The sequence below is a fragment of the Deltaproteobacteria bacterium genome, assembly GCA_015233135.1.
In the GTDB taxonomy this organism is placed as follows: Bacteria; UBA10199; UBA10199; order JADFYH01; family JADFYH01; genus JADFYH01.
Window position 1 is genome coordinate 1 of the sequence record JADFYH010000008.1, and the last position, 93,722, is coordinate 93,722.

Annotated in this window: 90 protein-coding genes and 2 tRNA genes; 57 read left to right on the plus strand and 35 right to left on the minus strand. The window is 44.5% G+C overall.

Features of this window, described 5'->3' with window-relative positions; genetic code table 11:
* The first annotated feature begins 211 nt into the window (after positions 1-211).
* Positions 212-2,110, plus strand: a complete 1,899-nt coding sequence (locus HQM15_03695; GenBank protein ID MBF0491863.1) for a hypothetical protein — start codon at positions 212-214, stop codon at positions 2,108-2,110.
* A gap of 63 nt (positions 2,111-2,173) precedes the next feature.
* On the opposite strand, the gene HQM15_03700 is transcribed toward HQM15_03695, so the two are convergent.
* A complete protein-coding gene (locus HQM15_03700; protein ID MBF0491864.1) occupies positions 2,174-3,175 on the minus strand; it encodes a flippase-like domain-containing protein in 1,002 nt (333 codons plus the stop codon).
* Between the two features lie 240 nt (positions 3,176-3,415).
* Here HQM15_03700 and HQM15_03705 point away from each other — a divergent pair, with 240 nt between their 5' ends.
* The 5 genes from HQM15_03705 to HQM15_03725 all read left to right on the plus strand — a co-directional run bounded on the left by HQM15_03705 (position 3,416) and on the right by HQM15_03725 (position 7,507).
* Positions 3,416-4,846, plus strand: coding sequence for an NTP transferase domain-containing protein (locus HQM15_03705; GenBank protein ID MBF0491865.1), 1,431 nt, complete (start codon positions 3,416-3,418; stop codon positions 4,844-4,846).
* An 8-nt stretch (positions 4,847-4,854) separates the two neighbouring features.
* Complete coding sequence (locus HQM15_03710) at positions 4,855-5,811, plus strand: radical SAM protein (GenBank protein MBF0491866.1); 957 nt, start codon at positions 4,855-4,857, stop codon at positions 5,809-5,811.
* A 103-nt stretch (positions 5,812-5,914) separates the two neighbouring features.
* Positions 5,915-5,998 (plus strand) — tRNA-Leu (locus tag HQM15_03715).
* Positions 5,999-6,164: 166 nt separating this feature from the next.
* Entirely contained in the window at positions 6,165-7,370 is a 1,206-nt protein-coding gene (locus tag HQM15_03720; protein ID MBF0491867.1) for an integrase arm-type DNA-binding domain-containing protein, read from the plus strand.
* Positions 7,316-7,507, plus strand: coding sequence for a transcriptional regulator (locus tag HQM15_03725; GenBank protein MBF0491868.1), 192 nt, complete (start codon positions 7,316-7,318; stop codon positions 7,505-7,507). Before HQM15_03720 ends, HQM15_03725 begins: the two co-directional genes overlap by 55 nt.
* A 268-nt stretch (positions 7,508-7,775) precedes the next feature.
* Here HQM15_03725 and HQM15_03730 read toward each other — a convergent pair whose 3' ends face one another.
* The 5 genes from HQM15_03730 to HQM15_03750 form a co-directional block, all read right to left on the minus strand.
* Positions 7,776-8,018 carry a type II toxin-antitoxin system HicA family toxin gene (locus HQM15_03730; GenBank protein MBF0491869.1) on the minus strand — a complete coding sequence of 81 codons (243 nt, stop codon included), beginning with the start codon at positions 8,016-8,018 and terminating at the stop codon, positions 7,776-7,778.
* Positions 8,011-8,229: a type II toxin-antitoxin system HicB family antitoxin gene (locus HQM15_03735; protein ID MBF0491870.1), complete on the minus strand. Its 219-nt coding sequence runs from the start codon at positions 8,227-8,229 to the stop codon at positions 8,011-8,013. Before HQM15_03735 ends, HQM15_03730 begins: the two co-directional genes overlap by 8 nt.
* A gap of 31 nt (positions 8,230-8,260) precedes the next feature.
* Positions 8,261-9,307, minus strand: a complete 1,047-nt coding sequence (locus HQM15_03740) for an MBL fold metallo-hydrolase (protein MBF0491871.1) — start codon at positions 9,305-9,307, stop codon at positions 8,261-8,263.
* 174 nt (positions 9,308-9,481) lie between these two features.
* Positions 9,482-10,363, minus strand: coding sequence for a lamin tail domain-containing protein (locus HQM15_03745; protein MBF0491872.1), 882 nt, complete (start codon positions 10,361-10,363; stop codon positions 9,482-9,484).
* Entirely contained in the window at positions 10,360-10,965 is a 606-nt protein-coding gene (locus HQM15_03750) for a hypothetical protein (protein MBF0491873.1), read from the minus strand. Before HQM15_03750 ends, HQM15_03745 begins: the two co-directional genes overlap by 4 nt.
* 180 nt (positions 10,966-11,145) lie before the next feature.
* Between HQM15_03750 and HQM15_03755 the strand changes: the two genes are divergently transcribed.
* Both HQM15_03755 and HQM15_03760 read left to right on the plus strand, forming a co-directional pair.
* Complete coding sequence (locus HQM15_03755; protein ID MBF0491874.1) at positions 11,146-12,306, plus strand: SLBB domain-containing protein; 1,161 nt, start codon at positions 11,146-11,148, stop codon at positions 12,304-12,306.
* Between the two features lie 3 nt (positions 12,307-12,309).
* Positions 12,310-13,515 carry a hypothetical protein gene (locus tag HQM15_03760; GenBank protein MBF0491875.1) on the plus strand — a complete coding sequence of 402 codons (1,206 nt, stop codon included), beginning with the start codon at positions 12,310-12,312 and terminating at the stop codon, positions 13,513-13,515.
* Here HQM15_03760 and HQM15_03765 read toward each other — a convergent pair.
* From HQM15_03765 to HQM15_03775, 3 genes are all read right to left on the minus strand, one after another.
* Positions 13,499-14,491, minus strand: coding sequence for an NAD(P)-dependent oxidoreductase (locus HQM15_03765; protein MBF0491876.1), 993 nt, complete (start codon positions 14,489-14,491; stop codon positions 13,499-13,501). The two genes, HQM15_03760 and HQM15_03765, sit on opposite strands and share 17 nt — an antisense overlap.
* Before the next feature lie 134 nt (positions 14,492-14,625).
* Positions 14,626-15,765: a GNAT family N-acetyltransferase gene (locus tag HQM15_03770; protein MBF0491877.1), complete on the minus strand. Its 1,140-nt coding sequence runs from the start codon at positions 15,763-15,765 to the stop codon at positions 14,626-14,628.
* A 113-nt stretch (positions 15,766-15,878) separates the two neighbouring features.
* The gene (locus tag HQM15_03775; protein ID MBF0491878.1) at positions 15,879-17,123 is read right to left on the minus strand and encodes an aminotransferase class I/II-fold pyridoxal phosphate-dependent enzyme; all 1,245 of its coding nucleotides are present in this window, start codon (positions 17,121-17,123) and stop codon (positions 15,879-15,881) included.
* 132 nt (positions 17,124-17,255) lie between these two features.
* Between HQM15_03775 and HQM15_03780 the strand changes: the two genes are divergently transcribed.
* From HQM15_03780 to HQM15_03820, 9 genes are all read left to right on the plus strand, one after another.
* On the plus strand, positions 17,256-18,173 hold the full coding sequence (locus tag HQM15_03780; protein ID MBF0491879.1) for a glycosyltransferase: 918 nt from the start codon (positions 17,256-17,258) through the stop codon (positions 18,171-18,173).
* Positions 18,174-18,180: 7 nt separating this feature from the next.
* The gene (locus HQM15_03785; GenBank protein ID MBF0491880.1) at positions 18,181-18,834 is read left to right on the plus strand and encodes a polysaccharide deacetylase family protein; all 654 of its coding nucleotides are present in this window, start codon (positions 18,181-18,183) and stop codon (positions 18,832-18,834) included.
* The gene (locus tag HQM15_03790; GenBank protein MBF0491881.1) at positions 18,831-19,976 is read left to right on the plus strand and encodes a glycosyltransferase; all 1,146 of its coding nucleotides are present in this window, start codon (positions 18,831-18,833) and stop codon (positions 19,974-19,976) included. Before HQM15_03785 ends, HQM15_03790 begins: the two co-directional genes overlap by 4 nt.
* On the plus strand, positions 19,973-20,938 hold the full coding sequence (locus HQM15_03795) for a phosphatase PAP2 family protein (GenBank protein MBF0491882.1): 966 nt from the start codon (positions 19,973-19,975) through the stop codon (positions 20,936-20,938). Before HQM15_03790 ends, HQM15_03795 begins: the two co-directional genes overlap by 4 nt.
* Positions 20,935-21,774 (plus strand): PIG-L family deacetylase, encoded by an 840-nt coding sequence (locus tag HQM15_03800; protein MBF0491883.1) that lies wholly within the window; start codon positions 20,935-20,937, stop codon positions 21,772-21,774. The genes HQM15_03795 and HQM15_03800 overlap by 4 nt, the downstream gene beginning before the upstream one ends.
* A gap of 181 nt (positions 21,775-21,955) precedes the next feature.
* Entirely contained in the window at positions 21,956-22,927 is a 972-nt protein-coding gene (locus HQM15_03805; GenBank protein ID MBF0491884.1) for a flippase-like domain-containing protein, read from the plus strand.
* Positions 22,928-23,099: 172 nt separating this feature from the next.
* On the plus strand, positions 23,100-25,541 hold the full coding sequence (locus HQM15_03810) for an MMPL family transporter (GenBank protein MBF0491885.1): 2,442 nt from the start codon (positions 23,100-23,102) through the stop codon (positions 25,539-25,541).
* Positions 25,538-27,112 (plus strand): winged helix-turn-helix transcriptional regulator, encoded by a 1,575-nt coding sequence (locus HQM15_03815; GenBank protein ID MBF0491886.1) that lies wholly within the window; start codon positions 25,538-25,540, stop codon positions 27,110-27,112. The genes HQM15_03810 and HQM15_03815 overlap by 4 nt, the downstream gene beginning before the upstream one ends.
* On the plus strand, positions 27,109-28,860 hold the full coding sequence (locus HQM15_03820; GenBank protein ID MBF0491887.1) for a hypothetical protein: 1,752 nt from the start codon (positions 27,109-27,111) through the stop codon (positions 28,858-28,860). Before HQM15_03815 ends, HQM15_03820 begins: the two co-directional genes overlap by 4 nt.
* On the opposite strand, the gene HQM15_03825 is transcribed toward HQM15_03820, so the two are convergent.
* The 5 genes from HQM15_03825 to HQM15_03845 all read right to left on the minus strand — a co-directional run bounded on the left by HQM15_03825 (position 28,857) and on the right by HQM15_03845 (position 34,247).
* Complete coding sequence (locus HQM15_03825; protein MBF0491888.1) at positions 28,857-30,218, minus strand: hypothetical protein; 1,362 nt, start codon at positions 30,216-30,218, stop codon at positions 28,857-28,859. The genes HQM15_03820 and HQM15_03825 overlap by 4 nt on opposite strands.
* 195 nt (positions 30,219-30,413) lie before the next feature.
* Positions 30,414-30,731: a DUF2442 domain-containing protein gene (locus HQM15_03830; GenBank protein ID MBF0491889.1), complete on the minus strand. Its 318-nt coding sequence runs from the start codon at positions 30,729-30,731 to the stop codon at positions 30,414-30,416.
* On the minus strand, positions 30,712-30,948 hold the full coding sequence (locus HQM15_03835) for a DUF4160 domain-containing protein (GenBank protein ID MBF0491890.1): 237 nt from the start codon (positions 30,946-30,948) through the stop codon (positions 30,712-30,714). Before HQM15_03835 ends, HQM15_03830 begins: the two co-directional genes overlap by 20 nt.
* A gap of 41 nt (positions 30,949-30,989) precedes the next feature.
* Complete coding sequence (locus HQM15_03840; GenBank protein ID MBF0491891.1) at positions 30,990-32,606, minus strand: hypothetical protein; 1,617 nt, start codon at positions 32,604-32,606, stop codon at positions 30,990-30,992.
* Positions 32,607-32,609: 3 nt separating this feature from the next.
* Positions 32,610-34,247 (minus strand): hypothetical protein, encoded by a 1,638-nt coding sequence (locus HQM15_03845; protein ID MBF0491892.1) that lies wholly within the window; start codon positions 34,245-34,247, stop codon positions 32,610-32,612.
* Positions 34,248-34,333: 86 nt separating this feature from the next.
* Between HQM15_03845 and HQM15_03850 the strand changes: the two genes are divergently transcribed.
* The gene (locus tag HQM15_03850; GenBank protein MBF0491893.1) at positions 34,334-35,959 is read left to right on the plus strand and encodes a ChaN family lipoprotein; all 1,626 of its coding nucleotides are present in this window, start codon (positions 34,334-34,336) and stop codon (positions 35,957-35,959) included.
* 161 nt (positions 35,960-36,120) lie between these two features.
* Here HQM15_03850 and HQM15_03855 read toward each other — a convergent pair whose 3' ends face one another.
* Positions 36,121-37,434, minus strand: coding sequence for an inositol-3-phosphate synthase (locus HQM15_03855; GenBank protein MBF0491894.1), 1,314 nt, complete (start codon positions 37,432-37,434; stop codon positions 36,121-36,123).
* A 201-nt stretch (positions 37,435-37,635) separates the two neighbouring features.
* On the opposite strand from HQM15_03855, the gene HQM15_03860 reads away from it, so the two are divergent.
* The 15 genes from HQM15_03860 to lipA all read left to right on the plus strand — a co-directional run bounded on the left by HQM15_03860 (position 37,636) and on the right by lipA (position 50,864).
* Complete coding sequence (locus HQM15_03860; GenBank protein ID MBF0491895.1) at positions 37,636-38,796, plus strand: ATP-binding protein; 1,161 nt, start codon at positions 37,636-37,638, stop codon at positions 38,794-38,796.
* A gap of 52 nt (positions 38,797-38,848) precedes the next feature.
* The gene (locus tag HQM15_03865; GenBank protein MBF0491896.1) at positions 38,849-39,832 is read left to right on the plus strand and encodes a D-alanine--D-alanine ligase; all 984 of its coding nucleotides are present in this window, start codon (positions 38,849-38,851) and stop codon (positions 39,830-39,832) included.
* Positions 39,833-39,907: 75 nt separating this feature from the next.
* Entirely contained in the window at positions 39,908-40,690 is a 783-nt protein-coding gene (locus HQM15_03870; GenBank protein MBF0491897.1) for an FtsQ-type POTRA domain-containing protein, read from the plus strand.
* Between the two features lie 74 nt (positions 40,691-40,764).
* A complete protein-coding gene (ftsA, locus tag HQM15_03875; GenBank protein MBF0491898.1) occupies positions 40,765-41,988 on the plus strand; it encodes a cell division protein FtsA in 1,224 nt (407 codons plus the stop codon).
* Between the two features lie 126 nt (positions 41,989-42,114).
* Complete coding sequence (gene ftsZ, locus HQM15_03880) at positions 42,115-43,530, plus strand: cell division protein FtsZ (protein MBF0491899.1); 1,416 nt, start codon at positions 42,115-42,117, stop codon at positions 43,528-43,530.
* A 15-nt stretch (positions 43,531-43,545) separates the two neighbouring features.
* Positions 43,546-44,103, plus strand: a complete 558-nt coding sequence (locus HQM15_03885; GenBank protein MBF0491900.1) for a Uma2 family endonuclease — start codon at positions 43,546-43,548, stop codon at positions 44,101-44,103.
* 8 nt (positions 44,104-44,111) lie between these two features.
* Positions 44,112-44,759, plus strand: a complete 648-nt coding sequence (locus HQM15_03890) for a hypothetical protein (protein MBF0491901.1) — start codon at positions 44,112-44,114, stop codon at positions 44,757-44,759.
* Between the two features lie 50 nt (positions 44,760-44,809).
* On the plus strand, positions 44,810-45,055 hold the full coding sequence (locus HQM15_03895; GenBank protein ID MBF0491902.1) for a ribbon-helix-helix protein, CopG family: 246 nt from the start codon (positions 44,810-44,812) through the stop codon (positions 45,053-45,055).
* Entirely contained in the window at positions 45,052-45,474 is a 423-nt protein-coding gene (locus tag HQM15_03900; protein ID MBF0491903.1) for a PIN domain-containing protein, read from the plus strand. Before HQM15_03895 ends, HQM15_03900 begins: the two co-directional genes overlap by 4 nt.
* Positions 45,475-46,034: 560 nt before the next feature.
* Positions 46,035-47,960, plus strand: a complete 1,926-nt coding sequence (locus tag HQM15_03905; protein MBF0491904.1) for a DNA translocase FtsK — start codon at positions 46,035-46,037, stop codon at positions 47,958-47,960.
* A gap of 60 nt (positions 47,961-48,020) precedes the next feature.
* Positions 48,021-48,260 (plus strand): type II toxin-antitoxin system Phd/YefM family antitoxin, encoded by a 240-nt coding sequence (locus HQM15_03910; protein ID MBF0491905.1) that lies wholly within the window; start codon positions 48,021-48,023, stop codon positions 48,258-48,260.
* Positions 48,257-48,643, plus strand: coding sequence for a type II toxin-antitoxin system VapC family toxin (locus tag HQM15_03915; protein ID MBF0491906.1), 387 nt, complete (start codon positions 48,257-48,259; stop codon positions 48,641-48,643). The genes HQM15_03910 and HQM15_03915 overlap by 4 nt, the downstream gene beginning before the upstream one ends.
* A gap of 6 nt (positions 48,644-48,649) precedes the next feature.
* A complete protein-coding gene (locus HQM15_03920) occupies positions 48,650-49,327 on the plus strand; it encodes an outer membrane lipoprotein carrier protein LolA (GenBank protein MBF0491907.1) in 678 nt (225 codons plus the stop codon).
* A 25-nt stretch (positions 49,328-49,352) separates the two neighbouring features.
* A complete protein-coding gene (locus tag HQM15_03925) occupies positions 49,353-49,964 on the plus strand; it encodes a hypothetical protein (GenBank protein ID MBF0491908.1) in 612 nt (203 codons plus the stop codon).
* Between the two features lie 6 nt (positions 49,965-49,970).
* Positions 49,971-50,864 (plus strand): lipoyl synthase, encoded by an 894-nt coding sequence (gene lipA, locus HQM15_03930; GenBank protein ID MBF0491909.1) that lies wholly within the window; start codon positions 49,971-49,973, stop codon positions 50,862-50,864.
* On the opposite strand, the gene HQM15_03935 is transcribed toward lipA, so the two are convergent.
* On the minus strand, positions 50,848-51,477 hold the full coding sequence (locus HQM15_03935) for a CPBP family intramembrane metalloprotease (GenBank protein ID MBF0491910.1): 630 nt from the start codon (positions 51,475-51,477) through the stop codon (positions 50,848-50,850). The genes lipA and HQM15_03935 overlap by 17 nt on opposite strands.
* A gap of 175 nt (positions 51,478-51,652) precedes the next feature.
* Between HQM15_03935 and HQM15_03940 the strand changes: the two genes are divergently transcribed.
* The 12 genes from HQM15_03940 to ftsW all read left to right on the plus strand — a co-directional run bounded on the left by HQM15_03940 (position 51,653) and on the right by ftsW (position 65,747).
* Positions 51,653-52,528, plus strand: a complete 876-nt coding sequence (locus HQM15_03940; protein ID MBF0491911.1) for an ATP phosphoribosyltransferase — start codon at positions 51,653-51,655, stop codon at positions 52,526-52,528.
* Positions 52,528-54,501, plus strand: coding sequence for a transglycosylase SLT domain-containing protein (locus HQM15_03945; protein MBF0491912.1), 1,974 nt, complete (start codon positions 52,528-52,530; stop codon positions 54,499-54,501). The genes HQM15_03940 and HQM15_03945 overlap by 1 nt, the downstream gene beginning before the upstream one ends.
* A 193-nt stretch (positions 54,502-54,694) precedes the next feature.
* On the plus strand, positions 54,695-55,135 hold the full coding sequence (gene mraZ / locus HQM15_03950; protein MBF0491913.1) for a division/cell wall cluster transcriptional repressor MraZ: 441 nt from the start codon (positions 54,695-54,697) through the stop codon (positions 55,133-55,135).
* A 1-nt stretch (position 55,136) separates the two neighbouring features.
* Positions 55,137-55,490, plus strand: coding sequence for an STAS domain-containing protein (locus HQM15_03955; protein ID MBF0491914.1), 354 nt, complete (start codon positions 55,137-55,139; stop codon positions 55,488-55,490).
* Entirely contained in the window at positions 55,481-56,368 is an 888-nt protein-coding gene (gene rsmH / locus HQM15_03960; GenBank protein ID MBF0491915.1) for a 16S rRNA (cytosine(1402)-N(4))-methyltransferase RsmH, read from the plus strand. Before HQM15_03955 ends, rsmH begins: the two co-directional genes overlap by 10 nt.
* A gap of 8 nt (positions 56,369-56,376) precedes the next feature.
* Positions 56,377-57,111: a cell division protein FtsL gene (gene ftsL / locus HQM15_03965; protein MBF0491916.1), complete on the plus strand. Its 735-nt coding sequence runs from the start codon at positions 56,377-56,379 to the stop codon at positions 57,109-57,111.
* A gap of 5 nt (positions 57,112-57,116) precedes the next feature.
* Positions 57,117-59,192, plus strand: coding sequence for a penicillin-binding protein (locus HQM15_03970; GenBank protein ID MBF0491917.1), 2,076 nt, complete (start codon positions 57,117-57,119; stop codon positions 59,190-59,192).
* Between the two features lie 14 nt (positions 59,193-59,206).
* Positions 59,207-60,766: a UDP-N-acetylmuramoyl-L-alanyl-D-glutamate--2,6-diaminopimelate ligase gene (locus HQM15_03975; protein ID MBF0491918.1), complete on the plus strand. Its 1,560-nt coding sequence runs from the start codon at positions 59,207-59,209 to the stop codon at positions 60,764-60,766.
* A gap of 4 nt (positions 60,767-60,770) precedes the next feature.
* Positions 60,771-62,156 (plus strand): UDP-N-acetylmuramoyl-tripeptide--D-alanyl-D-alanine ligase, encoded by a 1,386-nt coding sequence (locus HQM15_03980; GenBank protein ID MBF0491919.1) that lies wholly within the window; start codon positions 60,771-60,773, stop codon positions 62,154-62,156.
* A 46-nt stretch (positions 62,157-62,202) separates the two neighbouring features.
* Positions 62,203-63,297, plus strand: a complete 1,095-nt coding sequence (locus tag HQM15_03985) for a phospho-N-acetylmuramoyl-pentapeptide-transferase (protein ID MBF0491920.1) — start codon at positions 62,203-62,205, stop codon at positions 63,295-63,297.
* 6 nt (positions 63,298-63,303) lie between these two features.
* Entirely contained in the window at positions 63,304-64,638 is a 1,335-nt protein-coding gene (gene murD, locus HQM15_03990; protein MBF0491921.1) for a UDP-N-acetylmuramoyl-L-alanine--D-glutamate ligase, read from the plus strand.
* The gene (gene ftsW / locus HQM15_03995; protein MBF0491922.1) at positions 64,635-65,747 is read left to right on the plus strand and encodes a putative lipid II flippase FtsW; all 1,113 of its coding nucleotides are present in this window, start codon (positions 64,635-64,637) and stop codon (positions 65,745-65,747) included. The genes murD and ftsW overlap by 4 nt, the downstream gene beginning before the upstream one ends.
* 21 nt (positions 65,748-65,768) lie before the next feature.
* Here ftsW and HQM15_04000 read toward each other — a convergent pair whose 3' ends face one another.
* From HQM15_04000 to HQM15_04030, 7 genes are all read right to left on the minus strand, one after another.
* Positions 65,769-66,020: a F0F1 ATP synthase subunit epsilon gene (locus HQM15_04000; GenBank protein MBF0491923.1), complete on the minus strand. Its 252-nt coding sequence runs from the start codon at positions 66,018-66,020 to the stop codon at positions 65,769-65,771.
* Positions 66,021-66,125: 105 nt separating this feature from the next.
* Positions 66,126-67,547, minus strand: a complete 1,422-nt coding sequence (gene atpD / locus HQM15_04005; GenBank protein ID MBF0491924.1) for a F0F1 ATP synthase subunit beta — start codon at positions 67,545-67,547, stop codon at positions 66,126-66,128.
* A gap of 150 nt (positions 67,548-67,697) precedes the next feature.
* Complete coding sequence (gene atpG / locus HQM15_04010) at positions 67,698-68,570, minus strand: ATP synthase F1 subunit gamma (protein ID MBF0491925.1); 873 nt, start codon at positions 68,568-68,570, stop codon at positions 67,698-67,700.
* A gap of 135 nt (positions 68,571-68,705) precedes the next feature.
* Positions 68,706-70,211 (minus strand): F0F1 ATP synthase subunit alpha, encoded by a 1,506-nt coding sequence (locus HQM15_04015; GenBank protein MBF0491926.1) that lies wholly within the window; start codon positions 70,209-70,211, stop codon positions 68,706-68,708.
* Positions 70,212-70,229: 18 nt separating this feature from the next.
* A complete protein-coding gene (gene atpH / locus HQM15_04020; GenBank protein MBF0491927.1) occupies positions 70,230-70,781 on the minus strand; it encodes an ATP synthase F1 subunit delta in 552 nt (183 codons plus the stop codon).
* Positions 70,778-71,347 (minus strand): hypothetical protein, encoded by a 570-nt coding sequence (locus tag HQM15_04025; GenBank protein ID MBF0491928.1) that lies wholly within the window; start codon positions 71,345-71,347, stop codon positions 70,778-70,780. Before HQM15_04025 ends, atpH begins: the two co-directional genes overlap by 4 nt.
* A gap of 104 nt (positions 71,348-71,451) precedes the next feature.
* Positions 71,452-71,880, minus strand: coding sequence for an ATP synthase F0 subunit B (locus HQM15_04030; GenBank protein MBF0491929.1), 429 nt, complete (start codon positions 71,878-71,880; stop codon positions 71,452-71,454).
* Between the two features lie 102 nt (positions 71,881-71,982).
* On the opposite strand from HQM15_04030, the gene HQM15_04035 reads away from it, so the two are divergent.
* Entirely contained in the window at positions 71,983-72,765 is a 783-nt protein-coding gene (locus HQM15_04035) for an alpha/beta fold hydrolase (GenBank protein ID MBF0491930.1), read from the plus strand.
* Between the two features lie 5 nt (positions 72,766-72,770).
* Here the strand turns inward: HQM15_04035 and HQM15_04040 are convergent.
* The 4 genes from HQM15_04040 to HQM15_04055 form a co-directional block, all read right to left on the minus strand.
* A tRNA-Ala gene (locus HQM15_04040) sits at positions 72,771-72,843 on the minus strand.
* A 5-nt stretch (positions 72,844-72,848) separates the two neighbouring features.
* Positions 72,849-73,136: a hypothetical protein gene (locus tag HQM15_04045; protein MBF0491931.1), complete on the minus strand. Its 288-nt coding sequence runs from the start codon at positions 73,134-73,136 to the stop codon at positions 72,849-72,851.
* A gap of 228 nt (positions 73,137-73,364) precedes the next feature.
* Positions 73,365-73,676: a DUF971 domain-containing protein gene (locus HQM15_04050; protein ID MBF0491932.1), complete on the minus strand. Its 312-nt coding sequence runs from the start codon at positions 73,674-73,676 to the stop codon at positions 73,365-73,367.
* Between the two features lie 111 nt (positions 73,677-73,787).
* On the minus strand, positions 73,788-74,834 hold the full coding sequence (locus HQM15_04055; protein ID MBF0491933.1) for a 3-deoxy-7-phosphoheptulonate synthase: 1,047 nt from the start codon (positions 74,832-74,834) through the stop codon (positions 73,788-73,790).
* A 120-nt stretch (positions 74,835-74,954) separates the two neighbouring features.
* Here HQM15_04055 and HQM15_04060 point away from each other — a divergent pair, with 120 nt between their 5' ends.
* Positions 74,955-75,455 carry a rhodanese-like domain-containing protein gene (locus tag HQM15_04060; protein MBF0491934.1) on the plus strand — a complete coding sequence of 167 codons (501 nt, stop codon included), beginning with the start codon at positions 74,955-74,957 and terminating at the stop codon, positions 75,453-75,455.
* A gap of 215 nt (positions 75,456-75,670) precedes the next feature.
* Here HQM15_04060 and HQM15_04065 read toward each other — a convergent pair whose 3' ends face one another.
* A complete protein-coding gene (locus HQM15_04065; GenBank protein ID MBF0491935.1) occupies positions 75,671-76,519 on the minus strand; it encodes a protein DA1 in 849 nt (282 codons plus the stop codon).
* Positions 76,520-76,613: 94 nt separating this feature from the next.
* Here HQM15_04065 and HQM15_04070 point away from each other — a divergent pair, with 94 nt between their 5' ends.
* Genes HQM15_04070 through acnA form a run of 3 tightly spaced genes read left to right on the plus strand, consistent with a single transcriptional unit; the run spans position 76,614 to position 80,190 of the window.
* The gene (locus tag HQM15_04070) at positions 76,614-76,889 is read left to right on the plus strand and encodes a hypothetical protein (protein MBF0491936.1); all 276 of its coding nucleotides are present in this window, start codon (positions 76,614-76,616) and stop codon (positions 76,887-76,889) included.
* A complete protein-coding gene (locus HQM15_04075) occupies positions 76,886-77,482 on the plus strand; it encodes a hypothetical protein (protein MBF0491937.1) in 597 nt (198 codons plus the stop codon). The genes HQM15_04070 and HQM15_04075 overlap by 4 nt, the downstream gene beginning before the upstream one ends.
* A gap of 35 nt (positions 77,483-77,517) precedes the next feature.
* Positions 77,518-80,190 carry an aconitate hydratase AcnA gene (gene acnA / locus HQM15_04080; protein MBF0491938.1) on the plus strand — a complete coding sequence of 891 codons (2,673 nt, stop codon included), beginning with the start codon at positions 77,518-77,520 and terminating at the stop codon, positions 80,188-80,190.
* A 13-nt stretch (positions 80,191-80,203) separates the two neighbouring features.
* On the opposite strand, the gene glpK is transcribed toward acnA, so the two are convergent.
* The 3 genes from glpK to queF all read right to left on the minus strand — a co-directional run bounded on the left by glpK (position 80,204) and on the right by queF (position 83,486).
* Positions 80,204-81,682 carry a glycerol kinase GlpK gene (gene glpK / locus HQM15_04085; GenBank protein ID MBF0491939.1) on the minus strand — a complete coding sequence of 493 codons (1,479 nt, stop codon included), beginning with the start codon at positions 81,680-81,682 and terminating at the stop codon, positions 80,204-80,206.
* 107 nt (positions 81,683-81,789) lie between these two features.
* Positions 81,790-83,124 carry a TolC family protein gene (locus tag HQM15_04090; protein ID MBF0491940.1) on the minus strand — a complete coding sequence of 445 codons (1,335 nt, stop codon included), beginning with the start codon at positions 83,122-83,124 and terminating at the stop codon, positions 81,790-81,792.
* A 2-nt stretch (positions 83,125-83,126) separates the two neighbouring features.
* Positions 83,127-83,486 carry an NADPH-dependent 7-cyano-7-deazaguanine reductase QueF gene (queF, locus tag HQM15_04095; GenBank protein MBF0491941.1) on the minus strand — a complete coding sequence of 120 codons (360 nt, stop codon included), beginning with the start codon at positions 83,484-83,486 and terminating at the stop codon, positions 83,127-83,129.
* Positions 83,487-83,651: 165 nt separating this feature from the next.
* Here queF and HQM15_04100 point away from each other — a divergent pair, with 165 nt between their 5' ends.
* Positions 83,652-84,020, plus strand: coding sequence for a hypothetical protein (locus HQM15_04100; GenBank protein ID MBF0491942.1), 369 nt, complete (start codon positions 83,652-83,654; stop codon positions 84,018-84,020).
* Positions 84,021-84,075: 55 nt separating this feature from the next.
* Here HQM15_04100 and HQM15_04105 read toward each other — a convergent pair whose 3' ends face one another.
* A complete protein-coding gene (locus HQM15_04105) occupies positions 84,076-84,816 on the minus strand; it encodes a hypothetical protein (protein MBF0491943.1) in 741 nt (246 codons plus the stop codon).
* 63 nt (positions 84,817-84,879) lie between these two features.
* On the opposite strand from HQM15_04105, the gene HQM15_04110 reads away from it, so the two are divergent.
* Positions 84,880-85,959, plus strand: a complete 1,080-nt coding sequence (locus tag HQM15_04110; protein ID MBF0491944.1) for a hypothetical protein — start codon at positions 84,880-84,882, stop codon at positions 85,957-85,959.
* A 232-nt stretch (positions 85,960-86,191) separates the two neighbouring features.
* A complete protein-coding gene (locus HQM15_04115) occupies positions 86,192-87,751 on the plus strand; it encodes a hypothetical protein (protein ID MBF0491945.1) in 1,560 nt (519 codons plus the stop codon).
* Here the strand turns inward: HQM15_04115 and HQM15_04120 are convergent.
* Positions 87,733-88,635, minus strand: a complete 903-nt coding sequence (locus tag HQM15_04120; GenBank protein ID MBF0491946.1) for a cation transporter — start codon at positions 88,633-88,635, stop codon at positions 87,733-87,735. The genes HQM15_04115 and HQM15_04120 overlap by 19 nt on opposite strands.
* Before the next feature lie 9 nt (positions 88,636-88,644).
* Between HQM15_04120 and HQM15_04125 the strand changes: the two genes are divergently transcribed.
* From HQM15_04125 to HQM15_04135, 3 genes are all read left to right on the plus strand, one after another.
* Positions 88,645-89,226, plus strand: a complete 582-nt coding sequence (locus HQM15_04125) for a PDZ domain-containing protein (protein ID MBF0491947.1) — start codon at positions 88,645-88,647, stop codon at positions 89,224-89,226.
* Positions 89,227-89,289: 63 nt separating this feature from the next.
* A complete protein-coding gene (locus tag HQM15_04130) occupies positions 89,290-89,523 on the plus strand; it encodes a ribbon-helix-helix protein, CopG family (protein ID MBF0491948.1) in 234 nt (77 codons plus the stop codon).
* The gene (locus HQM15_04135) at positions 89,520-89,837 is read left to right on the plus strand and encodes a type II toxin-antitoxin system PemK/MazF family toxin (protein MBF0491949.1); all 318 of its coding nucleotides are present in this window, start codon (positions 89,520-89,522) and stop codon (positions 89,835-89,837) included. Before HQM15_04130 ends, HQM15_04135 begins: the two co-directional genes overlap by 4 nt.
* 4 nt (positions 89,838-89,841) lie before the next feature.
* On the opposite strand, the gene HQM15_04140 is transcribed toward HQM15_04135, so the two are convergent.
* Together HQM15_04140 and HQM15_04145 are read right to left on the minus strand one after the other, a co-directional pair.
* Entirely contained in the window at positions 89,842-90,168 is a 327-nt protein-coding gene (locus HQM15_04140) for a type II toxin-antitoxin system PemK/MazF family toxin (GenBank protein MBF0491950.1), read from the minus strand.
* Positions 90,165-90,395, minus strand: a complete 231-nt coding sequence (locus HQM15_04145; GenBank protein MBF0491951.1) for a ribbon-helix-helix protein, CopG family — start codon at positions 90,393-90,395, stop codon at positions 90,165-90,167. Before HQM15_04145 ends, HQM15_04140 begins: the two co-directional genes overlap by 4 nt.
* A gap of 241 nt (positions 90,396-90,636) precedes the next feature.
* Between HQM15_04145 and HQM15_04150 the strand changes: the two genes are divergently transcribed.
* Positions 90,637-93,363: an Ig-like domain-containing protein gene (locus HQM15_04150; protein ID MBF0491952.1), complete on the plus strand. Its 2,727-nt coding sequence runs from the start codon at positions 90,637-90,639 to the stop codon at positions 93,361-93,363.
* Positions 93,364-93,722: the final 359 nt, after the last annotated feature.

The window sequence follows — 93,722 nt, forward strand, 5'->3', positions numbered from 1 at the left end:
ATCATAGGCGAGGCTCCTTTCTTGTCCTTTTCAAACCAAGAAATCCTCGCCTTCTTTTTATCTCTAAGCAAAATTAAACTTTCCTTACTTTTTGCTCTTTTTTACCCCCAGTAATTAAATGCATCCGCCTTCAAAAGATTTAGCAACTTTTATGGAGGCCTGCCGATAACTCCGGGGTGGGTCCAATGACACTAATACAGAAGGGATTTTTATGCTGCGTTATCAAGTCCATTTGCTTGGGGGGAATTCATCCTCTCACCCAGTCTCTCCCACTCCACCTCTGGTTGTTCCTGCAGAGAATACCCCGCACTTGCTTTCAATTCTCGGAGAAGAAGCTTCTTACTTGATGCATGAAATTCGAAACAGAGGCAGCGAGCTTCGCACTTCTTCTTTTTGGACTCATGCCTTGACAGACCTCACGCACACCGTCCGCACAGAGGTTTTGACCTCGGAAATGGCAAAGGAAGTTGGAAAGATGTTTGTGTTAGGCATGGTTGCGGGGGCTGTAGGTTCCTTTGCCAGTCGGCAAGTGCTCACTTCTTTTGGTGTGCAACAGGTGGAGCGTTTGGCGCTGGGGCAACTTTTTAATGCCTCTTCCCGAATTGGAGTTCGGGCCCTGGCTGGCACTGTGGGGATGCTGGCAAATGCTTCTGTGTTTTCTCTTCTCACAGGGGCCCTTTCCTCGGCTAATCCGGGAGCCTCTTTAGTTCATGTGACAGGTTCCGCAACCGATTTCTCGCTGATGCATGCGGGCAACTGGGCCCTGCATCCCTTGATGCAAGCGTTGCCCCTCTATCTTCGGGTTCCCCTGGATGTCTTGTGTGGAGGGCTTCTTTTTTCGGGGGCCTCAGCACTTCGAACAGACCTGTTTAATACCGCCCATCTCAGTCGGGAGGAGGTGGCTGCCCATTTAACAGGGACACAACTTTTCAGAAATATGGGATTTCATGCCGGTAATCGAGCGGTGGGGGGCTTTGCAGAGGCAGGAGTACAGAGAGTCTCGCGCTTCATGAGTGAAGTAAGGGGGTCAGCAAGAAGTTATTCTCCTTTGCTGGCAAGCCTTGTGCTTCTGGCAGGTTGTGATGAGAATGGGGAAGCCCCTGTACGGTGGCCGAGTGTTAGTAATCTCGATGATGATGCTCGTGCAATAATAGGAGGGGTCCTAGCATTTTCTGCTCTAGTTGTAGTTGTCATCGCTGGCCCAAAACTACTCGAACGCATGGCTGAACACAGAGAAGAAGCGCTTATTGAACAGATGGAGAATAGGCCTGAATCTGTGAGTGTTAGAACGATCGAAAGATTATTAAAATCGGATTCTCTAAGTAGGAATACGATCCCAGGACTGGTGAGCATAGCTTTAAGAATAGATTCAGATATTTCGGATGAATTGCGGACAAGAATTATCAGCCGGATAGCGGCTTCTCTTGGTCCTCACAGTTGCGCGCGTTTGCTTGAATGTTCTCGTTTGACCGAAGCTCAGGTACGACTTTTTCAACATCGTGCAGATGTTATCGATATTCTACTGAGTCCGGTTCCGTTGGAGGGGGACCATGTTAGAGAGTTGTTCAGGAGGTCCCTAGAACAACAAGAACAAGAAAAAGGTTCCTCCCTCTATTTAATAAATTTACTCCAGGCTTCTTCGCGTTTAGAGGAAGAACAAAGAGCAACTATTTTGGACCGTATAGCAATTGAAGCAGGAGAATTAGAACAAAGCTATGAGAGGTCTCGATCTGCAATAGCTGAAGAAGTACGTAATTCTCTCACCGAGAGATACAGAGAATATCTTGATCAAAGAGAAAGAGATAGGATGGAATACGGCTCGCCCTCTTGGGAGGACGGACCGTGGTTGAGCCCGAAACTAGTCCTGTTAGAATATTTGGATGAGAGATTCACAAGGACTTTAGAAAGTGAAATGGATGAATCAGTCCTTAACTCATTTAGAGACTTTCTCTCTGCGTACAGACAGTGGGAAGACTTTGTTGATGATGCAAATACAATGATTCAAAATTTGGGTTCCAAAATAGGATCTGATGAATTAAGAGCCTTGAGAGGGTTAATTCCTGAAGAAATAAGAAGGGAAGAGAGTTTTAATGACCAACCGTATGGATAAGCGTTTAATTGAAAGAGGTTGATGATGGAAGAGCGATTCCACTCCAAAAATAGCTGAAAAAATTCAGGTGTTGTTTTTTGGAACACTTCGCTGCTGCCAGGAGATGTAAGCAAATCCTATGCCTGCCCAGAGCAAAGTGCGTATCCTCCTGAAAATTTGTACCGAGGTTCCGGTGGCGGGATCCAAAGACAGCAGATGAAACGTGGCGGCGTAGGTGCCTTCCATCACACCTACTGCGCCAGGAATGAAGGCGAAAATCATAATTGCAATAGCCGTCACCGAGGCCATCAGATAGGCCCCCACAAAGGTAATGGGGGCTCCCAAAAAATAAGCCGCCAGAAAAATCTCCATTACCCCTAGAAAGCGGGTCAAAAAATGATAAAAAACCGCCAGAAAAAATCGACCCTGATGCTGTTTGTAAAACTGGGAAATATAGCCATCTACTTCTTCGGCTTGCTGTAAACTTTTTTCAGAAAAATTTTTCTTGAGTTTTAGTTTTTGCAGCAAACGAATCAAAAAACTAAACAGACCCTGATGTTGCTGGTGATAAAAATAATAGGTGAGGCCCAACATCAGGAGAACCGAGCCGCTCAGGCCGGCTTTCACATTCAGGGGAAAATCGAAATCCACCAGCGCAATCAGAATTCCAATCAGCATAAACAAAACCAGGGCAATCGAGGTGAGGGTGCGGTCTACCACGACACTGGCCGTTCCCTGAGTAGGGGGAACCCAGGGTTTGAGCAGTAAAATCCGTACTGGATCTCCTCCCCCCCAATTGAGGGGGTTGATGTTGTTGACAGCCTCCCCGGCCGCTTTAATCATGAATAAGCGGGCAAAGCGCAGGGGGTAGTTTACCGATTTTAAAAACTCGTTCCAGGCCTCGGTCTGCAACAAAAAGGTAAGCAGGGAAGGGCAGATGAGAGGGATGAAATACCAGCCTAGAATCTTTAAATTGTATAAAATTTCCTGAGGGCCGAGTTGTTTGATGAGCCAAATGACTAGGCTAATCCCTAAAACCAGAAAGGCATAGCTCAGCAACATGGATTTATTTTTTAGATTTTTCATGGTGAGTGGGGCTGGATAACAAAAAAGGAGAATAAGACAAGTATTCCTTGAGGCATACTTTGTTGTTGACGGGAGTTTTTAGGCTATACTAAGCCTCGCTGTTAATTTTGTAATTCGTATTATGCAACTCACCTTACACGATATCCCAGTCATCACCCTCTCCCTGCCCTCTCCCGTCAAGAGAGAGGGTGAGGAATGAAAATCGCGTAACAGGAGTTAGATAGTATTTTTAGGTCCACCATGCCAAAACAAGCCCTTATTCTAGCCGCAGGAAATGGCAGTCGAATTCAGCGTTTTGGGGGAGATATTCCCAAGCCTCTTCGAAAAGTAGGGGGGCTTTCTCTCATCAAACGCAGCATCCTCACCGCAAAACAGGCGGGCATACGCGATTTTGTCATCGTGGTGGGTTATCGGGGGGAGGACATCGTCTCCGCCCTTCAAAATGATGATTCCTTGGGGGTAAAGCTTACCTTTATCAAGAATGACGATTACCACAAAGCCAATGGGATTTCGGTTTTGAAGGCCAGAGACGCCATCCAGGGAAATTTTATTTTGATGATGGCGGACCATCTGTTTGAAAAAAAGGCCATTGAGAAAATGTTGGAGACCCCGTTTCGCTCGAATGAAGTTCTTTTGGGCATCGATTACAAGCTGAAAGAAATTTTTGATGAGCCCGATGCCACGAAGGTAAAACTGGATGGAGAGAAGGTTCGGGAGATAGCCAAGGATCTGGTCGATTTCGATGCCTACGACACAGGTCTTTTTTATTGCCGTCCCAAATTGTTTGAGGTGTTGGAAAATTGCTATCTCAAAAAAGGGGACGTCTCCCTTTCCGAAGGGATGAAGGCGCTTAGCCTGGAAGACAAATTTGGGGTAGTGGATGTCTCGGAATATTTTTGGCAGGATGTCGATACCCCCGAGGCCTTGAAACATGCCGAAGATATCCTCTTTGAACGCTTGCGTAAACCGACAGATGGCTGGTTCTCCAGAAATATCAATCGACATATCTCTCTGTTTATCTCGCGTTTCTTGTGCAAGACTTCTCTTTCTGCCCACCAGGTCACTGCCTTGGTCACGCTGGTAGGCGTTCTTTCCGCTTATTTTGTTTCTTCAGGGGTTTATTGGCAGGTGGCCCTGGGTGGTTTTCTTTTTCAGATGTCTTCCATTTTGGATGGTTGCGATGGGGAGATGTCCAAGTTAAAACTCAGTGCCTCCAAACTGGGGGAGTGGCTGGACACGGCCAGCGATAATTTTACTTATTTTATTTTTCTGCTGGGGGTTTGTACGGGGCTCTATCGGCAGACGGGGAGCTCTTTCTACGTTTATGAGTCATTTTTCATGCTGGCGGGCGTGTTGCTTACCTTGGGCCTGATGTTTTTGTATCTGGTTCGTTACACCAATTCGGGATCTTTGGTGACGATCCAGAAAGACATCCAAAAAGAAGAAAAGCAGGAGGCTCGGGCGTTTCTAAAAATTTTTACGAAGTTTGGATTCGTGATGAAGCGTGACTTTTTTGCCCTCTTTTTTATGGGTCTCACCTTTTTCAACCAGCTTCCCTTAATTCTTCATTTGAGCGCCTTGGGAGCCAACGTCACCTGGGTTTTTCTTGTTTTTTTCAAGAAAGAAATTTTTAAGCTGGATCCAGCCAAAGTCGCAGTTTCTTCTCGCTGAAAATTCCTATGGAACTCAATTTTTTACAGCGTCTAAGCTTTGCCCCTCTATTTACACAGCTGGTGGTAATCCGGAGATGCAATCTCAGTTGTGGATATTGTAACGAGTACGATAAAACCTCCAATCCCGTTTCGCTCGATTTACTCAAGGCTCGTGCCAAAAAGCTAAAGGATTTGGGCTCTTTTTCCATCTGTTTTACCGGCGGTGAACCCACCCTGCATCCCGAGCTGACCCAACTGATCCGCTATGCCCGTCAGGAACTGAAATTTTTAAAGACCACCATGATCAGCAATGGTTTTTATCTGAAACAAGAGCTCATCGAACGTTTGAATGATGCGGGTTTGCAAGACATGCAAATTTCTATCGACGGCGTAGAACCCAATGAAACCACCGTGAAGGTGTTAGATAGTTTGCGCAAAAAACTGGATTTACTGAAACAATACGCCAAATTTAATGTGGTGGTCTCCGGGGTGGTAGGCTCCTGTCCTCCGGAAGAATCTTACGAAGTGATCAAGTATGCCAAGGAGATGGGTTTTAAGCCACGAGTCTTGCTGATTCATGGCCCGGATGGACAAGTGAAATTGAACAATGAAGAACTGAAGGTCTATGAACGCATCAAGGCACTCATCCCTAAAAGTTTTCCCGAGTTTACAGAATATCGGGATGAGATGATCCACAAAGGCTCTGCCCCTTTCAAATGCAGGGCAGGTTCGCGCTATCTCTACGTGGATGAAAACGGCGTGGTCAGCTGGTGTTCGCAAACCCGATCTGCCTTTAGTAAAAATTTGATGGATTATGCTTATGAAGACTTGAAAAGGGAATTTTATAGTTATAAGAGCTGCCAGGATAAATGTACCCTAGGCTGTGTGCGGGCAGCAAGTTCAGTGGATAATTGGAGAAAACAAAATTTCCCTTTAGAAGAATTACCTGTAGAAGTCTTCTCTCCCTTGAGGGGGAAAATGTGAGAACATTTTCGGTTGGGAGAGGGCGGTCTTGGATTCAGTGAATCCATAACTCCCCCTTCCCCCTCTTATCTTAAGAGGGGGTGTTGGAAAATGTCTATTTTTTGCCGGTGTGGCGGAATTGGCAGACGCGCACGACTCAAAATCGTGTAAGCGCAAGCTTGTGTCGGTTCGACCCCGACCACCGGCATTTTTAAATAGTCCAATAGAGTTCAAAGAAGTCTTTAAGCCCACGTAAATGTGGGCTTTTTCTTTATTTCTTGTCCAAGATCATCCGAGAGAATTTATTGACATCCAATAGTTTGTGGGGGCAACAGTGGGGGCAACAAAAGATTATAAAAATGAGTTGCCCCCAAATGTCACTCAACGATGTTAAAATTCGAAACGCCAAACCTAGCTCTAAAACCACCAAACTCTTTGATGAAAGAGGACTTTACCTCGAAATTTCCCCAAATGGAGGCAAGTGGTGGCGCCTAAAATATAGATTTGGTGGAAAAGAAAAACGCCTCTCTTTTGGCGTTTATCCCGATGTCAGTTTAAAGGATGCTCGAGAAAAACGAGAGGAAGCTCGGAAGCTTTTGGCTAAAGAGGCTGACCCCAGTGAAAATCGAAAAGCTATAAAATCGACAAAGGCAAACCTCGCCGCAAATACCTTTGAAGTGATAACGCGAGAATGGTGTGCAAAGAATTCTTCGATATGGACGGAACTCTACAGCAGTCGCCTTATACAGCAATTTGAAAAAGATGTTTTTCCATGGATAGGGAGCCGTCCCATTACTGAAATTAATGCACCTTTATTACTGACTGTGCTCCGTCGAATCGAAGATCGCGGTGTGGGTTATACTGCACACCGAGTATTGCAAAATTGTGGACAGGTTTTCCGATATGCCGTCGTGACTGGAAGAGTTGATCGTGATCCTTCGGGCGATTTGAAAGGAGCTCTTTCTCCTGTAAAAGAACGTCATTTCTCTGCGATTACAGAACCAAAAGCCATTGGGGAACTTCTACGAGCTATAGATGGCTATGAAGGTTATTTTGTAACCAAGTGCGCGTTACGTTTGGCTCCTTTGATGTTTCTACGCCCAGGTGAACTTCGCAATGCAGAATGGACTGAAATCAATCTTGAAAAAGCGGAATGGAATATCCCTGCTGCTCGTATGAAAATGCGAGAACCTCATCTTGTTCCGTTATCGCGGCAAGCCATAGAAATTCTACAGAAACTGCAGTCGTTAACTGGTCACGGACGCTATGTTTTTCCGGGAGTAAGAACGAATAGCAGGCCAATGAGCAATAATGCGGTGTTGGCAGCGCTGCGTCGTATGGAGTTCCTTAAAGAAGAGATGTGCGGACATGGTTTCCGGGCAATGGCTAGAACAGTTTTAGATGAAGTGTTAGGCGTTCGCCCTGATTTTATTGAGCATCAATTGGCTCATGCTGTTCGTGATCCTAACGGCCGTGCTTACAATCGCACAGCGCACTTAGCAGAACGAAAAAAGATGATGCAGCAATGGGCGGATTATTTTACGCTTACATCTCCCAGGGCTTATGGACAAAGCCTGTAAACCTAGGAGCACGAGTGGTAGGTTGGCCAGCAAGCGAAGTATCAAAAATAATAAACGCTCGAATTGCTGGAAAAGAGGATGCAAAAATTCGTGAGCTTGTTATTGAAATGGAAGTTAATCGTAAAATTCTTGGATGAGTAATGTGAATGTAATTTTTAGAAAAATATTTAAACTCAATAAATTCTAAATTTTGCGTACAGAAAAATTCTATTGCGGTGGAAAAGAACCGAAATGATAGAAAATTCTGGGGGCAACTTTAGGGGCAACAGGCAAAATTAATAAATAATAAAATTAACAAATACAATATATTACGTACATTGTTCGATTCCGACCACCCCAAAAAATGCTCATTTACAGTAGTAAACTCCGCTTTTTTGGACCCTCCGCGCCTTGCTCTTGAGTTGCTCACGACGGTTTGAAATTTAATTTACTTTTCAGAAAATCCTCAATACTTATTCCAATATCCTTTGCAATTTGCCGTAATAGAAGCGGTGAAAGGTCCCGTCCTGGATGGATAGGCACTGTAGTAGCACGACCATCTTCGTGACGAAATTGTTTGTGAGAACCTTTCTGTCGTGCCTCGTAAAATCCGAGATTCTCTAGAAGTCGGATCACCTCTTTTGCCTTAAGTACTGGAATGTTAGACATGGAGAGTGATCGTTTGAGTCCCAATGAATTCGCTTTGCGGAATACAGCGATGATCTTCGAGAATTAAAGAGAGCACTTCTTCAAGATTAGATTTAAGTTCATCTAAAGTTCGAGCTTGAGTGTGAGCCCCAGAAATGCCCGGAACATGTGCAATATAAAGTCCTGTTTGATTACATTTTTCTATTATCGCTGTAAAAGACTGAGTTGGCATCGTTTGAAATTGTAACATGGTCGTTTCCCTTTTAAAATAGACATTCTTCTCCATTCACCCACATCTTTTCTCCATCTGTTTCCAGCTCGATGTTTCCATCCACAATCTGTTCCCCGGCAACAAAACCCCCAGCCCCTTTTTCGGTCAGATATAAAGCGGCTCCGCTTTGTTTCCAGCGTTCTAAGACGCTTTGATCGGGATGATGATAGTCATTAAAATTACCCACATTAAACAAAACTACTTTGGGTTTTAATGTCTGAATATAAAGGTCGTTCGAGCTGGTGGAGGATCCATGATGATTGGCATGGAGGGCAGACACCCCTTGCATCTGCTCGGCCAATAAGCTTTCCACATCCAGGGTTTCAAATCCCCCGGGACTTCCTCCACCACTCAGGTCCCCTGCGCTCAAATAGCTAAAATTTTTGTAACGGATCAAGAGTCCTACACAGCTGGAGTTTTCCTTTTCATAAAAGCCCTCGCTCAAGAGGTCGACAAAGGAATCCTCAGAAACGGCGCCATTTAAACTGATGATGCTAATTTCCAAAGAGTTTCCCAAATTTATTTTTTGGCCTAACATCAAAGAGTGTCTAAAATTTTGCACGGCATCCAGATAAGGGCCAAAGGCAGGCGCACTGTCTATCGGATAGGCTCCGCGATCCCACACCCCTTCTTTGGGAATGAAATCATCACTGGAATTTAACACCCCATCTTCACCCGCGATCAATTCGGGAATGGCTCCGATATGATCATTGTCGTAATGGGTCTCGAGCAGTAAATCGGGTTGGGAAATATTTTTGCTTTTGAAGAATGGAAGTAAGACCTCTCGCCCTTTACCGGGTTTGCCTCCATCGATGAGCAGGGTCTTTCCCTCGGGACTTTCAATAAAAGTAGCATCCCCCTGGCCTACATTGAGAATCGTAATCTTGAGTTTTTCCGTGACTGCAGCGGATGAGGATGCGCTTGAATTTGAAGAATTGTTTTCCCCTGCAGCACGGGAAGAAAAAACGTCGGAATTTGTGGATCCCATGCAGGAGGGGAGGAGTAAGGTGAAAAGAAGAAGGTAGATATATTTTTTCATGATGTGGCTCTAAATTTGATTAACGATTGTTTAAATTTCCGTTTTTGTAGGGGCGGTGCCTCCGTGCCCGCCCGCACTTTGATGTACTTTGGAATTCTGCAAATCCAATTGAAAAGCCATATTGCGGGCGGGCACGGAGGCACCGCCCCTACGGGAATTCATCAGGTAACGACATTATAAACTCCCCGGGCTCGGAGTCTCCAAGTCCATAAAATCCGCCGCATTATCATTCGTATTCACGCCAGCCCTTCGGGAGAGGCTGTGACCAGAAGCCACATCAAGCGCTGGATTGCCTCTGCCTGTCGCAAGCCCGTTGGAGGCCTCTGCCACGCCGCCTTCTCCGTAAGCCAGGGCGTCTTTCAGTTCCCCGCGAGGGGAGAGAAGTTGGATGGCATCCGGACCATTTTGAGGATCAAAATTGTCCATGAAATCGGCATTTGAAATATTGGAAGAATTGGAACTGTTGGTGCGCAAATCGGCAATCAGGTAAAGCCCGTTGGCTCGGGTTTTGGCGCCTTGAGGGAGATTGATCGTATCTATAATTTTTCCATCCGAACCATTAATGATTAAGATCTGATAGCCCGAGATATCCATTTCTGAGCTTCCGTACAACTCGATGAATTCGTTGCCATCGGTGTCACTTCCGGTGGCGTCGTAGAGGATTTCATTGAGGACCAAAAAAGTTTCAGCGGGGGTCGGAGCAGAGCCTGTCGGAGTTGCTGGCTGGGTCTCTGCCCCTGCTCCCTGGGTTCCTGCAGGTTGTGATTCTAGCGGCGTAGAGGTGGGAGTGGTTGTACTTGTAGGATTTGTTGTGGTGGGATGGGAAGCAGTATTTGTAGAAGCTGTTTTGGAATTTGTGGAGCTAGAGCTGCTGGTTCCCGAGCTAGATCCCGTAGGAGTAGCACTGGTGGGGCTGTTGTTGTGCGTGGTGCTTGAGCTGGGATTCGCCTGATCCGAATAGTTGGTGCTGATCCCTTCAAAAGGAGTAAGCTCTGGCATGCCCCCACAGGAAGAGGCGAATAGACCGAGTAAGAGGAATATATAAATATTTTTCATAAAGTCTCCTTTTCGTTTTCCAGCGATTTTAAAAATTCACCGTCGGTGAGATTGTCCAATTTTGCTTCCAGCTCTTCGAGTCGCAGCTGAAGACTGGCTGGAAATTCGTCGCGTTTTTTGTCGGGATGTTGGCTGAGGATTTTTTTACGCTCAAAATAGGCCTGATGCAGTTCATCAATAATTTGTGTGGTCACCAACTTGCGGGATCGCGCCTCAGCGGAGACCGCGAGTTCATCGTGGTTGAAGATCAATTCGTTCAGGTCCCAATAGGCCTTTACCGAGAAGAAACGATTGAAGTCTTCTTCCTGATGCAAACTGGAATCCGGCGGACCAATGCTCACGCTGGAACTCGTGACCGAGATAGAATCCTGAATGCTGTTGTTAATTTGCACCACCCCTTTTTGCTCGTAGCCCGCAACCACACGGGGGAGTAAGGCCGACCAGCGGGCACGCTTCTTCCACCTCAAGACTTCTTCGGGGTGCAGCCCCGACTTTTTGAGGGCAATCTGCTCCAGTTGCCTCAAAGAAAGTTCAGTGGCTTGAAGGGCCTGAAGGGAAGAGAAGAAGGTAAAACCTAGAATAATAAAAATTATTTTTTTCATAAAAGCTCCTTAATTTGTGTTGGAAAGTAAAAGCAGGACTTGTGCCAGGAAAAATAGGTTGAAAAAACAGAGGGTTAAAAAATCAGATCAGCAAAATATCTTTTTTTCGAACCGACGGTAGTCTGTAAATCAAACTCTTTGACAGACGAGTTTTAGTTGGATTAAGGCAGCTTGCTCATCATGAAAAATATTTCGATTTCTATTTCAAAAATCCTGCTTCTCAGTTTTGTACTGCAAGTTTTGTTTCCTTATTACGCTTGGGCTCAGGTAACTAATAGACCTACAGAAGAAATTCGTAATCCCAGTTTTAGAACGGGTTCTGGAGGCGGGGCTGCAGGTACAGGGGTAAACTCTGCTACGTCTATCAGAGATGATACCTTATTGATGGGTTCTTCGAATGCAGGAGGAAGTGGAGGAGGCGCTTCAGGAGGTGGGGGCGGAACTAGTTTGGGAAGTGCGAGTCTCATCTATCAAGTTCATATTTTGGGAGAAGTCAATCGTCCCGGAACTTACCGAATTCCAGCCTCTTCAAGACTTTATGAAGCCTTACAAATGGCTGGCGGTTTAAGACCCAATGGATCGGAGAGAGATATCGCCATCCGTAAACCGGGGACTCAAAAGAAAGTAGATCTCTTCGCCTATAAATTTCAAGGGAGTTTAGAAGACAATCCCTACTTAATGGATAACGATGTGATTTTTATTCCCATCCGCAAAAAAGTGGTTGAAATTGAGGGCAGCGTTTATCGTCCGGGGGTCTATGAACTAAAAGGGGAGAAAAATATTGCGGATCTCCTGAAGCTTGCGGGGGGTTATACCCAGGGTTATTCGGCCAGTCAGCCTTTGAAGGTGATTCGCTATATCGACGAAAAAAAACAACTCCTCGATGTATCGGGGGATGAAGTGGGCCAATTTAAAATTGAAAGTGGGGATGTGATCGTGATCCCCCATCTCTTCACCAAGAATAATTCCTTCGATTACAATATCAAACAATTTCCCAGCGATAATCTCTTTTACCCTTCCTTTGAAGATCGGATTTTTTTGACGGGGGGGGTTCAAACTCCAGGCGCGTATGCCTTTAACCCTAGCTATAAATTGGGCAACTATCTGGCCATCGCCGGAGGGACCACCAAGATGGCGAAAAAAGAGATTCGAATTGTGGATAACAAGGGAATGGTCAGAAAAGTTAAATCCGATTCTGAATTGATCCTGAATCCGGGAGATGTGGTTTTTATTCCCGAGAAAAGGTTTACCCCTGAGGGTTGGCTTTCTGTATTCACTTCTATAGTCGGCTTTGGCCTCTCAACTACGGCGACGGTATTATCTCTGAAAAATCTGAACTAATTTATGGAAAATTCCGATCCCAAAAATTCTGAAACTGTCTTGAATCCTTCGGCCGTTTACCCCCCCTACGCCTGGCCACCCCCTTATGCCTACGCACCGGAAGAAGAGATCAATTTGCTCGATTGCTGGAAGGTCATTTGTAAGCGCCTGGTTTTTATTTTTATCTTTTGTTTTTTATGTATTTTAGCGGCCTTATTTTACGTGCAGTACACGGCTAAAACTTACAAGGTGCAGGCTACGCTGGCCCCGCTTTCTTCTTCCTCCGGGGGTGGATTGAGCGGATTGGCCTCGCAATTGGGTTCGCTGCCTTTTGTGGGGGGGCAATTGGGGGGCCTGGCAGGCGGGGTGAGTAAGGGGGGGCAGCTCATTAATATCATGAAGAGTCGCAGTTTTCTCGAAAAAGTGATTCATGATTTTGATCTGCTGAAGGTGTTATTTCCCAAGGCATGGGAAAAAAGCGGAGATGCCAAGAAACCCAATCTTGAAGCGGCCTTCACAGAGCTACAGACCAAATTGCTTAGCGTTGAAGAAGATAAAAAAACAAGTTTAGTAAATATTTCACTGCAAATGGAAGACCCTGTGCTGGCGACAGCGATAGTGAATCGAATGATCTTTGAACTTCAGGAGACCTTGAATAGCAAGGAACTGACGGATGCTCGTCACAATCGCGTGTTTATTGAGGGGCAGCTGCAAAAGAGTAAGATTGAATTGTTGGAGCTGGGAAAAAAGTTGAATCAGTTTTATGGTTCAGGGAGGGTGTCGAGTATTAGTCCTCAAGTAGATGTCGATATTGGAAAAATGCCTGACAGTTCTTCAAAAAGCTTTGAGGAGTTGCAAGTGGATTTGCAGGGCTTGGAGGGTCAGAAAAAAGATTTGGAAGCCAAAATGCAAGACAATGAAAAAGAGGGAATTGTTCACAATGTGCCTTCTCAAATTTATCTGCAATATCTCACTTTGCAGCGGGAGTTGTTGGGCAGAGTTTATGGCTTGCTTTCACAACAGTATGAAATGGCAAAGGTCGAGGAAGCCAAGAACGATTTACGTTTTCAAGTGATCGATCCGGCCTATCCTCCGGTGAAGTACGACAAGCCGCAAAAAGTAATTGTGCTAGGGGTTAGCGCGGTGGGCTCTTTTTTTCTGGCGATTTTTCTGGCCTTCTTTTTGGAGTTTGTGGGGAGGCAGAAGGAAGAAGTTAGAAGTGAGAAGTAAGAAGCGAACGATAATTATAAAATGCCAGACACTCCTTCAACCCATCCTCTAATTTTATTTTAGGTTCCCATCCCAATTCCCGATTCAATTTCTCATAGCCACATACCCAGGATTTTATTTTCATTTCCTTCAATTTCTCACGGCCAAAAATTTGAGGTTTTTTTCTGAGTTTTGACACGAAATCTGAGGCAAAGGCAGCGCTATAAAAAAACAGGGTTGGGACGGGAAAGTTCAATATTTTTTTGTTCATCACCCGTCCAATCGCTTCAAAAAATTCCCTCCAATTTAAACTGTGCCCATCATCCAAACAATAAATGTCCGATTTCTTTGGCCTTCCCAAAAGGGTGAGGACGGCGTCTGCGACATCTTTTGCGTGGCAGAGGGAGAAACGATTTTTCCCATCTCCATAAAAGGGGGCAAGCCATTTTGCCGCGAGTTTGAAGGCGGGTAACAATTCAAGATCCCCCGGGCCATAAAGCACGGGAGGTCTCAGAATGCTGAGTTGCATTTTTCTCTTGAGAATCTGCAAGGTCTCTTCAGCGGCGAGTTTGCTTTGACCATAAAAACTCAAGGGATGACACTTGGCAGCGGGGATACAGAAATTGCGTCCATCTATTTCGGGATTCATCACCGCCAGGGTGGAAATATGCAGGAAGTGTTTGGGGGGATTTTTTAAGTTTAAAAGGAGCTGGGCTAGTTTTTCTGTGCCCTTTGCATTAACCTCAAAAAAGGTCTCTCGGCTTAAGGCCTTCACGAGGCCTGCACAGTGAACTAGCGCAGCACATTTTTCTAGAATAGAAGCATCAAAATCACATTCGGGGAGACTGCCTTCAACCAATTGAATTTTGGGATGCTGAAGATGATCCCGCCTGGATTTTTTTCGGACTAGAACCACCAGTTCATAGCCATCTTGAAGCAGGGCCTGGCTGATGTAAGAACCTAGAAATCCAGAGGCACCGGTGAGGAAGATTTTCATAAGCTCTTGTTCCCATTACGGAGACCGTGGATTCTGTCATCTCGAGAGAAACGAGAGATCCCAGTGAGTTTCTCAATTGTACCCACTGGATCTCTCACTTCGCAAAGCTCCGTTCGAGATGACAGCCGAGTCATTCAAGATGACACCAATTGTTTTTCATACACCCTCAGCGTCTTATACTTTTTACCCCCCATAAATTCAATGCCGGTATTAATTTTTTCATTGTCTTCCAGGGTCCAGGAAAGTTCACCCCATTGATAACCTCGTGCCAAACCGCGTCGATGAATTTCCACATAGAGCAAGACACTGAGTCCTCCCAAGACAGAACCCCGATATTCATTTTTGATTCCCAACAGGAGGAGTCGGGCGGACTTGTATTTTCGCTGCTTGATTCTCCAAAGCAGTTTGAAAATTCCCAGGGGGAATAAACGCCCCTTTAACCCTTGAATCAATTCGTACAGATTGGGAACACAAAGACACATGGCGGCGGGTTTGCCGTCTACTTCGGCAATGAGGGCCATTTCAGGATCTATGAATAATTTTAGATCGGCTGCGGATTTTTCTACTTCTTTGGGGGTGAGAGGGACAAAACCCCAATTTTTATTCCAGGCCGAATTAAAAATATCCAGGATGATTTCCAGATCCTTCTGGAAATGCTTCTTATCCAAATGTCGAATTTTTAAACCCGGGTATTTGCCTACTTCCGCGGCAATTTGGGTAGGGGCTTCCGGGACTTCCGTGGCCGGGTAATACCAGCAGAAGAGATCTTTTGCCTTTTGATATCCGGCTTGCTGGAGCAGCGAAGCATAATAATCAAAATTATAGGGAATCATCGTCATTTGAGGCTGATCAAAACCCTCCACCAGCAAACCTGTCTCTTCATTGATTGAAAAACTGAAAGGCCCTAATATTTTTTTTGCCCCTTCCTGTTTTACCCAATCTTCTGCTGCCTTCAGCAAGGCTTGAGCGATTGCCGGATCATTTTCAGACTCAAAAAAACCAAAATGGCCGACTCGCTCTTTGTGAAATTTTTCATATTCAAAATCAATTTGGGCGGAAATTCTTCCGACTACTTTTTCTTCTTTTTTGGCAATAAAAAGTTGTACCTTGGCGTGCTCAAAAAATGGATTTTTTTTGGGATTTAATAAATCCCTTCGTTCTTGATAGAGCGGGGCTACCCAAGAGGCTGTGTTGCTATAGAGACGGTAGGGAAGTTCGATGAATTCTTGAAGTTGTTTGGGGGTTTGGACTGGCTGGATAGTGAGTAGAGACATCGTAGTATCCCCCTCTTAAGCTAAGAGGGGGTCAGGGGGAGTTATGGTAATTGGAGACAATCGGACATAACCCCTCCTAACCTCCCCTTAGCTTAAGGGGAGGAAAAGGGGGCTTAAATCAATTCCAACTTTTTCCCTACTTTATGAAACTTGTCCAAGGCAAAACTTAAATGATCTTTGGTGTGGGTCGACATCGTGGAAACCCTCAGCATGGCTTTGTCTTTTCCTACTGCAGGGTACAAAATAGGATTCACATAAACGCCTTCTTCGAGCAATTCTTTCCAAAGCAGCATGGTGTAAAGGTCGTTGCCAATATGCACAGGGACAATTGGGGTTTCGGTATTCCCTACCTTCCAACCCATGGCACTCAAGCCTTGGACGATGCTTTGTGCATTTTTGGCGGCTTGTAGTACCCGTTCAGGTTCTGCCCGTAAAATTTTAAGGGATTCGCTGGCGGCGGCCAAATTAGCGGGGGTAATGGAGGCGGAAAAAATCATCGAACGGCCAAAGTGTTTGATATAGTCGATGACTTCAAAATCACCGGCCACACAGCCTCCTGTGGAGGCAAGGGATTTGGAGAAAGTGGCCATGATCAAATCCACTTCTTTACTCAATCCAAAATGCCCGGCCGTGCCTTCACCGCGTTTACCTAAAATTCCCAATCCATGGGCATCATCTATCAAGAGCCTGGCATTATGCTTTTTGGCGAGGGCAAGCATTTTAGGAAGAGGCGTGATATCTCCTTCCATGCTGAAGACTCCATCAATGGCAATCAGCTTTGCCTGGTGCTTCGGGGCCGCCTGTAAAAGCCGTTCTAAATCTTCCGGATTATTGTGTTTAAAATAGTGGGTGTTGCATCCTGCCATCTTCACAGCGTCTTGCAGACTTGCGTGGTTGAGCTTATCCAGGAAAGCCGAGGTGTTTTCATTCGCCAAAGCGCTAATGATTCCGATATTGACCTGATAGCCTGTGGTGAAGACCAGGGCAGCTTCTTTTCCTAAAAAATCGGCGATCTCTCGTTCGAAGGTCTCATGAATTTCCAAGGTACCATTGAGAAGTCGTGAGCCTGTGGCACTTGTCCCATATTTTCGTATCGCATCGATAGCGGCTTCCCGCACCCTGGGGTCTGTGGTGAGTCCGAGATAGTTGTTCGACCCCAGCATGATTACTTTCTTCCCTTTGATAATGGCTTCGGAACCCAGATTGCATTCCAAGGCCTGAAAGTAAGGGTACATGCCCATTTCACGGACGGAGCCGACAATTTTTTGAAATTCTTTAGTCTTGCTAAAGACATCGCTGTCGCTAGTGTTTTCCAGGTGATGGCGATCGGAAATCAATTGATCTAATGCGTTGTTCATATCCACCTTAAAAAGAGAAGTAAAGGAAGCCTGATGACATTTTCCAAAAGAATCTGTCAATGTTTGTTTATGGGATTGGCTCCCAGGTTTTTGATCCTTGACTTTAAGGGGGGCTTAGATAAGAAAGCCGCGGTGAATCTCCTGACTCAAAATTTCAAGGGTTTTCCTTCGTTAGAAGATCCAATCTCAAAATCCTGGGTGGGGCAGAGTTCACAACGCCCACAAATCTCTATTATCATTCCGGCCTTTAATGAGGCGCGTTATCTGAAAAAATGTTTGGATTCTGTCTTACGTCAGGAGACAGACATCCCCTATGAAGTGATTGTGGTGGATAACCATAGCCAGGATGCAACTCCTCAGATTGCCCTCCAACAGGGAGTGCGACTGGTGCAGGAGTCTCATCGAGGTCTCACCCATGCCCGTGAAGCGGGCTATCGTGCAGCTCGAGCTCCGCTTTTAGCTTATGTGGATGCAGACTCTATTGTCCCTTATCATTGGGTTGATGCGATCTACGAAGCTTTTCAACAAAGACCTGAAGCGATTGCCTTGTGTGGCTCCTTCCGCTACGTCCTCAAATCGACGTTGCATCGTTTTATCTTTTCACTTTATTTTCATATGGTAGAGCCTGTGGCCGATTTCTTTTTGAAAGGGCAGCGCCTGGCGGGTGGAAATTTTGCTGTGCGAAAAGAAGCCCTCCAGAAAATTGGGGGTTTTAATCTGGAAATAGAATTTTACGGAGAAGACATGGAGCTGGCTTCCCGCCTGAAAAAAGTGGGAGCTATTGTTCCTATGGGAGCCCGTATATTATCTTCGGGGCGACGATTCGATAAAAAAGGGATTGTCATCCCCGGTTTTATTTATCTCTTCAACTACCTCTGGCTCTTTATCTTTAAAAAACCCATTTTTTCTTTTTACGATGTGGCCGAAGAGGATGTTAGCTATAGCCATGCCAGTGACCAGGATGTTTCTTCGGAGACCCTCACACTTGAGGGGCATCCGGCAGAGGAAGTTTTACCCCAAGTTCCCTCTCCCTTGATGGGAGAGGGTTAGGGAGAGGGTGAAAAGTCAAAAAGGGACTTCCGTGCGTGTCTTTAAAAAGCTTAGTCTTGGCGGAAAAAAAATTGCCCTCACTTTTGATGATGGTCCGGATTCTACTCATACCCTTTCCTTGCTTCGTTTTCTTGAAACCCAAAATGTCCCGGCCTGCTTCTTTTTAATTGCAGAAAAGGTGGCTCGATATGCCGAAATCAGTCTGGAAATTCACAAGAGGGGTTTTGAGATTGGCAATCACAGTGCTTCCCATCGCTGGGGCACGGCCTTTTCCCCCTTCATTTTAAGGCAAGAGCTTGAAGCCTCCGAGATCATATTCCGAAAAATTTTTCGTAAAACCCCTCGCTTGTATCGACCTCCCCGAGGGATTTTGTTTCCCTGGATGAAAACGGTCTTGGCCCAGTCTCACTACGACTTGGTTTACTGGACGGAGATGCCAGGAGATTATTGGCCCTGGCATTCCCCAGACAGCATCCGCCAAAAATTGCTTTCTTCTGTTCAAGAAAAATCGATTTGGACCTTTCACGATGGTTTGAATTTGTGGGGGCAGGGAAAGGGTTTTGCCCTGGATCTGCTGCGGGAATTGATTCCCTATTATCAGGATCAGGGTTATGAGTTTGTGAGTTTGAGAGAGGGCTTGGAGGTGGAGGTTTATCGATGAAAACCATCACCATCGTCGCCAACGAGCCCTACCACTCACTCTCCGGAGGCATCCCCCGTTTTCTGCAAGAAATTGGACCGCGTTTGTCCCGTTTTCTGAATGTGCAAATGGCAGTGATTGGCAACTCCAGAAAAATGAGTATCGAAACCCTGAATCCTCATTTTACGCTTTATCATTTTCCTCATTATGCCCTGCCGGTGGGAGACAGTTACCCTCCTCGTTTTTTGAAAAAAGAAATGAAAGCACTCATTCAAGGTAGCGATGTGGTTTTTGTGCAAACCGTCGATTGTTTTATTCCTCTTTATTACTGTAAAAAATTCAAGAAACCCCTGCTCATGTATTTTCATGGCATCGATTGGGAAACCTTTCCGCGCGCCCTGGGTTTCCCTTGGCTTGCAAAAAAAATTGTTCCTCTGGTGAAGTCCTATGCGCGCTATTGGTATAATCGCTGTTCTTGTTTGCTTGTTCCTTCTGCGACGCTTGTTCCCGTCTTGGAGCAGGCCAAAATAGTGTCGCCAAAACATATCCTTCCTTTGGGTGTGGATGCTCAGCAATTTCGGCCTTCTTTGAATTCCTGCTATTGCAAAGAAAGAATAGGTCTGCAAGAAAGTGATTTGGTGCTGGGTTACACCGGAAGACTGGCCCGCGAAAAAAACATCGATTTTTTATTGAATGTTTTTGAGCGGCTTCAAAAAGAATTTTCCGCTCTTAAACTTTTACTCGTGGGAAGTGGGGTAAAAGATTTTGAAGCTAAAATTCGGCAAAACCCTGCAGTCCTAGCGGTGGGCCAAAAAAATGAGGTGCTGCCTTATCTACAGGCCATGGATGTTTTTGTGATGCCTTCCCAAACTGAAACGAGCTCTCTTTCTACCATGGAAGCGATGGCATCAGGTCTTCCGATTATTGCCTTTGATGTAGGTTGCTTACGAGACTATGTCCAGAATGGGCAAAATGGATATTTGGTTCCTTTGGGGAATGAAGAAGATTTTTATTCCAAAATTCGCCATTTGCTGCAAGAGAAGGAGCTCCGACAAAATATTGGAAGAGAGGCTCGCCAGGGTATGGAAGTTCGTTTCAACTGGGAGGATACAGTGCGTGAGCTTTATGAAGTCATCGAAAAAATAGTGTTCAAAGTAATATGAATTTTTCATCACAACAGCCTGCAAGTCCTTTTTTTTCCTGGTTCAAGGTAAGCCTCGTTTTTGTTATTTTTTTGGCAGTCAATTTTATCATGGGAAATTTGCATTATCCCCATGTGCTTTTTAGTTCTGCTATTTTTATTTTGTTCGCTTTGCATCCTAACACCCGACTATTTCTTGTTTTAGCGATTCCCATTTTATTACAAAATGTTATTTTTGACTCTTTCCGTTTTGTGCCTTTTCATTGGTATTTGCCCATTCATGTTCGGGAACCTTATCTTTTTGATCAGTATTTCTTTTCGATTTTTTATCAGGGTCGAACTTATCTTCCCCATGAGTTTTTAATGCATTTCCAGCGACCTCTTTTGGATCTTATTTCGGGTGCGCTTTATAATGTGTTAGATCCCGTGGTCGTATTATTGGTGGTGCTGTTCTGGAAGATGAAAGATGAATATTTCGCCGCGCGCTACACCTCTGCTTTTTTGCTCATGAATTTCTTTGCCTTTGCCACTTATCTTTTTTACCCCGCCGCTGCCCCCTGGTATGTGTCCAAATATGGTTTTATTTCTCCTTTGATGCCCGTTCCCGGGAGCCCTGCTGGGCTTGCCCGCTTTGATCAACTTCTGGGTTTAGGGGTCTCCAAAGAGTTTTATTCCATGAGTCCTGTGGTGTTTGGTGCCCTGCCTTCTATGCATGCTGGTTTTACGATGCTGGGTTTTCTCTATTCCCTGAAGCTAGGTAAAAGATGGTCTATTCCCATAGGAATTTATAGTTTGGGGATGTGGTTATCGGCCTTGTATTTGGAGCATCATTATGTGATCGATATCCTCTTGGGTATTTTCTACGCCCTGATTGCCTACATTTTGATGGAAAAGTGTTTTGTAAAGGCCAATGCAAGCATATTGGATTTCCTCAATAAAATGCTTCTTTATCCCAAGGCACCCTGTTTGTTGGGTAAAAAATGAATGAAGTTTTAATTATTTCCCCTCACTACGATGATGCGGTTTTTTCCTGTGGGGGAATTCTTTCCAATCCCTCTCAAGACTATCAATTCGAAGTTCTAAATGTGTTTTCGCATTCTGGGAGAAGAACCGCCCAAAGAAAAAAAGAAGAGGCAGCCGCCTCCGAATATTTAAATTATCAAAGTCATAGTCTCGGGTTTTCTGATTATGAACGACGAGATTTTTTTGGTTTTTTACCCTCTCGCATGCATCGATTTTTAGGTGCAGAAGATGAAGAGGTTTTCAAGAAAGTCGAAACCGCTTTTCTGGATTTTTTAAAAAATAAAAACTTTCACTCTCTCTATTTTCCACTGGGCATAGGAATGCATATCGACCACGAAATCTGTTTTCGCTTGGCGAAAAGTTTGTCGAAACAGAATTCCGGCGAGATTTATTTTTATGAGGATTTGCCTTATGCCTTGTTGCCAGGTTTGACTGAACTTCGTCTTTTCCAGCTTGGAATATCAAGTCCTGAATCTTTAGCTGGCTGGCAAGACATGGCTGATTTTCTCTATACCCGACCTTTCTGGAAGAGGCTTAAAATTTTTAAAAAAATACTCACTCCACTCATTAAAAACTTTTGGCAAAAACGGCTGCGTGTTCTAGGGCAGCTTCCATTGAAAGCGAAGTATTTTTATTTAGGGTATTCTCTTGAAATGAAAAACAAGGCGGCTTGTTTGTATGAGAGCCAAGTCAAAGATTTTTTTTCTTCACCGGAAGATTCCCTGGAGTGTTTTAAAAAATATTCAGAAAAAGTGGGAGTGGATTATCCCAGTGAGAGAGTGTGGCAGTTGCTTTAATGATGCAGCTTGCGCGATTTTTTTATGAAGTTTGATTGAATTTCTGTAGGGGCGGTGCCTCTGTGCCCGCCCGCACTTGGCTACATTTTGCTGCTATGAATTCCAATTGAAAAACCAAATTACGGGCGGGCACAGAGGCACCGCCCCTACGAAAAAAAATATTGTGATTGCAATGGCATAAATGAAAAGTACCTTTAAAAAATCACTTCCCTATTTTACTTTTCTGATTTCCCTACTTCTGCTCGCCTTTTGTTTCCAAGAAATCTCCTGGCAAGAATTCCGACTTTCTCTGCAACAAATTTCCTGGAAGTTTTTGGCTTTCGCTTTTATTCCCCTTTTGTCTTTGGTGTTTGTCAAAAGCCTGCAGTGGAAATGTTTTTCCAAAGAGAAACGAGAGATTCCGTTTTCAAGTTTGTTTGAAGCCATTTCCACCTGGTTGATGATGGTCAACCTACTTCCCTTCTGGATGGGAGAAGCGTTTCTGATTTATATTCTGGGCCAACGTTTCCAATTTGGAAAAACTTATTCCACGTCCCTTCTTACTCTAGATCAAATCTTTGAAGGGCTTTCGTTGATGTGCATTTTTTCATTGTTGATTTTGGCTCATCAAATTCCAACTTGGATGCAAATCCCCATCCATGTTTTTTTTATAGGGATTTTCTTTTTTTATTTTCTGCTTTTGATTTTGGCCTATCGTTTTCGGCATTCCAAACGCTTGCTTCATGAAGAGATGAAATTGAAAAATCGAATGTTTCAGGTATTTAAAAACTGGGCGAGTGAACTTTCACTTCTTCATCGTTTGGGGCCTACTCTTTTCTCGCTTTTTTTTGCCCTCTGTATTAAAGCACTCGAATATTTCTCTCTCACTCTCTTGCAATGGGGTTTAGGTTTAACTCTTCCCTGGTGGGCTCCCCTACTGATTATTGCGGGGCTCAATTTGGCTTTGATGATTCCTATGGCGCCTGCCAATCTAGGGGTGTTTGAGGCCACGGTATTTTATTTATATCAAAATTTGGGAGTGCATTCGGGAGACTGTATGGTTTTGGCTTTAAGCTACCATGGCCTGTATTTAGCGGCTTTGGTGTTGCCGGGATATTTTGTGTTTGTAAAAAGAGGGTTTCGTTTGCCGGGGCCAAACAATGTTTTTAATTAAATGCACGTTGAACAAGCGCTTCCCCTCTCCCCTTGTGGGAGAGGGCTGGGTGAGGGGTATTCCGAGTGCACTCAAGATCACCCTCCCTCTGACTCCCTCCCCTCAAGGGAGGGAGGATTTTTGAGATAAATTTATTTTTAAAATCTGCGAAACTCAAGTTAGTGAAACCTTTATGGCCACCTTTCCAAAACTCTATCAACTCTCCGCCCTCCATCCCAAGCTGGTGCTGTTTATCGCCTTGACCCTCACGCTACTTTCCCTGTGGTTCTCTCAAAAGTTGCACATTGAAAGTGATTTTTCTTCACTCCTTCCTACTCAAACAGAAAGTCTTAAAAATATACACGAGTTGAAAAAATATTTTGGAAATTCTGGTTTCCTGTATGTCACCCTAGAAGATACCAAGGTCGGTACTGGCAAAAAGAATGCAGAAAGTTTTACCGATCAACTGCTGGGCCGCATCGAAAAAATGCCTCATGTCAGTTTTGTGGATTATAAAAAGCCCGTCGATTTCTTTAAAAAAAGAATGTGGCTCTATCTTGATTTGGCAGATCTTCAAGAGATGGAAACCCGCGTCGACAAAGGTATGCAACTCGAAGCCAATGGCGTGAATCCCATGATGGGAAGATGGATGAGTTTTGCAGATCAAGCAGATCTTCCCGACCTGACTTTTCAGGATATTATCCAAAAATATGAAAAAAGAAGTGGGGTTCAATTTCAGGATAATTCCGCTCAGCAGCCTGGAGAAAACCCTTTTTCGGTTTTACGCATCAAGTTAGAACAAACCAAGCACAATCAGGAAACAATGGAGGGGCTTCTCTTTGCGATACGGCGCTCTGAAACGGAAATTAAAAAAGAGAAACCTCAATTTTCTTCGGTGGAGGTGAATTTTACCGGTGAGTACCAAACCGATTTAGAGCAAACCTCTCATGCCGAAAAAGAAATTCGTAAGTCTTCTTTCTTTGTCGTTTTTCTTTTGATTTTGGTTTTATTTCTCTATTTTCGTGATGTTAGCGGCATGTTCTTGGTGGGTGTCCCTTTGTTGATTGGTCTGCTCTGGACTGGAGGTTTGGTCTATCTCTTCTTGGGTCACCTCAATATCATCACCGGCTTTGCGGGGGCTATTTTGGGAGGGCTGGGAAGCGACTACGGAATTTATCTACTTACCCGTTATTATCAGGAACGCTCTTTAGGTAAAAGTTTCACGGAGGCCTTGGACCTTACTTTTTCCAGTGGAGGAACGGCTAAGGCGACTTATGCGTCGATGTTGACGACGGTCGTTTCCTTTTTGGCCCTTTTGTTTTCCAATTTTGGGATGTTTGTAGAGTTTGGTTTAGTAGGTGCCCTGGGTTTGGTTGCCAATTATGTGGCCATGATTACCTTAATTCCTGCCTGTCTTTCCCTGAAGGCTGCAAAGGTTGCACGGAGTCAGGATTCTCGTTTACCTGGTGTCCAGGAGGATTCAAAAGCCCACCGTTTTATTGCGTTTCTTTGCAGACCCTACTTTCCGCGATTTGTTTTATTTCTCTTTTTTTTACTTTGCCTTTTTTCTTCTACCACCCTGAAAGAAAAATCGAAGATTTATTTTGAAGATGGAAACATGGAAGATCGCAATCTGCCGGCCACCCAGTTGTATAATAAGGTAAGCCAGATGATGCAGGCCTCCCTTTCCCCTACCTTGCTGATGGTGAATGGAAAAGGGAATGAAGAAAAATTATTGGAGGCCTTACAGCATAAACTTAAAAGTGCGGCACCGGATACGCTGGTCTATAACGATGTGGCCGGCCTCTCTACTTTTTTACCCAAAGATCAAAATGAAAAAAAAGAAATCTTGGTGCGCCTGGGTGAGAAATATAAACAGATCAATCTGTTCTGGAATAAAAAGAAGGAAAGTTTTTTGGAAAGTATTCAGGAGAGCCTGAATGTTAAATCGATTAGCCGGGAGGATATTCCCCCAGAAATTCGACGCATGTTTGAATCGCCCAAAGATCCGGATGTTTTTTTGATTTACTTATTTCCTGCTTTTGGCCGAGGGAATCTGGAAAACATGACCCGTTATTACGAAGGCGTTTTGAATCTCAAAAAAGAAATCGCGGTTCCTTTCATTCAGGCCGATGGCTCTTTCATCGAGCATGACATTATCCAGCTGATACAAAAAGAGGCCCCTCGAGGTTTATTCCTAATTCTGTTTTGTCTGGGTGGCATTCTGCTTTGGAGTGTAAGACCTTGGCCCCATGCCTTGGCCATTTTTACTTGCTTGGTGACTTCACTCATTCTTCTTTCGGCGGTTCTTACTTTTATGCATATTCGTTTAAACATTCTCAACATCGGGGTGTTTCCCATTATTTTGGGAACCGGAGTGAACTGTTTTATTCATTTGGATCATCGCTTAAAAGAACTGAAAGATATGGATAAAACGCTAAAGAATTATCTCAGTACGATTCTTGTCTGTAATCTTACCACAATCATTGGTTTTTCGGCTTTACTGATTATCCCCAGCGAAGGCTTGCGCTCTGTGGGCTGGGTGGCGGTGTTGGGTTTGAGCCTTATTACTTTTGTGTGTGCCTTTGTGTTCCCGAGGTTTTTGGTGTTGAAAAGAGTGGGGACTTTGCGATGAAAATTTCAAAAGAAGAGCTGCATCTGTTTTTGAAAGAAGGCGAAGGGCTCACCCTTGAATTCAAAGAGAAGTTTCACTCTCGTATTGACGAAGACCTGGTCGCTTTTGCCAATTCCAGGGGGGGGTGTTTGTTATTGGGAGTTCGAGAGGATTCCTCTATTGCAGGCGAAAAGTTAAGTAATTCTTTAAAAGCAAAAATTAATGATATTGCCCGAAATCTCAAACCTTCACTTCAGGTAGAAATTTGCGAAGTAGAAACTGTGATTGTCATCCAGGTACCTGAAGGCACAGACAAACCTTATAGTTGTAGTTCTGGATATTACAAACGCCTGAACGGTAACACCCAGAAAATGAATCACGAAGAAGTTCGTAGCATGTTTTGTGAAACGGACGTGATTCCCTTTGAAGAAAAAAAAACAAAAGGTTTTGGTGTAACGGATTTATCGCGAACTAAAATTAACTCATTTGTTCAAGAAGCGGGGATTAGCATTGGGAAATCCTCCCCACTGAATTTTCTCAAAAGTTTGAAAGTTGCCGATTCGAAAGGAATTAAAAACGCGGCAGTCCTCTTTTTCGCAAAAAATGCAGGTGATTTTATCCCTCAATCTCAATTGGTCCTACTGGCTTTTAAAGGCGTTGAGAAACTGAATATCCTGGATCGTCGCGATGTCCGGGATGATTTATTCACTCAATTTAATGAAGCGCTGCAGTTTATTAAAAAGCACTTAAATGTTCGTAGTGAAATTACTGGACTAGACCGAAAAGATCTTTACGAAATTCCGCTAGAAGCGCTTCGAGAAGCAGTAGTCAATGCTCTCATGCACCGGGACTACAGCATTAGAGGTAGCCAGGTGAGTATTGAAATTTATGAAGATAGACTGGAAATTATCAACCCAGGCGGCTTGGCAGAAGGGCTGTCTCCCAAGGCTTTTGGCAATATTTCTGTCCGTAGAAACGAATTGATTTCCGATCTTTTTTTTCGTCTCCACAAGGTGGAACGTATTGGGATGGGAGTTAAGAAAATAAAGGCCATTCTTGCTTTGGCAGGTCTCCGAGCCCCCAAGTTTGAGTTAGAAGGTTTATTTAAAATTATCCTTTTCCGCCCTAAAAAAACTACCCAGAAAACTACCCAGAAAACTACCCAGAAAATTTTGGAGCTGATTCAAGAAAATCCACAAATCACCCGTACTGAATTGGCCAAAAATATCGGCTTGAGCGAAGGTGGGGTTAAGTATTATTTAAGGAATCTGCAAAAGAAAGGTAACATTAATCGTGTGGGGGGAGATAAAGGAGGTATGTGGAGGGTGGTGTTGAATCCAATTTTTTCAACAGAAGATCTATTTAAACCTACCCTGTTTCAGTCAGACAAAACTACCCAGAAAACTACCCAGAAAACTACCCAGAAAATTTTGGAGCTGATTCAAGAAAATCCACGAATCACTCGAAGGCAAATGGCGGAAATGCTGGGTTTAAGTGAGGAGGGGGTGAAGTATCATTTAAAGCTACTGCAGACAAAAGGGAAGATTACGCGTTTGGGCTCGGACCGAGAAGGGGAGTGGAAGGTGCTATGAGTTTGTTAAAAACACACGCCTTTGCCACAAAACATTTCCTCTTTATTTTACTTTTTGTTTTATCCGCCATTTTTTTATTTAAGGGCCTGGATCATACCTTGCTTTGGCAGGATGAAGCCCACAATGCAATTCTGAGCTCGCACATTAATCAATATGGCTTTCCAAAAGTTTGGGATGGGAAAAATCTGATTACGGGAATGAACGGGTTAGATTTTGACGAAGACTTCATGCTGAGTTGGGATGGCTTGTTTCCTTATTATTTTACCGCTCCCTTTATATCCATTTTGGGTAAGACTACCTTTGCTGCCCGGCTTCCTTTTGTTTTAATTGCTCTTCTCAGTCTTTGGGTTGTTTACAATGCAATACTCCAGATAAGTTTAAGAAGAGATTACGCCTTATTCACTCTATTCTTTATGGCGACTGCTTTTATCTTTCTTTTACACAGTCGGCAAAGTCGCTATTATTCGATTCTTCCTCTTTGTTCTTCTTTATCTTTTTTAGGGCTGCAACAAACGAAATCCAAAGGGGGAATTCTATTGGGGGCTGCGGGTCTTATTTTGCTTTATCACTCCAATATGGTTTCATTCTTGATGGTCTATTTAGGGTTAGCCTTATTTGTGCTTTTTATTGGAAAGGAAAAAGAAAAATTTAAGAGACTATTTTGGATAAGTTTCTGGTGTTTTATTTTTACCTTTCCGCATTTTTTTTATTTTCAAATGTGGAAGAGAAAAGACGCAATGGGTCTTCAAGAGTTTGACGATTTTACCTTTCGTCTTTTTGGAAACATAATTATTTTAAATAAATATTATTTGCCGTGTCTCTTGCTTCCACTTGTTTTTTTTCTAAAACGAAAAATCTTAAAATTTAAAAATGAAATTCATAATCCCTTATTTAGTTATTCGCTAATTTTAATCGTTGTTTCGTTGATCTTGACCCCTTTTTTTCTTCGTTCCAACATTCGTTATCTTTATCATCTTCTTCCTTTTTCATCCTATTTATTGGCTTGGGCTTGTCTAAATTTTGTGGGGAAGAAACGCGCGTTAATGACTCTTATTCTTTTATTTACCCATCTGTTGGACTATTCTCCTGTATATACCTGTGTGCAGATCTGTAAGTATTCAAAACCCTATTTTTCAAAAGCATTTCAGAAAGATTTGAGCAGCCTTTATTCAGATTTGAGTATATTTGATGACGAAGAAGGCCCCCCCCGCCGCTTAATAGAGCAGAAGGTTCAGCCTCTTGGACTTGTCCAAAGGATTATTAAAGGCGAGTATAAGAGTTATTGGAATGAAACTACTCAAACTTACCCAGATCCTCTTTTAGAACTGATTGCTTTTTTAAAGGAGCACCGGAAAAAAGAAGAAAAAATATTTTTATCGGTAGGCCAATATCCTTTACTCTATTATTATCCCGAAGCGGAACTGGCCTATTCTTTATCGGAAGCCCCAGAATCCAAAAAAATAAGGGAAAAGTTAGATGTGGATCAGTGGAATTCTGACGCTATTGTCTGGTACATTCCCCGTTACTTTACTCAAGTTCAAGGTCCTACTTTGAAAGAAGATCAATTTTTGCTGAAGACTATCGCTGACGGAAAAGATTTTCTTTATTATGAACTAAAAACTCCAGAAATATATTGGGAAGGGAATTGGCCCGAGCATGTTCGATTATACCGTATCAAACACGCTTCGATAAGTTGGGAAAGCTTGAGGAGTTCTAGAATCTATAAAGTAGTTCCAAGAAATGATTAATTTTTCGTTACTGTTTCGTGCCTTATGGATTTGATAAGGCTAATAAAGATTGAAAGAAGTATTAAATTTCTGAAACAGAGAAGAAAAATTGCTGATGTTTCCCCAATCATCAAATCCTGAAAGATATTAGGAAAAATAATTTGAGTTAAAAGTAGGGCAATTAAGAAGGCTGTCGTCCTTAGCCAGGAACTGGGTGTGCAAATAAATATCAAAGGGGTAAGCCAAATTAAAAATTGAGGTGAAAGAGCTTTAAAGGTCAAAAGAAAGGCGAGCGGTATTGCCAAAAAAAACCTTAAAGTATTTTCGGAGCTTAAGTTTTTAGAACTCCAGGTTTTTAGGTAAATAAATCCAATAAATATTAAACAAATAAGAGAAGTATAGGGTTTAAGCCTATTTAAACCCGCGGAAGTAATATTGCTGCAGGTATGGCTACTGTACACCCAGATCGGATTCTTGAAAAATAAGTGAGAGAGGTAAGGAATGAGGGCATACATACTTTCGATCTGAAAACCCCGCTCCGCATGATATTGAAAGGCTTCCCAATATTTTCCATGGGTCCAATATCCTAAAAAAAGATTGATCCCTCCAATAAATAAACCAGAAAATAAAGCCTGTATTGCGCATGGTTTCCATTTTTTTTCTTTTAGAAGTTTAAAAAATAAAAGGGGCAAAAAAAAGATTGGAAAGCCTTTGCTAATGCTTCCTAAACAAATCCAAAAATTACTAAGAAAATATTTTTCTTTAATGAAATAATAATAAGCTAAAATAATAAGCAAAGACACCACCACGTCTAATCGTGTGGCATAAAGCTGGCCCAGTAAAATTAAGGAAAGTAAAGAAAGCTTAAGAACTTTTTCAAAGGCAATTTTAAAGTTTAGAGGTTTCGACTGTATAATTTTAAAAATAAAAAATAAGCACAGGCAATAAAAACAAAATTGTTGAAAAGCGAAAAGACGCACGTAAGACAAATGATTATCTACTAGTAGTCTAGGCAACAGAATAGGAAGTATCATGGTTGGGGGATATTCAAAATCGATATCTAAGTACGGCAAATGAGGCGTGGGTGGCAGAGTGAAAAAGTTTCTTAGCTTGCTATCTTCTCCTCTTTTTTCAAAAGGATAATCTGCTTCAAATTTTTTTCCGAGTACGACTGTACTCCATTCGTAGTAATAAGTTTCATCACCCGGATCTGAAAAGTAAAGTCTTATGGCTCCTCGGATTCCATCATTAAAACTACCTTTATCCCAATCTTGCATTTTTTGATAACATTTCGAAATCGGATAAGGATTGCCAAACAAACCAACAAAAATGAATAAATGTAGAAGAATAAGTAAAATTGATTTTTTGGAAGAGAACATTTTTACTGTTTTGTTATCTCAAGAGATCCCGTTACTTGCCTCGGGTTTCATCCCAAAATTTTTGAGATTGTTTTAGTGTTATTTTTTTTCGGGGTTTAACAATTCTTTGTCTGAAATTTGGAATTGCTATGGAGTTTATTTCTGGTTTCTGTTTCGAAAGAATAGCTGTAGTAATTCGCGCTTTGGGAGATTCAATTAATATTTTCCGTTTTTGTGAATAATACGTTTCTGTAGCCATTTGTTAAGAGAGGCCTGACTTTCTCCAGAACCTTTACCTGCAAGTAAGTTTTCCATACTTATATCTTCATCAATTGTTTCCCAATGAATGCCATACCCATTTCCAATTAAACGCCAGTTTTTTCTTTCCTTTTGCGTGGAATTTAGAAGTCGAGGGAACCAAGCCAGGGGGGCCGTTATAGTTCGGCCATCACTTAAGTCTACACTTAGGCTATCTTCGGTAATATTTACATTATCAATTGAAGGTATTTCTATTTCAATGGCCAAAAAATTCATGCCACGCCTCCCTGATTTTTTTCTGGTATTTAAAAACTATTTTTTGAATACGGCCAATTTCCAAACGGTTGAAGCCCCCACTCTTTTGTAAGCGAACGGGATCAAGCCAAAATTTTGCAACCTTATCCTCACACTCTACATGAATATGTATAGGCTCATTATGATCACCCGCAAAAAAGAAAAATCGATAAGGTCCTATTTTTAAGACGGTAGGCATCTCGTAACTTTTTATATGATCTGTATGGACTGCGTCTATACTTATTTCCGGTGGTAAATTTTGATTTGTTCTAAAGTTTTTTCCAGAAAGTAATTTTGATCCACATAATCTTTTAAACGAGCATACGCTTCTGGAGGAAACCATTGATAGTCATGCATATTTGCCTTTGAGGTGTCGATAAAATAAAGCGGCTTGTTTTTTTCCAAATCCCCAAAAAAATACTCCCAGGCCTTGGGATCCACAAATTTTTGTGCGGCTTCCATTGAGGGATATTGTTTGGCATCCGACGCGGGAATCCTTCCGGTCAAAAAATCGGAGGCAATATAGCGCGTTCCCATGCGACGATTTGCATAGGCGTAAATGCCTTGGCCCCAGCCCCAGACGACGATTTTGTCTTCAATATTTGTGTGTTGTTGAATGTAGTCTCCCACCGTTTTATTGAGACTTGCGTAGTCCTTGGTTGAATCTTCTTCTAGCGTTTTTGAAAGAGTTACATTTTGAAATAAAACCAAAGCCAAGCTCAGCGTAAGACCTGTTTTTGCCCAAAGAGGAAAATTGATTTTTTTGAGTCCCAGCACGGCGAGCAAAGCCAAAGGAGGAAAGGTTTGAATAAAATAGTGGGGGAAAAATCGAAAGCCGGTGCAGGCGGCGAGGAGGGCTGACGAAAGATATAGAAATAGGGTGAACTTCCCCTGTCCCCCTCTTAAACGAAGAGGGGGGATAAAGAGTAGAATCCAAAACACTATCGTCTTCCCAAAAAATAGTCCCAGATTTTCCAAGGCCGTTAGCCAGATGCCGGGTGCCTTTGCTCCATTTTGAATATAGCCCAAATTGTGCAAGATGCCCCATTCCCAAAAGGCCGGCCAGGCGCCCCAGAGGTAGAGGATGAGGGACATGAGAGCCCAAGTGAAGAAAAAGCCAAAGAACAAACAAATACATGGATTCGACAAGCTCACCATGTTCCGTCTGATTCCAATTGGGACATGGTGAGGCTCTCGAACCATTTCTCTGAGGATGACAAAGATATATACAAAAAGTTGGATGGCTGCTTGATGACGATAGAGAGAGGCCAGGCCGACGAGGACACCGATTAATATCCAATTTTTATTTTTCAAAAACAAATAAAAAGAAGCTACTAAAAACAAATTCATGAACGATTCACCTGTGGCGGCAAGTGTTCGAAATTCGGGGAGAGCGAAGAGGAGGATATAGAAGAGGCCGGGGAAGAAAGTGAATCCAAGATCACCCTCTTTTTGCCCGAAAATGCTAGCGCATTTTCCCTCAAGGGAGAGGGGAAGTAAATTTAACAGAAATGCGGTGCAAGCGATCCACACGATATGAAACAAATGCAGCGCAAAATAATTATTTGTTCCGAATATTTTAAAGATGCCGGCATAAGTCAGATAAAGCAGAGGCGGTTTTTCTCCAATCACGCAAACATAGGGAGGGCAGCCATTCAGCACGGCGTGGGCAAATTCGGCCCAGAGGACTTCATCGATATCCAGATACAGATGTTGAAGAGTGGGATAGAAGATCAGTAGAGCAAAAAGAAAGAGTAGAGAGAAATGTTTTAATTTTGAATTCACCGTAGTGTCATCCTGGCGCAGGCCAGGGTCCAGTGGTCTGCAACTGGATTCCAGCCTGCGCTGGAATGACAACCGTTAACGGTTATTGGATACCTTTTGAAACCATTGATCGAAGTTGAAATTGAGGGTGACAGATCCCAGGAAATTATTACGAGAATCGCCCGAGCTAAAATTGAAATTTTTCACGCGTTCGTAACTGAGTTTGGTAGACAGGGAAAAGGGGTTTTCCAATGGGCGATACTGCCATTCCGTGCCAAAACGATAGCGTTCTTCATTGGGGAGATTGGTTGTTTTAACGAAGTGGGCGTCCGGATCTGTAATATAGGCGTAGACATCATTACTGCGATTTTCATAATCGAGCTGGAAAGCCAAAGTGTGGAGGGAATTGATATCCCAATTTGAGGAAAGACTTAAACTCTGTGCGTCTCTTCCCAGGTTAGAGCCTAAAATATTTCCATTCTCAGTTAACCCGGAACTGAATTGTCCGTGGGTGTAAAACCGGACTCCGGTTCGGGAGTATTCCAGACGCAAATCGAGAGTTCCTTGTCTGTTGAGGCGGGGGATATAGATTCCGCCTAGGTATCCGGCATCTTGAATAAACATGGTGTCGAGTCGGGAATGGGTATCATCAAAAATCATTTCCCCATACAATTCTGAATTTCTTAATTGAGGAATACGCAAACGAAAATCCAGGCCGCCCATTTTATTTCCGATATCATTTTGACTGCCTCCCAAGAGGGCCTGAGAAAAGGGGAAGAGATCTCCAAACCTTTGTCTAAAAGAACCCTCGGGAGAATTTTCTCCGCCGGAATGAACCATCAGAGCAGCGCCCAATTCAAAAAAACTCCAGGGTTTCAGGCTCCATTTATAGCCCGCCAGATAGGCCCCCGAGAAGTTTTGCGCAGGGCCCAGATCGGCCAAAAAGAATGAAATTTTATTGGGCCCCAGATACTTGAAAATCCAGGGCAGAAAGAAAGGGCTTTCGTTCGAAAGTTGAAACATGTCTAAAGAACGAGGGTTGCTGGAAAGCAAAAGGCCTCCATTTTTTCCCTGTCCATAAATCAAGGCCTGTCTGCCTACCGAGAGGGAAAGATTTTTGTAAACTCCCTTGGCCTGAAAATTTTGCAGGAAGATCTTATTTTCGGGATCCACATCCTCGGCAGGATATTGAAACTGAAAACGGGGTTCGATGAAGATATTGAAATAGGGTGAGATGTTGATCCAATGCTGGCTTTCAAAGGCGCTCTGGGCCCCTTTTACAAAATGGCGGCCTTCCTGGTAGGAGAGGATGGGATTTATTTCGGAATCAATGGAATCCGCACTTGCTGTGGTAAAGCGGGGAGTCGAATTGGTGAGGACATTACTGAATTTGAGCTGATGCAAAAAACGGATATCATAGAAATCTTTTTCAGAAGGGAATTCTTTTTTTAATCTTTTGAGGATGTTTTCCACGACTTCTTTTTCTTCTTCATTTTTCAGACGATCCAGATGGGATTCAGCTTCTGCCGTCAGTCGGGAAAATTCGGTGCGGGAATAAGGCTTTTGTCCGCTGATGTAAATATCGATGAGACCGAAGCTAATCAATTTCTCTACGTCGCGGTAGTAAGGGTCTAGCAAAGAGACATTGGGAGATGCATAATCAATGGCTTTTGAAGTGGAGGAAACGAGAAAAGAAAATAGAAGGGCGAAAAGACAGCACAGTTTTTTGGTCATAGTTTTAGGCAACTAAAATGTGGGGATATAAGTGTCAAATGAGATTTCGTTTGAGAAATATTTAGATTAGATTAAGATTTCGTAATATGCGCAAGTCCAATCTTAGCCCCCGAGAAGAACTGCTCAAAATCCAACGCCAGATTTTTCTGCAAAACAAAAAACGCATTGAAGACTCGGTTTTTGTACGCGAAAAAAGTTTTGAAACCTACCAAAAGAATTATTTCAAAAGATTAAAGAATTATCAAAAGGTTGTGGACATCGAAACACTTGAGTCTGCTCTCCAGAAAGCCCAGCTCATTTATGTGGGCGATTACCATACCAACAAGCAATCGCAGCGCACTTTTTTGCGCCTTTTGAAACGTCTCAAAAAGAAGAAGGCTTCTTTTGTGATTGCCCTAGAATTGCTGCATGCTCGCTATCAAAAGCAGATTGAGGCTTACCTGCAAGATAAAATCTCAGAAGAATTATTTCTTAAGCAGATTCAATTGAAAAAAAGATGGTACATCGATTTATGGCCACACTTTGCACCCCTTTTTCATTTTGCAAAACATCATCAAGTTTCTCTCTATGCCATCGAGGCGGCGCCGGAGAATTCCAGCCTGCGGCAGCGGGATGAAGAGATGGCAGGGCAGCTTTTAAAAATCCATCGTCAGTATCCCAAACAGAAAATACTGGTTTTGGTAGGTGACCTGCATTTGGCCCCCGAGCATTTGCCACACGAATTCGAAAAATTACTTTCAGCAGAAGAAAAACCCTTGGAAACCCTGAGCATTTATCAAAATTCTGCTGATATTTACTGGAAGTTGGCCGAACAAAAAAAGGAAGAGAAAATAGAAGTGGTGCAGTTGGATGAGCGCTCCTTTTGCATGCTCAACACCCCTCCCATTGTCTGGCAGCAGAGTTACCTCAACTGGCTGGAGCAGGAAGGGGATGAAATCGAATTTGTAGACGCCAGGTCTCAGGTGTTGAGTTTGGCAGGCCGAATTGCCCGTTTTTTAGGCCTGAAGCTTTCTTCTGCAAAAGACGATCTCGAGGTCTATACCTGCGGAGATTTGAGTTTTTTAGAACGGCTTAAAAAAGAGGAAGATTTTAGCGCAAAGGAAATCACGCAAATCAAACAGCAAATTTTGGCGAGTGAATCTTACACCATCCCACGAAAAAAAATTATTTATTTGGGATCTCTTTCCCTGAACCATGCGGCAGAAGAAGCGGCTCATTTTTTAAAATACCTTTGCTCAGGAGAAGAGTTTGAACGGGATTCAGCCGATGCCTTTTATGCCAATATTTTGCATGAAACTTTGGGCTTTTTTGGTTCCAAAATTATTAACCACAAACGCAAATGCATGCAGGGGGGTGATTATAAAAAACTGATTCAATACTTGAGAAAATTGGGGGGCAACATTCCGCGCGAACGTCAGTTGGAGCTGGAAATTGCTCGTTTGATTCTTCAACACATTCAACTCGAAAAGAAAGATCTGACAATTTCAGAGCACTCTCTTTTCAAAAAGCATCTCTTATTTTTCGGAGTAACCCATGGCCTGGGTTATCGTTTGGGCGATAAACTTTATTATGCGATGATGCAGGGAAAGATTTCCAAAAGTCAGATTCGGGAATTGTTTGTAGATCCCTTTCGACATTCGGGACAAGCGGCCGAGGTGTATCGCTGGCTGATCAGGAAGGTGGAGGGAGTGAAGTTGCCGAAGAGGGTTTGATGAATATTTTCCATTTTTTGTAGGGGCAATACCCTGCTGTGCCCCCGTAGGGGGTGGTCGCCCGCAATTTGGTACATTTCAATTGGATTCAAAGTACACTCATGTGCGGGCGGGCACGGAGGCACCGCCCCTACAGGTCTCATAAAACCGAAACAACCCAGTTATTCATAATACTCAATTCCCAAATGCGTAATCTGTTCCTCGTTCATCATATAACGCAGGGTGTTTTTCAATTTCATTTCCTGGATGAAGAGATGGTGTTCGGGATACAGTCCTGCGGCCACCATTGGTGATTTATAGTAGAAGGAGAGCCATTCCTGAATACCCCGCATGCCGGCGCGTTGAGCCAAATCCATGAACAGTACAAGATCCAAAGCCAGAGGAGCTGCTAGAATAGAATCGCGGCAAAGGAAGTCCACCTTGATCTGCATGGGATAGCCCAGCCATCCAAAAATATCGATGTTGTCCCAACCTTCTTTGTTATCACCGCGGGGAGGGTAATAATTGATTTTTACTTTATGATAAATACTGCCGTATAGATCGGGATAAACTTCAGGTTGTAAAATCGTATCCAGCACACCCAGTTTGCTTTCTTCTTTGGTCTTGAAAGAGCCGGGGTCATCCAACACTTCGCCATCACGATTTCCTAAAATATTGGTGGAATACCAACCGGCAACGCCCAAATAACGGGCCTTAAAGCCTGGTGCCAAAATGGTTTTCATCAAGGTTTGGCCGGTCTTAAAATCTTTTCCAGAGAGGGGGACATTCTTTTCAATCGCGAGTTGTTGCAGGGCAGGAATGTCTGCCGTCAAATTAGGAGCACCATTCGAATAAGAAATTCCCATTTTCAAGGCGGCGTAGGCATAGACCATGCTGGGGGCAATGGTCGGGTCATTGTTATTTAAGGCCTCTTCAAAGCTCTTTAAGGTTTGATGGGCGGCGGTAGGGGTAATATAACTTTCGGTGGAACCACACCAGATCATGACCATTCGATTGATGTTGTTTTTGGATTTAAATCCTTCAATGTCCTGGATGACGGCATTTGCTAAATCCATCTTGGTTTTTTCGGATTTAACATTGCTGCCCTTGATATTTTTTACATAATTTTGATCAAACACCGCTTTGAAGGGTTTCACACTTTCCAAAAAAGGCCCAATGCTCTCGATATGTTCTTTGCTGAGAACCCCCGCTTTCAATGCGGCTTCCTTGGCGTTATCAGGAAAAATATCCCAGGCGGCAAACACAATGTCTTCCAGTTTTGCGAGAGGGACCAAATCTTTTACCAAAGGATTTCGCTTCTCGGTGCGCTTGCCCAGGCGAATGTGCCCCATTTGAGTCATTGATCCAATAGGCTTTGACAAACCCCTGCGAATCAATTCCACCCCTGCAACAAAGGTAGTGGAGACGGCACCTAAACCTACTAATAATATTCCAAGTTTGCCTTCGGCAGGAGCAATTTCTTTTCCGCGTTTCATTTTCATATACGAGTCCTTAATTAAAGTTTTTTTTCAGATCGGAGCCCGGCTATAGCAGGGGTGATTAGGGATGTAAATTGTGTTTTTTGATGAATCGTAATCGGAGATCGGGGGGCCATTTTTCTTTTTTTGTGCTCGTCTCAATTTTTTTTGTATCATCTCCCTTGACCATACTCCAAATATATCCGATAAATTTGGAGTATGGTAAACAGACTCATTCATCCCTTAAAAACCAATAGTTTTTTCTTGTTTGGAAGTCGTGGGACAGGAAAATCTTATTTTCTAAAAGACTATTTTAAAGCAGATAAAACGCTTTGGATTGATTTGTTGAATCCCGAACTCGAAGACGAATATCAACGCAAACCCGAGACGCTCAAGCAACAAATTCAGGCTCAAAAGAAAAAAATAGATTGGGTCATTATTGATGAAGTTCAAAAAGTGCCCAAGCTACTCAACATCGTTCACCAATCCATTGAAAATACCTCGCTTAAATTTGCCTTAACCGGCTCCAGTGCTCGAAAACTGAAAAGAGGCTCTGCCAATTTGCTGGCGGGTCGGGCCTTTGTTTATCATTTATTTCCTCTCACTCATTGGGAACTTTTGAAAAAATTTGATTTGGATGCAGTTTTAAATTGGGGGGCTTTGCCCAAAATGCTGCAGTTCAAGAGTGAGGAAGAAAAAAACACTTTTTTGAGATCTTACGCGCTCACTTATTTAAAAGAAGAAATTGTGAGTGAACAAGTGATTCGACAACTAGAACCTTTCAGAAGATTTTTGGAAGTTTCCGCCCAACTCAATGGAGAAATTTTAAACTATTCTAATATTGCCAGAGATGTTGGGGTGAGTGTGAAAACCGTCCAATCTTATTATCAAATTTTAGAAGACACGCTTTTAGGGTATTTTTTACCTGCTTTTCATCAATCGGTGCGCAAACAACAGCGGCAAGCTCCCAAGTTTTTCTTTTTCGATTTGGGGATTAAAAAGGCTTTGGATCTTAGTCTCCAAAGTTCTATAAAACCTAATACCTATGCCTATGGAAAAGCCTTTGAACATTTTCTGATTTTGGAAATTTATCGTTTGAATAATTATTTGCAGAGGGATTTTCAATTGTATTACCTGCAAACGAAAGACAATGCCGAAATTGATTTGATTATTCAAAAGCCTGGCAGAAAATATGCGTTGATTGAAATCAAATCCACCACAAGTGTCGATGAAAGGGATGTGCGGACTCTCAATCGTTTTAGGGGAGATTTTTCAAAGGCCGAAGTGCTTTGTTTATCTCAGGATGAAAAAGAAAAAGAAATCGATGGAGTCTTGTGTTTGCCTTGGAGAGAGGGAATAAAAAGGGTTTTTGAGAAATAAACAAAAATTTTCCACTTGGCGAGCAAGCCTTAGGCATGCCAAAAACCTTTGCATGTCTAACTTAAAATCCAAAAAAATTGCTGTGCTCCTCGGCGGGCTCTCCAGCGAACGCGAAATCTCTCTCCGTTCGGGGGCTGCCATTGCTTCTGCCCTTGAAAAACTGGCTTATAATGTTGTGCGAATCGATGTCCAAAAAGATGTCGCACAAAAATTGCTTGAAGAAAAGGTGGCGCTGGCCTTCATCGCCCTTCATGGAAAATACGGCGAAGATGGAGCGGTTCAGGGTTTGCTCGAGATGATGCAGATTCCTTACACGGGGTCCGGAATTCTGGCCTCTGCGCTAGCCATGGATAAGGTGCTGACCAAGCGTTTACTGATGGAAAGGGCTTTTTTGACTCCTGGTTTTGCGGAGTTGGATTTGGGACAAGTGAATGGACCCCTCACCCTGGCCCTCTCCCTCAAGGGGAGAGGGGATATTTCTTCTTTTGTTGAAAAATTTTCTATGAATTTCCCTGTCATCGTGAAGCCAGCCCGCGAAGGCTCCACCATAGGCATGAGTATTGTGCGTGAGAAAGATCAGCTTCAAAAGGCCTTGGAAGAATCGGCCAGGTTTGATGAAAAAATTTTGGTGGAAGAATTTATTCAAGGAACCGAAGTGACCTGTGGAGTGCTCAATGGAGAGCCTCTGCCTTTGATCGAAGTAGTTCCCAAAAGTGGTTTTTATGATTTTCAATCCAAATATACCAAAGGGGCTACCGAGTACATCTTGCCCGCTCGCGTTTCAGCAGAGTTGACCCAGGAAATTCAGGAGACCACGGTTCAAATTTATCGGGAGTTGGGTTGCGAAGGTTGTGCTCGTGCCGATTACATCATCGATTCCGAAGGCCGATTTTATTTTTTGGAGATCAACACCATTCCCGGAATGACCGAAACCTCACTGATTCCCAAGGCCGCTGCCTCTGTAGGTCTTTCTTTTGAGAATTTAGTCGAAAAAATTCTAGTTTCCTCTCGACTCAAGCTTTCAAAAAATGTATAAAATAAAATCGATTTCTCGTCGCATTGGGGTCCTCATCAAAAAATAAAATCAGTGCAGCAATCCCTGGGGGTTTGATTGGCTAAGTTTAAACTGGCCCGCCGAAATGTAAAGACTCAGGCCCGAAGAAAGCGTCTGAAACAACTGGTCCGCATGGGTCTGTTTTTCGCTTTTAGTTTTGCCTTGCTGATTGGCTTGCGCTACCTTTCGCTTCACCTGGAAAGACTCAAGCTCGACACCATACTGGTGGCGGGGGAATTAAAAAATCTTGATTCCAAACAAATTGTCCAGCTGTCCGGGGTGAAGCTTGGCGATCCCCTGTTTTCACTGGATTTGCCCGAAATCGTGCGAAAAATTAAAGAAAATCCCTGGGTGGCCTCAGTGAAGGTGACCCGAAAATTTCCTCATAATCTGATGATCTCTGTCCAAGAAAAAATCCCTCAGCTTGTTTTGAGTGTGGGGAAGTTTTATTGGGTGAGCTCTGAAGGAGAAATTGTCCAAAGTGTGCATGGGCAAGAAGGAGAGGCCGATTTGCCTGTGTTGACGGGCTTTACACGCCAGGAAATGGAGCAAGATCCTCCGCGTAGTCGTGAAATTCTGAAACGGGCCTTAAAATTGGCTCAAGCCTATCAATCGCAATCTTTTACTCAAAGTTTGGGCCTGTCTGAAATTCACTATGAACGTGCGGAGGGCTTTAGTCTCTATCCCGAAAAACAGCCATTTCGGGCCATTGTGGGTTTTGAAGATTTCGAGGTCAAACTTTCTCGCTTGTCGAATGCCCTGGAGAAACTCAAGACCTTGGGCCGTTCTTTTGCCGCAATTGATTTAAATTACGAGGGCAAGGCGATTTTAACATTGTAAATTCATTTTTTTTGAATAAGACAGAATCAAAAAAACGGGCCAAAAAAGGGGCCGAAAAACTGGAGAGCCAAATCATGAAAAAAGGCGAACTCATCGTCGGTCTGGATATTGGAACCACCAAGGTTGCCGCCATTGTGGGAGAAGTGACAGATGATGGAATAGATATCATAGGGATTGGGTCTCATCCCTCTCGAGGCCTGCGTAAAGGCGTCGTCATCAATATCGAATCTACCGTAGAATCGATCAAAAAGGCTATTTCCGAAGCAGAACTCATGGCGGGCTGTGATATTACTTCGGTGTATGCCGGTATTGCCGGCGGGCATATCAAGGGCTTCAATTCTCACGGCATTGTGGCCATCAAAGACAAAGAAGTGCGCACCACCGATGTCGATCGTGTGATAGATGCGGCACAGGCCGTGGCAATTCCCTTAGACCGTGAAGTCATCCATGTGATCCCCCAGGAATATGTGGTGGATGGACAAGATGGCATTAAAGAACCCATTGGGATGTCGGGTGTTCGTTTAGAATCCAAGGTCCACATCGTGACCGCGGCGGTCACGAGTGCGCAAAACATAGTCAAATGTGCGAATCGCTGCGGTCTCAACGTCAACGATATTATCTTACAACCCCTGGCCTCGGGGGAATCCATTCTGACCCAGGAAGAAAAAGAACTGGGGGTTGCCTTGGTGGATGTGGGCGGTGGCACCAGCGACCTGGTGATTTATGTGGGCGGTGCAGTGGTGCATACTTCGGTGATTACGCTGGGGGGAAATCATGTAACGAACGATGTGGCAGTGGGCCTGAGAACGCCAGCCGCCGAGGCAGAGCGCATCAAACAAAAATATGGTTGTTCTCTGGCCTCGATGGTTCAAAAAGAGGAGACCATTGAGGTGCCTAGCGTGGGGGGAAGAAAACCTCGTATTTTGTCCCGACAGATTTTAGCTGAAATTATCGAACCTCGGGTGGAAGAAATATTCAGTCTCGTTCAACAGGAAATTATCAAGTCGGGATTTGAAGACCGGATTGCCTCGGGCATCGTCCTTACAGGAGGCAGTGTTATCCTCGAAGGAATGCCAGAACTTGCAGAGCAGGTGTTTAATCTGCCTGTCCGTCGCGGTTCTCCTCGTGGCATCGGTGGTTTGGTGGACGTGGTGAAGAGTCCCATGTATGCGACGGGAGTAGGTTTGGTGATTTGGGGTTCCAAGTGCCAGGCCTCCAGTCGTTTTAAAGTTCGTGAAACGAATATCTATACGAAAGTGAAAGATAGAATGAAAGAGTGGTTTGGGGAAATATTTTAGTAATGTTCCTCCCCTTAAGCTAAGGGGAGGTTAGGAGGGGTTATGCGCAATTGGATGTAATTTGCCATAACGCCCCCTGACCCCCTCTTAGCTTAAGAGGGGGAGATTTGGTTTGGAGCAATACTCATGTTTGAATTCGAAGAAGATCTCTCTCAAAATGCAAAAATTAAAGTGGTGGGTGTAGGGGGCGGCGGAACCAATGCAGTCAACACCATGATCCGTTCCAAATTGGATGGGGTGGAATTCATTGCGGCCAACACCGATATCCAGGCCTTGCGCTCGAATGCAGCGCCGATCAAGGTGCAAATTGGCCGGGAACGCACCAAAGGTTTGGGGGCAGGAGCCAATCCCGAGGCGGGTCGAGACGCAGCCTTGGAAGACGAACGTTCGCTAGCTGAGGTGTTGAGCGGCTCCGACATGGTCTTCATTACCGCAGGGATGGGAGGAGGGACGGGGACTGGCGCGGCGCCTGTGATCGCAAAAATTGCAAAAGAAATGGGAGCTCTTACCGTCGGCGTAGTGACAAAGCCTTTTGCCTTCGAGGGGAAAAAACGATCCCGACAGGCCGAGGTGGGTATTGAGCAACTCAAAGAAAATGTCGACACCCTCATTGTAATTCCCAACGAAAAATTATTGCATGTGGCCGGCAAAGAAACCGCCATGGTCGATACCTTTAAAATGGCCGATGAAGTTTTGCTCCAAGCCGTAAAAGGAATTTCGGATTTGATTACGATTCCGGGTCTCATCAATCTAGATTTTGCCGACGTAAAAACGATTATGGGTGAAATGGGGATGGCGCTGATGGGCGCAGGCTCGGGCTCGGGTGAAAATCGCGCCATCGAAGCCGCACAAAAAGCCATTTCCTCTCCTCTACTTGAAAATGTGTCTATTAATGGGGCGACGGGAATTATCATCAACATCACGGGTCCTTCCAGCATGACCTTGTTTGAAGTGAATGAGGCCTCCAAGCTCATTCAACAAGAAGCCCATGAAGATGCGAACATTATTTTTGGTGCAGTGATAGATGAAAAAATGAAGGAAGATATCCGTGTGACGGTTATTGCGACCGGTTTTTCCAAGGGGGTGAAAAAGGCGAGTGTTGCTCCCACCACTTCCTTGCCTCGCTTCAAAACCCAGCAAACGCCCAGCTACTCGATGCCTGCTGCTCCTGCGCCTGTGGCTGCCAGTTCCAGGGGGGCGACACACAATGCCTCTTACTCTTCCTCTTCTTCCAGTGCAGGGCATTCCGGCAACTTTACAGATCAATCGGTGGAGCCTAGCAGAAATTCATTTAGCTCCTCCGGAGAAATGGAAATGGAATTTTCAAGTTCCAATTATCGTCCCAGTGGTAATGCGGCAAAGTTTATTCCTCCCCTTCCCAAAGAAGAAGAACCTCACCCTCATTCTATGCAACAACAAAACATGAAGCGAGCGACGGTTGAAATGGATGACATCAAAAAACTGGTCGCCGAAATTGGCATGGTGGAATCGGACCAGGATGAATACGACATTCCTACTTTTTTGAGAAAGCATGCGGATTAGTCAAAGGGGTTTGATATGGGCTATGCTCAGAAAAAGAAAGTCCGATTAAATTATCAAGATTATATTCAATTGCCCGAAGACAAGCGCTATGAACTGATTGACGGAGATTTGTATATGGTGCCTGCTCCCATTCCGTTTCATCAAAAAGTTATTATGTATCTTGCTTTTGAGCTACAGCGCTTTGTAGAAAAACAAAAAATAGGGGAGATTTTTTTTGCCCCAGTGGATGTATATCTTTCAGACGAAGATGTAGTTCAACCCGATTTGCTTTTCATTTCAAAAAATCGATCAGGAATTATCGAAGAAAAATATATCTGTGGTGCCCCCGATTTGGTGGTGGAGGTATTGTCACCCGCGAGCAAAGCACGCGATAAGGGTATTAAAAAACATCTCTACGATAAGTTTGGAGTGCAGGAATATTGGCTGGTCGACCCCGAGGCAAAATCCATCGAAGTATTACAAATGAAAGAAGCAGGCCTGAAAACCTTCAAGGTCTTTGCGGCAAACAGTAGCTTAAAATCTCCCCTCCTTAAGAAATTAAATCTGTCGCTTAAAAAAATTTTTAGAAGCTAAGCTTCAGTATGAATGACACAAAATATAAAAGCATTCTCAAAATATGTTGTCTGGTGTTGATTTTATGCTTCTTTCTGCCTTTTACAAAAGGTTGTGATCGGACAGAATATCCCCTGGATCACGTCAAGGTTTCACTTTCAAACTTGTTTCTATTCCAAGCAAATACCGAAGGCTATAATGCCATAATGATCGCCTATTTTTTTGCTGTCTTGTTATTTTTATGTCAATATTCCGAACAAATTTTCTTATTTAAATTCATTCCCTATCTTGCGATTTATCTTTTTTTTATGACTGCGATTGTATCGTTGCGCCAGATAGGTTTTTCCTTTCAACTTAGGGATAGTTGGCCCGCACTACTTATTCTCTTATCTGTCTTGTATGGTGTAACTTTGTTCTTTTTACGAAAAAGTATTAAAGCCCTCTTTGTGTATTGCGTGCTTGCTCAGCTATTTATGTCTGCCCTTATCCACGGTCTTTTCGCAGTGGATTCAATAGGCGAGATGAAAAGGGACAGGATGATTTATAGTCCCCCATTTTCTTTTCTTGCCTTAGTCGTTTTACTCTATTGTTTCTATCGGGTGGAAATTTCTTCTTATCCCAAAGGGTATTTTTTCATTTGGAAAAAGAATGAAGAATTCGAAAAAAATGAGAGCTGATTCAGTCTCAATCTTGACCCAGCACGTGATTGCGTGCTAGTCTACTTTTTATGAATACCCAAAATATTACCCTAAAATTAGAGAAAGATTTGCTTTTAAAGGTTAAACAGAAGGCCGCAGCTCTGAATACCTCTATGAGTCAACTCATGCGCGATTCACTCAAGAAGTTTCTTTTGGAGGAAAGTGATTATGAGAAGAGTAAGAAAAGGGCAATAGAACTCATGAGAAAAGCACTTCCTTTAGGGGGAGGCAGGCCTTATAAAAACCGCTCTGAATTATATGATAGAAACAAATGACTGAGAAAATATTTATTGATACGAATGTCTTGTTTTATGCTTACGATGAAAATGGTTCTGAAAAGCATCTCCTGGCTAAAAATAAGTTGGAAGAAATTTGGCAAAATTCATCGGGTGTGATCAGTTTGCAGGTTCTTCAGGAGTTTTATAACAGTGCTTCCAAAAAACTGATTAATAAACTTCAACACCATAAACTGAAGGAAATTATAGGCCTTTATAAAGCTTGGGAGTTAGTAAAGCTGGATATCTCCGGTTTGTTGCAAGCAATCGATCTCCAACAAGATTACAAAATTTCATTTTGGGACAGTCTCATTGTCCAAGCTGCTCTTTCTGCTCATTGTGTTATTTTGCTCACCGAAGATTTAAATCATGGTCAAAAAATAAAAGGCATGAAAATTGTCAATCCGTTTAAATCGTGAAATAGGGCAAAAATTGCATTCGCTACTTGCCGTCCAAACCCCATCTGCATTAATGTCATGCATACATGGCTTCAAAATCCCGATCCAAAAAAAATAATAATACGCTTAGAACTTCCTTTTTTTCCAGCACGCATCTGGGAGAAGTGTTGGGAATTTTTTTTCTTACCCTCACCGCTTTTCTAAGTCTCGCGCTCTTTTCCTATTCTCCCTTGGATCCTTCCCTCGATTCTTCCAGTCACACCGCGCTGGTGAATAATCTGGGTGGAATCATTGGGGCTTATAGCGCGGATGGCCTGTTCCATCTCTTAGGTGGAGCCGCTTATCTGTTGCTCATTATTTTTCTCATCATGGGGATTTCTTCTTTTCTTAAAAACAGGCCCCCCCTCCGTTTTTTTCATTTCTGCCTCCTGCTCTTTTTTAGCTGGATGGCCTCCATCCTTTTTCAGCTGCGCTCTCAAACTTTTATCATTGCCTCCAAAGAATTTCAGGCGGGCGGTTTTTTGGGGGCCTTGATTGCCGAACCTCTCAGACATTATCTCAATTTGGTGGGCGCTTATCTGATGGTGGTGTCGCTGGGTTTGCTCACTTTTGTTTGGGGCACCGGAGTTTCCCTGGCCCGTGTGGGAGGCTTCCTGCAGCGTTTTTTTGTGGCGTTTTATTATAAGACCAAATCTCTGAGCGTGGTTTATTATTCTCGTTTGAAGATTAATCTGGAAGAATACAAACAAAAGCGGGCTGCTCGCTTAAGGCTGAAAGAAGAACTCAAAAAACAAAAAGAAAAAATGCCGCCCGCTCCTGTGCCCGTCAAGATTAACATTCCAAAAGCTGTGCCTTCGGAAGAAAATAGAATAGAGAAGATTTTAAAACCCCTGGCCCCCGAAAAAATTCAAGCTCCTGTTTCCGAAAAGATACTGATGGAAGACAAAGGAGATGGCGAACCAAAAGTTTTTCAACGACAAGATGTGGGGCGCGAGAAGAAACTGGAAGAGCAAATGTCTTTTACCGAAATGATGAAGGGCTTCATTCTTCCCCCTTTAAGTTTGCTGGATACCCCCGAAAAGCAGCAAGTGACCATCGATGAAGAGTCACTCAAGATGAATTCCAAAATCCTGGAGAAAAAGCTTTTGGATTATGGTGTCGAAGGCCGCGTGACAGAAATTCATCCGGGGCCCGTAGTCACCATGTATGAATTTGAACCTGCTGCCGGCGTGAAAGTATCACGTATTGTGGGTCTTCAAGATGATCTTTCGATGTCGATGGGAGGGCGATCGGTGCGCGTCGTTTCTCATCTTCAGGGGAAAGCAGCCGTGGGGATTGAAATTCCCAATCACGATAGAGAAATTGTTTATTTTAAAGATTTGCTAGTCGATGCCAAGTTTCAAAAATCAGAATCGAAACTCAATCTGGCCTTGGGAAAAGATATTGAGGGATTGCCTTCTTTTTCAGACCTTCAAAAAATGCCGCACCTTCTGGTTGCCGGTGCCACCGGAACGGGTAAATCCGTGGGTTTGAACGCGATGATTCTCTCCATGCTCTTTCGCGCGACACCGGAAGAGGTCCGTTTTATTTTTGTCGATCCCAAAATGCTGGAGCTTTCCATCTATCAAGGCATACCGCATCTTTTATTGCCCGTGGTGACCGATAACAAAAAAGCGGCGGTGTCTCTGCGTTGGGCAGTGGCCGAGATGGAACGGCGCTACAAATTGCTCTCGCATGCCCAGGTGAGAAATATCGCCAGCTACAACAAGAAAATTAGCAGAGGGGAACTGGATCTGCAGGAAGTCATTGAAGCGCCTATTCATGCCGACGCCCAAGCCCTCAAGCATGGTGAGAAACTTCCTTTCATTGTCATCATTATTGACGAATTGGCCGATCTCATGTTGGTCGCCGGTCGCGAGGTGGAAGAATACATCACCCGTCTTGCCCAGATGGCGCGCGCCGCGGGAATCCATCTGATTCTGGCCACTCAACGCCCTTCGGTGGATGTCATCACCGGTGTCATCAAGGCCAACTTTCCTGCCCGTATTTCTTTTAAGGTTTCCTCCGCCCATGACTCCAGAACCATCATCGATACGCGCGGTTCCGAATCTCTTTTAGGGATGGGGGACATGCTCTTCCTTCCACCCGGAGTTGCCAAACTGATGCGCCTGCACGGCGCTTATGTGTCCGATGCCGAAGTAATGCGGGTGGTAGAGCACCTCAAAAAACAAGGTCAGCCGATTTATGATGAAAGTATCTTGAATTTTAACGATACCAAAGAGGAAGATGTTTTTGAAGAAGACATGGATGATGAACTGTATGATCAAGCAGTTTCAGTGGTTACAGAAACCCGCCAGGCCTCAATTTCTATGGTTCAGCGACGCCTACGAATTGGTTATAATCGTGCCGCACGAATGATTGATCGGATGGAGGCGGAAGGCGTAGTAAGTGCGCCTAATGGTTCAAAAGGACGAGAGGTATTGGCAAGGAGTATGGCGGATACATAAGGATGCCGAAGATTTGTTTCTATATTGACGCGGGCCCTTTTTTTAACTTAGTTTAATTTTATGACTAAACTCAATATACACGAAGCAAAAACTCATCTTTCCAAATATTTACCTCTGATACAAAGAGGAGAGACTATTCTGCTTTGCAAGAATGGCGTTCCCATTGCCCAGATTACCCCATTGCCCAAGAAGAAGCGTTCTATAGAAAAACTTTTTGGAATCGCTAAAGATAAGGTGATTGATATGAGTCATTTTGACGATCCCCTTACAGAGAAAGATCTTCCTGGAATGGGTTTATGAAGTTACTTTTGGATACTTCTGTATTGCTTTGGATAATTTTTGAAGAAAGGAAAAAGCTTTCTGCAAAGGCTCTTGAAGCCTTGAATGCGTCCGAAGAAGTTCTCTTGAGCGTGGTTTCTATTTGGGAAATAAGTATTAAATATTCTATTGGAAAATTGAAACTCAAAGAAAACCCTAAAAAATGGATTCCTTCTTTAATTCCTCAATTGGGTTTTCAAATTCTTCCTGTTCTTGAAACTCATGCTTTGACTATTCTGGATCTTCCCCTTCACCACAGAGATCCCTTTGATCGTCTTTTAATTGCTCAATCGAAAAGCGAAAATATACCTCTCATTTCTTCCGATGGGATCTTTAAAGAATATGATGTGGAGTGTGTTTGGTGAAAAATTATGAGTTATTTCCCCACTAAAAAAATTTGCTTTTTATTTCTTCTGTTTTTTTTAATTCTGCCTTATGGACTCCGAGCTAGCTCTCTCGAACAAAGCATCCAGCAAATCCAGGCCACCTACGAAAAAGCTACAGATGTTTCCTCAGAATTCACCCAAAAAATCCAGGTGCAATCTATAGGTCGAGAAATCGAAAAAGCGGGAAAAACTTTTTTTAAAAAACCTGGAAAGTTTAAAGTTTCCTACGACGGCGAAGAAGGTCGTGACTATATCAGTAACGGAAAAAAACTTTGGGTCTACGATAAAGGAGACACTCAGGTAAATGTCTATGGTGTCAGTGCCAAGACCATTCCCGAAGAGGCGCTTTCTTTCTTGGGCGGTTTGGGAAATCTCCGTGCTCAATTTCGTGTGAGTGCCGTCACTCAAGAAGAACAAGCCAGGCTTAACGTGAAAGACGATTTGGATTGGCTTTTGCTTATCCCCAAAAATGAACAAAGTAAATTGGATGAATTGATCCTGGGTTTCGATAAAAAATCACATCTGGTGAGTGAAGCCTTCCTCAAAAACGAATCGGGCAATACCAGCCATTATTTTTTTAAGAATGTAAAAACAAACTCTGGAATTGCTGAAGAAGTGTTTGAGTTTAAGTCGGTGAAGGGTGTGAAGGAAATCAAGCATTAGATTTTAAAAAAATGAGGGAGAAATTGTGAAAAAAATAATGGGAATTCTGCTACTCCTCTTGTCGTTTACAACTCCTCTAAAGGTGGGTGCCCAGGAATCTGCCAGCCCTTTTGGAATGGCTGTCTTTTATTCGAAACATGTTCGTGTGGAGGTGAAGCTTAATGACAGTGTCATTAATAATTTCTCTGCACCTTGCACGATGAATGAATCCAAATTTAATGAGAAAACCCAGAAGCAGGAAGAGATCAATATTGAATTGGAAAATTGCATGAACTTGCTTCCCTTTGCCAAGGTGTCCCAACATCTCAAAAAAGGTGAAAATATTCTAGAAGTCCTCATTTCTCCGCTGATGTACAAAGGGAAAAATCTCATTGAATATTTGAATGACGATCCGAAAGACGAATATTTTGGCAAAAAAACTACGGCTGTTTTGGTTTCGGTGCTGGACATTAATCCAAAAGTTTCTAGCAACCCCATGCCCTGGACCCAATATCGCAAAAATGCCCAGGGAAAGATGGTCGTCGAGACGGCCATTGATCCCAAAGATTACAAAATTCTCATTTCTTTAGAATGGTATTGGCAAAAAGAAGGCGATGCTTTGCAGCCCGTCACCTTGACTAAGAAATTCAATTATTAGCTCACTATGAAACCCTCTTGGCTTAGGGCAAAAATTCCCTCCGGAAAAAACTTTCATGAACTGAAGGGGCTGTTGCGCGAATCGGGTTTGCACACGGTTTGTGAGGAGGCGCAATGCCCCAATATCGGTGAATGTTGGGATAGGCGATCTACTACCATCCTAATTTTGGGAGACACCTGTACCCGTTCTTGCGGGTTTTGTGCGGTGAAGACAGGAAGGCCTTTGGTGACCGATTGGGATGAGCCCCGGCGAGTGGCAGAGTCAGTTTCCAAACTGGGGCTGCGACATATTGTGATTACTTCGGTGGATCGGGACGATTTGCCCGACGGCGGGGCTGAAATTTTTGCTCAAACCATCGAAAAAGTGCGAGAAAAAGATCCTAACTTAATTTTAGAAGTGTTGATTCCTGATTTCAAAGGTCGTGAAGAATCGCTGCAGCGCGTATTTGAAGCAGGGCCTAACATCCTCAATCATAATTTGGAAACAGTTTCGCGTCTGCAAAAGACGGTGCGACCCCAGGCGAATTATGAGCGGTCTCTCTTTGTACTCCAAAAGGCCAAAGCGTTTGGTTTGATTAATAAATCAGGCATCATGCTGGGCTTGGGTGAAAGTTGGGAGGAGATTTTAGAAACTTTGAAAGATCTTCGTGAACAGACTCAGTGCGATATTTTAACTGTGGGTCAATATCTGCCTCCGACCCAAAAGCATCTGCCTATCGATAAATATTATACGCCAGAGCAGTTTGAAGAAATTGGGCAATATGCCAAAAAATTGGGTTTTCCACATGTGGCTTCAGGTCCTTTTGTAAGGTCTTCTTATTTTGCGGAGCAGCAGTTTGATCAAGAGTTGTTTCAAAAATCCCCTTTCCCCTTGCGGGAGAGGCTTAGGGAGAGGGGTTAACCGTGAACAGAGTACACAAATTATTCAGCAAATGCGCCAGAATGCAGAGCCACAAATTCTGTTTCCATTCTTTCAATCCTGCCAAAAATAATCCCAGTAAAAAATAGAAGTGGAAATACAGAAAATTGCCATGGCAGAGGGCGAAGAAAAAGGTAGCCAGGAGTATCCCTTTCTGGCCGAGATCCTTTTTCCACAAAGGTTGCAGAAAACCTCGAAAGAGCATCTCCTCACAAATAGCGGGAGTGAAGGTTAAAATAATCGTCTTGGCAATGGTTTCGCTTGTACTCTGCATTTGCATTAATTTTTCAAAATGTTGTTCCAGGGCTTGTGGCATAGGGTAGAAATTTTCCTGTATGCTCATCAAAATGTTGATGAGCCAAATCGCAAAAAAAGTGAGTAATAAAGTAAGTAAAACATCCTTAATGTTTGGAGTTTTGAATTGTTTTTCAGCAAGGTGTTGCCTTCCCCAATAAGCGGGAAGGGCCAAACAGCCCAGCTGAGCCAGGCTGATTCCCCATAATCCGAAAGGTTTTTGAAGGAGAGAGGCGAAGAGAAAATAGAGTCCCAAAGGCACCACGAAGTAGATTAAATTTTTAGGAAAATGGAGCAGCATCTTAAAATTTCTTTACAAGGCTTGTGAGTCTGTGTTTTTCACTCTTATTACAATTACTTAATCGATATCCCCTCTCCCTTGAGGGGAGAGGGTTAGGGAGAGGGTGGCTCCAAATGGATTTACACCCTCCCTCCAACTCCCTCCCCTCAAGGGAGGGAGGATTTATGTGTGCACTATGTCCAAACCACTCAAACTCGGTCTTCCCAAGGGTTCTCTCCAAGAATCCACCTTTCGTCTATTTAAAAAAGCAGGTTGGTCTATCAATTTAGGTTCTCGTGCTTATGTGCCCAGTATCGATGATCCCGAGTTGTCCGGTTTACTCATTCGTTCTCAGGAAATGAGCCGTTATGTTGAAAATGGGGTGTTGGATGTGGGTTTATGCGGACGGGACTGGGTGATGGAAAATGATTCCAACGTGCATGAAGTGTGCGAGCTGAAATATTCCAAGGCGACTCTAAACCCCATTCGCTGGGTGATAGCGGTGCCCAATGATTCCAAAATCAAATCCTCCAAAGATTTGGAGGGAAAACGCGTGGCGACCGAACTGGTGGGCTACACCAAACGCTATCTGAAAAAGCAGGGCGTCAAGGCCGAGGTGGAATTTTCCTGGGGGGCCACCGAGGTAAAACCTCCGCTATTGGCCGATGCGATTGTTGAACTCACTGAAACCGGATCTTCTCTTCGTGCAAATAATTTAAAAATTATCGAATCTATTTTAGAATCCGTTACCGTGCTGATTGCCAACAAAGAGGCTTGGAAAGATGGATGGAAACGTGAAAAAATCGAAAACATTGCCTTGATGTTGAACGGGGCCTTGATTGCCGAGACCAAGGTGGGTTTGAAGTTGAATGCCCCTCGAAAGAAATTAGATGAGATTGTCTCCAAACTCCCTGCGCTGCATACGCCCACAATCTCCGGGCAATCAGATAGCGAATGGGTGTCGGTTGAAATCATCCTCGACGAGAAAAAAGTGAGGGATATTATTCCTGTCCTCAAACGGGCCGGTGCGGAGGGGATTGTGGAGTATCCTTTGAATAAGGTCATTTATTGATGAAAAAAAGTCTCACTATTTTTTTGCTTTTGGCTTTACTTTTTTTTTCACCAACTCTCCATGCGGGATTGAAGGAAGCCTACGAGGCTTTTCAAAATAAAAATTATTCATCCGCTATGATGCAAGCCCAGCAAGGTGCTATCCCCGCCAACTTGCAGGATTACCCGCTTTGGATTTTGGGGAAGTCTGCCCTGGAACAAAAAGATTGGCCAGTCGCTCAAAAAAATCTGGAAAATCTCACTAAAAATCATCCTGCCAGTCTCTTTTGGCAGAGGGCAGTCGTTTCTTTGGGCCGTGTTTATTGGGAACAAAAACAAAGTCAAAAAGCCAAAGAATATCTTTCAACTCAATTGGGCAAGCTTACAAAAGATGCACGCGGTGAGGCCCTCTATTATTTAGGAAAGTCAGAAACTGAATTAGGTGAGAATGTGGCAGCTCAGGCCTATCTCAAAGAGGCGTACGTATCTTATCCTAATGCCTTGTCCTTTTTGAATGAAGATGTCTCTTTGCTCATCCCCGAGCTGACTGCCGAGGAGTACAAGCAGCGTGGCGATGCGTTATTTGAGGTAAAGAATTTCTTTGGTGCCGAGCGGGCGTATCAGAAAAGTTCTTTGACCGAGGCAAAAATAAAAAGAGGCCGCGCGCTTTATGCCCTCAAAAAATACAGCGAGGCCATTCCCTTATTAAACGAAGCGACGCAGGCAATGCTGGATGAAGAAAATGCCTTAGCCCTGATCGATTTAGGCCAGGCGAACGAAAAGTTGGGATTTAAATCGGAGGCGGATGCTATTTATCAGGAGATAGAAAAAAAATATCCGACAAGCCCCCAGGCGGCAGAAGCCTGTTATCGCCGGGCCAAACAGAATGGGGAAGCTGCAAGTTCAGAAGTTTTGAAATCTTGTGTGAGGAAGGGTTTTAAAAATGACTTGAGAGATAAATTGCTTTGGCAGGTGGCCTGGGCTTCCTACGAAAATAAGCAATATGGGCAGGCTCAAGAATTTTTGAAGGATTTACAAGAGGGCGCTTCTGATTTTCCCACTCAGGCTAAGGCTGCCTATTGGTATGCTCGAAGTTTTGAGAAGATGAATGAAAATAAAAAAGCCTCAGAGGCTTTTGTTCAAGCTTCGGAACTAGCTCCCTTCACCTACTATGGTTTTTTGGCCTTAAAGAAAGTTCAGAATCTGGGTAGCTTTCAAGTTGCCCCAAAAATGCCTGCAGGCTGGAAGCAGGGCTTGCTAAACAACTGGCCAGGCAACACTGAAAAAATTACTCGAAAAAATATACGTGTTCAAAAAATTGAAACCCTCTACGACAATGACATGGGGCGCTGGTTTCGGGATGAATTGAATTTTGCCATCGATGAAGCAAAAGCAAATCCTGAAGTGCTCAAAACTTTTTTGGCTCAATCCAAATCGTCTGCGGCCCCTTTTCTAAAGGTACTTATTGCCCAAAAATACTGGGACAATTTTAGGCCCCTCTTCGCAAGCCCCCGCGCTGCTGAAGATGCGCGCAATTCCCTTCAGTTTCCATTTCCCTTTAAAAAAGAGATAGAAAAGGCTGCTGGGGAATTTGCCTTGGAACCTCAATTGATTGTTGGGCTCATGCGTCAAGAATCTGCCTTTCAACCTTGGGTGACTTCTTCTGCCAATGCGCAAGGCCTGATGCAGTTGCTTCCTGCTACTGCGAGATCCCGTGCAAAGGCAGCCGGTTTTGTTTTGGGGAATTTGTTTAACCCCGCCGATAATATCCAGGCGGGTTCAGCGGAGCTCTCGGCTTTGCTGGTTCGTTTTTCAAACAATTGGGTTTATGCCATCGCCGGTTACAATGCAGGCCCAGGGCGCCCTCCCCAATGGGCAGCTCAGTTTCCTGGTTTGGATTCCGATGAATTTGTGGAAGAAATTCCTTTTTCGGAGACCAATCTTTATGTGAAATTGGTTCTGCGAAATTATTGGAGTTATAAGAATTTGTATTAATTCTCCTCTTTTTTTTCCTTCTGTTTTTTCCTTTGTTTTTTTAGGACAAAAAAACCCTATAAAATTTGGCTATTTTCTCTCTTTTTTGTTTTTCTTTACTATCCTCTATTGACACTTTCCTTTCCGGTGGTTTACTCTCCCAAATAGTGGGATAAAGTGGTAAAAAAGTCTTGTAATAAGGTCAAAATCAATTATGTTTCGCGGACGCTTCGAAAATACCATCGATGCCAAGGGGAGGACCTCGGTTCCTGCCAAGTTCCGTGAAGTGCTCTCCACGAATTACGACGACCGCTTGATTGTGACCAATTTTGATAATTGTTTGTGGGCCTATCCAGTGAAGGAATGGCAGGCGATCGAAGAAAAAGTGTCGGTCTTGCCGCAGTTTAAACCCGAAGTAAAGGCCCTGCAGCGGGTGTTTATTTCGGCTGCTCAGGAGTGTCTGGTAGATAAGCAAGGACGAATTTTGGTGCCCCCTTCGCTTCGAGATTATGCCGGAATCGAAAAAGACATTGTTTTTGTGGGGATGATCAGGCGTGTTGAAATCTGGTCGCACGAACGCTGGGTAAAAGAATTTGAGCGTTCTCAGCAACAAATAAGTGAATCGATGGAATCTTTAGCCAATTTAGGAATCTGACATGATGCAATTAAATGAATATGAAGATGTTGCGGTTCTCGATTTAAACGGTGATCTGGGCCCCGAAGAAGTTCGTGGCTTGGAGCAGGCTTTATTTTCATTGCTGCGAACTCATCACCGGAAAATGGTGCTTAATTTTAGTGAAGTGGATCACGTGCATTATCCCAGTGCAGAGGTTTTGATGGGAGCCGTGAGGAAAATGAAAAATTATCATGCCGATTTAAAATTTGCGGCCATGAGCGATTATACTCAGAAAATTTTTCGTTTTGTAGGGGCTCAAGAATCCGTTGAAAATTTTGAAACCGTTCCGGATGCCGTGATTTCGTTTAGTTCAAATTGGAGAACTTGGCATTAGTGCAACACATTCCTGTTCTTTTAAATGAAGTGATAGCAGGCCTTCAGGTTAAGCCCGCTGGAGTTTATGTGGATGGGACCTTGGGTGGAGCAGGGCATGCGGAAGCCATATTGAATGCCTTGTCTCAAGAAGGGAAATTGATTGGAATTGATCGCGATGCCTTTGCCCTCTCGTATGCCAAAAAACGCTTGGAGAGATTTGGGGAGCGTTTTTTGGCGTTACGGGGGATTTATCCAGAAATTCAGGATCTTTTAAAAAAAAATGGGTTTCAGAAAATTGATGGGATCTTGCTCGATTTGGGGTTTTCAAGTTTTCAGATTGACGAGGCCCGGCGTGGTTTCAGTTTTGTCAACGAGGGCCCCCTCGATATGCGCATGAATGAAGAAGAAGATACTTGGACCGCGGCAGATTATGTGAATGAAAGTTCCGAAGAGGAATTGAAGGAAATTTTTCAAAAGTTTGGGGAGGAACGGTTTGCAGGGCGAATTGCTAGAAATATTACTGAAGTTCGCTCTGCAAGGCCGTTTCAAACGACGAAAGATTTGGCACAAGTCATTGAACGCAGTGTCCCTGGCAAATTCAGGCATGGACGGACTCATCCGGCAACCAAGGTTTTTCAGGCTCTGAGAATTGCGGTGAATCGAGAGCTGGAGTGTTTGGATCAGTTTTTAAAACAGGACTTTTCATATTTGAATACAGGGGCTCGGGTTTTGATCATTAGTTTTCATTCGCTAGAAGATCGAAAGGTAAAATGGGCCTTTCGGGGTCGAGAGGATTTTAAGATTATTACCAAGAAGCCCTTAGAAGCGAGCGAGGAAGAACTTGTGATTAACCCGCGAGCACGAAGCGCAAAGCTAAGAATATTTGAAAAAAAATAAGGTGATTTATGTCCGTTGCCAGCTCCACATGGGGTGCTTCCCAACGTTTTCGAGTGAGGCCTACATCCGCGAAGGTGGAGCGAGTGAAGGGAGTTTTGTTTTACTACTTGCTTGCGTTAGTCTTTGTAGTTTTTTTCTGTTCCCTTTTCTACATCTGGTCCCGAATTCAAATCGTGAATTTGGGTTATTCCATTAATCGAGAAATCACTCTCAAAGAGCAATTGCAAGATGAGAATAAACGCTTGAGTTTGGAAGTTGCTTCTTTGAAATCCCCCATTCGATTGGAGAACATGGCAAAAAATGAATTGAAGATGGATTTACCCCAGAAGAGCCAGGTTCTTTCTGTTCAAGCGGTGAGTACAGAGTTCGCCAAGACTGAAGTGAATCCTGAAAAAGGCAAGTCTGTTACAGAATTGAGCAAGAAATCTGTCCCTGCCGCGGTAAAAAAAGTAACTGCCCAAAAGGGTGGTTTGTTGGCCAAAAACTCTTCCAAAATAAAATTAGAACCCAAGAAAATAGGCGTGGTTGCTAAAAAAGAATTGGCTCTAAAGAAAGTTTCCAAGCTTGCCAAAAGCTCAAAAGCAAAGGTTGCACAAAAAAATTCCAAGGTAAAATCGATAGAAAAGCCTGTTCTAGCTAGTCAGGCAAGCCATTCTAAAATTTCCTCAAAAAAGCTAAGTACTATTTCCGATAAGAAAACGCAAAAAATTGCGAGCATTGCGGGTATTTCCCCTCATCGCTAAAATTCATGAGGAGTTCTCCAAAGCGTTTTAATCCCCCCGTGTTTTCAGAAAAAAAAGTCCGACGCCGTATTTTGCTGGTGGCAATGGGCGCTTGTCTTTTTTTTGCTGTGATTGTGGGTAGAGCTTTCATCTTGCATTTGATGGACAATGCGAAGCTTTCAAAATTAGCGGAATCGCAGTATCAAAAAAAAATAACCTTGGTCTCCAAGCGGGGGAATATTTACGACTCTAAAGGGGAAGAGCTGGCCATCGATGTGAAAGTAGATTCGGTCTACGTTAACCCCAAGCAGGTTTCTGACACGAAGGAATTTGCCAAAAAAATATCCTCTCTTTTGAATGTCGACAGTGAAAAATTACAAAAAGATTTGGAAAAAGATAAACGTTTCGTATGGATTAAGCGTCGAATGAGTCCGGAAGAATCCCAAAAAATTCAGAATTTTCACCATGAAGCCTTGGGCATAGTCAAAGAATGCAAACGCTTCTACCCCAACAAGAATTTGGCGGCGACTATTTTGGGAGCGGTGGGTTTTGACTCGGTTGCTCTGGGGGGCTTGGAGCTTTTCTATGACAAGGAGCTACGTTCTGCTGCGGAACCGGTGGTGGTGAGTCAAGATGCGCGAGGGCAAAGTTATCTGCCTCTTTCCTTTGTTGAACTCGAAAACCCGAACAATGTGGTGTTGACGTTAGACAAGACGATCCAGTTCATCACCGAAAAGGAATTGAATGTTGCGCTCGAGAAAACTCAAGCCAAAAGCGCCATCGCTTTGGTCATGGATGTACATACGGGTGAAGTTTTAGCGATGGCCTCGGTGCCTGATTTTGACCCCAATCAATATTTCAGCACAGACCTTCAAAATTGGAAAAACAGGGTAGTAAGCGACAACTTTGAACCCGGCAGTATCTTCAAGGCCATTACCGCTGCTGCGGCCTTGGAAAGCGGCAAGGTGAATTTGCAGCAAAAGTTTAATTGTGAAGGAGGTTCGTATCACATTGATAAATTTACCATCAAGGACCATGGAGCCGGTTATGGAATGATGGCCTTGCCGGACATTATCCGCGTCTCCAGTAATATTGGGTCGTTGAAAGTGGCTCAATATGTGGGGAAGGAATTTTTTTCAAAAACGGTGCAGGGTTTTGGCTTTGGTTCCAAGACAGGCATTGATGTCCCGGGAGAAGTGAGCGGAATTATTGGTTCTCCCAAAAAATGGTCCACCCTGCAAATGAGCACCATTGCCTTTGGCCAAGGGATAGGCGTGACTCCTATCCAAGTTGTGACCGCTTATTCTGCTATTGCCAATGGTGGCAACTTGATGAAGCCGTATATCGTGAAAAAAATTGTGGATTCCAAAGGGGTGGTTTTGAAACAGACAGAGCCCCAGGTTCTGCGGCGGGTGATGAAAGAGGAAAACGCAAAGATACTTCGAGAGTTGTTGAAGCTGGTGGTGGGTCCAGGGGGTACCGGAACGGCCGCACAGGTAGAAGAATACGGTACGGCTGGAAAAACCGGAACGGCTCAGAAAGTTTCCGAAGGCAAAAAAGGTTATGCCGAAGGAAAATACATTGGGAGTTTTGCGGGGATTGCTCCGGCGGATGATCCTAAAATTGCCGTGTTGGTGTCCATCAACGAACCCAAGGGGCAACATTTTGGAGGGGTGATTGCTGCACCGGTCTTTCGGGATATTGTTCGCCAGACCTTGCCTTATTTGGGGGTCGCACCTAAAAATGATTCTATGCCTGTGATGATGACCAAGGCGGATGAGCCCAAGGAGGCTAAGAAAAATCCTGAAACGAAATCTACCCATCCGCTGAAGGAGAAAAAAGAAAACAAAAAAGAAAAAACCGCTGTCTCCACTGCCCCGGATTTTCCTCAAGATTTAGTGGAAGTAGACAGTGGTTCGTATCGCTTACCCAGTTGCAAAGGGAAAATGTTGAGGGAATTACTGAGAGAGTGGCGGAGACCTGAATTTGAGATTGTGGTTGAGGGTTCTGGCGTGTGTGTGGGGCAAAGTCCTGCAGCTGGTGAAGTGGTTCGTCGTGGAGAAAAAGTAAAATTGATTTTTAAGGCGCCTGTGGCGCAGTGATAGACCTTTAAAATATGAATTTAAACCCTTTCCTCCCCCATCTTAAGCCCCTTCAAGTCCAAGGCCCCTTGGACCAAGCCTTTGCGCAGATTTGCTATGATAGTCGAAAGGTAAAAAAGGGAGACCTCTTTGTGGCCTTGAGGGGGCTGCAAGTGGATGGGCATGTGTTTATTTCCAAAGCCCTTCAGCAAGGGGCCTCGGTGATCGTTTGTGAATCGCTTCCAGCGGGCTTTCCTTCCGGTCCAACTTTTGTACAGGTGCAAAATACGCGTCAAAGTCTGGCGATTCTCGCCTCCCATTTTTATCAGTATCCCAGTTGCAAGATCCTCAGTGTGGGCATTACGGGAACCAACGGAAAAACCAGCAGCAGCTATCTTTTGGAATCTATTTTGGAACTGGCTGGATATTCTCCTGCTGTTTTTGGCACCATCAATTATCGTCATGGTCAACATTTTATTGAAGCAAGCCACACCACTCCGGAATCTTTAGAGCTTCAAAAGATGTTGCGTGATTTTGTGAATGAAGGTGCAAAGTCTCTGGTGATGGAGGTGTCCTCTCATGCCCTCCTACAACATCGAGTGGATGAGATTGATTTTGACGCAGCACTTTTTACAAATCTGAGCCCCGAGCACCTCGATTTTCACAAGAATATGGAAGACTATTTTGCGGCCAAATGTCTTTTGTTTGAGCGCTTGCTGAACGAAAGTAAAAAAGAAAAAAAATACGGGATTTTTAATCTGGATGATCCCTATGGGAAAAGGCTTGCTGAAAAGAAATATTCTTATGTGCCTTGCACCTTCTCTCTCAGTAAAAATTCAGGCGCTCAGCTTTATCCCTCTCAGGTCTCCATTACCCTGAAAGGGATTGTCGCCGAGATCGAGAGTCCACAGGGAAAAATCCGTTGTGACAGTGCTTTGGTGGGGCAATACAATTTGTCGAATTTGTTAGGGGTGGTGGCTACATCACTTTCCTTGGGAATACCTAAACAAGCAATCGAAGAGGGGATACGGGTTTTTAAGAAGGTTCCCGGTCGTCTTGAAAAAATAGAGAATACCCAAGGAGTGACTGTCGTTGTGGATTATGCGCACACTCCGGATGCCTTGACCCAGGTGTTAGAATCCCTCAAAAGCCTGCAAGGTCAAGAAGAGCGCCTGAAGCGGGGGAAATTGCTGGTGCTTTTTGGTTGTGGCGGTGATCGCGATTCTCTCAAGCGCCCTTTGATGGGCCAGGCCGTTGCAAAGCTGGCCGATTTTGCGTGGGTCACCAGTGACAATCCCAGAACCGAAGATCCTAAAAAAATAGTGGATCAAATTTTGCCGGGTTTGAAGCAGGAAGGCTGGCAGGAAAATTCCAATTATTGTATTGAGCTGGATCGTGCAGCGGCTATTCGTTCCATTTTGCAATGCTCCAAGTCGGGGGATATTATTTTAATCGCTGGCAAAGGGCATGAGGATTATCAAATCATCGGAAAAAAGAAGATTCATTTTGACGATAGGGAAGAAGTGGAGAAGTTTTTTAAGATAGTCCCCTCTCCCCTTGAGGGAGAGGGTCAGGGAGAGGGGACCGTAAAATAAATTTATGCAATTTTCACTCGCAGAAATATTAAAGATCACCCAGGCGCAAATCCTCTCTGGAGAGGGAAGTCCCAATCTTACTTCTCTTTCTACCGACAGCCGCACTGTGCAAAAAGGGGATTATTTTCTTTGTCTGGTCGGTGAAAAATTTAATGCCCACGATTATATGGAAGAAGTGGCTGGCAAAGGAGCCGCGGCCCTTATTTTAGAAAAAAAATATTTTAAGCCCGCGCAACATCAAAATCTTCCCCTCCTATTGATTGGGGTGGAAGACACTTTGAAGGCCCTGGGAGATCTTGCCCAGGCCTGGCGGGCCAGGTTTTCAATCCCTGTTTTGGGTATCGGTGGCAGCAATGGCAAGACGACGACGAAAGACATGTGTGCGGCTATTCTTTCAGAATATTATAGCACCCTGGCTACTGAGGGAAATCTGAACAACCTCATTGGGGTGCCCAAGATGATTGCCAAGCTGGATGCCAGACATCAGGCGGCGATCTTCGAGTTGGGAATGAACGATTTTGGAGAACTGGCGCGTTTAACCGAAATTGCCCAGCCTACGCTGGGCTTGCTCACCAATATTGGTTTTGAACATCTGGAAAAATTGAAAAGTCTGGAGGGTGTGGCCCAGGCAGAAGCTGAACTCTTCGAGACGCTACCTTCGGGTTCTTTAGCCCTAGTAAATGAGGATGATCCCTATATCTCAAAAATGAAGACGAAGGCCTACCGTCTGACTTTTGGCTTGGAAAATCCTGCCGATATTTTTTGCTCGGCCTGGGAGATGGAGGCCCAAAAAATAATTTTTGAAGTTTGTTATTTAGGTAAAAAATACTCTTTTTACTGTGAGGCCCTAGGTGAAGCAAATCTGCGCAATGCCCTGGCCGCGGTGGCTGTGGGTTTTGCTTTGGCACTTCCTTACGAGGCGATCAAAAGAGGTTTGCAAAAGTTTAAGGCCCGCGCCATGCGCATGGAATTGATTAGCCTCGGTAAAAAAACCCTACTCAACGATTGCTACAATGCCAATCCTTCCTCGATGGAAGTGGCCTTGCAAAGTCTGGCCGGATTGAAAAAAGGAAAAAAGGCCTTGGCTATTTTGGGTGAGATGCGGGAGCTGGGTCATTTTGCAGCGGAAGGTCATCGGCGTGTGGGAAAGATCGTGGTGAAAAATCAAATCGATTATCTGGTGAGCATCGGCCCCTATGCCCAAGAGATGCTGCAAGCAGCGGTGGCTAGTGGTTTGGAAGCTTCGCATGCCCTTGCAGCCAGCAATCTTGAAGAGGCCGAACAAAAAATAAAAGAATGGGCCCAAGAAGCCAGTTTCATTATTGTCAAAGGATCCCGCGGAGCCAAGATGGAGCGGGTAACAGAGTTGTTGAAGAAATCCCCCCTTTAATTCCCCCCTTAATAAGGGGGGTTGGGGGGGATTGGGATACTTTATTATGTTCTACACCCTCTACGAATATTGTCGAACACACGCCAATTGCGAAGCACTGCTTCCCTATTTGAATATCTTCAAATACATCACCTTCCGCTCCTTTGGCGCCTTGATGACTTCCTTGTTTATTTTTCTTATCTTTGGGCAACGCTTTATCAATTATCTGGTACAGAAAAAAATTGGTCAGTACATTCGCGAGGAAGGGCCCAAGAGTCATCAGGGAAAATCGGGAACGCCCACCATGGGGGGTGCGCTCATTATTATTGCAGGTGTTTTTTCCACCCTTCTTTGGGGAAATTTCTCTCAGGAATATTTGTGGTTGTGCCTGGGCGTGTTGCTGGCCTACGGGGCCTTGGGATTTGTGGACGATTACAGAAAGCTGCTCAAAAAACAAAACGAAGGACTCAGTCCCAAACAGAAAATATTGCTGCAGAGTTTGATCGCGTGTGTGGCAGGGGCCATCTTGATTCATTTTTCACACATCGATACCCAACTGCATTTCCCATTTTTTAAAAATCTTCATCCGGAGTTAGGCTGGTATTATTTGATTGTAGTCTCTCTGGTAATTGTGGGGGCATCGAATGCGGTGAATTTAACCGATGGATTGGATGGTCTTGCTGCAGGGCCTTCCATCGTGGCCTATTCCACCTATGCTATTTTTTCTTATGTGGCGGGCAATATCATTATCTCCAATTATTTGCAGGTGGCTCATGTGCCGGGCGCGGGAGAATTGACGGTTTTCTGCGGGGCATTGGTAGGAGCTTTACTGGGATTTCTCTGGTTCAATACCTATCCAGCCCAGGTTTTTATGGGAGATACCGGCTCTTTGTCTTTGGGCGCTTCTCTGGGGTTGATTGCTGTTATTACCAAAAATGAGATCTTGCTCATTATGGTGGGTGGAATATTTGTCATTGAGGCCTTGTCGGTGATCAGCCAGGTGACGTCCTTTAAACTCACCGGCAAACGCATCTTTCGCATGGCGCCTATCCACCACCACTTTGAACTCAAAGGTTGGGCAGAGCCCAAAGTGATTGTGCGTTTCTGGATTATGAGTTTGATCTTGGCGATTTTGTCACTGGCGACTTTGAAGTTGAGGTAGCTTCCTATGAATCTTCAAAACAAAACCATCCTTGTCCTCGGCCTAGGCGCCACCGGTCTCGCGGTCTGCGAATTCGTGAGCAAGCGGGGTGCAGTCGTTATTGGTGTAGATGATTCCCCCTTGGAAAGGCTTTCCGAAAAAGCGCAAAGTTTTTTTTCTAATCATTTGTTTTCTAATACTGAAGATGAAACCCTTCTGGAAAATAAGATTGATCTGATTATTACCAGTCCGGGTGTTCCCTTGTTTCATCCTTTGCTTAGCGAAGCGAAGGAAAGAAAAATTCCTATCACCGGCGAACTGGAATTTGCTTCGCATTTTACGTCGGCTCCCGTGATTGCCGTCACGGGCACCAATGGTAAATCCACCACCACTGAACTCGTCGGCGCCATGCTGAAAAATGCAGGGAAGCAAGTAATGGTAGGCGGAAACCTGGGTGAACCCTGGCTTTCCCTCATTCAAAAAAATGATCAACCTGATTTTTTTGTGTTGGAAGTGAGCAGTTTTCAACTCGAAACCGTGGAACACTTCCATGCCCACATCGCTGCGCTCTTGAATATCACAGACGATCACTTCGAGAGGCATCAGCACATGAGGGGCTACATCGATGCCAAGGCCCGGATCTGTCTCAACCAAAACGAAACGGATTTTTTTGTCTACAACTCGGGCGATATTCACGTGTTGGAAATGCTTGAATCGGTGCAGGCGAAAACGATTCCCTTCAGTTCCACTCAGAAAGTGGAAGGGGTTTATTGGAAAAGTGAGTCCGTGATTTGTTCGAGGGAGAGGGGAAGTTACTACGATTTGTCGAAGGCAACATTGGAAGGTCTGCACAATATCGAGAATATGATGGCGGCGATTGCGATGGCAGAGCTGGCGGGGGTGCCGGCTTCCCTCATCCAAAAAACTTTGGAAAATTTCAAGGCTCTGCCTCATCGTTTGGAATGGGTGCGAGAAGTTCAAGGCGTAAATTATTATGACGATTCGAAAGGTACCAATGTTGGCGCGGTGGCCATGTCGGTAGCCAGTTTCGATAAACCGGTGATCCTTATCCTCGGTGGCAAAGACAAGGGTGGCGATTACGGCATTTTGAAAGGTCTGCTTAGAAATAAAGTAAAGGCTTTGGTGTTGATTGGTGAAGCGAAAGAAATAATTCGTGCCTGCTTTGAAGGTCTGCTTCCCATTTTAGACGCCACCAGCATGGAAGATGCAGTTTATACCTGCTCCAGCCTTGCGGCAAAAGACGATGTGGTTTTGCTTTCCCCCGCTTGTTCCAGCTTCGATATGTTTAAAGATTATAAGCATCGGGGGGATGAATTTCAAAAGTGGGTGAAGAAATTATGACAAACAGAAAACCCGACTACTGGTTACTCACCTCCACCATTTTGCTCATCCTCATTGGGGCCATGATGGTCTATTCTGCCTCGGCCATCTTTGCCTTGGAAAAATACCACGATCCCTTTTATTTCTTTAAAAAAGAAATTCTGTTTTGCACGCTGGGTTTTCTGCTGCTCTTTATCACTCAGCGTGTCGATTACCACAGATACTGGAAATTGGTTTATCCGCTGATGTTTATCACAGCATTTTTTTGCATACTGGTGGCTATTCCAGGCATCGGAGTAAAAGTGGGTGGGGCGCGGCGTTGGATTTCAGTCTTGGGTTTTACCTTCCAGCCTTCGGAGATGGTAAAAATCGCGCTCATCCTTTTTATGGCTTATTCTCTGACTAAAAAACGTGAAAAAATGGAGAACTTTAGCATCGGGGTGCTGCCTCATATTATCGTGGCCGGTGGAATGATGGCACTCATCGTGTTGCAAAAAGATTTGGGCACGGTGGTGACTTTGGCTTTTGTGATGATGGTGCTCTTGTATGTCGGAGGAACCAAAGTTTCCTATTTAGCGGGGGCTATCCTCTTGTTCTTGATTGCCTTCGTCATCCTCATCATGGTTGAGCCCTATCGCATGATGCGATTTCTAGCTTATCTGGATCCCTGGAAACATTTAGCAGATACTGGTTTCCAGGTTATTCAATCTTTTATGGGATTTAATCAGGGAGGAATTTGGGGTGCGGGTTTGGGTCAGGGGAGGCAAAAATTATTTTATCTACCGGCGGCGCATACCGATTTTATTTTATCAGTGGTGGGCGAAGAGTTGGGTCTTTTTGGAGTTCTCACTATTTTAGCCTTGTTTGCCATCCTCATTATCCGCGGCTTTCGAGCCTCCATTTGTGCCCCCGATTTATTTGGCACTTACCTGGCTTTGGGCATTACGGCCTTGTTTGTGGTGCAATCCTTTATCAATTTTGGTGTAGTGATGGGCTTGCTTCCTACCAAAGGCCTGCCGCTTCCTTTCATCAGTTATGGGGGTACTTCCATTCTGGTGATGTCGGTCTGTGTGGGGGTGCTTCTGAACGTGTCTTCTCAGGCCGGCACTGGGTTAAGTGGGAAGGGATGATTTTTAGATTGTGTCTTCAGGTTATTTCAACTCGGCCAACCCCTCACACAATACCAAAACTTTTTCTTGGCTGATATCAGCAATTCCACTGCTGATACTATATTGATGGGTTTGTCCTTTGGACTGAATCTGCAGATTCCCTTCTACCAAATTAGTAATGAGTTGAGCGTGCCCAGGCAGTACCTGGGTTTCTCCCCAGTAAGCAGGAAGCGTGACGGAGTCTACTTCTTGCGAAGGAATATTTTCAGAGGGGGTAGAGATTTCGAGTTGCATGGATAAATAATTTCTTAAAAATTAATCTGAATTGCAGTGATATTGGAGCCCAAATATCACCCTCTCCCTAACCCTCTCCCGTCAAGGGAGAGGGGAGAAAAATAATCAAGCCGCAGAGGCCAATTTCTCGGCTTTGGCCAAGGCTTCTTCAATGGTGCCGACTAAATAAAAAGCCTGTTCGGGGATGTCATCGTATTTCCCGGCTACGATTTCCTTGAAGCCTTTTATGGTGTCCTCCAGTTTTACATATTTTCCGTCGATGCCGGTAAACTGGGCGGCCACGTAGAAAGGCTGAGACAAGAAGCGCTGGATTTTTCGGGCGCGGGATACCGTGAGTTTATCGTCCTCTGAGAGTTCATCCATCCCCAAAATGGCGATGATATCCTGCAAATCTTTATAACGCTGCAAGACCTGCTGAACGGAACGGGCCACATTGTAATGCTCTTCCCCAATGACCTGAGGATCCAAAATTCGAGAAGTAGAATCCAGAGGATCCACCGCAGGGTAAATTCCCAGCTCGGCGATTTGACGGGAAAGAACGGTGGTCGCATCCAAATGGGTGAAGGTGGTTGCAGGTGCAGGGTCAGTCAAATCATCTGCAGGGACATAGATGGCTTGAACCGAAGTGATAGAACCTTTGGTGGTCGAAGTAATACGCTCTTGCAAGGTGCCCATGTCGGTGGACAAAGTCGGCTGATAACCGACGGCAGAGGGGATACGACCCAACAAGGCCGACACTTCCGAACCGGCTTGAGTGAAGCGGAAAATGTTATCGATAAACAAAAGCACGTCCTGATTTTCTTCTTCACGGAAATATTCGGCAATGGAAAGCGCCGTCAAGGCAACCCGGGCACGGGCGCCGGGAGGTTCGTTCATCTGTCCGTAAACCAGGGCCGTTTTCTTGAGAACTCCGGATTCCTTCATTTCTAGCCACAAATCGTTTCCTTCTCGGGTACGCTCGCCCACGCCAGCAAATACAGAGTAGCCACCGTGTTGCATGGCCACGTTGTTGATAAGTTCCATGATGAGAACGGTTTTACCCACGCCGGCACCTCCGAAGAGGCCGATTTTTCCTCCCTTGGAGTAAGGAGCAAGGAGGTCGATCACTTTGATGCCGGTCTCGAACATCTTCGCTTCAGTACTTTGATCCACAAACTTGGGAGGTTCCCGGTGAATAGGATAAGATTTTTTGGCATTCACAGGTCCCAGTTGATCCACCGGTTCACCCACAACATTCAGGATGCGTCCCAACACCTCTGCCCCCACTGGGGTTTGAATAGGAGTCCCTGTATTCACTACCTCTTGCCCCCTCACCAAACCATCGGTGGAATCCATGGCCACGCAACGCACCGTGCTTTCACCCAAGTGCTGCGCTACCTCTACTACGAGATTCAAAGGACGCGCATCGATGGAAGCATTGGTCACTTTCAGGGCTGTATAAACCTCGGGCAATTCTCCTACCGGAAAACGGACGTCGATCACAGGTCCGATGACTTGAACAATTTTTCCTTTGGCTAGTTCTGACATATAAATAATCCCTCAATCGTTGAATTCCCCCTCTTAAGCTAAGACGGGGAAATTGTGTGAACAATTTCGGGGGCGTTATGTCATTTGGATGCAAAGTGAGCATAACCCCTCCTACCTCCCCTTAGCTTAAGGGGAGGATATGGTATAAATCTATTTTAACGATTCCGCACCATTCACAATATCCATCAACTCTTTCGTGATGGCCGCTTGTCGGACACGGTTGTACTGCAAGGTGAGCAAGCCAATCATTTCTTTGGCATTGTTCGTTGCATTTTCCATCGCAGACATTCGGGCCCCCAGCTCTGAGGCCTGGGACTCCAGGAAGGCCAAATAAATTTCGGAGGCCAGGGCCTTTGGAAGCAAGGCGCTAAACATTTCGTCTGGAGAGGGTTCAAAAATGACATCCTGTGAAAGTGTTTCTACAGACTCGGTTTGAGAAAGCTCCAAGGGAAGAATCTGACGAATCTGGACTTCCTGGGAAATGGCCGATTTAAAACTGTTAAAGGCCAAATAAAGAGAAGAAAATTCTCCCCTCAAATAAGATTCCAAAATTTCATGTGCCAACTTCAGCGCATCTTCGTACAAGGGCTTCTCGCCTAAACCTGCCAACTCCTGATCGATGCCCACTTTTTTGGCACGGAAAAAATCTCTTCCTTTGCGCCCTACCACTCGAAGACTGACACGGGAATAGTGTTTCAAATCAAGACTAATATATGAATGCACTTTTCGAAGCAGGTTAGAATTGAAGCCTCCGCACAAGCCCTTGTCAGAACTAATTACCACCACATTGACTGATTTTTGTTGCTGCTCAGGAATATTAAAAAAGGGATGCGATTCCCTTGAAACATTGGCACTCACTTTGAGCAACAAGCGACTCAGATGCCTCCCATAAGGACGAGCCTTGTACAAGGCGGTCTGCGCCCGACGCAACTTCGCCGCAGCAACCATTTTCATGGCCTTGGTAATTTTTTGAGTGTTCTTCACACTCGAAATGCGTTTGCGTATGATTTTTAGTGTAGCCATCCGATAAACACCATCGAAAATTCCCCCTCTTAAGCTAAGAGGGGGTTAGGGGGCGTTATGGTCACTTTGATACAAATTGACATAACTCCTCCCGACCTCCTCTTACCTTAAGAGGAGGAGTTTAGGAAAAAAACTCTATGTAAAACTCCCCTTAAACTCCTCCAACGCCGCTTTCAGTTTCTTCTTCAAATCGTCATCCAAAGTTTTTTTAGTATTTAAATCACCCAGCACTTGCGGATGTTTGGTCTCAATAAACAGCAACATTTCACTTAAATATTTTTGCACTTTATCTGTAGGATAGGCATCCAGATAGCCGTTCGTGGCGGCAAAAATGCTTAACACCTGCCTTTCAACGGGCATGGGGACATATTGCCCTTGCTTCAACACCTCTACCAAACGTTCCCCTCGTGCCAGTTGAGCTTGTGTCGCTTTGTCCAAATCGGATCCAAACTGGGCAAAGGCAGCCAGCTCACGGAATTGGGCAAGTTCCAATCGCAAAGTGCCTGCAACCTGTTTCATCGCCTTAATTTGAGCATTACCCCCTACGCGCGAAACCGAGAGACCGACGTTAATCGCGGGGCGCACGCCGGAGTAAAACAAGTCAGTATCCAGATAAATCTGCCCATCGGTAATGGAGATCACATTGGTGGGGATATAAGCCGATACGTCCCCCGCCTGGGTTTCAATGATGGGCAAGGCGGTCATCGAACCTCCGCCCAAATCGGCGGAAAGCTTGGCAGCCCGTTCCAGCAAGCGAGAATGTAGATAGAACACATCTCCAGGAAATGCCTCACGACCAGGAGGTCGGCGTAATAAAAGGGAAAGCTGGCGATAGGCCACGGCATGCTTGGACAAATCATCGTAAATAATCAGGGCATGATGGCCCGAATCGCGAAAAAACTCGCCCATACTGGCACCCGTAAAAGGAGCCAGAAATTGCAGGGGAGCGGGTTCGGAGGCGTTGGCTGCAACAACGATGGTGTAATCCATGGCCCCGTGGCGTCTAAGTTTTTCTACCACCTGGGCAACGGTGGATTGTTTTTGGCCAATGGCTACATAAATACAATAAACATTTTGCCCTTTTTGATTGATGATGGTGTCTAGGGCAATGGCGGTCTTTCCGGTTTGCCGGTCACCGATGATGAGTTCTCGCTGACCTCGACCGATGGGAATCATTGAGTCTACCGCTTTTAGGCCGGTCTGCAAAGGTTGGGTCACCGGTTGTCTGGCCACAATTCCCAGGGCCTTCACTTCAATTTTTCTTTTCTCTTTGCTCTCGATAGGACCCAATCCATCCACCGCTTGTCCCAAGGCATTGACTACGCGGCCCACCAAGGATTCTCCCACGGGAACTTCAGCAATACGTCCCGTTCTTTTAACCAGATCCCCTTCTTTTACTTCAGCGCCAAGGCCCATCAGCGCTGCCCCCACGTTTTCTTCCTCAAGATTCAGGGCGATGCCGTATACCTCCCCGGGAAATTCGATCAATTCTCCGGCCATCACTTCACCCAAGCCGTGGACGCGTGCAATTCCATCCCCTACCGAGAGAACCGTTCCCACCTCGGAACGCTCAATGATTTGCTCGTAACCTTCAATTTGCTGGCGAATAATTTGACTGATTTCTTCGGGTCTGATTTGCATAATTCCTTCGCTCCATCCTTAGTGAATGGGAGCCTCCATCATTTGATGTTTCAATTTTTCAAGCGAGTTTTTCAAACTTCCGTCAAACACCACATCCTTCACCCGAATCAGCACGCCCCCCAAGAGTGAGGCATCCTTCTTTTTTTGAAGAATGATCTGTTTCAGTAAGATCTTTTGCAGGGTTTCTTTCAGACGGGTTTCTTCTGCGGAGCTTAAATCATAAGGCGAAGAGATCTCCACCCGAACACGGGCTTGTACTTCGTCCGCTTGATCTTGATAAGAAAGCAGGATTTCCGGCAAAAGACGAATGCGTTCGCGATCGATCAGTAATTTGAAAAAATGCAGTACTTCTTTGGAAAGAGAAAATTGGGGAACAATCTTTTCTAAAATCTGTTTTCGGACTGAAGGCTCAAAAGCGGGGTCCAAAAAAACGGTTTTTAAATCAGTGGATTTTTTTAAAGCCACCTCCAGGGTGGAAATTTCATTATAAAAAGCATCCACCTTGCCTTGAGTCTGGGCAATTTCAAGCAATGCTTTAGCATAACGCCGGGCGATTGAACCTTCGTTCATTTGAAAACCTCCAGGCGTTCCAAGTTGTTTTCGAAAAGACGAGCTTGATCTTGGGCATTAAATTGTTTTTTCACTACCTTGCTAGCCCCAGCGAGCACTGAGTTTACCGATTCTTCCCTCAAAAATTCCTTCACGCGCAACAATTCTTGATCTGCCAGCCGACTAGACATTTCTTGGATGGACTTTGCATTGGCCTTCGATTCTTCAATCAACTTTTTTCGGGCTAGCTCGCCCTGTTGCTTGAAGTTTGCCTTGAGCTCCAACACTTCTTTTTCTATATTTTGGAGGCGGTTTTCTTGTTGTTGGTAGCGAGTAAGTACTTCCTGCTTTTCATGTGCTGCCTGATCCAGCGAGGCGGCAATTTCTTTGGAGCGGGTCAGAAAAAAATCCTTAATGGGTTTTTTGGCGGCAAGAAAAAGAATAAAAAAGAGGATGAAAAAATTGATGTAAGGGAAAAGGACTTCCTTGTAATAATTCACGTGTCCACCATGGGCTTCTTCGGAAGCCCACAACAGGGCCGGAGCCAGAAACATCAACAGCAAAAATGTAAACGTTTTTTTATTCATGATTGCTAAATTGTCATTCACTTACCCTTGTTCGGAAATCCCCTCTCCCTTGAGGGGAGAGGGTTAGGGAGGGGGGAACATCAAAAAAATCGCTCAATTTAAATCTACACACTTCTTCCCAATACTTGTTCCGCCAACTGTTTGCCCAAAACCGGTAAATTGGCCTTTAGCCAATCCTTCCCTTTAACTTCTTCTTGCTGAATCTCCTGCTCGAGTTTCCTTAGATTTTGATCTGCCTGCAAGCGGGCTTCACTCAAGATTTTGGAGGCTTCTTCTTCACCCGATTTTTTCAATCCGTCCTTTATGACAAGGCCTTCTCGTTTCGCTTCCTCCATCTTTTTTTCATAAAGCCTTGATTTCTCTTCCGCTTGTCTCTTAAGCTTCTCCACTTCGTCTCGCTCGCCGGAAGTCCCCTTACGGCGGGCTTCAATCACCTTTAAAATAGGCTGAAAAAGAAGAATATTGAGCAAAAAGAACAGGCTCAAGAAAATAAGAAGCTGGTAATAAAAGGTGATATCGACTTTGAGTTCCATTAGAGTGCCTCAAGGTGCAACAGGAGTTCGAAACGCGCGAGTGGGTATCATGTGATTTTTTAAGTTGTCAAGGCAATATCTGAAGAAGCACAATGGCGAACAATGACTCATAAATTTAGGCCAGGAATTTCACAACCCATCCGTCACATTATTTTTAAAAATAGTCGTAAAGGTATTCTTCTCCTGCACGGGTTTACAGCAACCCCCGAATGTTTTCAGTTTTTAGCCCAAAAATTATCCGATCAAAAATTGAGTGTTTATGCGCCCATACTGGCAGGCCACGGAACCAAGGCAGAAGATCTTGAAAAAACAAAGTGGGGCGACTGGTATGAAACCGCCAAAAATTCGCTGAAAGAACTTCAAGGCTACTGCGATTCAGTCTCGGTATTGGGACTTTCGATGGGAGGCTTGCTCGCTTTGCATTTAGCCCATGAACACCCCGAGATAAAAAGCGTCTCCTTGCTGGCTACCCCTCTTTTTCTAGATGGATTTCTTCTCCGCTATCTCTTTCCACTCATCTGGAAAACGCCGCTCAAATACCTCTACCGTTATCAACGCAAATATGTAGCCTCCATCAAAGACCCCAGCGCCCAACGGAAATATCAGACTTACGAAAAAATCCCTGTAGCCTCGGTGGCCAATCTGCTGGATTTACAGAAAAAGGTTAGGCAAGAACTTTACGGGATTAAACAACCTACCTTTATCGCCCATGCCTTGGACGATTCCACCGTTCCCTATGCCAACATGGATTACATTGCCTCCTGTATCGGATCAAAAATCGTTGAGACCCTCACCTTAAAAAAATCCAACCATATTATTACGGTAGATTACGATAAAGAAGAGGTGGCAAAACGGGTGCTAAGATTTTTGAAGAGATTTTTTTAGAAAAATGGAGCAGATGGGGATCGAACCCACGACCTCTACGTTGCGAACGTAGCGCTCTCCCAACTGAGCTACTGCCCCAAGTTTTATCGTCTTTTACGATTACGATCTTGACCCCGCCCCTTAGGCCTTTCCCGGTTACGCGGAAGGCTAGGCCTGGCTTTACTTTCTTTACTGGCAGGAGGCTTTTCAAGGCTTTCCCGTTGAAGTTGATTCCATTCTGAAAAACGAATCTCCCCTAATTTTTGTCGACACCGACAAAAGAAAATAATATCGCCAAAAGTGAAATTCATCAGACGTTGAGTCTCCCGAACGTTTTGACTTCTCCGACATTCTGGGCAACGCAGCTGTTGGTGCAGGCTTTTGAGCTTCATTTCCATTTTCCTAACTGAATATTCTATAAAAATGCAAGAAGAGGGATTAAATGATTTGCAGTTACTGGCAAGTCATTAGTTTAGACGACGACTCCACTAGAAGAATTGGGTTAAAAAATAGATCGTGTGGTGGAAAAAGTAGAAGAGCACGAAGTGAAGATTAAGGAATTGTAGATTAGGGAGAGGGGGTTTCATTTCAAAGAAATTGCGTAAGCTGAGTTAATAATTTTAAGAGGGGGCACAGGCAGAACATGGGCAGATTTTCCGCAGATGGTCGAAGGAGTAAATCCCAGCATCGTGCCCATCATTGAAGCTCAGCTGTATCGCGTAGTGCCCCACTTTTTCGGCGTGCAGCAATTGAAGCGAAATCTTGGGCGCAGGCAGCTGCACCCCGCCATCTAGACTGCGTTCGCTTGCATTGCGACAAACCACGCAAGGGCAACGACGGCGGAGGTAGTTAATTTCATAGATACTCTTATGGCCGTCGGACCATTCGATATGGATATAGTTATTTTCTCTTTTTATGGATGTGGGTTGCATAGATTCATACCTCACCCCGGCCCTCTCCTACCTTAGGAGAGGGGGGATAATTTATTTTTTTGTATTAGTTCCCTCTCCTAAGGTAGGAGAGGGTTAGGGTGAGGTATTCCCCTACTTCAACTTCGCATATCCTTCCAAAATCATTTTTTCTGTTGTGGCCCAATCAATACATTTGTCCGTCACCGACTGACCGTATTTCAACTGACTTAAATCTTTTGGAATCGCCTGAGCCCCTTCTTCCAAATGGCTTTCGACCATCATTGCGACGATGGATTGATTTCCTGCCACGACCTGATCAATCACCTCCTGAAAAACCTGAGGTTGGCGACGATGATCTTTGTTGGTATTGCCATGCGAGCAGTCGATCATGATTTTGCTGCGCAGGCCTTCTTTTTTGAGGGCTTCCTCGCAGACCTTCACACTTTGTGCATCGTAATTTGGTTTCTTGCCTCCGCGCAAAACCAGATGGCTATAGGGATTGCCCTTGGTTTTGAACACCGAGATTCGCCCCTCCGAATCAATGCCTAAAAAATTATGCGAACTCAAGGCGGACTTCATGGCGTTGAGGGCAACTTCAATATTTCCATCAGTTCCATTTTTGAAACCCACGGGAGTAGACAGGCCCGAGGCCATTTCCCGATGCGTTTGAGATTCGGTAGTCCTGGCTCCAATGGCCGACCAGGAAATAAGTTCCGACAAATATTGGGGCGTGACCGGGTCCAGGGCTTCTGTCGCGGTGGGGAGCCCCATCGCCGTGATGGCCAGCAAAAGCCTGCGCGCACGCTTGAGTCCTTCTTCGATATGAAACGAATCATCCATGAACGGATCATTGATCATCCCTTTCCAACCCACGGTGGTACGCGGTTTTTCAAAATAAACCCGCATGACGAAGTAAAGTTTATCTTCCACTTTTTTAGCCAAGTCTTTCAGCTTTTGCGCATATTCCAAAGCGGCCTTGGGATCATGAACCGAGCAAGGCCCCATCACCACAAACAAGCGAGCATCTTTTCCATCCAAAATATTTTGAATGACCTCTCTCCCTTGAAGCACCGTTTTGAGATGCTGCTCCGTGGCGGGAAACTCTTGCTGAATCTCCTTGGGAGAAGGAAGCGTATAGTGGGTGCTGACATTGGTATTCACTAGTTTATTCAAATCCATATTCTATCCTTTCGCTTTCCCATATTAATCAAGACTAGCAAGGACTGTAAAGAGATAGGTTGAAAATGTTTGTGATTTAGGTAATTCATCACGGATAATCACTTAAAGAAAGGTTCTACAATGCCTATCACCCAGCTCACACCCCTAGAAGCCAAGGATTTGCTCGATCAAAACCCCGATGCCCTTTACGTGGATGTACGATCTATCCCCGAATTTTCAAGGGGACATCCCAAAGGGGCCCTCAATATTCCCCTCAATCACCTCAATGAACAAAAGCGACAAATGCAGGCCAATCCTGATTTTCTAAAGGTTACTCAGGCCCATCTTCCTAAAGATAAATTGCTGATTATCGGCTGCCAGGCCGGCGGACGTTCGCAGCAAGCTTGCAACTTTTTGGAAGAAGCGGGTTACACACAACTTTACAACATGATGGGAGGCTTCGGCGGAGGCCGTAATTTTGAAACAGGAGAGCCCGTACAAGGCTGGGCGGCAGAGGGTTTACCGGTTTCTACGGAGAATGGAGAGGGAATTGGATATGAGAGTTTGGTGAAGAAGGTATCTCCCTCCCCCGTCGAGGGGGAGGGAGTGTTCCAATCCACATCTGGATTAAATATTACTTGAGTTCCGCAGATTTTAAGAATCATTTTTTGCTCATTCTTGGCAAGTGCCTATCTATAAAGCATTTCCCCTCTCCCCTTGAGGGAGAGGGTCAGGGTGAGGGGTATTTCTAGTGCACTCAGGATCACCCTCTCTCTGACTCTCTCCCCTCAAGGGAGAGAGGACTTTTCAGAGTGGCTTCTTACTAAAATCTGCGGAACTCAAGTTATTAATTTCTCTCACTCCCAAAGCCTCCCAAAAACCCTCTTCAGCAAAGACTCTTTAGGCGCAGCACTCACAACTCTCTGAACAAGCTTCTTCTCCAGGCCCAAAATTTCATCGATCAAATCCTCCCAACCCAAATGCTCTAACTTCGCCAACATCAGTCGAAAACCTTCTCCATAAACAGCGTCTTTATTTTCCTTCATTTTTTTTATCTTAAACCGCGCAAAAGCGGTGTCCTCTTGGGAATAAATCAAAAAAGCCCCCAACTCACACAAGCCCTCACAGGCCATGGGAGCAAGTTTCAGCTTATTTTCATTCTGCCACACATGCAGAAACTCATGCGCCAGAATGGCCTCAAATTCTATCTTGGGAACTCCAAACAAAACTTTTATTTTATGAGAAAGTCCCACTTGTTGAGGATTCAAATAATGAACCTGAGTGCGCGTCTCTCCAGCCTTGTAATTTTTATTTTCTTCAGGAGTACTGCTATTCAACTGCCCGATTTCCATTTCTATATTTTGAGGAATTCCCGCAAAACCAATATCTTCCAAAGCTCTCAAAACTTTTTTCTTCGATTCTTGGGCTTGAAGTGGAATCAAAATGGCCTGCTGCGTACACAAACCACAAATGACCCTTCCATCTTTGTAATACACCCCGCGATTGGAGCTGTGGGGCGAGATAATGCGATCGCAACAAGAGCAAAAAGTGAGCTCATGCTCCTCATGCGCCCAGTTTTCCCAGGGGTCGCCGATAATCTTTCCCTTCAATTCCTTTTGACAAACGCAACAGGGCGCAAGCACTTTCTTGTTTTTTTGTTTGGCCTTCAGTTGTCTTAATCGGGAAGATTTTCTGGAGAGCTTCATTCCCTTTGATTAGCCTCATGAGATTAAATCTTCAAATGATAAAAAATTAGGATTTAAAAATTGATCTTTTTTACGTAAAAATTATAGTGCCAGAATGAGAGGTGATCCTTCGATCCATTTAAACCGCTTTGAAATTGACGAAATTGCGCGAGCCTGCGTGGGTTTGAGAGATTCAGTGAGAAAAGGTTTTCTTCCCTGGGTGATTCTTTTGCAGAATGTAATGCGGCCCAGTATTCAGGCACTTCATCTTAATTTAAAAACTCAAACTAAAATCAAAAATAGCCAGTATCTTCTTCAGCAAAAAATTGGGAAAACAAATGTTTTACTTCTGATTAAACGGGTAAACAAACTGCTTTTGTTATTTGTATGAATAAGAAAAAACTCGAGCAGTTCTTTAAAAATATCTCTAAACGCTTAAAATATCCGGCCGAATTCTATCTTACAGGTGGGGTTGCCGCATGGTTTTTAGGGAACTCTCGCCCTACCGAAGATTTAGATTTTGCCCTAAAATGCAAAACAAATTGGGAAGAAATCTCCAAAGAGCTACAGTTAGTTTCAAAAAATGATCAAATTCCAATTGAATTTAGTGAGGATATCAGTCGATGGGGAATGGTTGGTTATTCTGACTTTACCAAGGGAGCGAAACTCATTAGACAGTATCCCAAGCTTAAGATTTACCTGCTGGACCCGGTTATCTGGTCTGTGGGAAAAATGAACCGTTTTACCGAAAATGATGTACGGGACATTCTAAAAGTATTCAGGAAACAAAAAGTTTCATTCCATAAAGTAATTAAAATCTGGAGTGAAGCCTTAAAAAATAGTCCTAAATCCAGCGAACAAATTTTATTCATTAAAAAAGTAGAAGCCTTTTTTAAGAAAGAGGGGCATAAAATCTGGGCTAAAAATTTTGATGAAAAAAAAGCTTTCATGGATTTCAGAAAGAAAGTAATGGGGTTTTTCTAATTCAATTTTCAACCCTTTTTGAGGATACCTAGGCCATGACCACATCCAAAAACTCCTTCTCCACTCAAACTCAACTCCAAGTCTCAAAAAATAATTACGAGATTTTCAGTCTCAAGAAACTTCAGGAGAAATATCCACAGATCTCAAAGCTTCCCATTTCTCTCAAAATTTTGCTCGAAAACCTGCTTCGTTTCGAAGACGATAGGTCCGTCAGCGCGAAAGATATTGAAGCCATCATCCATTGGGAAGCCAAAGCGACCCCAAGCAAAGAAATCGCCTACCGTCCTGCCCGCGTACTGTTGCAAGATTTCACGGGTGTCCCCGCAGTGGTGGATCTGGCGGCCATGCGCGAGGCTATCATCAAATTGGGAGGCGATCCTAAAAAAATTAATCCCCTGCAACAGATGGATCTGGTCATCGATCACTCGGTGCAAGTGGATTTCTTTGGAACTGCAGATGCCGCCCAAAAAAATGCTCAACTGGAATTTGAGCGCAACATCGAACGTTACCGCTTTTTAAAATGGGGACAAAAGGCCTTTGCCAATTTCAAGGTGGTCCCTCCCGATACCGGCATTGTGCACCAGGTGAATCTGGAGCACATTGCGTCAGTCGTTTATGTTTTAGAGGGTGCCCGTAGGGCGGGAGAGGGGGTCATGCAAGCCTATCCCGACACCTTGGTCGGAACCGATTCTCACACCACCATGATTAACGGTCTGGGTGTGGTGGGCTGGGGTGTCGGCGGAATTGAGGCCGAAGCGGCCATGCTGGGTCAGCCCATTTCGATGCTGATTCCTCAAGTGGTTGGCTTCAAAATGAAGGGCAAACTTCCCGAAGGCGCTACCGCAACCGATTTGGTACTCACCGTCACCCAAATGCTTCGTAAAAAAGGCGTCGTCGGAAAATTTGTCGAATTTTATGGGGATGGACTTTCGCACCTAAGTTTGGCGGATCGAGCCACCGTGGCCAACATGGCCCCGGAATATGGGGCTACCATTGGATTTTTCCCTATCGATGAAGAAACCCTGAATTACCTGAAACTCACGGGGCGCGGTGCTCAAAATGATCTCGTCCGTGCCTATGCCCAGGAACAAGGGCTATGGAGAAATGAAAAAGAAGAAGCGGTTTTCTCCGATACTTTAGAACTGGATTTGGCAACGGTGCTTCCTTCCATCGCAGGACCCAAACGCCCTCAGGATAGAATTTTGCTGAGTGAGGCCAAAAAGAATTTTACGGGTTCCATTAAAGAATTTGTGAGGGATGAAGGTCAGATTTCGAAGAGAGTTAAAGTCGAAAATAGAGATTATGAAATCGAACAAGGCGCCGTTGTCCTCACCGCCATCACCAGCTGCACCAACACCTCCAACCCTTCGGTCTTGATTGCTGCCGGATTACTGGCGAAAAAGGCCGTCGAAAAAGGTCTGAAAGTAAAACCCTGGGTAAAAACCTCTCTGGCACCTGGCTCTCTTGTTGTGGCGGATTATCTCAAAAAGGCAGGGCTGCTCACTTATTTGGAACAACTCAAATTTAATATTGTGGGCTATGGTTGCACCACCTGCATCGGAAACTCGGGCCCCATTATTCCCGAAGTGGCTCAAGTGGTAGAAAAAGACGACCTGGTGGTTTCTGCCGTACTCTCGGGAAACCGAAATTTCGAAGGCCGCATCAATCCTCATGTGAAGATGAATTACCTGGCCTCCCCTCCCCTCGTCGTCGCGTATGCCCTGGCAGGTAGAATGAATTTTGATCCTTACAACGAGGCCTTGGCGAAAAACGACAAAGGACAAGATGTTTTCTTAAAAGATATCTGGCCTTCCACTGCGGAAGTGCAAAGCGCGACGGCCGAGGCCTTGTCAGGCGATATGTTTGAAAAAAGCTACAGTGACGTCTTTAAGGGCGATGCCAACTGGCAGAGTATTTCGGTCAGCGGTGGAGAAACCTACTCCTGGGATGCAAAATCGACTTACATTAAACATCCTCCCTATTTTGAAGGCATGACCAAAACGCCAGTGCCAGTTACCGACATACAGAACGCCCGTATACTGGCTTTGCTGGGAGATTCAGTCACTACCGATCACATCTCTCCCGCGGGCTCGATCAAGGCCTCCGCCCCTGCTGGAAAATATTTGCAGGAACTGGGCGTCAAACCCGTCGATTTCAATTCTTATGGTGCCCGTCGCGGAAATCATGAAGTGATGGTGCGCGGAACTTTTGCGAACATCCGCATCAAAAACCAGATGCTGAACGGTGTAGAAGGGGGTCTCACCCTGCATCTGCCCGAGGGCGAACAGATGAGCATTTATGATGCGGCGATGAAATACCAAAACGAAAAAGTGGGCTTGGTCGTCCTCGCCGGAAAAGAATACGGCACCGGTTCTTCCCGCGACTGGGCCGCCAAAGGCACACGCCTGCTGGGCGTGCGGGCGGTGATTGCGGAGAGTTTCGAACGCATCCACCGCAGCAATCTGGTGGGCATGGGGGTCCTTCCCCTTCAATTTAAAGACGGCCAGTCCTGGAAATCCCTGGGCCTCAGCGGCAAAGAGCAAATCACCCTCAACGGCATCGCTTCCGGCCTCAAACCCTTACAGGATCTTATTGTAAAGGCAGATGACAAAAGCTTCACGGTCACCCTGCGCATCGATACCCCGGATGAAGTGGAATATTACAAGCATGGTGGAATTTTGCCCTATGTGTTGAGACAACTGGTGTGATTTGCGCGGGCCCTTATGCCCTTTTCACCGCGTTTTCCCAAGCCTCGATTTTCTTCTGCACCTCCGCCTTAGGCATGCTGGGCTTAAAGGCCTTGTCTTCCTTCCATTTTTCCTGAATTACCTTGGGGCTTTGCCACACGCCGGTGGCCAGCCCCGCCAGGAAGGCAGCGCCCAGGCCGGTGGTTTCAATCATCTGCGGGCGAGAAAGGGGAACCCCCAAAACATCTGCTTGAAATTGCATCAGCAAATTGTTGGCACAGGCACCACCGTCCACCTTTAAAATCTTCAATTTTTTTCCCAAATCTTTGCTCATGGCCTGCAAGATGTCATGCTGGCAAAGTGCGATTCCCTCCAATGTTGCGCGGGCTATGTGTGCGGCTGTGCTTCCTCGCGTGAGTCCCAGGATAATGCCTCGAGCCTCCGCCTTCCAGTGTGGAGCGCCTAAGCCGACAAAGGCGGGAACCAAATAAACTCCGTCCGTGTCTTTTACGCTGGCGGCCAGAGCTTCCACCTCGGAAGCCTTGGAAATAATTTTTAGTCCATCCCTCAGCCATTGCACCGCAGCACCAGCAATAAAGGCCGAACCTTCCAGGGCGTAAGAAACTTGCTTGCCAATTTTCCAGGCCACGGTGGTGAGCAGTTTATTTTTGGAATAAACAATTTTGGAGCCCGTGTTCATCAAAATGAAAGACCCCGTGCCGTAAGTGCACTTGGCTTCCCCAGCGCCAAAGCAGGCCTGACCAAACAATGCAGATTGCTGATCTCCCGCAATGCCCGCGATGGGAATTCCATCGGGTAAGCCAGGTACATTTTTGGTGCATCCATAAATCTCAGAAGAGGAGGCAATCTTGGGAAGCAGAGAGGCAGGCACGCCCAAGATTTTCATCAGTTCGGTATCCCAATTCAAACTTTGCAGATTCATCAGGAGAGTTCGAGAGGCATTGGAAGGATCGGTTACATGCACTTCGCCCGCACTGAGTTTCCAGACGAGCCAGGTGTCAATCGTCCCAAAGGCCAGCTCTCCTTTTTTGGCCTTTTCTTTCGTGTCGGCAACATGGTCGAGTAGCCATTTGATTTTGGTTCCCGAAAAATAAGGATCCAAAACCAAACCGGTTTTCTTTTTGAATTTATTCTCCAAGCCTTTTTTCTTCAAGGTCTCACAAGTTTTTGCGGTGCGCCTATCTTGCCAGACAATGGCCTTATGGATGGGCTTGGAACTGGCTCTTTCCCAAACAACGGTAGTTTCCCGTTGGTTGGTAATGCCTATGCCTGCAATGCGATTGGCCTCTATGCCCGAGAGCGAAAGAGTTTCTTGTATCGTTTTTACGGTGCAGTTCCAAATTTCTTCCGGATCATGTTCTACCCAACCCGGTTGAGGATAGTGTTGGGGAAATTCGTTATTTTTTTTTGCGAGGATGTTTAAGAATTGATCGATGATCAGAACGGTGGTTCCCGTGGTGCCTTGGTCGATAGAGAGGATGAGGTCTTTCATAAGGTCTCCTTGATGATAGAAGAATAAGCAAGTTTTCTCTTAATCAAAGCCCTCTCTCTTTACAAAGAAAAAAGAAGCAACAGTTTTTGAGAGTTGTTGTGCACGGGTCAGTTATCCTCTCCAAGCATTTGATCAATTTTGGCCCAGTTCACGATATAGCGATAAACGCTAGACAGGTAAGCCAGTCGCGCCTGCTCCAAACTACTTTGGATATCCTTCAAGTCGATGTAGGAAATCAGCCCATTTTGTTTACGCAGTTGTGCTTGATGGTACAAGGTTTCAGCCAGCTGAAGCGCGCGCGCCTGGGTGTTTTTTTGATGAAGACTCAGCTGTGCATCACTGAGTGCCTGATCGAAGACCAGCTTTAAATCCTTCGCTTGAAGTTGTTTTTCCCAGGCGGCTCCTTGAGCATGGGCCTCGGCACTTTTATACTTTCCTGCCGTGAACAAGCCATCAAATAGAGGGACATTCAGATTTAAACCAAAGGATGCTGCACTAGAAAACTGTGAGTCATTGGGAAAAAAATCTTCGGAGCTTTGGCCTTGACGGCTATAATTTCCAAACAATGAAAAGGAGGGAAAAAAAGAAGCCAAGCTCGCCTTGCGGCCCTCCTCTGCACTTTCTGATTTTTTTTCCAGACTCTTCAAAAGAAGATTCTGGTTTTCAAATTTCTCTTTCAGGTTTTTTGTATCCCTGGCGGCATTCAGGGAGTTGGCAAAATCTTCCAGATTACCTTCCAAGATAAAATCTTCTTTTGAAATTTCCGCAAGACGTCTCAATTTTTCAAGGGCCAGTTTTTCATTGGCCTCTGTTTCCAAAACATTCGACTTTTTATTTTCCACATCCAGGGCCGCCCGGTTCACATCAAATTCCGCAATCTCCCCCACCCGAAAACGCTGCTCTTCGCGCTTCAAAATTTCCAGCGATTGATCAAAGGCAAAACGCGCCACTTTTGTTTCTTCTTGCTTCAGCAAGGCGGCAAAGAAGGCCTCCCTGGCCTCAAACAAGACCTCTGCCCGCGTCTGTTTTTCGTTTAAAAGGGTGGCCTCATAATTTTTTGAGGCACTTGAAATTCCATGACGAATCGCCCCAAAGCCAAAAAGGGGCTGATTTACAGCCACTGAAAAATCATGACTATTGTCAAAACCCAGCTGAATTTTTCCTGTCGGAAAAAACAATTCTTGTTTGAGCACATTGCGAGTATAACTATAACTGCCTCGAATATTGGGGAGGGCAAGGCTGTAGGATTGCCATCGATTTCCCAAGGCTTCCTGGGTGCCTTGCTCGGCGATCTTGATTTTTTCGTAATGCTCAAAAGTTTTTTGGATAAAATCTTTTAGAGTGAGGGAAAGGGGTTGGTCCTCTGCCTGAATTTGAAAAGGAAAAGCCAGGGAATAGACCAGAGAAAAAAGAAAGAGGAGCAAACAGCTTTTGAAGCGCATCGTTATGCCTTTTTGCCGTGACTAACCCTGACAACTGTGTGAATGCCACCTCGGACATAAAAATCGGCTTCAATTTCCATGTAACGAGGGCTACAGGCCTTGATTAGATCATCTAAAATCCTATTTGTAATTGCTTCATGAAAGGCCCCTTCGTTGCGGTAAGACCAAAGGTAAAGTTTAAGTGATTTCAGTTCAATGCAGAGTTTGTTTGGGATATAAGAAAGGTGGATGGTTGCGAAATCGGGTTGCCCTGTTTTTGGGCAAAGACAAGTAAACTCAGGACACTCGAAAAAAATTTCATAGGGTCGTTTACTATTAGGATTGAGAAAGGTTTCGAGAGCTGCGCCAGGTTTTGTACTCATGAGCATCTTTCAAAAAGGTTAACAAAAATAAGCTTCTCTGAGTGAACTTATGCAGGCTTATGTAAGATTGGCAATCCTCATATTGAAAAAAACCTTTCCCGAAAAACTTACGTTGCGGGCGTTTAAAGACATTAGGTACAATGTGCCTTACGAAAGGAGCTTCTTGTGAAATCAATTCAAAAAACGAACCCCATTGCCTTGGCCCTTGCGCTGGTATTTACTCTGGGCATTTTCAGCCGTGTGGAGGCTAAACAAAACCTCACGGATGCTGAAAAACTTAGACAACAGCAATACGCCCCTCCTTCCACCAGCCCGGATTCTATCCAAATAGGAGTTCCTCAGGTTTACTACTACTATTCGACGCCTTATCCTACGGCGGTTTACGGTCCTTCTTACTATTCCCCCCCCTCTAGAAACAGGCCCGGCTTCTGGAACAATAAATCGCCCATTCCTGGTCAATATGTTCCTTATTCCACAAGCCCTAGCTCTATTAGTATAGGGACCCCCACCTATTATTATCCTTATGGATATTAACTTTCTACTTCCCCCTTCTTTCTTTATTCGAGGAGGGGAAACTCAAAAAAACTTTTCAATCCTTCTCACAGCTCCCCTGGTTACAAACCACCTCTTCAATCAAATCTTTTTCAGAATTCAAAAAGGAAAAAGTTTGAGTGTTTTTTTGTACATCTGAAACTACTGACAGACCGCCTTCAGCGTTGTGATACTCCCGAATAACGCTTCCGTCTTCCCACTGGGTTTTTTTAAATTGCAGGCCTTGATCCTCCCCTTCTATATTTCTCCAAACCAATACCCCTCTACTGTCGAAGGAGCTTTCTTCTTTGAGAGTTTTGGAAAGGTAGGAAATGTTTTTTGAGCTGTCCTCATATTCAACTGTGTTGAGGCTTCCCCCTTCAGCGGTTTTTTCCTGGGTATTTTTGGTAATTTTAAGGCCTGTATTTTTTAAAGGATCCGTCGTTGCCTTTGAAACGATGGTATTTCCTAGTTTGGGGTTTTTGTATGCCAAAGGGGCCTTCTTTTTTGAGCTCCCTCCTAAATCATTTTCAATCAAACCCGAATCAATCCCCATTCCAGAGGTTTTTTTGCCATTCTGAAGGTTTATTTTTATGACATTATTCTTGAAATCTCTTAGGGAGAATTCCTTTCCCTTCCATTCCACCCTCACTTCAGACTCAAAATAAAGCTGTTTCACTCCATTTAAATCCCTAATCTGGCCCGGAACCCCTGTGTCTAAAGAATTTTCTTGGGCAAAACCTGAAAAAGTAAGCAACAAATTCAAAAAAAAGACGAGAATAAAGATGAAAGATTGCATATTGTCTCCCTTGACCTTAAGCCTCCAAAGTGTCAAGTGAGTCTATAACCTCAGGAGTTTTCGATGAAAAAAATAGCAAGTGTTTGCCTTTTTGGCTTTTTATTTTTATTTTCAACTCTTTCTATTGGTCAGGAATCGGCACCCACGGCAGCGCCGGCGGCTCAGCCCAGCGCTGCACCTGCTCCTTCAAATTCAGGTTCTACGATTCCAGTGATTTCCATTGGTAACCAGGTAAAACCCATGCCGGTGAAAGATAAAGAAAGTTCCAAGCCCAAAGTAAAACCAGAAGCCAAGCCTGAGGCTAAACCAGAGGCCAAAGAAGTCAAAAATGAGAAAGGTGAAAAATCGGAAAAACCTGCTAAAAAGGCTGTTTCTCAAAATCCCAAACCTGCTCGCGTTGAAGAGGCCAAAAGCATCCTTCTGGAATCCAAACAGTTGGTGCATTCACGAGTTTCCCAAGTGGGGGAGACGGTGCTGTTTACAACGCTCGATAACCCTTCCGATAAAGGATCTTCGCCCTTTTCCAAGGGTAGCTTAATTACCGCCAAGATTGTCGAAATTGAAAAAATGAAGAAAGACCAGCCCGGCTTTATCAAACTGAGTTCGGATATCCTGGGAGGCCCTATCGAAATCAATCGGGAAAAAAATAGCGACAATTGGGGAGGAAAAGAAGTCTTTATCCCCGTCGGCATCCACAAGACTATAGTCTTAAGTAAAAAACTGGGTGGGAAAGTCCTCCCTAAAAGCTCTAAACCCAAAGCCCAAAAAGCCGTCTTTGGCGCCTCTGCCGAACTGGACACCCCTAACATTGTAGTAAAATTAGGCGATTTAAAGTATCCCACCAAAGTTGAGGTCACCTTTGAGCCTGCCAGTGGTTTTACGGTTGAGGAGATCAAACAAGATTCCCTAAAACTGGTCCGCATAAACGACTTCGCCCTTCTGAACCCCATAGAACCAAATTTTGATAAAATTAAAGTTGCGGATCACAACAAAAATGGGATAAAAGACATAAAGTATTTGTTCTCTGGATGGGATCTCATCAAGTTCCTTCCTCAGGGAGGATCGAAGTTGTTTTTCGCCGCTCAGACCAAAGGTGGCAAAAGCATCGAGGCAGTTGGAACAGTCAATTTAGAATACAAATAGGAAGTTATCTAAAAGTTCCTTCCTGACCCCATAAAGAGGGGGCGACCAATCCCCAAAGTCGCTCCCTTTTTTTTATCCTCAAACCCTTCTTAGAAAAAAACCGTTGGCCCTCGATAAAATGGGCTTTCGCTCATTATTGAATTGTGTTACAATTCCGAACACTGCACCCAAACGGATGCATTTCATCTGCATACTAACCCACCGGTTTTGACCCGGTACACAGGAGACTTCAATGATGAATAGATTATGGAGAAACTCTCTCAAAATTTCTTTTTTAATCATTCCCATTTTTCTTTTTTTTGTAGGTCAGCCCTTGCAAGCCACACCCAGTGATTTTGATACCAGCTTTGGCCCTACTCATAATGGGAAAGTTACTACGGGTTTTACCGCAGCTGATGGCAGTTCCATTAATGATGGAATCGAAGCGATTGCCGTCCAACCCGCCGACGGGAAAATTATTGTGGCAGGAGAAAGCGGTGATACTACCAGTCTTACAGCAAGTAGTGCGCTTGCTTTAGCGAGGTATAATCCCGACGGGAGTTTGGACACCACTTTTAGTGGGGGCACAATAAGATTGGACGCTTTTAACTCTACTCCTCTCACTGGGATTAACACGGTTAAGGGAATAGCCTTCCAGGGCAGTAATATCATTCTGGGGGTGGCAACAGGGAATATTTCTGCAAGCCTTACTGGAAATTGCGGAATTGTCCGGCTACTTTCCAATGGAAGTGTAGATACCGGTTTCGGAAGCGGTGGATTAGCTACGGCGGCAGGAAGTAGCAATTTTTGTAATGCAATGGCCGTGCAAGGGGATGGGAAGATTGTATTGGGAGGATTTACAGTAGTGGGTGGATCCGCATTTGATTCCATTTTGATTCGATTTACAAGGGACGGGCTTCCTGATTCTAGCTTCGGTAGTGGTAGTACAGGAGTCGTTGTCAATGATTTTGGCGGTAATGACATGATTAGCGCCGTCGCCGTCCAACCGGATATAACAGGAGAAAAAATTGTCGTGGCGGGAGCGGCCAAAAATGCAACAAGTACTGATCTTGATTTCCTGCTTGCACGTTTTAACGAAACAAATGGAAGTCTCGATACCAGCTTTGGTTCTGCTGGAGTAGTAAAAACAGATTTTTCTTCTGCGATTCATCCTAATTCCACCGACCATGCTTTTGCATTGGCTCTCAAATCGGATGAAAGTATCTTGGCAGGAGGGGCGTCAACCTCTGGAGCTGTCTCTTCTGTCTTCGCCTTGGCTTTTTATGATAAAAATGGTGCCCCACTGCATACCCCCACAACGAGTATTTCCGGTTTGAATGATGGGATTAGCAGCTTGCTCATTCAATCCGATAACAAAATTGTCGCGGGGGGTTACAGTGGCCCTTTGGCGGCTCCACAAGCCGTTCTTGCCCGCTACAATTCTGATGGAACACTGGACCCTCTTTTTGGAACCACAGGCTCAGTGACAAACTTATTTGGAGGAAGCCATGATGTTTTGAAGGCGCTTGCCATTCAGGGCGATGGTAAAATTCTCGCGGCGGGGGCCATGACGGCAGGATCCAATGAAGACTTTGCTTTAGTGCGTCTGATGGGAAGTGCAACTGGCCCAGATCTCGGTGGCCCTCCTAGCCCAGCTGGCGGTGCTGCTCCTTCTTCTAGGGGAGGTTGTAGCTTAGGCATTTCAAATGCAGATCAACCAATTTCAGTAACTTCTCTTGGGATCATTTTAAATATGGTGTTCTTCTTGGTTTTAAGATCGTTCTCGAAAAGAGCTCACTCCACTTCATATTGAAAATTCACATGTTCAATGTGATACTGCCTCGAGAGAAAAGCGCTGATCTGCTCGGTTGTTTTCATGGTCTCTGACACCTGCACATCTTGCACTTGAAGGTGTGCCGTGAGGGCGTACATCTGTGAGGTGATTTCCCAAACGTGAATGTCATGCAGGCCTCTCACCTGAGAAAATTGCTTTAAAATTTCTTTCTTCATTTTTTCTACAGAAATATGTTTCGGCGTTGATTCCATCAACACATGAATGGAATCCAGAACAATTTTGGCGGCCCAATAAAAGATGAGGGCTGAAATGAGTAGCGACAGCAAAGAATCGATCCAGAACCATCCCGTAAAATAAATAAGCAGGGCTCCCAGCACCACTCCTACTGAACTCAAGGCATCGGAAAGCACATGCAGAAAGGCCCCTTTTAAATTCATATTCTTGTCTTTGACGGCATGCAGCCAATAGGCACTCAGTAAGTTGATGAGTAGCCCAAAGCCTCCAATACTGATCATCCAGGTCAAAACGACGGTTTGAGGATGCTTCCAACGGTCCCAGGCTTCCAGGGCAATCCACAGGGCAATTCCCAGCAACAAACTACCATTGAGCAAGGCCACTAATACTTCAGCCCGATAATATCCAAAGCTTTTTTCGAAATTTTCAGGTTTCAAAGAAATCTTGATGGCCACATAATTCAAGGCCAAACTCAGCACATCGGTAAGCATGTGTGCCGCATCCGAAACCAGGGCCAGAGAATGAGAAAGGGTTCCTCCCACGAATTCGAGCAACATCATCGAAAAAGCGAGGATCAGACTTTTTTTGAGTGAACTTTGTTCGCTGGAATGAGAGTGCACAGGATGAGGATGAAGATGGGTTTGCTTTGGCTTGTGCGTTGGATGCATAATCGGTTTATGCTAGGAAAAATTTTAAAAATAAAGCCCTTTATTGTTTTGCTGACCTTTCTTGCTTTTTTGTATTCGACACAAAAGCTGAGGGCGCAGGCCAGCACCGGTGGCATTGGGGTGATTTTAGAACATCTACCGGATAAAAAAATCCATCGCATTCGCGCCGTCTTTAAAGAATCCCCCGCAGCGCGCGCCAGAATAGTGGCCGGGGAAGAAATCGTGAGTGTGGATGGAAGCAGCACGCAGGGCATGAGTTTCGAGGAGTTGGGAAAGAAGATCAAAGGGGCGATTGGAAGCTCTGTGAGCCTTGAATTGAAAGATCCCAAGACCCAAAGCCTCCGAAAAGTGCAACTGATTCGCAGCTCCTCCCAAAACGTCTCACCTCTGATTGTGAAAGACACTCCACCGCTTCCTTCAACCAACAACGCAAACGCCTTGACTGATCAAGAACGCGAAGAAGTGAAAAACATCATTCGCAAACTCACGACCCAAGAACAAAAAAATAGAATGAATGATCTTTTGTTGGAATTCAAAAATGGAAAACTCATCAAGGGCGATTTTCTGCAGATTCTTCGGAAGACGTTTTGAGGAAACAACAAAACAATATAATCCTATTGATATTAATATTATTATTTAGTTATTGTATACAATATGAAAACATTATCTATTACCGTAGACGACTATCTCGTAAAAGACTTAGACCAGAGCATTCGCGAAAATGCACTTTCAGGGCGATCCGAAGCCATAAGAGAGGCAATTAAATATTGGTTGGCAAGACGAATGCTTCGGAAAAAAATTCAAAAAGAAATTGAAGGCTATAAGAAAAAGCCCGTAAAAAATGAAGAATTTGAGATTTTTAACAAAACCCAGGAGTGGCCAGAATGAACCGCGGAGAAATTTGGTTTTTTGAATTTAAAAAACCCGACAAACCTAGGCCTGTCCTTATTTTAACCCGGCAGGAAACCCTTCCTTACCTGAACACGGTAACCATTGCACCCATCACACGCACTATTCGAGGAGTTCCCAGCGAAATAATGCTTGGCCCCAAAGAAGGCTTGAAAGAGCCTTGCGTTGCCAATCTTCACCACTTAAACACCGTATCAAAAGCCGATTTGAAAAAATTTGTCGGAAGCCTCTCTGATGAAAAAATGAATGAGCTAAAAGAAGCTTTGCTTTTTGCATTGGGATTTAACGATTAACAGCTCACTCAAGATTCAACGCAATTTTTAAAGCAAAATCCAGGTCTTCTATTTTTTCTTCGGAGAGTGCCCCAATATAATCGGTAAGCAGCGATTTTGGTAAGCTAATCAGTTCATCGCAATGAATAGAACTTTCGTGTTTTAAACCCTCCTGAACCCCAACCAAAACCTGTGTAGAAAGCCCATCATGCTTGGAATAAATTGGCGCACAAACAAGAGTTGAAAATTGGGAATGAATCAGAGTGGGACGACTGACAATCACAAAAACCCTAAATTTTTTAGGATCCTGCTTACTGGGCTTAAAAACTCGGAATAAATCTCCTCTTTTCACCACGTCACCTGATAGCCTAAAACGTCCTCGGCTTCTTCATTGAGGCGCTTGGAATTTTGATTTAAAATTTTCAAATCGGATTCCTCTCTTTTTTTCTTTTTAGACGAAGCAATAAATTGTTGCAGAGCTTGTTCAATAAGATCGGATCGATTTTTAAATCCTTTACTCATCTGATCGAGGGAATCCAGGGTATCTTCCGAAAGAGTGATAGAAGTCTTTACTTTCATACCAGCAAAAGTATTCTTTGTTGCGGTATAAATCAAGAGTTTTTCTCTTAATCGTAATTAAAGGTTTTAAATCCTTTACACCTCTTAACAAACCCAACAAACGACCGCCTATTAAGCACTTGCTGCCACCTCTCTATATAAATTTTACTTTCACAAATCTCTGCAAAATGAGAAACTTTAACACTCGGGCTTTTCGATAACTAATCTAGGACGGAATAAAAAACTTTTTTTAGGGGGTACCATGAAGTATTTCTCTTTGTCCAAAAAAACGATCTTGCAGTTCCTCATCCTTTCTACATTTGCGTTTACCGCTTGCAGTGGGGGCGGTGGAGGGGGCTCTAATCCTACGCCTACACCTGCGGCTGCCCCAAACAGTGCCATTAACAATGGAAACGTGGCTCCTCCTCCAGGGGCCGACACAACAGCCTCTGCGCAAGCCTTAACGGTTACCATTACCAGCCCCGTGACTGGGGCCACAAGCGCAGCTACTTTGCTGATGACGGCCACCACTAACCGCACGGCGGATTGTGCTTTTAGAATGGATGACGCCACCACCGCTACGCCGATGAGCGCCACTCACAACACCACCCATTCGCACAATTTTACAGGACCCTCTGCAATCGCCGCAGGCCCTCATACCTTACAGGTTGCCTGCGTGGATGCGGCCAACAGCAGCTTTACTGCCAATACTCAGGTGACGTTTAATGGGCCTGTTACTACTGGTTTTGAGGTGTCCTCTATTACTCCCAACGCCGGAATTTCCTTACTGCAAACAGCCTCCGGAGCTTTGACTATTCACATTAGTCGAACAGGTGGAATGACTGACGCTGTCGTTGTAACCCTGTCAGACTTACCTGCGGGAGTAACAGCCGATGCCTTAAGCATTGCAGATTCCGAAGGAACTTTAACCCTTCATACAAATAACACTTCGATTGGCGATTATTCAATTTCCATGCACCTCAATTCTGGAACTCTTCACCAAGATGCCACAATCACTCTCAGTGTCTCGACCGTTTCCGTAAACGTCGCCAGCACCCCTGCTTCTCCCATAAACACCAACGCTGCCAGACCCATCCGCTTTGCAGTGACCGTTGCGGGTGATCCAGAAAGTGTGCGGATGGTTATTAAAAAACATTTAATGGGGCCTGCGAGAACCATTGATATTGATCCTTCGAAGCTTGTCGGATGTTTGAATATTGCAATAAATAATCTGCAATGTGACTGGAGTATCCCCGACGACTTGACAGGCACCTATCTCATTAGTGCAATTGCCACAAAAGAGGGAACAGATTTTACTAGCCATCCCGTTGCGGTCAATATTGACAGAAGCCCGCTCACCTTCACTTCTACAATTGCAAACAAAGACCAAAATGTGAATGTGAATACACCCATTCGTTTAACATTCAATAGGCCGGTCACTATTGGATCTATCCAATTGTCCCGTGGAGAAGCCTCTTCCCTTCTTCCCAATCCTCCCAAAAAACACGATGTCAGCGCCACTCTTTACAATAGGGGAGCTCATGCCGTGGGGCCTTATGTCCTTAGTTCCGATAGAAAAACTGTTACGGTAACACCTTCAGAAGCCCCCAGTACTGATCCAGCGAATAATCCTAACAGGCTTGTTCTTGAAGGTATCCAGGATGACTTCGGCAATACACTTGACCCCACGACGATTACGTTTAGTTACCCCAAGGTAATCAAATATGCGGTTTCTGCTGCAAAGGCAAATTCTCCTGAAGTCACCACTACCAATGATGGCATACCCCTTGTGGCCTTCAGACAATACGATGCAGCTACTTCAGCTTACTATCTGATCATCAAAAAATTTAACTCTGCAACCCAGAATTGGGAGGCTATGGGGCAACCCCTTATCGATACGACAACAACAAGCTCATCCGTTTACGCACCTTCTCTCAGTGTAGCTCCCAATGGGAAGATCTATGTGGCCTTCGCCGGGAATAACACAACCCATGTCGCTTATTGGGGAGAGAACTCTTGGGACTATTATATAGCAAGCCCATTACCGGTTTCAACTTCGGACGTCTCTAAAAAATTAAGCCTAAAGGTAAACCCCAGTACCAACGAACCCATAGTAGCAGGGGTTGTTGAGGGAGGGCTAAATATTGTTGAATTTAGTGAAGCAGACAGTTCTTGGCATTCTCCCATCAGTACTTTAATTCGTCATGACCCTTCTTCAACCAAATTAGGTCAACCCTCATTGGCCTTAGTCAGTGCTGACAGTGGCCCCACTGTTTTTGTAAGTTGGAATGAATGCACTCCCGGCAGCACTACAAGTGGCAGTGTTACTACCCCATATGCAGGCTGTAACAGCTATTTCAGCCCAGCTTCTTCTCCTTCTCCTACCAGGGTAGCAACAACTTCAGGTAATAATGCCCATTATCCCAAACTTGTCATGAACAGCCCTACCTCGGCTTACCTGGCAGTCAGTCAAGGGGAGGATGCTTCTGTTGCGAATGATCTTCCTCGAAGGATTCAAGTTTTTAAATTTGATGGAACAAATTGGAATTGCTTAACACCCTGTAGCCTGACTGCAAACAGCGATGGTTCGAAGGTCAACGCCGATGAACCCACTTTGATATTAGGAGGCTCAAGCCCCATCGTCGCCTGGCATGAATCAGTCGATGTCTCAGACGCAGGACATAAACAAATTTATGCCCGAAAATGGAATGAAACGACTCGGCAATGGGAAAATCTTTTCGGAGGCAGCTTATCGTTTGATTCCCTCACCTACAACCCTAGCAATCAAAGCTTTGCACACTCTCCTTCTCTGGCTAAATTCAGAAGTCATATTTATATCTGTTGGGCAGAAAGCTCGGGGGCCGCTTACAGTGCCGATTTGCCAGAGACTGTCTATTGTGGAACCGAAAATAAATCGGATTTGGAATACACATTATCAGATAAACTATACACTGTCTCCGGCATGGCGGCCGACCACGCAACCCGATAAGGACGATTTGCACTTGTAAAAAAAGCCCCGATTTTATCGGGGCTTTTTTGGGAACTGCAGCAAGAGCCGGCCACTTTCAAAAGAACAGCTTTGTGGATACAAGGAGACTTTGTGTAAATTGATTAAGACAGAGAAATAAGCGCTATTTATTATAATAAACAGAAATTATGTTGCTGATTATTATATGTTCGTTTACATTAAAGTATGACCCATTTTAAACGAATGCTTGATTTTCCCGACTTTGACACCAGATTTTAATAAACACCCGCAAATGCAGTCTGGGTATGTGGTGTGATTTTAAAACATCAAAAATGTAGTGAACAATATTTTCCTTTCTCTATTTTTTTATTTTCACTGGC

What these genes read in the sequence shown, in the direction of transcription:
- HQM15_04015 (MBF0491926.1), bottom strand. Translation starts at nt 70,211, where the DNA reads ATGCAAATCAGACCCGAAGAAATCAGTCAAATTATTCGCCAGCAAATT.
- HQM15_04035 (MBF0491930.1), top strand. Translation starts at nt 71,983, where the DNA reads ATGACTCATAAATTTAGGCCAGGAATTTCACAACCCATCCGTCACATT.
- HQM15_03900 (MBF0491903.1), top strand. Translation starts at nt 45,052, where the DNA reads ATGACTGAGAAAATATTTATTGATACGAATGTCTTGTTTTATGCTTAC.
- HQM15_04060 (MBF0491934.1), top strand. Translation starts at nt 74,955, where the DNA reads ATGCCTATCACCCAGCTCACACCCCTAGAAGCCAAGGATTTGCTCGAT.
- atpH (MBF0491927.1), bottom strand. Translation starts at nt 70,781, where the DNA reads ATGAACGAAGGTTCAATCGCCCGGCGTTATGCTAAAGCATTGCTTGAA.
- HQM15_03855 (MBF0491894.1), bottom strand. Translation starts at nt 37,434, where the DNA reads ATGAAACGCGGAAAAGAAATTGCTCCTGCCGAAGGCAAACTTGGAATA.
- HQM15_03765 (MBF0491876.1), bottom strand. Translation starts at nt 14,491, where the DNA reads ATGAAAATCTTCCTCACCGGTGCCTCTGGATTTCTAGGTTCTTACATC.
- murD (MBF0491921.1), top strand. Translation starts at nt 63,304, where the DNA reads ATGAATCTTCAAAACAAAACCATCCTTGTCCTCGGCCTAGGCGCCACC.
- HQM15_03885 (MBF0491900.1), top strand. Translation starts at nt 43,546, where the DNA reads ATGGGCTATGCTCAGAAAAAGAAAGTCCGATTAAATTATCAAGATTAT.
- queF (MBF0491941.1), bottom strand. Translation starts at nt 83,486, where the DNA reads ATGAGTACAAAACCTGGCGCAGCTCTCGAAACCTTTCTCAATCCTAAT.
- HQM15_04065 (MBF0491935.1), bottom strand. Translation starts at nt 76,519, where the DNA reads ATGAAGCTCTCCAGAAAATCTTCCCGATTAAGACAACTGAAGGCCAAA.
- HQM15_03795 (MBF0491882.1), top strand. Translation starts at nt 19,973, where the DNA reads ATGAATTTTTCATCACAACAGCCTGCAAGTCCTTTTTTTTCCTGGTTC.
- HQM15_03740 (MBF0491871.1), bottom strand. Translation starts at nt 9,307, where the DNA reads ATGAAAAAATATATCTACCTTCTTCTTTTCACCTTACTCCTCCCCTCC.
- ftsZ (MBF0491899.1), top strand. Translation starts at nt 42,115, where the DNA reads ATGTTTGAATTCGAAGAAGATCTCTCTCAAAATGCAAAAATTAAAGTG.
- ftsA (MBF0491898.1), top strand. Translation starts at nt 40,765, where the DNA reads ATGAAAAAAGGCGAACTCATCGTCGGTCTGGATATTGGAACCACCAAG.
- HQM15_04110 (MBF0491944.1), top strand. Translation starts at nt 84,880, where the DNA reads ATGAAAAAAATAGCAAGTGTTTGCCTTTTTGGCTTTTTATTTTTATTT.
- glpK (MBF0491939.1), bottom strand. Translation starts at nt 81,682, where the DNA reads ATGAAAGACCTCATCCTCTCTATCGACCAAGGCACCACGGGAACCACC.
- HQM15_04105 (MBF0491943.1), bottom strand. Translation starts at nt 84,816, where the DNA reads ATGCAATCTTTCATCTTTATTCTCGTCTTTTTTTTGAATTTGTTGCTT.
- HQM15_03895 (MBF0491902.1), top strand. Translation starts at nt 44,810, where the DNA reads ATGAATACCCAAAATATTACCCTAAAATTAGAGAAAGATTTGCTTTTA.
- lipA (MBF0491909.1), top strand. Translation starts at nt 49,971, where the DNA reads ATGAAACCCTCTTGGCTTAGGGCAAAAATTCCCTCCGGAAAAAACTTT.
- HQM15_04025 (MBF0491928.1), bottom strand. Translation starts at nt 71,347, where the DNA reads ATGAATAAAAAAACGTTTACATTTTTGCTGTTGATGTTTCTGGCTCCG.
- HQM15_03860 (MBF0491895.1), top strand. Translation starts at nt 37,636, where the DNA reads ATGGTAAACAGACTCATTCATCCCTTAAAAACCAATAGTTTTTTCTTG.
- HQM15_04045 (MBF0491931.1), bottom strand. Translation starts at nt 73,136, where the DNA reads ATGAAGCTCAAAAGCCTGCACCAACAGCTGCGTTGCCCAGAATGTCGG.
- HQM15_04145 (MBF0491951.1), bottom strand. Translation starts at nt 90,395, where the DNA reads ATGAAAGTAAAGACTTCTATCACTCTTTCGGAAGATACCCTGGATTCC.
- HQM15_03955 (MBF0491914.1), top strand. Translation starts at nt 55,137, where the DNA reads ATGATGCAATTAAATGAATATGAAGATGTTGCGGTTCTCGATTTAAAC.
- HQM15_03985 (MBF0491920.1), top strand. Translation starts at nt 62,203, where the DNA reads ATGTTCTACACCCTCTACGAATATTGTCGAACACACGCCAATTGCGAA.
- HQM15_03835 (MBF0491890.1), bottom strand. Translation starts at nt 30,948, where the DNA reads ATGCCTACCGTCTTAAAAATAGGACCTTATCGATTTTTCTTTTTTGCG.
- mraZ (MBF0491913.1), top strand. Translation starts at nt 54,695, where the DNA reads ATGTTTCGCGGACGCTTCGAAAATACCATCGATGCCAAGGGGAGGACC.
- HQM15_03825 (MBF0491888.1), bottom strand. Translation starts at nt 30,218, where the DNA reads ATGTTCTCTTCCAAAAAATCAATTTTACTTATTCTTCTACATTTATTC.
- HQM15_03915 (MBF0491906.1), top strand. Translation starts at nt 48,257, where the DNA reads ATGAAGTTACTTTTGGATACTTCTGTATTGCTTTGGATAATTTTTGAA.
- HQM15_04000 (MBF0491923.1), bottom strand. Translation starts at nt 66,020, where the DNA reads ATGCAACTCGAAATCTCTACCCCCTCTGAAAATATTCCTTCGCAAGAA.
- ftsW (MBF0491922.1), top strand. Translation starts at nt 64,635, where the DNA reads ATGACAAACAGAAAACCCGACTACTGGTTACTCACCTCCACCATTTTG.
- HQM15_04030 (MBF0491929.1), bottom strand. Translation starts at nt 71,880, where the DNA reads ATGGAACTCAAAGTCGATATCACCTTTTATTACCAGCTTCTTATTTTC.
- HQM15_03980 (MBF0491919.1), top strand. Translation starts at nt 60,771, where the DNA reads ATGCAATTTTCACTCGCAGAAATATTAAAGATCACCCAGGCGCAAATC.
- HQM15_03720 (MBF0491867.1), top strand. Translation starts at nt 6,165, where the DNA reads ATGTCACTCAACGATGTTAAAATTCGAAACGCCAAACCTAGCTCTAAA.
- HQM15_03970 (MBF0491917.1), top strand. Translation starts at nt 57,117, where the DNA reads ATGAGGAGTTCTCCAAAGCGTTTTAATCCCCCCGTGTTTTCAGAAAAA.
- HQM15_03775 (MBF0491878.1), bottom strand. Translation starts at nt 17,123, where the DNA reads ATGAACAACGCATTAGATCAATTGATTTCCGATCGCCATCACCTGGAA.
- HQM15_03920 (MBF0491907.1), top strand. Translation starts at nt 48,650, where the DNA reads ATGAGTTATTTCCCCACTAAAAAAATTTGCTTTTTATTTCTTCTGTTT.
- HQM15_03805 (MBF0491884.1), top strand. Translation starts at nt 21,956, where the DNA reads ATGAAAAGTACCTTTAAAAAATCACTTCCCTATTTTACTTTTCTGATT.
- HQM15_03735 (MBF0491870.1), bottom strand. Translation starts at nt 8,229, where the DNA reads ATGCCAACTCAGTCTTTTACAGCGATAATAGAAAAATGTAATCAAACA.
- HQM15_04055 (MBF0491933.1), bottom strand. Translation starts at nt 74,834, where the DNA reads ATGGATTTGAATAAACTAGTGAATACCAATGTCAGCACCCACTATACG.
- HQM15_04135 (MBF0491949.1), top strand. Translation starts at nt 89,520, where the DNA reads ATGAACCGCGGAGAAATTTGGTTTTTTGAATTTAAAAAACCCGACAAA.
- HQM15_03745 (MBF0491872.1), bottom strand. Translation starts at nt 10,363, where the DNA reads ATGAAAAATATTTATATATTCCTCTTACTCGGTCTATTCGCCTCTTCC.
- HQM15_03710 (MBF0491866.1), top strand. Translation starts at nt 4,855, where the DNA reads ATGGAACTCAATTTTTTACAGCGTCTAAGCTTTGCCCCTCTATTTACA.
- HQM15_04125 (MBF0491947.1), top strand. Translation starts at nt 88,645, where the DNA reads ATGCTAGGAAAAATTTTAAAAATAAAGCCCTTTATTGTTTTGCTGACC.
- HQM15_03730 (MBF0491869.1), bottom strand. Translation starts at nt 8,018, where the DNA reads ATGTCTAACATTCCAGTACTTAAGGCAAAAGAGGTGATCCGACTTCTA.
- HQM15_04090 (MBF0491940.1), bottom strand. Translation starts at nt 83,124, where the DNA reads ATGCGCTTCAAAAGCTGTTTGCTCCTCTTTCTTTTTTCTCTGGTCTAT.
- HQM15_03750 (MBF0491873.1), bottom strand. Translation starts at nt 10,965, where the DNA reads ATGAAAAAAATAATTTTTATTATTCTAGGTTTTACCTTCTTCTCTTCC.
- HQM15_04050 (MBF0491932.1), bottom strand. Translation starts at nt 73,676, where the DNA reads ATGCAACCCACATCCATAAAAAGAGAAAATAACTATATCCATATCGAA.
- HQM15_03945 (MBF0491912.1), top strand. Translation starts at nt 52,528, where the DNA reads ATGAAAAAAAGTCTCACTATTTTTTTGCTTTTGGCTTTACTTTTTTTT.
- HQM15_03790 (MBF0491881.1), top strand. Translation starts at nt 18,831, where the DNA reads ATGAAAACCATCACCATCGTCGCCAACGAGCCCTACCACTCACTCTCC.
- atpD (MBF0491924.1), bottom strand. Translation starts at nt 67,547, where the DNA reads ATGTCAGAACTAGCCAAAGGAAAAATTGTTCAAGTCATCGGACCTGTG.
- HQM15_03700 (MBF0491864.1), bottom strand. Translation starts at nt 3,175, where the DNA reads ATGAAAAATCTAAAAAATAAATCCATGTTGCTGAGCTATGCCTTTCTG.
- HQM15_04120 (MBF0491946.1), bottom strand. Translation starts at nt 88,635, where the DNA reads ATGCATCCAACGCACAAGCCAAAGCAAACCCATCTTCATCCTCATCCT.
- HQM15_04115 (MBF0491945.1), top strand. Translation starts at nt 86,192, where the DNA reads ATGATGAATAGATTATGGAGAAACTCTCTCAAAATTTCTTTTTTAATC.
- HQM15_03865 (MBF0491896.1), top strand. Translation starts at nt 38,849, where the DNA reads ATGTCTAACTTAAAATCCAAAAAAATTGCTGTGCTCCTCGGCGGGCTC.
- HQM15_03910 (MBF0491905.1), top strand. Translation starts at nt 48,021, where the DNA reads ATGACTAAACTCAATATACACGAAGCAAAAACTCATCTTTCCAAATAT.
- HQM15_04070 (MBF0491936.1), top strand. Translation starts at nt 76,614, where the DNA reads ATGAGAGGTGATCCTTCGATCCATTTAAACCGCTTTGAAATTGACGAA.
- HQM15_03725 (MBF0491868.1), top strand. Translation starts at nt 7,316, where the DNA reads ATGGGCGGATTATTTTACGCTTACATCTCCCAGGGCTTATGGACAAAG.
- HQM15_04150 (MBF0491952.1), top strand. Translation starts at nt 90,637, where the DNA reads ATGAAGTATTTCTCTTTGTCCAAAAAAACGATCTTGCAGTTCCTCATC.
- HQM15_03935 (MBF0491910.1), bottom strand. Translation starts at nt 51,477, where the DNA reads ATGCTGCTCCATTTTCCTAAAAATTTAATCTACTTCGTGGTGCCTTTG.
- HQM15_04130 (MBF0491948.1), top strand. Translation starts at nt 89,290, where the DNA reads ATGAAAACATTATCTATTACCGTAGACGACTATCTCGTAAAAGACTTA.
- HQM15_03975 (MBF0491918.1), top strand. Translation starts at nt 59,207, where the DNA reads ATGAATTTAAACCCTTTCCTCCCCCATCTTAAGCCCCTTCAAGTCCAA.
- HQM15_03800 (MBF0491883.1), top strand. Translation starts at nt 20,935, where the DNA reads ATGAATGAAGTTTTAATTATTTCCCCTCACTACGATGATGCGGTTTTT.
- HQM15_03770 (MBF0491877.1), bottom strand. Translation starts at nt 15,765, where the DNA reads ATGTCTCTACTCACTATCCAGCCAGTCCAAACCCCCAAACAACTTCAA.
- ftsL (MBF0491916.1), top strand. Translation starts at nt 56,377, where the DNA reads ATGTCCGTTGCCAGCTCCACATGGGGTGCTTCCCAACGTTTTCGAGTG.
- HQM15_03890 (MBF0491901.1), top strand. Translation starts at nt 44,112, where the DNA reads ATGAATGACACAAAATATAAAAGCATTCTCAAAATATGTTGTCTGGTG.
- acnA (MBF0491938.1), top strand. Translation starts at nt 77,518, where the DNA reads ATGACCACATCCAAAAACTCCTTCTCCACTCAAACTCAACTCCAAGTC.
- atpG (MBF0491925.1), bottom strand. Translation starts at nt 68,570, where the DNA reads ATGGCTACACTAAAAATCATACGCAAACGCATTTCGAGTGTGAAGAAC.
- HQM15_03940 (MBF0491911.1), top strand. Translation starts at nt 51,653, where the DNA reads ATGTCCAAACCACTCAAACTCGGTCTTCCCAAGGGTTCTCTCCAAGAA.
- HQM15_03760 (MBF0491875.1), top strand. Translation starts at nt 12,310, where the DNA reads ATGGAAAATTCCGATCCCAAAAATTCTGAAACTGTCTTGAATCCTTCG.
- HQM15_04075 (MBF0491937.1), top strand. Translation starts at nt 76,886, where the DNA reads ATGAATAAGAAAAAACTCGAGCAGTTCTTTAAAAATATCTCTAAACGC.
- HQM15_03905 (MBF0491904.1), top strand. Translation starts at nt 46,035, where the DNA reads ATGGTGGTGTCGCTGGGTTTGCTCACTTTTGTTTGGGGCACCGGAGTT.
- HQM15_03705 (MBF0491865.1), top strand. Translation starts at nt 3,416, where the DNA reads ATGCCAAAACAAGCCCTTATTCTAGCCGCAGGAAATGGCAGTCGAATT.
- HQM15_03830 (MBF0491889.1), bottom strand. Translation starts at nt 30,731, where the DNA reads ATGAATTTTTTGGCCATTGAAATAGAAATACCTTCAATTGATAATGTA.
- HQM15_03815 (MBF0491886.1), top strand. Translation starts at nt 25,538, where the DNA reads ATGAAAATTTCAAAAGAAGAGCTGCATCTGTTTTTGAAAGAAGGCGAA.
- HQM15_03755 (MBF0491874.1), top strand. Translation starts at nt 11,146, where the DNA reads ATGAAAAATATTTCGATTTCTATTTCAAAAATCCTGCTTCTCAGTTTT.
- HQM15_03695 (MBF0491863.1), top strand. Translation starts at nt 212, where the DNA reads ATGCTGCGTTATCAAGTCCATTTGCTTGGGGGGAATTCATCCTCTCAC.
- HQM15_03820 (MBF0491887.1), top strand. Translation starts at nt 27,109, where the DNA reads ATGAGTTTGTTAAAAACACACGCCTTTGCCACAAAACATTTCCTCTTT.
- HQM15_03810 (MBF0491885.1), top strand. Translation starts at nt 23,100, where the DNA reads ATGGCCACCTTTCCAAAACTCTATCAACTCTCCGCCCTCCATCCCAAG.
- HQM15_03850 (MBF0491893.1), top strand. Translation starts at nt 34,334, where the DNA reads ATGCGCAAGTCCAATCTTAGCCCCCGAGAAGAACTGCTCAAAATCCAA.
- HQM15_03845 (MBF0491892.1), bottom strand. Translation starts at nt 34,247, where the DNA reads ATGACCAAAAAACTGTGCTGTCTTTTCGCCCTTCTATTTTCTTTTCTC.